Annotated in this window: 73 protein-coding genes, 2 tRNA genes and 1 pseudogene; 48 read left to right on the top strand and 28 right to left on the bottom strand. The window is 45.2% G+C overall.

Going from position 1 to position 99,399, the window contains the following annotated elements; all coding sequences use genetic code 11:
• From IQQ51_RS27230 to sfsA, 5 genes and pseudogenes are all read right to left on the bottom strand, one after another.
• Window positions 1-121 (bottom strand): annotated as a pseudogene (locus IQQ51_RS27230) (2-amino-4-hydroxy-6-hydroxymethyldihydropteridine diphosphokinase); the annotation flags it as partial.
• Entirely contained in the window at window positions 118-1,473 is a 1,356-nt protein-coding gene (gene pcnB / locus IQQ51_RS16360; RefSeq protein WP_122082154.1) for a polynucleotide adenylyltransferase PcnB, read from the bottom strand. The gene pcnB and the pseudogene IQQ51_RS27230, both read right to left, overlap by 4 nt.
• Window positions 1,474-1,656: 183 nt before the next feature.
• The gene (gene gluQRS / locus IQQ51_RS16355) at window positions 1,657-2,532 is read right to left on the bottom strand and encodes a tRNA glutamyl-Q(34) synthetase GluQRS (RefSeq protein WP_193841603.1); all 876 of its coding nucleotides are present in this window, start codon (window positions 2,530-2,532) and stop codon (window positions 1,657-1,659) included.
• Window positions 2,533-2,750: 218 nt separating this feature from the next.
• Complete coding sequence (gene dksA / locus IQQ51_RS16350) at window positions 2,751-3,197, bottom strand: RNA polymerase-binding protein DksA (protein ID WP_004738189.1); 447 nt, start codon at window positions 3,195-3,197, stop codon at window positions 2,751-2,753.
• Window positions 3,198-3,332: 135 nt separating this feature from the next.
• A complete protein-coding gene (gene sfsA, locus IQQ51_RS16345) occupies window positions 3,333-4,058 on the bottom strand; it encodes a DNA/RNA nuclease SfsA (protein ID WP_193841602.1) in 726 nt (241 codons plus the stop codon).
• A 34-nt stretch (window positions 4,059-4,092) separates the two neighbouring features.
• On the opposite strand from sfsA, the gene hrpB reads away from it, so the two are divergent.
• The 10 genes from hrpB (at window position 4,093) to IQQ51_RS16295 (ending at window position 20,913) form a co-directional block, all read left to right on the top strand.
• The gene (gene hrpB / locus IQQ51_RS16340; protein WP_193841601.1) at window positions 4,093-6,591 is read left to right on the top strand and encodes an ATP-dependent helicase HrpB; all 2,499 of its coding nucleotides are present in this window, start codon (window positions 4,093-4,095) and stop codon (window positions 6,589-6,591) included.
• Window positions 6,588-8,987, top strand: coding sequence for a penicillin-binding protein 1B (gene mrcB, locus IQQ51_RS16335; protein ID WP_193841600.1), 2,400 nt, complete (start codon window positions 6,588-6,590; stop codon window positions 8,985-8,987). The genes hrpB and mrcB overlap by 4 nt, the downstream gene beginning before the upstream one ends.
• A 38-nt stretch (window positions 8,988-9,025) precedes the next feature.
• Window positions 9,026-11,359: a patatin-like phospholipase family protein gene (locus IQQ51_RS16330; protein ID WP_193841599.1), complete on the top strand. Its 2,334-nt coding sequence runs from the start codon at window positions 9,026-9,028 to the stop codon at window positions 11,357-11,359.
• 272 nt (window positions 11,360-11,631) lie between these two features.
• On the top strand, window positions 11,632-14,220 hold the full coding sequence (acnB, locus tag IQQ51_RS16325) for a bifunctional aconitate hydratase 2/2-methylisocitrate dehydratase (protein ID WP_048605714.1): 2,589 nt from the start codon (window positions 11,632-11,634) through the stop codon (window positions 14,218-14,220).
• Window positions 14,221-14,503: 283 nt separating this feature from the next.
• Window positions 14,504-14,872, top strand: a complete 369-nt coding sequence (locus tag IQQ51_RS16320) for a YacL family protein (RefSeq protein ID WP_019824378.1) — start codon at window positions 14,504-14,506, stop codon at window positions 14,870-14,872.
• A 238-nt stretch (window positions 14,873-15,110) separates the two neighbouring features.
• On the top strand, window positions 15,111-15,449 hold the full coding sequence (glnK, locus tag IQQ51_RS16315; protein WP_004738200.1) for a P-II family nitrogen regulator: 339 nt from the start codon (window positions 15,111-15,113) through the stop codon (window positions 15,447-15,449).
• Between the two features lie 27 nt (window positions 15,450-15,476).
• Window positions 15,477-16,706, top strand: a complete 1,230-nt coding sequence (locus IQQ51_RS16310) for an ammonium transporter (protein ID WP_048605711.1) — start codon at window positions 15,477-15,479, stop codon at window positions 16,704-16,706.
• A gap of 295 nt (window positions 16,707-17,001) precedes the next feature.
• Window positions 17,002-18,015 (top strand): Fe(3+) ABC transporter substrate-binding protein, encoded by a 1,014-nt coding sequence (locus IQQ51_RS16305; protein WP_016790767.1) that lies wholly within the window; start codon window positions 17,002-17,004, stop codon window positions 18,013-18,015.
• A gap of 244 nt (window positions 18,016-18,259) precedes the next feature.
• Window positions 18,260-19,885, top strand: coding sequence for an ABC transporter permease (locus tag IQQ51_RS16300; RefSeq protein WP_050620019.1), 1,626 nt, complete (start codon window positions 18,260-18,262; stop codon window positions 19,883-19,885).
• Complete coding sequence (locus IQQ51_RS16295) at window positions 19,885-20,913, top strand: ABC transporter ATP-binding protein (protein WP_017059417.1); 1,029 nt, start codon at window positions 19,885-19,887, stop codon at window positions 20,911-20,913. Before IQQ51_RS16300 ends, IQQ51_RS16295 begins: the two co-directional genes overlap by 1 nt.
• 150 nt (window positions 20,914-21,063) lie before the next feature.
• Here the strand turns inward: IQQ51_RS16295 and IQQ51_RS16290 are convergent, their stop codons facing one another.
• The 14 genes from IQQ51_RS16290 to hemL form a co-directional block, all read right to left on the bottom strand.
• On the bottom strand, window positions 21,064-22,476 hold the full coding sequence (locus tag IQQ51_RS16290) for a phosphoglucomutase/phosphomannomutase family protein (RefSeq protein WP_193841598.1): 1,413 nt from the start codon (window positions 22,474-22,476) through the stop codon (window positions 21,064-21,066).
• A gap of 74 nt (window positions 22,477-22,550) precedes the next feature.
• Window positions 22,551-24,956, bottom strand: coding sequence for a GH36-type glycosyl hydrolase domain-containing protein (locus IQQ51_RS16285; protein WP_193841597.1), 2,406 nt, complete (start codon window positions 24,954-24,956; stop codon window positions 22,551-22,553).
• 127 nt (window positions 24,957-25,083) lie between these two features.
• Complete coding sequence (locus tag IQQ51_RS16280; protein WP_193841596.1) at window positions 25,084-27,030, bottom strand: beta-N-acetylhexosaminidase; 1,947 nt, start codon at window positions 27,028-27,030, stop codon at window positions 25,084-25,086.
• Between the two features lie 12 nt (window positions 27,031-27,042).
• Entirely contained in the window at window positions 27,043-27,927 is an 885-nt protein-coding gene (locus IQQ51_RS16275) for an N-acetylglucosamine kinase (protein ID WP_193841595.1), read from the bottom strand.
• A gap of 2 nt (window positions 27,928-27,929) precedes the next feature.
• Entirely contained in the window at window positions 27,930-29,651 is a 1,722-nt protein-coding gene (locus tag IQQ51_RS16270) for a glycoside hydrolase family 9 protein (protein WP_193841594.1), read from the bottom strand.
• 98 nt (window positions 29,652-29,749) lie between these two features.
• Window positions 29,750-30,745 carry an ABC transporter ATP-binding protein gene (locus IQQ51_RS16265; RefSeq protein ID WP_017059411.1) on the bottom strand — a complete coding sequence of 332 codons (996 nt, stop codon included), beginning with the start codon at window positions 30,743-30,745 and terminating at the stop codon, window positions 29,750-29,752.
• A gap of 87 nt (window positions 30,746-30,832) precedes the next feature.
• Entirely contained in the window at window positions 30,833-31,816 is a 984-nt protein-coding gene (locus IQQ51_RS16260; protein ID WP_048605693.1) for an ABC transporter ATP-binding protein, read from the bottom strand.
• A gap of 2 nt (window positions 31,817-31,818) precedes the next feature.
• Window positions 31,819-32,844, bottom strand: coding sequence for an ABC transporter permease (locus tag IQQ51_RS16255; RefSeq protein WP_017056648.1), 1,026 nt, complete (start codon window positions 32,842-32,844; stop codon window positions 31,819-31,821).
• 2 nt (window positions 32,845-32,846) lie between these two features.
• On the bottom strand, window positions 32,847-33,833 hold the full coding sequence (locus IQQ51_RS16250; protein ID WP_017633262.1) for an ABC transporter permease: 987 nt from the start codon (window positions 33,831-33,833) through the stop codon (window positions 32,847-32,849).
• A gap of 169 nt (window positions 33,834-34,002) precedes the next feature.
• The gene (locus IQQ51_RS16245; RefSeq protein ID WP_017056650.1) at window positions 34,003-35,685 is read right to left on the bottom strand and encodes an ABC transporter substrate-binding protein; all 1,683 of its coding nucleotides are present in this window, start codon (window positions 35,683-35,685) and stop codon (window positions 34,003-34,005) included.
• Window positions 35,686-36,396: 711 nt separating this feature from the next.
• Window positions 36,397-39,786 carry a response regulator gene (locus IQQ51_RS16240; protein WP_017063266.1) on the bottom strand — a complete coding sequence of 1,130 codons (3,390 nt, stop codon included), beginning with the start codon at window positions 39,784-39,786 and terminating at the stop codon, window positions 36,397-36,399.
• Window positions 39,787-40,002: 216 nt separating this feature from the next.
• On the bottom strand, window positions 40,003-41,025 hold the full coding sequence (rsmC, locus tag IQQ51_RS16235; RefSeq protein WP_061018743.1) for a 16S rRNA (guanine(1207)-N(2))-methyltransferase RsmC: 1,023 nt from the start codon (window positions 41,023-41,025) through the stop codon (window positions 40,003-40,005).
• 110 nt (window positions 41,026-41,135) lie between these two features.
• Complete coding sequence (locus IQQ51_RS16230; protein WP_048612315.1) at window positions 41,136-42,221, bottom strand: AI-2E family transporter; 1,086 nt, start codon at window positions 42,219-42,221, stop codon at window positions 41,136-41,138.
• Window positions 42,222-42,564: 343 nt separating this feature from the next.
• Window positions 42,565-43,860, bottom strand: a complete 1,296-nt coding sequence (gene hemL / locus IQQ51_RS16225) for a glutamate-1-semialdehyde 2,1-aminomutase (RefSeq protein ID WP_010436060.1) — start codon at window positions 43,858-43,860, stop codon at window positions 42,565-42,567.
• 296 nt (window positions 43,861-44,156) lie between these two features.
• On the opposite strand from hemL, the gene erpA reads away from it, so the two are divergent.
• From erpA to IQQ51_RS16210, 3 genes are all read left to right on the top strand, one after another.
• The gene (erpA, locus tag IQQ51_RS16220) at window positions 44,157-44,498 is read left to right on the top strand and encodes an iron-sulfur cluster insertion protein ErpA (RefSeq protein ID WP_004734539.1); all 342 of its coding nucleotides are present in this window, start codon (window positions 44,157-44,159) and stop codon (window positions 44,496-44,498) included.
• Window positions 44,499-44,874: 376 nt separating this feature from the next.
• Entirely contained in the window at window positions 44,875-45,999 is a 1,125-nt protein-coding gene (locus IQQ51_RS16215) for an efflux RND transporter periplasmic adaptor subunit (protein ID WP_193841593.1), read from the top strand.
• 10 nt (window positions 46,000-46,009) lie between these two features.
• Window positions 46,010-49,099 (top strand): efflux RND transporter permease subunit, encoded by a 3,090-nt coding sequence (locus IQQ51_RS16210; protein ID WP_193841592.1) that lies wholly within the window; start codon window positions 46,010-46,012, stop codon window positions 49,097-49,099.
• A 103-nt stretch (window positions 49,100-49,202) separates the two neighbouring features.
• On the opposite strand, the gene IQQ51_RS16205 is transcribed toward IQQ51_RS16210, so the two are convergent.
• Entirely contained in the window at window positions 49,203-50,492 is a 1,290-nt protein-coding gene (locus IQQ51_RS16205) for a peptidoglycan DD-metalloendopeptidase family protein (protein WP_193841591.1), read from the bottom strand.
• A 129-nt stretch (window positions 50,493-50,621) separates the two neighbouring features.
• Between IQQ51_RS16205 and tyrS the strand changes: the two genes are divergently transcribed.
• Together tyrS and IQQ51_RS16195 are read left to right on the top strand one after the other, a co-directional pair.
• Window positions 50,622-51,809 (top strand): tyrosine--tRNA ligase, encoded by a 1,188-nt coding sequence (tyrS, locus tag IQQ51_RS16200; protein ID WP_017059402.1) that lies wholly within the window; start codon window positions 50,622-50,624, stop codon window positions 51,807-51,809.
• 392 nt (window positions 51,810-52,201) lie between these two features.
• Window positions 52,202-53,047: a magnesium transporter gene (locus IQQ51_RS16195; RefSeq protein ID WP_017068902.1), complete on the top strand. Its 846-nt coding sequence runs from the start codon at window positions 52,202-52,204 to the stop codon at window positions 53,045-53,047.
• Window positions 53,048-53,157: 110 nt separating this feature from the next.
• Here the strand turns inward: IQQ51_RS16195 and dacB are convergent, their stop codons facing one another.
• Window positions 53,158-54,591: a serine-type D-Ala-D-Ala carboxypeptidase gene (gene dacB / locus IQQ51_RS16190; protein WP_193841590.1), complete on the bottom strand. Its 1,434-nt coding sequence runs from the start codon at window positions 54,589-54,591 to the stop codon at window positions 53,158-53,160.
• A gap of 111 nt (window positions 54,592-54,702) precedes the next feature.
• Window positions 54,703-55,743 (bottom strand): porin, encoded by a 1,041-nt coding sequence (locus IQQ51_RS16185; RefSeq protein ID WP_193841589.1) that lies wholly within the window; start codon window positions 55,741-55,743, stop codon window positions 54,703-54,705.
• Window positions 55,744-56,256: 513 nt separating this feature from the next.
• Here IQQ51_RS16185 and greA point away from each other — a divergent pair.
• On the top strand, window positions 56,257-56,730 hold the full coding sequence (gene greA / locus IQQ51_RS16180; RefSeq protein WP_017059397.1) for a transcription elongation factor GreA: 474 nt from the start codon (window positions 56,257-56,259) through the stop codon (window positions 56,728-56,730).
• Between the two features lie 125 nt (window positions 56,731-56,855).
• Here greA and yhbY read toward each other — a convergent pair whose 3' ends face one another.
• The gene (gene yhbY, locus IQQ51_RS16175) at window positions 56,856-57,152 is read right to left on the bottom strand and encodes a ribosome assembly RNA-binding protein YhbY (protein WP_004738252.1); all 297 of its coding nucleotides are present in this window, start codon (window positions 57,150-57,152) and stop codon (window positions 56,856-56,858) included.
• 114 nt (window positions 57,153-57,266) lie between these two features.
• On the opposite strand from yhbY, the gene rlmE reads away from it, so the two are divergent.
• The 17 genes from rlmE (at window position 57,267) to IQQ51_RS16090 (ending at window position 75,544) form a co-directional block, all read left to right on the top strand.
• Complete coding sequence (gene rlmE / locus IQQ51_RS16170) at window positions 57,267-57,896, top strand: 23S rRNA (uridine(2552)-2'-O)-methyltransferase RlmE (protein ID WP_017059396.1); 630 nt, start codon at window positions 57,267-57,269, stop codon at window positions 57,894-57,896.
• Between the two features lie 107 nt (window positions 57,897-58,003).
• Window positions 58,004-59,971 (top strand): ATP-dependent zinc metalloprotease FtsH, encoded by a 1,968-nt coding sequence (gene ftsH, locus IQQ51_RS16165; RefSeq protein WP_123310456.1) that lies wholly within the window; start codon window positions 58,004-58,006, stop codon window positions 59,969-59,971.
• Window positions 59,972-60,059: 88 nt separating this feature from the next.
• On the top strand, window positions 60,060-60,890 hold the full coding sequence (gene folP / locus IQQ51_RS16160; protein ID WP_193841588.1) for a dihydropteroate synthase: 831 nt from the start codon (window positions 60,060-60,062) through the stop codon (window positions 60,888-60,890).
• Window positions 60,891-60,911: 21 nt separating this feature from the next.
• Window positions 60,912-62,252 (top strand): phosphoglucosamine mutase, encoded by a 1,341-nt coding sequence (glmM, locus tag IQQ51_RS16155; RefSeq protein ID WP_193841587.1) that lies wholly within the window; start codon window positions 60,912-60,914, stop codon window positions 62,250-62,252.
• A 278-nt stretch (window positions 62,253-62,530) separates the two neighbouring features.
• Complete coding sequence (secG, locus tag IQQ51_RS16150; protein WP_017059392.1) at window positions 62,531-62,863, top strand: preprotein translocase subunit SecG; 333 nt, start codon at window positions 62,531-62,533, stop codon at window positions 62,861-62,863.
• A gap of 16 nt (window positions 62,864-62,879) precedes the next feature.
• Window positions 62,880-62,964, top strand: a tRNA-Leu gene (locus IQQ51_RS16145).
• A gap of 53 nt (window positions 62,965-63,017) precedes the next feature.
• Window positions 63,018-63,094: transfer RNA gene (locus tag IQQ51_RS16140), tRNA-Met, on the top strand.
• A gap of 234 nt (window positions 63,095-63,328) precedes the next feature.
• Window positions 63,329-63,784 carry a ribosome maturation factor RimP gene (rimP, locus tag IQQ51_RS16135; RefSeq protein ID WP_004738265.1) on the top strand — a complete coding sequence of 152 codons (456 nt, stop codon included), beginning with the start codon at window positions 63,329-63,331 and terminating at the stop codon, window positions 63,782-63,784.
• A gap of 35 nt (window positions 63,785-63,819) precedes the next feature.
• Complete coding sequence (gene nusA / locus IQQ51_RS16130) at window positions 63,820-65,307, top strand: transcription termination factor NusA (RefSeq protein WP_017059230.1); 1,488 nt, start codon at window positions 63,820-63,822, stop codon at window positions 65,305-65,307.
• Between the two features lie 22 nt (window positions 65,308-65,329).
• Window positions 65,330-68,020 (top strand): translation initiation factor IF-2, encoded by a 2,691-nt coding sequence (gene infB / locus IQQ51_RS16125; RefSeq protein WP_048605664.1) that lies wholly within the window; start codon window positions 65,330-65,332, stop codon window positions 68,018-68,020.
• 134 nt (window positions 68,021-68,154) lie between these two features.
• A complete protein-coding gene (gene rbfA, locus IQQ51_RS16120; protein ID WP_017065964.1) occupies window positions 68,155-68,568 on the top strand; it encodes a 30S ribosome-binding factor RbfA in 414 nt (137 codons plus the stop codon).
• Window positions 68,568-69,521, top strand: a complete 954-nt coding sequence (gene truB, locus IQQ51_RS16115) for a tRNA pseudouridine(55) synthase TruB (protein ID WP_193841586.1) — start codon at window positions 68,568-68,570, stop codon at window positions 69,519-69,521. Before rbfA ends, truB begins: the two co-directional genes overlap by 1 nt.
• A 218-nt stretch (window positions 69,522-69,739) precedes the next feature.
• A complete protein-coding gene (gene rpsO, locus IQQ51_RS16110; RefSeq protein ID WP_010436144.1) occupies window positions 69,740-70,009 on the top strand; it encodes a 30S ribosomal protein S15 in 270 nt (89 codons plus the stop codon).
• 378 nt (window positions 70,010-70,387) lie between these two features.
• The gene (gene pnp / locus IQQ51_RS16105; protein ID WP_193841585.1) at window positions 70,388-72,508 is read left to right on the top strand and encodes a polyribonucleotide nucleotidyltransferase; all 2,121 of its coding nucleotides are present in this window, start codon (window positions 70,388-70,390) and stop codon (window positions 72,506-72,508) included.
• A 124-nt stretch (window positions 72,509-72,632) separates the two neighbouring features.
• Window positions 72,633-73,556: a lipoprotein NlpI gene (gene nlpI / locus IQQ51_RS16100; protein WP_048605659.1), complete on the top strand. Its 924-nt coding sequence runs from the start codon at window positions 72,633-72,635 to the stop codon at window positions 73,554-73,556.
• A gap of 153 nt (window positions 73,557-73,709) precedes the next feature.
• The gene (locus IQQ51_RS16095; protein WP_017056675.1) at window positions 73,710-74,117 is read left to right on the top strand and encodes a MarR family winged helix-turn-helix transcriptional regulator; all 408 of its coding nucleotides are present in this window, start codon (window positions 73,710-73,712) and stop codon (window positions 74,115-74,117) included.
• Window positions 74,118-74,206: 89 nt separating this feature from the next.
• Complete coding sequence (locus IQQ51_RS16090; protein WP_193841584.1) at window positions 74,207-75,544, top strand: MATE family efflux transporter; 1,338 nt, start codon at window positions 74,207-74,209, stop codon at window positions 75,542-75,544.
• An 85-nt stretch (window positions 75,545-75,629) separates the two neighbouring features.
• On the opposite strand, the gene IQQ51_RS16085 is transcribed toward IQQ51_RS16090, so the two are convergent.
• From IQQ51_RS16085 to IQQ51_RS16075, 3 genes are all read right to left on the bottom strand, one after another.
• Window positions 75,630-76,508, bottom strand: a complete 879-nt coding sequence (locus tag IQQ51_RS16085; RefSeq protein ID WP_193841583.1) for a U32 family peptidase — start codon at window positions 76,506-76,508, stop codon at window positions 75,630-75,632.
• Between the two features lie 18 nt (window positions 76,509-76,526).
• Window positions 76,527-77,540, bottom strand: coding sequence for a ubiquinone anaerobic biosynthesis protein UbiU (gene ubiU, locus IQQ51_RS16080; RefSeq protein ID WP_017068227.1), 1,014 nt, complete (start codon window positions 77,538-77,540; stop codon window positions 76,527-76,529).
• A gap of 168 nt (window positions 77,541-77,708) precedes the next feature.
• The gene (locus IQQ51_RS16075; RefSeq protein WP_061038666.1) at window positions 77,709-79,748 is read right to left on the bottom strand and encodes a bifunctional diguanylate cyclase/phosphodiesterase; all 2,040 of its coding nucleotides are present in this window, start codon (window positions 79,746-79,748) and stop codon (window positions 77,709-77,711) included.
• Window positions 79,749-80,006: 258 nt separating this feature from the next.
• Between IQQ51_RS16075 and ubiT the strand changes: the two genes are divergently transcribed.
• The 12 genes from ubiT to deoD all read left to right on the top strand — a co-directional run bounded on the left by ubiT (window position 80,007) and on the right by deoD (window position 91,209).
• Complete coding sequence (gene ubiT, locus IQQ51_RS16070) at window positions 80,007-80,534, top strand: ubiquinone anaerobic biosynthesis accessory factor UbiT (protein ID WP_416222614.1); 528 nt, start codon at window positions 80,007-80,009, stop codon at window positions 80,532-80,534.
• Window positions 80,518-81,021 carry a GNAT family N-acetyltransferase gene (locus tag IQQ51_RS16065; RefSeq protein WP_193841581.1) on the top strand — a complete coding sequence of 168 codons (504 nt, stop codon included), beginning with the start codon at window positions 80,518-80,520 and terminating at the stop codon, window positions 81,019-81,021. The genes ubiT and IQQ51_RS16065 overlap by 17 nt, the downstream gene beginning before the upstream one ends.
• A 136-nt stretch (window positions 81,022-81,157) precedes the next feature.
• Window positions 81,158-81,556: a DNA polymerase III subunit psi gene (locus tag IQQ51_RS16060; protein ID WP_081229541.1), complete on the top strand. Its 399-nt coding sequence runs from the start codon at window positions 81,158-81,160 to the stop codon at window positions 81,554-81,556.
• On the top strand, window positions 81,549-82,004 hold the full coding sequence (gene rimI / locus IQQ51_RS16055; protein WP_193841580.1) for a ribosomal protein S18-alanine N-acetyltransferase: 456 nt from the start codon (window positions 81,549-81,551) through the stop codon (window positions 82,002-82,004). The genes IQQ51_RS16060 and rimI overlap by 8 nt, the downstream gene beginning before the upstream one ends.
• Before the next feature lie 159 nt (window positions 82,005-82,163).
• A complete protein-coding gene (prfC, locus tag IQQ51_RS16050; protein ID WP_050652475.1) occupies window positions 82,164-83,744 on the top strand; it encodes a peptide chain release factor 3 in 1,581 nt (526 codons plus the stop codon).
• A gap of 105 nt (window positions 83,745-83,849) precedes the next feature.
• Window positions 83,850-84,005: a DUF5363 family protein gene (locus IQQ51_RS16045; protein WP_193841579.1), complete on the top strand. Its 156-nt coding sequence runs from the start codon at window positions 83,850-83,852 to the stop codon at window positions 84,003-84,005.
• Window positions 83,986-84,816, top strand: a complete 831-nt coding sequence (locus IQQ51_RS16040) for a TatD family hydrolase (RefSeq protein WP_193841578.1) — start codon at window positions 83,986-83,988, stop codon at window positions 84,814-84,816. Before IQQ51_RS16045 ends, IQQ51_RS16040 begins: the two co-directional genes overlap by 20 nt.
• Before the next feature lie 204 nt (window positions 84,817-85,020).
• Window positions 85,021-86,283 carry a NupC/NupG family nucleoside CNT transporter gene (locus IQQ51_RS16035; RefSeq protein WP_017058833.1) on the top strand — a complete coding sequence of 421 codons (1,263 nt, stop codon included), beginning with the start codon at window positions 85,021-85,023 and terminating at the stop codon, window positions 86,281-86,283.
• 517 nt (window positions 86,284-86,800) lie between these two features.
• Window positions 86,801-87,577: a deoxyribose-phosphate aldolase gene (gene deoC / locus IQQ51_RS16030; protein WP_048605645.1), complete on the top strand. Its 777-nt coding sequence runs from the start codon at window positions 86,801-86,803 to the stop codon at window positions 87,575-87,577.
• A 221-nt stretch (window positions 87,578-87,798) separates the two neighbouring features.
• Entirely contained in the window at window positions 87,799-89,127 is a 1,329-nt protein-coding gene (gene deoA / locus IQQ51_RS16025) for a thymidine phosphorylase (RefSeq protein ID WP_193841577.1), read from the top strand.
• 76 nt (window positions 89,128-89,203) lie between these two features.
• Complete coding sequence (locus tag IQQ51_RS16020; protein WP_052878856.1) at window positions 89,204-90,424, top strand: phosphopentomutase; 1,221 nt, start codon at window positions 89,204-89,206, stop codon at window positions 90,422-90,424.
• Window positions 90,425-90,489: 65 nt separating this feature from the next.
• Window positions 90,490-91,209, top strand: coding sequence for a purine-nucleoside phosphorylase (gene deoD, locus IQQ51_RS16015; protein ID WP_017063285.1), 720 nt, complete (start codon window positions 90,490-90,492; stop codon window positions 91,207-91,209).
• Window positions 91,210-91,338: 129 nt separating this feature from the next.
• Here deoD and IQQ51_RS16010 read toward each other — a convergent pair whose 3' ends face one another.
• Window positions 91,339-91,950 carry a YtjB family periplasmic protein gene (locus tag IQQ51_RS16010; protein ID WP_076655999.1) on the bottom strand — a complete coding sequence of 204 codons (612 nt, stop codon included), beginning with the start codon at window positions 91,948-91,950 and terminating at the stop codon, window positions 91,339-91,341.
• A gap of 109 nt (window positions 91,951-92,059) precedes the next feature.
• On the opposite strand from IQQ51_RS16010, the gene serB reads away from it, so the two are divergent.
• Entirely contained in the window at window positions 92,060-93,040 is a 981-nt protein-coding gene (serB, locus tag IQQ51_RS16005) for a phosphoserine phosphatase (RefSeq protein WP_193841576.1), read from the top strand.
• Window positions 93,041-93,162: 122 nt separating this feature from the next.
• On the opposite strand, the gene IQQ51_RS16000 is transcribed toward serB, so the two are convergent.
• On the bottom strand, window positions 93,163-95,508 hold the full coding sequence (locus IQQ51_RS16000; RefSeq protein ID WP_193841575.1) for a PilZ domain-containing protein: 2,346 nt from the start codon (window positions 95,506-95,508) through the stop codon (window positions 93,163-93,165).
• 161 nt (window positions 95,509-95,669) lie between these two features.
• On the opposite strand from IQQ51_RS16000, the gene radA reads away from it, so the two are divergent.
• Both radA and fusA read left to right on the top strand, forming a co-directional pair.
• Window positions 95,670-97,049, top strand: a complete 1,380-nt coding sequence (gene radA / locus IQQ51_RS15995) for a DNA repair protein RadA (protein ID WP_017058826.1) — start codon at window positions 95,670-95,672, stop codon at window positions 97,047-97,049.
• Between the two features lie 234 nt (window positions 97,050-97,283).
• Entirely contained in the window at window positions 97,284-99,371 is a 2,088-nt protein-coding gene (gene fusA, locus IQQ51_RS15990) for an elongation factor G (protein WP_048605637.1), read from the top strand.
• Window positions 99,372-99,399 lie beyond the last annotated feature (28 nt).

Below are 99,399 nucleotides of genomic sequence, written 5' to 3'. Positions count from 1 at the left end.
ATAGCTGAGAGGTCGCAATAAACGTTGATCGCGGTAGGCTTTTTAGCGTTTCGATAGCCAAATTTGCTTGGCTAACTGGGTCGGCAAGGTTGCTGCCGACCGCAATGTAAGCAGTTATCATTCGGATTGCTTACTCTTTTTGTTTCGGTAAGTCTTGCGGCGACGATGGCCTGACTTTGATGGTGCTGCAACGTCATTAGCCATGGCTTGACGCATATTGCGGCCGGCTGTTTGGTAGCGCTCCCACCATTTCGCTAGATCTTTGGTTTCGCCACCTTCAATCTCACCACGCATTTCTAGGAAATCGTAGCCTGCACGGAACTTGTTGAGCTCCATTAGACGAACAGCGCGTTTACCGTTGCGACGAGGCAGTCGAAGTTGCAGTTGCCAAACTTCGCGAATGGTTGCTGTGTGACGACGAGGAATTGCAATAGACTTTACTTGCTGATCTAGAATGATGTTACTCGCTTCCATGATCGCATCGTAGTGTGCCATACCCTGTTCAGCGACAAGTTTGTCTGCCAGCTTGTTCATTGGGTACCAAAGCATCGCTGCGAACATGAATGCTGGGTTTACTCGCTTACCGTCTTCGATGCGAAGGTCGGTTGAATCGAGAACCAAATCAAGCATCTGCTCTGTGTGAGAGTCATAATCTTCGGTGAAGTGCTCAGCTACTGCTGGGAACATCTGTTGGAACAGGTTGTACTCGCGCATCAGGTGGTAGGTTTCTAAACCGTGACCTGATTGCAGTAATTTTAGAGACTCTTCGTAAAGGCGCGCTGCAGGGATATCTCTTAGAAGGTGAGCTAACTCTTCAATCGGGTCAGCCGTGTCTTCTTCGATGTCGAAATCCAGTTTAGCGGCGAAGCGCATTGCACGTAGCATACGCACTGGGTCTTCGCGGTAACGCGTTTCTGGATCGCCAATCAGGCGGATCAGTTTATCTTCTAAATCTTCTACACCACCCGCGTAATCGTGGATGCTGTAGTCTGCAATGTTGTAGTACATCGCGTTGATTGTGAAATCACGACGCTCTGCATCTTCATCAACACTGCCGTACACGTTATCGCGCAGTAGCATGCCTTCTTTCGATTGTGCAGAAACGTTTTTCGATGGCTCTTGGTGGTGACCACGGAAAGTTGCTACTTCAATGATGTCACGACCAAACATGATATGTGCCAAGCGGAAACGGCGACCGATAAGGCGACAGTTTCTGAAGAGATGTTTGATCTGCTCTGGCGTTGCATTGGTCGCAATATCAAAATCTTTTGGCTGAGAGCCTAATAAGATATCGCGCACACCACCACCGACTAGAAATGCGTCAAAACCCGCACCATTCAGGCGATATAGCACTTTTAGTGCGTTGTCGCTGATCTGCTTGCGTGAAATATTGTGCTCTTGACGAGTATAAATATTCAGAGCTAATTCGTGGAATCCGCGTTGTTCGCTTGGGGTATTGTCGTTTGTATTCATTAGTTTAGAACAAAGTAGGTATCGCCAACTTTGTTTTTCTCTTAGTCCAAAGTGGTAGTGCAGAGTTTAATTGCGGCTAATAATAGCTTAGCGCGAGCCATTTGAGAACATCGTCTGCTTAACCACAGTGGTTGGTTATGGCATTTTTATGTGTCGTTTTTGCTATTTGCCGTGAGTTTCGAGCTAATTACAGTGCTCTTTTTGTAAACTATCAGGTAACTGACTGACGTTCCATTGCTGGCAGCCCCACAATAAAATCTCATCCATTGAAGCCTCACAAAGAGCCGTCGGGATATCAAAACCTAAGAATCGCATCGCGTTGAACAGCGTTGGTTTTGGGTTATCGAGATCTATCGCGGTGGCATGGTTCTGTTTTGACAGTTTATTCCCCAAGCCATCGGTTGCCAATGGTAAGTGCAAGTAGCTCACTGTTTTTTGCTTGAGCGTCTTATACAAACTGATTTGTCGACCAGTTGGTTCTATCAGATCTGCGCCTCTTACGACTTCTGTCACTCCTTGGTCGATGTCATCAAGAACAACGGCCAAGTTATAGGCAAACAATCCATCTCTGCGTTTAATAATAAAATCTTCTTCAGCTAGTGCTTTAGGGATTTGAATGGTGCCGTGGCGAACATCATCAAAGGACTCTACTGGAAAGTCCATGCACAAGCGCACCGCCTGTTCGCCTGAATCGATTAAGCCTGCATCTCGACAGTGACCATTGTAAAAGCCGCCCAAAGCTTTTATCTGCTTGCGGGTGCATTGGCAGTAGTAGGCTTGATTGTCAGCAACCCATTGATCGATTTGAGCTTGATACAAGCCATGACGCTGGCTTTGATAGACGACTTCACCATCCCAAAATAGATGGTAAGCCTCAAGCGTCTTAAGAATGAGGTCTGCAGCGCCAGCCATTTCTCTTGGCGGGTCGAGGTCTTCCATACGAACTAACCATTTTCCTTGGTTAGATTTCGCTTGAAAGTAGCTACCAAGAGCAGCAACAAGTGAGCCAAAATGAAGAGGACCTGACGGTGATGGTGCAAAGCGCCCGATATAATTCATGAGTGAACAACCTAATCTAAATGGTACCGCGGTAGCCGATTCTTAAGACGTTTAACAAGAGCTTTAATGCGTAGAACTAAGCTTCAATCTATAGAACAAGGTTTGATGTATAGAACTAAGGCTTAAAGCTGCTATTTACTATCAAGCGTGTGAAATACTTCGCTTGGATAACAAACAAAAAAGGGAGCCAAGGCTCCCTTTCTTTACATCTGCAAGAATTAACCTTGCATCTGTTTCTCTTTGATCTCTGCAAGTGTTTTACAGTCAATACAAAGATCAGCAGTTGGACGAGCTTCAAGGCGACGAATGCCAATCTCGATACCGCAAGAATCACAGAAGCCGAAATCGTCTTCTTCGATCTTGTCTAATGTCTTCTCAATTTTTTTGATAAGACGACGCTCACGGTCACGGTTACGTAACTCTAGGCTGAATTCTTCTTCTTGAGAAGCACGGTCAACTGGGTCTGGGAAATTCGCTGCTTCGTCCTGCATGTGGTGCACAGTACGATCAACTTCTTCCCTGAGCTGGTTGCGCCAAGCTGCTAAAATTTTTGTAAAATGTTCCGTTTGCTCAGGTGACATGTACTCTTCACCTGGCTTCTCTTGGTACGGTTCAACACCTGCGATGGCTAGGATGCCTAGCGCTTTTTTCTTAGATTCTGGCATACAGCATCTCCTATTTACACCTAGTCAACTGCAAAGCAGCTAATTTTAAGGCGGGTATCTATAGCAGAAAGAACGAATGGTGGCAAATACTCTTATTCAAACTTGCAATCAATGTGATTAGTTCAGCATCTTTGCTTAGCTATTGATAAATTCAACAGCTTGTTTTAGTTGTATTTGAGTACTGCTGAGCTCTGCTTTATAGCAAAGCACTTCAACTCCAGCGTCTTGTGCTTGTTTTAGTAATAACGAATATTTGGCGTCTATATGGTGTGCCGCAGACACTTTTTCAATACCTGAATGTAAAACAGTGAATAAAAGTACGGCTCTATTTCCAGATTCGACCATTTCTGTGAGTTCACGCAGGTGTTTTTGGCCTCTGGTTGTGACCGCATCAGGGAAAAAACCTTGCCCTTCAGTTGACGTTTCTAGCTCGTCGAGCAAAGTGACGCTTTTCACTTCGATATAGCAAGGCGGCTTTTCGTTATCTTCAAGCAGAATATCAATGCGACTATTCTCACTGCCATATTTCACTTCGGTTCGTAACGCGTTATAACCTAAGAGTTCAACTATAGTCCCATTTTCAATTGCTTCCACTGCTAGCTGGTTTGCCCGCGCAGTATTTACACAAATACGATGACCTTTGTCTGTTTCTGAGATCTCCCAGCTGTTTGGGTACTTTCTTTTTGCATTATCAGATGTTGAGTACCACACCGTATTGCCAGGAGTCGCACACCCTGTCATCGCTCCAGTGTTAGCGCAGTGAATAGTACGCTCGCTACCGTCAGGAAGTTGGATGTCAGTGAGGAAACGTTTATAGCGTTTAATAAGAGTCGCTGGCTCTAATGGCGGATTGAAGTGCATATTACTTATTTAGACAGGTAGGTTTTTATGTACAATGTTGCCAACATTACACCACAAGGTTCTCCCATTGCCACAACTGCCCATAGAAGCTGTGATGCCAGATCTGCTCGCTGGCGTAGAAACACACACTCAACTTATTCTAAAGGCCGCTCCCGGTGCGGGTAAGTCAACATTCTTCCCTTTACAGTTAGTTAAGACCAACGCCGTTCAAGGCAAAATCATCATGCTTGAACCGAGGCGTTTGGCTGCAAGGAATATTGCCACTTACTTAGCGAGTCAATTGGGAGAAAAGGTGGGAGAGAGCATTGGCTTTAGAGTTCGTGGTGAATCTAAAACCAGCAGTGCAACTCGCTTGGAAATCGTCACCGAAGGGATCATGACGAGAATGATCCAAACCGACCCTGAACTAACTGGGGTTGATATGGTGATCTTTGATGAATTTCACGAGCGCAGCATTCACGCCGATACCGCATTGGCGTTTAGCTTGGAGATCCAAGAGGCGTTGCGTGATGATCTAAAAGTGGTTGTGATGTCGGCAACCTTAGATCAACAAGCGCTGCAAACTTTGCTGCCGAATGCCAAATACGTTGAATCACAAGGTCGCACCTTTCCGGTCGATTTCCGTTATCAGCCTCTTAACGCAAATGAATATCTAGCCCCTAAAATGGCCAACGTGATTCGCTCTCTGCTGGAGAAAGAGTCAGGCTCACTTCTGGCCTTTTTGCCGGGCGTTTCTGCGATTAAGCAGGTGGAATCTCAACTGGAACAACTCGCCAGCGATATCGATGTTTGCCCTCTGTATGGGCAACTCAGCTTTCCTCAACAGCAGAAAGCGATCGCGCCATCAGAGAAAGGGCGTCGAAGGGTGGTGTTAGCGACCAATATTGCTGAGACTTCTTTGACGATTGAAGGCATTCGATTGGTGGTCGATTCCGGGCTTGAACGTGTGGCGAAGTTCGATCTGAAAACCGGCATTACTAAGCTTGAGCAAGTGAAAATCTCGCAATCTTCAGCTGAACAACGGGCGGGGCGTGCGGGACGAATTGAAGAGGGCTTGTGCGTCCGTTTGTACAGCGAAACGCAACTTATTCAGCAACCGGCTGTACCGGAACCTGAAATTCTTCATTCTGATTTGTCTTCGTTGGTGTCTGAATTGACGCAATGGGGCGCTGCGAGTGCCGACGAGCTGCAATGGTTAGACGTTCCACCAAAAGCTTCTATTGGGCAAGCCAAGCAACTCTTACAAACTCTTGAATTATTGGACGGAAATGGCCAATTTACGGCATTAGGAAAACAGGCCCAACGTTTAGGTTTAGAGCCTCGTATTGCCAGCATGTTGGTTAAAGCGCAGCAAGGTAATCCTACTCTGTTGAATGTCGCGATTGTTGCCGCTGCTTTGCTGGAAGAGCCGGAACGCAATGTGACGGATATTCAACACTCTTTGCACCGATTTAAGCAAAGAAAACATTCCAAAAATAGCGTTGTGATGCAGCGAGCGAAAAGTCTCGCGAGCAAACTCAATCATCACTTAGATTTGTCACAAGCTGACGAATCATTGCTACCATTAGTGCTTTGTTTTGCATTCCCGGACCGAATTGCACAAGTGAGAAGCGCGACCAGCAGTGCTTTCCTTTTGGCGAATGGCCACGGTGCTGAGGTTCGTGATGATGATCCACTGGCGAACAATGACTATATCGTAGTGATTGATTTGATGCGCAGCACAGGGCGAGCCAGTCAAATTTTCTTAGCCACCGCGGTTGATATCGCACAGTTAGACGCTGAATTTCCAAAACTGTTTGTGCGTTCCGATTACGCCGATTGGGATGAGAAACGTGGCCGTTTAGTTGCCGAGCAGCGAATGTCTCTGGGCAAGTTGATTATCAGCACCAAAGCTTTACCTGATCCCGATGCGAATCAGGCGAGTCAAGCGCTGCTCAATTATGTCGCTCGATGTGGGTTGGATCGTTTAAATTGGACAGCTTCGGCTAAGCAGTTGGTTGAGCGTGTACGCTGTGCAGAGCTTTGGATGCCTGAGCATGATTGGCCAGCGATGGACGATGCGAGTTTGATTGAACAACTTGATGAGTGGCTATCTCCGTATCTTAATGGCATTAAGTCGGCAAAAGGGCTGGCTAGTGTTTCGATTGAGCAAGCATTGTCGGCTTATCTTGGCTGGCCTTTGAATCAAGAAATCGACCAATGGCTGCCAACGCACTATCTGATGCCAACCGGCAGCAAGAAGGTCATTCGTTATCAATATCAATCTGAACCAGTGATCTCAGTGCGAATGCAGGAAGTCTTTGGTGAACAAGACTCGCCATTGATCGCACAAGGGCGTAAAAAAGTAGTGCTTGAGCTCCTTTCTCCAGCACAGCGACCACTACAAATTACTCAAGATTTAGCCGGCTTTTGGGCTGGCGCGTACAAAGAAGTACAAAAAGAGATGAAAGGCCGTTACCCAAAGCATCCTTGGCCGGATGACCCTGCTAACCATGTTGCAACCACTAAAACCAAACGACAGTTGAATCGATGATGACCAAAATGTTAACGCCAAAAAAGGCACCACCTAAAAAAGCGCCAGCAAAGAAGTCACCAGCGACCAAAGCCAAGCCAAGAAAACCAAGAGCGGCTGTGAAAAAGACCAAACCTAAGGCTAAGAAATCTGGCAAAAGAGGTTGGTTGAAGATCCTATGGGGCATTTCTTGGAAAGCGGGCTTAGCGCTTGCGGCATTGCTGTTGTTCGTCGGTATTTATCTCGATTCTGTGGTCAAACAGCGCTTTGAAGGTCAGCTGTTTGATTTGCCAACCGTGGTTTATGCGCGAGTGCTAGACCTGTCTCCCGGAACTCCGGTGAGTTTGGTTCAGGTTAAGAATGAGCTCGATGTACTTAATTACCGTAAGGTGAACGCGCCTCGTCACCCAGGCGAATACTCTTCTTCTTCGACCAAGATTGAAATGATTCGTCGTCCGTTCGAGTTTGTTGATGGACCTGAAGCAGATCGTCATGTGATGCTGCACTTCAATGGTAACGAGTTGACTCGTATTCAGTCGCTAGAGAAGAAAGGCGACATGGGCTACCTACGTGTTGAACCGAAAATGCTTGGCATGCTTGAGAAAAGTAACGATGAGCAGCGCCTGTTCTTAAAACGTAATCAGTTCCCAGAGGTGATGGTTGATGCCTTATTGGCAACCGAAGACCGAAATTTCTATCAACACGATGGTGTGTCGCCACTGGCCATCGCTCGTGCAATGGTCGTTAACGTCAAAGCTGGGCGAACGGTACAAGGTGGTAGTACGCTGACACAACAGCTGGCAAAAAACCTGTTCCTGTCCAGTGAACGTACATTGTGGCGTAAGGTTCGTGAAGCCTACATTGCACTTATCTTGGACCATCGTTACAGCAAAGACCGAATCCTAGAGGCTTACTTAAATGAGGTTTACCTTGGTCAAAATGGTGGGCAAGCGATCCATGGCTTCGGCTTAGCGTCTCGCTTGTACTTCGGTCAGCCCATTCAAGAGCTCCGTATCGATCAACTAGCACTGCTGGTGGGTATGGTGAAAGGCCCTTCGTATTACAATCCGGTTCGTTATCCTGAGCGTGCCAAGGCTCGACGCGATCTGGTTCTTCGCTTATTGATGCAGCAAGACATATTAACTCCGAGACAATACGAAGAAGCGGCGAGTCGTGATTTGGATATTCAAGACAACCCACGCATTGCTAGCCGTCAGCCCGCTTACTTCCAACAAGTAAACATTGAGCTTAAGAAGTATGTCGGCGACCGATTTGAGGCGAAAAAAGGGATTCGAGTCTTTACCTCTCTGGATCCAGTCTCCCAAGACAAGTTAGAGAAGTCGATTGCACGTAAGGTGCCTGATTTATCGAAAACCGCAGGCAACAAACTGGAAGCTGCGGCTATTGCCGTGGATAGAAATACCGGTGAAATCCGAGCGATGGTCGGTGGTAAGCGTACTGGCTACGATGGCTTTAACCGTGCCTTGAACGCGAGTCGTCCTATTGGTTCTTTGGTCAAGCCTGCAATTTACTTAACTGCATTAGAGCAGCCTCAGAAGTACACGTTAGCGACAACATTGAAGGATACGCCACTGAGCTTGAAAGGCAGTAAAGGCAGTGTATGGAGCCCGAGAAACTTCGATCGTAAGTTCCGTGGCGATGTGCCTTTGTATGTGGCGCTTTCTAAGTCTTACAACGTACCTACTGTTCGTTTAGGTATGCAGTTAGGCATTGATAGTGTCTCGGATACGATTGGAAAACTGGGGGTCGATAAAAATGAAATTCGCCCAGTACCGTCGATGTTTTTGGGTTCGTTCTCACTGACTCCATTCCAAGTCGCGCAGATGTACCAGACCATTACTAACTCTGGCCGTATCGCACCTTTGTCTGCGCTTCGCTCTGTGGTTGATAACGATGGTGAGGTTTTGTATCAGTCGATTCCTCGTGTATCACAAAGCGTCGACCAGCAAGCCGCTTGGTTAACAACCTATGCCATGAAGCGTGGTGTATCGGAAGGTACAGGCCGTTTCCTACAAGGTCAGTTTGCATGGGCAGGGTTAGCTGGCAAAACGGGCACTAGTAATGACAGCCGAGACAGTTGGTTCGTGGGCGTTGATGGTCGTGAAGTGACGACCATCTGGCTAGGGCGTGATGATAATAAGCCGACTAAACTTACTGGTTCGAGTGGGGCGTTACGTGTTTACGCCGATTATCTCAAACAGAGAACGCCCGAGCAGTTATTGCTGCCTTGGCCGACAGGCATTGTCACCGCTAACTTTACTCGAACTTCTGAAGGGGCTTTAGAGTTTGATTGTGATGGCGCAGTGAAACTGCCAGTTTGGGATGAGGATGGAAACATTAAAAAGGGCTGTGAAAGTCAACCAAAACAGTGGCTAAAGAAGCTTTTTCAGTGGTAAAGTCGTAACAAGAAAGAATGACAAGGACAGTTAAAATAATGATTTCTCGTTGGTTAGTGAGTGGCTTAGGCATTGTCGGTACCGTGATCAGTTTTCAGCTGTTTGCATCCACCGCGACACAGGTTGATCAATCTCAGCAGGCTGAACAAGCTCATAAAAGGCCAACTGTTGCTGTCGTTCTTGCTGGTGGTGGGGCAAAAGGTGCAGCTCACATTGGTGTGCTTAAAGCCCTAGAAGAGATGCAAATCCCGGTTGATTACATTACCGGTACCAGTATGGGCTCATACGTTGGCGGTCTTTATGCGACAGGGATGAGCGCAGACGAGATCGAGAGCTTTATTTATACGGTCGATTGGAATCGCGGTTATCGTGATCGCGTTAACCGTAGTGATCGCCGTGTACGTGACAAAGAATATGAAGACCGCTACCAACTGAACACCGATCTCGGCTTAGGTTGGGGCGAAATCAAAGCAAGGAAAGGGGTGGTGCAAGGCCAGAATATGTTGCGTATTCTGCGTGAGACCACGGGTAATCTATCCTCATTCGATTCTTTCGACCATCTTGCTATCCCATACCGTTCTGTTGCAACCGACATTATCGAACTTGAAGAGGTGGTCATCGACCATGGTCACCTTGTTGATGCCATGATGGCCAGTATGTCAGTTCCCGGCGCGCTTCCCCCTTATGAACTCGATGGTCGAATGCTGGTTGATGGTGGTGTCACCAATAACATGCCCGTCGACGTTGCCAGAGCGATGGGTGCAGACATCGTCATTGCGGTGGATATCAGTACCAACTACAAAGGCAAAGATGATTTCACGAATTTTCTAGCGGCAGCTGATCAACTCTCTAATTATCTTGTTCAACGCAGCACCCAAGAGCAAGCTGAAACACTCACAGACGATGATGTCTTCCTGCGCCCAGATGTTGGGGAAATGGAGACGACAGAGTTTGATAAAATGCCATCGGCTTTCCTCGCGGGCTATGAAGCCGCTAAGCAGCATACTGATGAACTTTCTAAGCTATCGCTCTCAAATGCCGATTATCAGCATTATATCGAGGACAAACAAAAAGCACGTAGACAGCTTAAACACGGCGATCAGACCGTCGTTGACCGAGTTGTGATCAATAACAACACCCACTATTCCGATAAGCTGATCGAAAACCGTTTAAACCTTGATTCAGGTAAGGTTCTGAAGACCAGTGAGATTGAATCTAAAGTACAAGACCTCTATGCGCTAGATAGATTCGAGTTGGTGACGTATGAATTTGACACCGTGGATGGCGAGGAGCAATTGCAGGTCGATGTGAACGAAAAATCTTGGGGACCAAACTACCTCAACTTTCGATTCTTTCTTGAAGATGATTTCTCCACTACCAGTCAGTACTCGATTGGTGTTTCAGCCAACTTTACCGATATTAACTCGCACGGTGCAGAGCTAAGAACCAATATCGAGATGGGAACGGATAAACGAATTGAGGCGGAACTCTATTCGCCATTCTTTTCGAGTCAAAAATTGTTCACTTCTGCATCGATTGCTTATAGCAAGGAAAACAGAAACCTACCGGTAGATATTGATGATATTGAAGAACCGACACTGGACGTAACGAAAGACTACTTTCCAATGACCTATAGCGAGTATGTCGGTGAATTAGCATTAGGCTATCAACCGACTTTGTGGCAAGAGCTGAAATTTGGTGCTCGCTATACTGATGGGGATGTTGAGGTGGCTTCTTTACCTTCGTTAGGTAATGGTGGTTACACTCGTATTGGTGGGTTTATCAATTATCGATTGGATACTTTGGATAACTTCAGCTTGCCAACTGAAGGTTATTTTGTTGATTTAGAATACCTTGTTTCTCATGATGACTTTCAGAATGATACCTCTATTAACGAAACAGAGTTGACGTCTGAGAGCGATACGGTTTATGAGTTTTCGGCTAATTTAATGGCTGCAAAGAGTATCGAGAAGCATACTTTAGTCGCAAAGCTCGATTACGGTATTGTAGAGAGCAAAAATTCGATTTTCCCTATTGATCCTAAAGAGCTTGGTGGCTTCTTAAACCTGTCAGGTATTCCAAGGAACAGTATGATTGGGCAGAACTTGGCTTACACCAGCCTTATCTATCGTTACAAGTGGTTTGAAAATGACTTCGGCCTCTTTGAATCACCATTCTACGTGGGGGCATCCATTGAGCATGGTGGTGTTTGGTCGAACAATGATTTGAGTATTGATGAAGCGCCAATGTACACCGCGGGTTCTGTTTTCGCGGGTGTCGATTCACCAATCGGGCCGATCATTTTAGCTTATGGCCGAACCGAAGATAATTTCGATTCGGTGTATCTGATTGTAGGTACGTCCTACAAATAATCATGCGCAGAGTCGCCATTTAAGTGCGTAATTAGGCAAAAATAGTGGGACTTTCGTCTTAACTTGCTATGTTGGTCAAAATGATAAGATTTTAATTTAACGTTAAATTTGCTATTCTACCGCCCACAGTTTGGCCTCTATGACGCCGCTCATCAATACAAATTGAATGACAAAAATGGCAATGGAGAGCCAAGTTTCCAAGGATGTTCACTTCTTTATTTTACTAACAATTATGAAGGGAAGAAGTGAACCGCAATGAGAGGAAAAAAGTCGTGCTTGAAGCCTACCGTAAACACGTCGAAGAACGTGCTGCCGAAGGAGTTGTTCCAAAACCACTAGATGCTGAGCAGGTAGCTGGCCTAGTTGAACTTCTGAAGAATCCACCTCAAGGTGAAGAAGAAATCATTCTTGACCTACTAGAAAATCGCATTCCACCGGGTGTAGATGAAGCTGCTTACGTAAAAGCTGGCTTTCTTACGGCTATCACTAAAGGTGAAGTAGCTTCTCCACTAGTAAGCAAAGCAAAAGCTGCAGAACTGCTTGGTACTATGCAAGGCGGTTACAACATCGAATCTCTAGTATCTCTACTAGACGATGCTGAGCTTGCTCCAATCGCTGTTAAAGCGCTATCTCATACTCTACTGATGTTCGATGCGTTCTATGACGTAGAAGAGAAAGCGAAAGCTGGCAATGCATCTGCACAACAAGTACTTCAATCTTGGGCTGATGCTGAATGGTTTACAGCGAAAAACAAAGTAGCGGAAAAGATCACCGTTAAAGTATTTAAAGTTACCGGTGAAACGAACACTGATGACTTATCTCCAGCGCCTGATGCATGGTCACGTCCTGATATCCCAGTACACGCGAAAGCGATGCTGAAGATGGAACGTGATGGCATTACTCCTGATGAACAGGGTAGCGTTGGTCCAATCAATCAAATTGAAGAAATGCAAAAAGATGGCATTCCACTGGCTTACGTTGGTGATGTTGTTGGTACAGGTTCTTCACGTAAATCGGCAACAAACTCAGTACTTTGGTTCATGGGTGAAGATATCCCATTCGTACCAAACAAGCGTACTGGCGGTGTTTGTCTTGGTGGTAAAATTGCACCAATCTTCTACAACACAATGGAAGATTCAGGCGCATTGCCCATTGAACTGAACGTACAAGACATGAACATGGGCGATATTATTGATATCTACCCGTACGAAGGTGTTGTTCACAAGAACGGTTCTGTGATTTCAAACTTTGAGCTAAGCAAAGTACTTCTTGATGAAGTGCGTGCTGGTGGCCGTATTCCACTGATCATCGGTCGTGGTCTAACGGGTCGTGCTCGTGACGCTCTAGGTCTAGCTGAAACGGATCTGTTTGCTAAACCAATCGATCCATCTGCATCTGATAAAGGCTACACGCTAGCTCAGAAGATGGTTGGTAAAGCATGTGGCGTTGAAGGTGTTCGTGCTGGTCAGTACTGTGAACCTAAAATGACGACCGTCGGTTCTCAAGATACGACCGGTCCTATGACTCGTGATGAGCTTAAAGATCTCGCGTGTCTTGGTTTCTCAGCAGACCTTGTAATGCAGTCTTTCTGTCACACATCTGCATACCCTAAACCAGTCGATGTAAACACTCACCATACGCTACCTGATTTCATCATGAACCGTGCGGGTGTTTCACTTCGTCCGGGTGATGGTGTTATCCACTCATGGCTAAACCGTATGCTTCTTCCTGATACTGTAGGTACAGGTGGTGACTCGCATACTCGTTTCCCTCTAGGTATTTCATTCCCTGCGGGTTCTGGCTTGGTAGCATTTGCTGCGGCAACAGGCGTTATGCCTCTTGATATGCCTGAATCTATCTTGGTTCGCTTTAAAGGTGAAATGCAACCGGGTATCACGCTACGTGACCTAGTACATGCCATTCCTCTTTACGGCATCAAGCAAGGTCTACTAACGGTAGAAAAAGCCGGTAAGATCAACGAATTCTCTGGTCGTGTACTAGAAATTGAAGGTGTTGAGCACTTATCTGTTGAGCAAGCATTTGAGCTTTCTGATGCATCTGCTGAGCGTTCTGCTGCAGGTTGTACGGTTAAGCTATCTCAAGAGTCTATCGATGAGTACCTGAACTCGAATATCGTTATGCTTAAGTGGATGATTGCTGAAGGTTACGGTGATGTTCGTACGATTGAGCGCCGTATCACAGCAATGGAAGAGTGGTTAGCGAACCCTGAGTTGCTATCTGCTGATTCAGATGCGGAATACGCGCACGTTATCGAGATTGATCTTGCTGACATCGATCAACCAATCCTATGTGCACCAAACGATCCAGATGATGCTCGTCTTCTTTCTGACGTTCAAGGAACTGAGATTCAAGAAGTGTTCATCGGTTCTTGTATGACCAACATCGGTCACTTCCGTGCTGCAGGTAAGATGCTAGAAGAGTTTAACGGCTCACTAAATACTCGCCTATGGGTGGCTCCGCCAACGAAGATGGATAAAGACCAACTGACAGAAGAGGGCTACTACGGCATCTTCGGTCGTGCTGGGGTACGTATCGAAACTCCTGGCTGTTCACTATGTATGGGTAACCAAGCTCGTGTTGCTGATGCTTCGACGGTTATGTCGACGTCAACGCGTAACTTCCCGAACCGCTTAGGTAATGGCGCGAACGTTTATTTGGCTTCTGCTGAGCTTTCTGCTGTTGGTGCGATTCTAGGTCGCATCCCAACGAAAGAAGAGTACTTAGAGTACGCTGAGAAGATTAATGCAACGGCTGCTGATACATACCGTTACCTGAACTTCCATAAAATGGGTCAGTACACGGAAAAAGCAGACACTGTTATCTTCCAAGAACCAGCTTAGTTCCTCGTTATATTTGTAGCTGCAGCGTTGTTGACTGCGTACGTTCACCCTAATCACATAGAGCTTCTATGCTCATAGGGATGAACGTACTTGTCGCCTAACTGCAATTCCAACTATTTAGAGGAACCCAAATGATAGAACGTCTACTTCGGTAGGCGTTTTTTTATGTCTGAATTCTGGACGACGAGCGACTCGATCTCTTGATGACTTCGCTATATACTCTCGCCTCATTTTTGCCACAACCCTTTTATTGAGTCTCTTTTTATTAGAGCTTTGGAGCCTTATGGAATTCGAATTTACTAGAAACACTCTAATGGGTGAATACTATGTGAAATGCAGCATGGGCCATGAGATTGTTGGCCGTTGGCTTCAAGAAGAGATCGGTAAAGATAAGCAGAAATTAGATCATGTGATGGCGTTGATTGAGCAATCTCGACAGGATTTGAGCAATGAAGTGACGTTGCTTGGCAAAGAGATTAGCCTTGCGATCAATGAAGATGAAGTAACGATTCAAGAAAACGTGTTAGCGCATGAGCAAGAGATGGAAGAGGGCAGTGAGTTCGACTTCTATAACTGTGAAAGCCAAGCAAGCTGCGGAATCGACGATTTCGAACTGCTCATCGAACGCTGGATGGATTTTTTAGGTTACTAGTCCTAAGACCTATTTGTTAGTCATTCAGAGCTTTGAAGGCTTCGTTGCCCAAAACTGGAGCAATAAGAGCATCACGCATTAAGATAGTGAAAAGGCCGCACCATATTGGTGCGGCCTTTTTCGTTATTACGACCTTATTACCTTCATCTCATTTAAAATCAATCACTTAACTTTTTGGCACGCTACTTGGATTGTAATAAGAGAATTAACGGATTAAGTAAGAATTTAAGGAACGAATATGAAATTAATAAATGCCATTGTTAAGCCATTCAAATTAGACGATGTACGCGAAGCGCTCTCTGATGTGGGTATTGAAGGTATGACTGTTTCTGAAGTAAAAGGCTTTGGTCGTCAGAAGGGACACACTGAATTGTATCGTGGTGCAGAGTACCAAGTGGATTTCCTACCAAAGGTGAAGCTAGAGATTGCTACCCAAGCTGAGAATGTTGACCGAGTTGTTGAAGCGATTAGCCAAGCGGCACACACCGGAAAAATCGGCGACGGCAAAATTTTTGTGTATGACCTAAGCCAAGCCGTACGAATTCGTACTGGTGAAATGGATGCTGAAGCACTTTAAAGAATTACAAGGACTGGAGACTTTAATATGGAACTTACAACAACAGTAACGGAACTACGTTACGCACTAGACACTTTTTTCTTCCTCATTTCAGGTGCGTTGGTAATGTGGATGGCAGCAGGCTTCGCGATGTTAGAAGCTGGCCTAGTTCGTTCAAAGAACACCACAGAAATTTTAACTAAGAACATCTGTTTGTACGCAATTGCTTGTACAGCTTTCTTAGTGGTTGGCTACAACATCATGTATGTCGACAACGGTGAAGGCGGTTGGTTGCCATCATTTGGTACTCTGATTGGTACACAAGGTGAAGGCGCAGACCACTCTCTAGAATCAGACTTCTTCTTCCAGGTAGTATTCGTTGCAACAGCAATGTCTGTAGTATCTGGTGCGGTTGCTGAGCGTATGAAGCTTTGGTCATTCCTAATCTTCTCTGTAGTACTAACAGCGTTCATTTACCCAGTTGAAGGTTACTGGACTTGGGGCGGCGGTTTCCTATCAGAAGCAGGTTTCAGCGACTTCGCAGGTTCAGGTATCGTACACATGGCTGGTGCAGCAGCAGCGTTAGCTGGTGTTCTACTACTCGGTGCTCGTAAAGGTAAATACGGTAAGAACGGTGAAATCTACCCGATTCCTGGTTCAAACATGCCACTTGCAACGCTAGGTACATTTATCCTTTGGTTTGGTTGGTTCGGTTTCAACGGCGGTTCTCAACTGATGGTTTCGGATTTTGAGAACGCAACAGCAGTAGGTCAAATCTTCCTTAACACCAACGCAGCAGCAGCAGCGGGCGCAATTGCAGCACTACTAGTATGTAAAACAACTTGGGGTAAAGCAGACCTAACAATGATTCTTAACGGCGCGTTAGCGGGCCTAGTAGCAATCACTGCAGACCCTCTATCACCATCACCTCTATTTGCTGTAGCAATTGGTTCGGTATCTGGTGCATTGGTTGTATTCAGCATCATCGCTCTAGACAAAGCTAAGATTGATGATCCAGTAGGTGCTATCTCTGTACACGGTGTATGTGGTTTCTTCGGTCTAATGGCTGTGCCACTAAGCAACGCTGATGCAACGTTTGGTGCTCAACTATTAGGTGCAGCAGTAATCTTTGCATGGGTATTCGGTGCTAGCTTAGCGGTATGGGCAGTGCTTAAAGCAACAATCGGTATCCGAGTAACGGAAGATGAAGAACTTGAAGGTATGGACATGCACGATTGTGGTGTCGGCGCTTACCCTGAGTTTGTATCAGTAAAATAATCAACAGTCGTCGCCTAATCTGAATGGGTTAGGTTGGACAAAGAAAGCCCCGTAACTCTTGTTGCGGGGCTTTGTTGTATTTACGGTTGCACAATATATAAACACGAACGTTGAAGTTAGGCTTATTGTTTAAGGGGGATGACAAGACACAAAGTTGAAATGGTTTGTTACAAAAGTGAGAGTTTAAATGGTCTGAGTAGACGGATTTTTTGTTGGTCGTCATTGTAATTATGTTAATGATGAATATAATAACGCAACTGATAGACATTATCATTTCGATATAAAGGATTTTACAATGAAGAAACTGCTAACACTTTCAGCTCTAGCGTGTGGTGTAATTGCCCCGACAGCAATGGCTGCGGAAGAAGTAAACGTATACTCTTACCGTCAACCTTTCCTTGTTGAGCCAATGTTCAAAGAGTTCACAAAAGAGACTGGCATTAAAGTAAACGTTAAGTTTGCTAAAAAAGGTTTAGCAGAGAAGTTAGCTCAAGAGGGTGAATACAGCCCAGCTGACGTTGTCTTAACTGTAGATATCAGCCGTCTATCTGAACTAACTAAACAAGGTCTAGTTCAATCTGTAGAGAGCGATGTACTTGAAAAGAACATCCCTGCTCAATACCAAGATACAGATAACGAGTGGTTCGCTCTAACAACTCGTACACGTAGCGTTTATTCTTCACGTGACCGTGTTGGTCGTCTAGGTGAAGAGTTCACTTACGAAGATCTAACTAAGCCTGAATTTAAAGGCAAAATCTGTACTCGTAGCGGTAAGCACCCATACAATGTTTCTCTAGTATCTTCGATGATTGCTCACAAAGGTGAAGCTGAAACGAAAGAATGGCTAGAAGGCGTAAAAGCAAACCTAGCACGTAAGCCTCAAGGTAACGACCGCGCGCAAGTTAAAGCGATTAAAGAAGGTCTTTGTGATGTTGCTCTTGGTAACAGCTACTACCTAGGTAAGATGGTTAATGATAAAGAGCAAAAAGCTTGGGCTGACTCTGTTTACATTAACTTCCCGAACCAAGAGACTACAGGTACTCACGTAAACATCTCTGGTATGGCAATGGCTAAATACTCTCCAAATGAAGAGAATGCCGTTAAGCTGATGGAATTCCTATCTGGTAACACAGCACAAAGCATGTACGCAGAAGTGAACTACGAATACCCAGTGAAAGCAGACGTTAAACCTTCTGAGCTTGTTGCTTCATGGGGCGAGTTCAAAGCGGATACTATTTCTCTAGATGAAATTGCAAACCACCACGCGGCTGCAATCAAGCTATTAGACGAAGTTAAGTTCGATCTATAATTTATTACGGTAGGTTTCGGCCTAAGTAAAATGACAACCTCAAGTCGCCATTTTGGCTACTTGGGGTTGTTTGTTATTGGAAAATCACTTTTTGATACAAAGCACCCCGTTGATCCCTTGAGTTATTAGCATCTCACCTTGAAGTCATTAGAGTATATGGGTATAAATAACCCCACCATTAAAAGGATATGAGATGTATTTGCAAATGCATTTGTGTTTCATTAAGCCTCGTTGTAGTTAGGCGATGAAAGAAAAGAATTATTTATGGAACACCAGTAGCAGCATTATTGCTGTATTACTGGTTTTACCGATCTTAGCGATTTTTACGACGGCTGTTGGAGAAACGGATGAGCTATTTTCTCATCTGATGTCCACAGTGATGCCTACCTATGCCTACAATACGGTGGTTTTAGTCATAGGAACCATGTTCCTGTCTTTAGTTTTTGGTATTCCGTCGGCTTGGGTTATGGCAATGTGCCGTGTTCCGGGAGAGCGTGTTTTGCAGTGGGCACTCGTCCTGCCATTAGCAATGCCAGGCTATATTGTTGGGTATATCTTTACCGATTGGTTCGACTTTGCCGGCCCTGTTCAGGTTCTACTGCGAGATCTTACTGGGTGGGGACCCGGTGAGTATTGGTTCCCGGATATTAGAACCTTATCCGGCGCTATTATTGTTCTGTCTCTCGTTCTCTATCCTTATGTTTATTTGCTGTGCCGCGCGGCATTTATGGAGCAAAACGTCTCCTTATTGCAATCCGCTCGTTTGCTAAAGTGCTCACCTTGGGAAAGCTTCCGTCGTATATCCTTACCACTTGTTCGTCCATCAATGGCGGTCGGTTTATCGCTTGTTGCTATGGAAACCATCGGTGACTTTGGTACCGTGAGTTACTTTGCGGTAAATACTTTAACGACTGCGGTTTATGATACTTGGCTGGGCTACTCAAGCTTAACGGCAGCAGCGAAAATATCGGCAATCATGCTGGTTATCGTGATCCTACTATTGAGCTCAGAGCGATACAGCCGCCGTAAGCAGAAGCTATTCCAGAATCAGTTCAGTAGCCGCGAAGATTTTCGTTATGACCTTTCTGGTTGGAAAAAATGGCTGGCACTATTCTGGTGCTGGGGATTAGTTTGCGTTGCATTCCTGTTCCCTCTTGGCCAGCTCATAATTTACGCCTACAAATATTTTGCTCAAAGCTGGACCCCTGAATTCAGAGAATATGCCATCAACAGTCTTTACGTTTCGGTAGCTGCTGCGATTATTGGCGTGATTATCGCGATGATTGTTAACTTTAATCAACGAGTTAGTCCGAGTAAGAAAAATCAGGCTTATATGCGTCTCGCTTCGATGGGCTATGCCGTTCCAGGCACTGTGTTAGCGATTGGTGTGATGGTACCTGTTTTGTTCATGGATCACTTGGTCAATGACATTGCGAAAGTGATGGAGTGGGGGCGACCTGGTTTGATCTTCTCCGGTTCGATGTTCGCGCTAATCTTTGCAATGGTCGTGCGCTTTTCGGCAGTAGCAATTGGCAGCATTGAAAGCAGCTTGAGTAAAGTATCCCCTTCATTGGATATGGCCTCGAAAACCATGGGTTGCAATACCAATCAGATGTTACGCCGTGTTCATTTACCTTTGATTAAACGTGGCGCATTGATCGCTGGTTTACTGGTGTTTATCGAATCAATGAAAGAGTTGAATGCGGCATTGCTACTGCGTCCTTTCAACTTCGAAACATTGGCGACTTATGTTTATAACTATGCCTCAGATGAGCACCTAGAGTTGGCGGCGATGCCTGCTGTATTATTGGTGTTGGTGGGTTTAATTCCTCTGATCATCGTAAACCGTTCCTTGGAGCAGAAAAACTAATGAGTTGTGCATTATCAATTAAAGATCTGACCTGTAAGTATGAGTCGCAAACCATTTTGGAAGCGCTCTCGTTAGAAGTTGAGCATGGTGAAATTGTTTGTCTTCTTGGTGCGAGTGGCTGCGGTAAAACGACCTTACTGAAGGCGATTGCGGGCTTACTTCCATTGAGTAGCGGTGTGATGAGTTTGAACTGTCAAACCATTGATGATGGCGAGAATTGGTTGCCACCAGAGCAGCGTAACATTGGTATGATTTTCCAAGATTACGCCCTGTTTCCGCACCTGACGGTAAACCAGAATGTCGGCTTTGGCTTGAAAGACCTTTCTGAGCAGCAAAAGAAAGACAAGGTTCAAGAGATGCTGGAGCTGGTTCACTTAGATGAGTACGGTGACCGCTACCCACACCAACTTTCAGGTGGTCAACAACAGCGTGTCGCTATTGCTCGTTCTTTGGCGTACAAGCCAGACTTACTACTGTTAGATGAACCATTCTCAAACATCGATACTCAGGTTCGTCATGAGCTGATTTCTCAGATTCGTAAGATCTTTAAGAAGCAGGGTGTTACAGCTATCTTCGTAACTCACAGCCGTGAAGAAGCGTTCGCATTTGCAGATAAAATGGCAGTAATGAACCATGGTGTGATTGAGCAGTATGGCTCGGCATCTGAGTTGTATTTCCATCCTTCGAGTAAGTTCGTTGCAGACTTTTTGGGCGGCGGTAGCTATCTCAATGCACAGCGTATTTCAGAGCATGAATTTGAAACCAGTTTGGGTATGGTTGAAGCCAAACCGCAAACGGAGATTGAGTTCGGCAATACGTGTGAGCTTCTGCTAAGGCCCCAGCATATCCAAGCAAGTTACGAGCAAGATAGTGCTATTTCAGTGCTCGAGCAGCAATTTATGGGCGATCACTGTCGTTATGTAATCGAAGCACATGGTCAGAAGTTATTAGCAACCTCGTCAGAAGCACTTGAAGTGGGTATGCCGGTCAACGTAAAAGTCGATACCAAAGGCGTACTGGCTTTTTAAAGAGATATAACGCGATACTAATCGTTACAAGAATCGCGATAAAAAAGCCCAGCACTTTAAACAAAGTACTGGGCAAGAGTTCTTCACTTATAGGCTTTAACAAGGCAGTGATTTGTTAAGTCCCATACAAAACTGCTGCACTCTATAAGCCTATAGAGAGAGGAAGTCTTTCACTTTTTGAAGAACACGTTCTGCAGTGTCTTTATCTTCCATTTCTGCGAAGATTCGTAGTAACGGCTCTGTTCCTGAGAAGCGAGCAATTACCCAGCCGCCATTCTTGAAGTACACCTTGGCACCATCTTCATAGCTGACTTTTTCAATTTCGTATTCAAATTCAGGCAGTTGCTTCTCGACGTAGATCTTAGTGTAGAGCGCTTCTTTCTCTGAAGGTTTAAACTTACAATCGCCTTCTTCGGTGTAGGCATAGCCATATTTAGAGTAAATCTCATCAAGTAATTCAGACAGCTTCTTGCCTGTCACACTGATCATCTCAACCAGTAAGCTTGAAGCAAATACGCCATCCTTACCTTTGATATGACCACGAATGGTTAAACCTCCTGAACTTTCGCCGCCAATCAGAGAGTCATCAGCCTCCATTTGCGAGCTGATATGCTTAAAGCCTACAGGAACCTCAAAGCTCTTCTCACCATGATCTGCCGCCACTTTATCCAGTAGATGTGTGGTTGCGATGTTACGAACGACAGAGCCCTTCCAGCCTTTGTATTCCAGCAAGTAGTAGTAAAGCAGGAGTAGTACTTCGTTAGGGTGAATGAAGTGACCTTTCTCATCGATGATTCCCAAACGGTCGGCATCGCCATCAGTACCAATACCAATGTCATAGCCTTCTGCTGCAACTAAGTGCTTCAAGCGATAGAGCGTTGCAGCATTTGGTGATGGCATCAAGCCACCAAAATCTGGGTTTTTGCCATCGTTGATGACATCGACATCACAGCGACCGTTAATCAGCACGGTTTGCAGAGCATTTTTTGCCACGCCAAACATTGGATCAATCAGTACACGTAGGTTAGCTTTCTTGATCGAATCGATATCGATGAAGTTGATGATTGAATCAACAAAGTCGTTCATCGGGTTGATGATCTCGATTTCTTTGTCGTTTAATGCTTGTTCGAAATCGACTCGGATAACATCTTCGTTGGTCAGTGTTGCGATTTGCTGTTCGATCTTCTCTGTGATGATCTCATCGGCATCGCGGCCGCCTTCAATGAACACCTTAATACCATTGTAATCAGCGGGGTTGTGAGAAGCGGTAATACACGCCGAGTAGGTGCATCCCATCTCTTTTGCTTGGAACATCACGATAGGTGTTGGAACGAACTTATCGATGAAGCTTACTTTGATGTTGTTCGCCGCAAGTACTTCTGCAAACCAACATGCGGCTTTATCTGAAAGGAAGCGGCGGTCATAGCCGATCACAAACCCATTCTTGGCTGCATCTTCGTTGTTAATGATGTTAGCGAGCGCTTGTGCTACTAAACGGACGTTTTCTCTAGTGAACTCTTCACCAATGAAAGCGCGCCAGCCACCTGTACCAAATTTAATCATTAGAAAATCCTTTTAGTCTCATTGTCTCAAGCCCGTAAAGACTTGAGACAAGAGCTGTTCGTTAAATTGCGTGACTAGCCTAGAACAACGACAACATCGTTCACGCTGCCTTCTGCTTGTACTGGGATTGCGCCTTCAACTGACTCACTATTGATAGTGATAGAGGCAACGCCTTTGCTTACTGCATTCGGGTTTTGCACTTTGATGTTGTAAGTCGCGCCACGCCATTGACGAGTAACCTCGAACTCTGGCCAATCAGTCGGGATACAAGGATCAACCGTTAAGCCTTCAAAGCCTGTACGAACACCAAGAATGAAGTTGGTTACCGCGAAGTAAGCCCAACCCGACGTACCCGTTAACCAAGGGTGGTTTGCACGGCCGTGGTCTTGGTGATCTTTACCCATGATGAACTGCACATACGAGTATGGTTCTGCGTAACGTGTTTCAATCATGTCGTTTTGGTTGTACGGGTTCAGTGCGTCGTAGAACTTCATAGCACGGTCACCACGACCTAGTTTAGCTTCTGCTACCCAAGCCCATGGGTTAGGGTGAGAGAAGATTGCGCCGTTCTCTTTTACGCCTTGGTAAACGCGAGTTACGAAGCCGATGTCATCGTTTGGTGTTGCGAATGATGGAGAGTTTAGGTGTAGGCCGTATTCAGAGAAAAGGTTCTCATCAACAGCGTCCATCGCTTTCTCACCGCGTTCTTGAGATACCGCGCCAGATAGAACCGCGAGCGTGTTTGACTCAAGGTGTACACGACCTTCAGTTTGTTGAGCTGTACCGATCTTGTCGCCATTTTTAGTCAGACCACGGATGTACCAACCACCCTCGTCATCCCAAAGATGCGTTTCACATGCTTCGCGAACGTTAGCAGCCATTTCAGTGTATTTCGCAACGTCAGCATCGTTATTACGGAACTTAGCAAGATCCAGGAATTCTTGTAGCGCCCAGAAGTGTAGGAATGAAACCATTGATGATTCACCGCCACCTAGGTTCAAACAGTCATTCCAGTCAGCACGAAGGCCTTTACAGATACCCGTTTGCCCCACGTATTCAGCAGAGAAGTTCAGTGCCGCTTTCATGTGTTCGTAAACTGTCGCGTCACCACCGTCTGCGTATGGAATCACTTCATCGAAGAAGTCGTGCTCACCGGTTTCCATCACGTACTTGATGATGGTCGGAACGATCCATAGGTGGTCATCAGAACATGTGTCTTCAATGCCGTGGATCTTGTCGTCATCTGACGGTGTTGGAACAACCGTTGGTGATTTTGATGGCTCAACGTCGGCTTTCTCTGGATCGAACCAGTCTGGATCGAACAAGTGTAGACCGTAGCCCGCTTTCACTTGGCCGCGAAGCAGGTCGATAATGCGCTTCTTGGTCATTTGTGGGTTGGCATGAGGTACTGAAATAGCATCTTGCGCAGTATCACGGTAACCAAGACCAGTACGACCGCCAACTTCGATGAATGATGCAAAGCGAGACCAAACCACACAGGTTTCGGCTTGGTATAGCGTCCACGTGTTGATCATTGTGTCTAAGCCTTCGTTTGGCGACTTAACTTGGAATTTGTTGCAACGCTCGTCCCAGTGATCTTTGATGCCTTGGAAAGCGGCGTCTACGTTTGCTGTGTCTTGGTACTTCTCACGTAGGCGTTCACCGTTGCCTTTACCGATACCGAGTACATACGCAAAGCGAACTTCTTCACCTGGTTGAATCGTAAATTGCTTGTGCAGAGAACCACAGTGGTTGTAACAAGTTTGAGCGCTGTTAGAACACTTACCGTTTTCAACCGCAATTGGATTTGCTTCATCACGGTACATGCCAAGGAAGTTGTCACGTTGGCCATCGTAACTGTCTGGTGAGAAAGTTGAAGCTAGGTAATAGAAGCCTTCAAAGTCGTTAGTGTTGTAGTACAGGTCGTATTCCAGAACACCTTCTTGGTAAGACGTGCCCGCAGAGTACAAAGACATCTGATGGTTTTGATTGTCTGATTGAATATGGCTGAAAGAGAACTCAACAAACGAGAAGGTGCTGATGGTTCTTGGCTTGTCAGTGTTGTTCTTTAATACAACGTCCCAAACTTCTGCATCTTCACCCTTAGGTACGAATAGCGTCTTGGTTGCGGTAATGCCGCTGTATTCACATTTGAATTTTGAGTATGACAGGCCGTGACGAACTTCGTAGTTCGCTTCATCTAGGCTCTTTGCCACTGGTTGCCAAGAGATAGACCAGTAATCACCCGTCTCATCATCACGCAGGTAAACATAGTGTCCTGGGCGGTCGAATGTGCCGTTTGGACGGAACTTAGTAACACGGTTGTATTCCGGAGAATTGTAGAACGAGTAACCGCCCGCATTGTGCGAAATCACGGTACAAAACTTTTCAGTACCTAGGTAGTTTGTCCAAGGTGCTGGTACATCAGGGCGAGTGATGACGTATTCGCGATTGTCGTTATCGAAATAGCCGTATTTCATTGTCATTTCCTTTTTAACAAACTGCATTTATGCAGCTAATTTTTAAATAGTGATGCTGAGTCGTATCTAACCGAGCACCTTAATTTGAGTCAGCAACCACTCGATGTGAGTGTCGCTTTGGTTTGTTTCATTGAGCTTTCCAAGGGTTGCGATAATCAACATTGAGTCTGTCGAGTAATGGCAGATGCCCCTTTAGGCGAGATAGGTAATCTAGCCAGTTTCGGTTGTTTTTATGTGTCCAACATCCTTCAGCTAAAGCGCTAATTCTTGGGAATACCATGTAATCCATACGCTTTTGGTTGGTGACGATCTCACACCATAGAGCACACTGAATTCCGCGGATTCGCTTACGAATTGGGTCGGTGTCGGATATCTCAGCAAGTGCTTCGTAGGTATAAGCTTGTTCTAATGGGATAACGGCAGCCCAATCTACGCCCGGTTCTTCCGGTGCATAATCTTGGGTCATGTCGAGATAAGTAAACTGTGCAGGTTGCAACACCACATCAAAGCCTTGGCGAGCGCAATTGACAGCCGCTTCTTCACTGAGCCATGAGTAGATGATGGTCTCTTTGCTCACTTTGTCGCCGTGCTGTGCTTCTTCCCAGCCGACCATGCGTTTGCCGAGTTGCTTAAGCTTGTTCTCGGCATAGCGGAATAGGTGGCCTTGTAGGTCTTTGCTGTCTTGGTACTGGTGTTCTTTCATCAATGCTTGAGCAGCAGGGCTGTTGGTCCACACGCCCGGTGGCACTTCGTCTGCACCCATGTGAATCAATTCGCTCGGGAACAGCTCTGCGACTTCTTCAATAACCGCGTCTAAGAATTGGTAAGTGCCGGGCAAGCCTGGGTTTAGGACGTTGTCGTTGTAGTGCTGAATGCTCTTGTATTGAGTTGTATCAGCTTGTTCTACCAGCATCTCAGGCAGTGATTTGATTGCGGCACGACAGTGTCCCGGAATATCGATCTCTGGGATCACCTTGATGCTGCGTTGCTCAGCGTATTCAATGACTTCACGAATCTGTTGTTGTGTGTAGAAGCCGCCATAGTTGTCCGCAATGTGGGTGTATTGCGGTTCTAGTGCATGATCAGGACCACGCCAAGCGCCAATTTCTGTTAGCTGTGGCAGGCTCTTTATCTCAATTCTCCAACCTTCATCATCGGTGAGGTGCCAGTGAAAAACGTTGAATTTGTAGTGCGCCAATTGGTTGATTAAACGCTTCACTTGATCCACTGAGTGGAAGTGACGAGCGCAATCCAACATCATGCCGCGGTACTTAAAGCGCGGTTGGTCGGCTATCTTGCAACATGGTAGAGAGAAGTTCTCTGCGTCCAGTTGTTGAACTAGTTGAATCAAGCTTGCCACAGCGTGTGTAAAGCCCGACTGGCTGCCTGATTCAGCAATAATCTGTTGTGCAGTGATGGTCAGCTTGTATTCAGCTTCATCTAACGTCGGGTTGCTGCGAAATAGAATGTCGCCGCTTTCGTTTTTTGAAAGTTCAGCTGAAAGCGCGTTCGAAAGAGACAACTCAAAGGTCGAGAGCAATTCTTTCTGGAACCAAGAGATTGCCTTATCAGCAAGATGAGATTGAACTTCAATTCTGCAGTCGCTACTTAGTGCGAAGCTACCTTGCTGAAGTTCGATATGATTCGGTTGAGGAATCAATGCAATCTCAGCAGCGTTAACTTCAGGTATTTGATTGCGTTCACGGTATGGCGAAGCCAGTACAATGGGTGATATCGCGACAGGCAGTACCGATGTTTCTCCATCATTATGTGACTGGATAAAGGCATCGTTAAGGCCATCAGAATAGAAGCGGAATGGTGCGCTTTGAATACTGAATTCAAGGTAGTAATGGTTGTTGGCCTTTAACACTGACGAACTTGGTGTGAACGAGCAAAAGCTGCCAACTTGAGTCAATTTACCTTGCGACAAACTCTCTGGAAGGATGAATCGATCAAACGCAAAGTGCAGAGACCAATCTTTTACGTCGAGGTCACTTAAGTTATGTACCGTAAGGCCAAATCGGCAGTTATTTTTTTGTTCAGAAAGAACAGCTAAGTCGATGCGATAATTCATATAACTTCCCTGCTAAGCCTGTTGATACAAGTTGTGTTGTGGTTTTCCGGCAAACATCAAGGCGCCTTCAATAGCGTCGAATTGAGGTTTTACGATCCATTGTTGTACTGGTGGTGATAGCCAGTTGAGAATACGCTCAGCGATACTTCCCATTAAGCACACCTTGTCAGCGCCTTTTCGATGCAGTGCTAAGACAAACATTTCGATATCAGCCGCGGTTTGCTTGAGCATATCGATAGCCAGTTCGTCGCCTTCGTTAGCGAGTTGAAAAATAACTGGTGAGAATTGACCGTAATCCTTTGGAATAGCACCTTTTGACCATTCGACAATGGCATCCACATCATTATTAAAGTGATTCATCACATGTAGAGTCAGCGGGGTTTTGCTGCGAATACCGTCTTCTGCAAGCAAGACTTGTTGAATTAAACGTAAGCCCATAACCGCGCCGCCGCCTTGATCTGAAATCGGAAATTCACGACCGCCAACCACATGTTGCTCACAGTCTTTTAGGTAGATACCGCAAGAACCCGTACCACCAATCATGATTGCGCCGTTTTGGCCATTGTGAGCACCAATGCAAGCGCCATAAGCGTCGGTATTTAGTGTCATGCTTGCGAAAGGGTGTGGTTGAACCATGAAGTCGAACCATGCTGATTTTTGCTCAGCACCAGCCAGTGCTAGGCCAACATGAATATTTGAAAAATCGTTAGAGTTAAGTTGCCCTTGTTGTGCCGCTTTTGTGATGGCATCAATAATTGAGCTCATCGCAACATCAACACCCAAAAGGATGTTGGCACTGCCACTTTTCGCTTCACCAATCAATTTGCCTTGGTCGTCACGAATACGAGCACGACAAGAAGTACCACCACCATCAATACCGACGTAGTAAAGAGTCATGATTATTGCTCCTTACTCTGTGCTAAGAAGTTGAACTGTGCAGCGGTTGCTAATAGGAACCACGCACCATGAGGGATCCATTGTTCACCCCAGCGCCAGTTTTGAAGCATGTCATCTTTTTGTGCTGGTGGATTGAACGCAATGTCTTGTTCATCTTCAAAACCAGCTGTGATGCCATTACAGATACCGCCTTTGGCATTGGAGAAACCAAGCTGAGGTAGGTAGTCTGGGTTGTTATGGCCATGACCATCGAGCATGCACATGTGGTATGGGTTGAGGCCCAAGATCCAATCAAGGCTATTTTGTGAAAGCTGGATTAAGCGCTCTTGAAGTTCGCTATCTTTAATGTGCGGTTGAACTAGGTAAGCCATGGTTGCGAGTGAACCAAGGCGAGCATTTTCACCTTGCCACCAGTAACCTGTCTCGTTCTGTTGAGCGACGAAGAAGGCATCACGTTTATCACCATAGACAGATTTAACGTACTGTCTTGGGTAGCCGAATGGGTTGGTGACTTTGTCGGTAATGTTGATTTCGAATTGGCAAGCTTGCTCAACAGCTGTGCGAGCCTGTTCTTTTAGTTCAGCATTGGTTTCGTTGTCGATGTATTCGCATAGCGCAATCACCGGAAGGCCAGCTTCTGCTGCATGAAAGTATGGGCGAGAGCCATCAGAATTTGCAGACCAGAAGTGCTCAAATGAATTATCTGACTGTTGGCGAGAGATTAAACGAGTCGCCCAAGTTCTTGCTTCTGTTAGGTATTGCTGGTCTTGAGTTACGCGATACAGCTCATTGGCTGCGAGCAGGGCACAATACTCATCGATGATGTTCTCTTCACCATCGTTTAGGTACTGGAGGTTGTACTCTTTTAGATGCCAGTAACCCTTAACAGCCGTTTCAAGGTAGGTGTGGCTCGAGTAACTGCCAGAGGTTTCAAGCTCAGATGCAGCAGCCAGTGCTGCAATAGCGACGCCTGCACCTTGTCGGTAGCCAGCTTGTAAGTCTGTTGATTTATGGCCTTCTTGAGTCGCATAAGCGCAGATGTCGCGCTGATTGATATCTTTGCTCCATTTGTCGAATACCGTCATATAGAAGTATCCGTCGGCGTCTTGCATACGCACTAAGAAGTCGGCACCGAACAGAGCCTCTTCCGTTAGACGAGTCATGGAGAATTTCGGGAAGTCTGGATTATGGCTAGTCAAGCGCACGCTTTTTAGCATGTTCCAAACGACCATTGGAATTTGTTGTGGGTTTAGGTAGTTACCATAAGAGAGGTGGCTAAAATACTTACTGACATCACCTGATGCGTCATACCATCCACCGTGGACATCGACGTATCTGTCGGTACCTAGAATTTGTGCTTGTCGATCTTTTTTGTCAAAAATACCGCCACAGCGTTGTGACTTAAAGTAATGAAGCACATCAGAGAATGTGTGGTTCATTAATAGGTTGCTACCAATCTCAAATACTTCTGAACGCAGGTTGTCAAAACGTAGGTAGTAGCGACCAGATTCAGTAACTGAACTGAAATCGATAGTGAAGAATTGCCCTTGATGCCAATTTGCTACGCGGCCTTGTTTAACCACATCAAAACTTCCGACGGTCATATGGTTGTCAGCACAGACGAGCAGAGCTGTTGTGCTAGATAGGCGAGCTTTCTTAGTTTGTAGGATAGCTTGCTTGGGGCCTGTGGACTCATAGCCAATATGGTTGGTCAATAACAGCATCAATATTCTCCGACAGTCCTAGTTTCTATTGGCTAGGTACTTGAATGTTTTGGATATAAATAGTTAGGGTCCGAAGACCCTAACTTGGGTTTTATTGCTTAGCTTTCATGTAGGTAACAGCGCACAAAGTGGTTATCAGCGAGCTGCGTAACCCCTGGTAGCTGCTCTTTACACTTATCCATTGCATGAGTACAACGACCTGCAAATGGGCAGCCTGCTGATACTGGTGTCCATAGAGGAATCTCCCCTTTATTGCCAGCAAGTTGTTCGTGGATCGATTTCTTAGGATCTGGAACAGCAGAAACAAGCAATTGCGTGTATGGGTGCTGAGGGTTAGCAATTACGTCATCGGTATCGCCCCATTCCACCATGTGTCCCACGTACATCACCGAAAGGTCTTCAGCGATGTAACGAGCGGTTGCGATATCGTGAGTGATGTAAAGCAGAGACATTTGCTTCTCGAACTTCATCTCTTCCATCAGGTTCAAAACGCCCGCACGAATCGATACATCAAGCATTGATGTTGGTTCATCGGCTAATACAACTTCTGCACCTACCGCGATGTTGCGGGCTAGGTTGACACGTTGACGCTGACCACCAGACAGCTGGTGAGGGTACTTTTTCGCCGTCTCTTTTGGTGGAATGAGACCGACTTGCTCTAAAAGATCGTAAACGCGTTCTTCTAGCTCTTTCTTGTTGCCCGGAGATACTTTCTTGTGGATCAATAGTGGTCGAGCAATGTGGTGGAAAATATTGTGTGTTGGGTTCAGTGAACCAAACGGGTCTTGCCATACCATCTGCACACCTTCACGGTAATGCATAAGATCTTTTCTGCTTGAGATCTCTTGGATATCACGACCTTTGTATTCGATCGTACCGCCCGAAGGCGCGTACATTTTTGCGATCATTTTTGCGGTTGTTGATTTGCCTGAACCTGATTCACCAACCACCGCTAGGCCGCGGCTTTTGTACATCTTGAATGACACGTCGTTAATCGCACGCATCATTGGGGTTTGAATGGTGGTACTGCTTATTGGGAAGTCTTTTACAACATTCTTGCCTTCTACCAATAATTGACCGAAATCTTTGCTCATAATTGTCTCCAGAATCCTTATTCGCTTTGCTTGTTTTTAGGCGGTCGAGCCGCCTTGTTCGTTATTCACGCTGAGTCAGCGTGCAAGCTATAGCTTCCTTTGTACTATTGGGTCACCGTACAGGTGACAGTTAGACAAATGTCCCGGGTCGATAGAACGCAGCTTGGTTGGCACCTTGGTACACGTTTCATGTACACGGTCACAACGAGCTTGGAAACGACATCCTTCAGGGATCTCTAACAGGTTCAGAGGGTTACCTGGAATACCTGCTAGTTTTGTCTTTGGCCCTGTCAGTGGAGGGAAAGAACTTCCCAGCCCTTTGGTGTAAGGGTGGTAAGGGTTTTCTAGAATATCTTGAGAGTTAGCTACTTCGATTAGCTCACCTGAGTACATGATGCCGATGCGGTCAGAGAACTCGACCATCAATGACAAGTCATGGGTGATGAACAGAATCGAGAAGCCAAACTCTTCTTTCAGTGCATAGATCTTTTGTAGGATTTCACGTTGCACAACCACATCAAGTGCGGTTGTCGGCTCATCCATGATGATCAGCTTTGGATTCAGTGCTAACGCGATAGCGATAACTAAGCGCTGACGCATGCCACCAGAGAATTGGTGAGGGTAGTCACTCAATCGGCTCGGGTGAATATCTACGATTTCAAGTAGACCTTCAGCGCGTTGTTTAGCTTGCTCACGAGTCATGTTGGTGTGACGCATAATTACGTCACAGAACTGCTCTTCCATCGGTAGTACTGGGTTGAGTGCGTTCATCGCACTCTGGAATACCATCGACATCTCGCTCCAACGAAACGACTGCATACGGTCATCGCTGTATTCAAGGATGTTCTCACCGTTGAAGATAACCTCACCACCACTGATGTAAGCGGGCGGCTTATGAAGACGCATAAGGGAGAAAGCGACCGTTGATTTACCACAGCCAGATTCACCAGCTAGGCCGAATACTTCACCTGGAGCGATGTCGAAACTTACGTTGTTACACGCACGAACATCGCCTGACTCTGTGATGTAATCCACGCATAAGTTGCGGATAGAAATTAGTGGTTCAGACATGATTATTTATCTCCGCTCCAAAGTGCATTTTGTGGTGGTAGTTCTGGTTCACGTTCTTCTTTGTCTTGAGCTGCTAGTTTCTTCCAACGCTTCATGCCTTTGTGAGAACGCAGTTGCGGGTTAGCAATTTCATCGACAGCGAAGTTAAGTAGAGCAAGGCCAGTTACAAGTAGTGTCAGTGCGATACAAGGAGCCAACAGTTCCCACCAAGCGCCAATCAGCATTGATGAAGAGGTTTGAACGTTGTAAAGCATGATGCCCCAGCTGATTGTGTTCGGGTCACCAAGACCTAGGAACGAGATGGTTGCTTCCATCATGATTGCGTACATCACCGAACCGATGAAGCTTGCGCCAACGATAGAGATAAGGTTTGGCAGAATCTCTACGAAGATGATGCGGAATGAAGATTCACCCAAAACTTCAGCGGCTTTTACAAACTCTTTTTCACGCAGTGCTAAGGTCTGGGAGCGAACAACACGGGCGCCCCAAGCCCAGGACATAAAGCCGATAACCAAGGTTATGGTGAGTGGCCCTGCCTCACCGATAAAGGCTGCTACTACGAACAGTAATGGGTATTGAGGGATTACCAGCATGATGTTCATTGCGGCTGTTAGTACGTCATCGACACGGCCACCGAAGTAACCTGCAGAAACACCAATAACAGTTGCGAGTAAACATACGGTTAGACCCGCACCAAAACCGACAGCAAGAGATACGCGTGCGCCGTATACCACTTGAGACCAAACGTCACGACCCATACGAGTTGTACCTAGTACGTGGTCTGCCTTTTTAGACATGATCAATGTACGGCGGTCGTCTGCTAGGTTTTGAGCAACCCAGCCATCAGGGTTAGTTTGTGCAGACTTCACCACGAAACCAGGGTATTCGTGTGGGTTACCTGTACGTTTGTCTGGTACATGTTTAGTGATCAATGGAGCTGCAATCGCGCCAAGAATAAAGATACTTAGGATGATGACGCCTGTTAGGGCCATCGGGTTACGCCAAATGAGTTTTAGAAAGTCTTTCATGATTATTTACCACCCTTACGAAGACGAGGGTCAAGAACAACGTAAAGCATGTCTGCAACTAGGTTAAAGAACAGCATGAATAGCGTCATGATAAGCAGCTGACCTTGCAGTACTTGGTAGTCACGAGCGTTAATTGCGTTGAAAAGTACGCTGCCAAGACCTGGGTAGTTAAAGATGATTTCGATAATTAACTGACCACCGATTGCCATACCTAGCGACATTGAAAGGGCTGTCACACTAGGTAGCATCGCGTTACGAGCTGCGTAGTTGAATACCACTCGGTTTTCGCTCAGGCCTTTGCCTTTCGCCATGGTGATGTAGTCTTCGGCTAGTAGGTTGATCATGTTGTTACGCATGTTTACTAGGAAGCCACCAATTTGAACAACAGAAGCACAGAACAGTGGTAAGAAGGCGTGGTAAGCGACATCTTTAATGAATGCCCAGCTTGTCCAGTCAGGCATAGTACCTGCGGTGTAGGCATAACCGGTTGGGAACCACTTCAAGCCAATTGCAAAGGTAAATAGTGCAATCATTGCGATAACAACTTGAGGAACGGCTTGTAGAATCAGCATCCCTGGAGTTACGAAGGCATCGTACTTACTGCCGCGTTTCCACGCTGCGAAAATACCTAGGATTGAACCAATCGAGAAAGAAAGAATAACTGCGGTGCCGGCTAAGAAAAGCGACCAACCGAATGCTCCACCCAACAGTGTGTTTACAGAAAGTGGGTAGAATTGAATTGATGTACCAAGTTCCCAGCTAAGAATGTTCTTCATGTACGCTACGTATTGAACCAGTAGACCGCCATCAACGAAGCCTAATAGTTCTTTCATTGCAGCAATACGCTCTGGAGTAACTTGTACAGAAGCGTTCGCAAACATCATGGTAACTGGGTCACCAGGCATTGCTCTTGGAATAATAAAGTTTAACGTCGCAGCAACTAATAGCGCGACAAAATAAAATGACAAACGTCTTAAAAAATAACCCATAACTCACACCTTACTCACCCAGATTGTTTCCCTGTTTCTGGATTCAGGTCGCTCCTAGCGAAATTTGGAACGAAAAATCCCCTGACGACTAGCGCCATACTTTCAATTGATAGTGTGGGGATTTTTATAAGCGGCGTAAGAGGTTACGCCGCAAGGATTGAACGATTACTTATTTAACTGGTTTTAGGTCCAGTACATGAAGTAGACGCTCTGGAATACCAGCCCAAATGTTTGGACGGCCTTTTGGATTTTCTTCGTTCCACCAACCAGTGAAGCGAGTTGTGTTGTATTGGTACATGTAAGCACCAGACATCACAGGGATTGTCACTTGGTCTGCAGCGATGATTTGCTGGATACCGTGTGCAATGTCTAGCTGCTCGTTCTTATCAGCTGTTTTGTAGAAGCTGTTTAGAAGACCATCTAGCTTGTCGTTTTTGTAGAAGTGCATTGCGAAACGAGGCATACCATCACCAGATTGTAGTGATGAGTTGTAAGCACTGTTCCAGTATGTGTATGGATCCGCACCGTGGAAGTAGTTTGTGTATGCTACGTCGTATGTACCTTCAAGCATTGCTTGGTTGTAAACAGAGAAGTCAGGTGTACGAGCTTTCGCTTTAATACCGATTTCGTTCAGCTGTTCTACTGCTAGTTGAACTGTGTTGTTGAAGTCAGTCCAGCCGTTTGGCGATTGAATCATTAGCTCGAAAGACTTGCCTGATGGAGTGTCAACAAAACCATCTTTGTTTACATCTTTGAAGCCAGCGTCAGCAAGAAGCTTCTTCGCGCCTTCAGCGTTGTAAGTGTTGAAGCCTTTGTACTTGTCGTGAGTTTTTTCATCAGACCAAGCTTCAAACGCGTAGCCAAGACCCGATGCGAAATCGTTCACAGTACCGCCACCGTAGAATGCGATGTCGATGATAGTTTGACGGTCAAGAGCCATAGAGAAAGCACGACGGAAGTCAACGTTGCTCAATGCTTCATGCTTCGCAGCATCAGGGTGCTTGAAGTTAACGATGAATGCCTGTGTACCTGCTGGCGGGTACCAGTAGTGGTGTTTAGGGCTAGCTGCTGCGTATGTACGATCGATATCTGGAACAAAAGAAGACGTCCAGTCCATTTCACTATTTACAACTTTACCTAGGAATTGGTCGTTGTTCGCAATTTGTGGAACACGTAGACAGTCAACATCTAGATTGTCTGCATCCCAGTAATTCGGGTTTGCACACTGGATGTATAGTTGCGCTGTAAACGTATCGATTTCTGTAAATGGACCAGAACCTACCGGATTCTCATTGGTAAACGTTGATGGATCTTTAACGTCTTTCCAGATGTGCTTAGGTACTACAGGTACTTTAGCAATCTCGTAAGGTACGTTTGAGTTTGCTTCTGTTAGTGTGAACTTAACTTGGTTGTCGTTCAGTTTTTCTACAGAAGTTACCCAAGAGTTGATACCAGATTGGTCAAGCTCTGGCTTCTCTTTTACAAGGTTGAAAGAAAAAACAACATCATCAGCAGAGAAAGTTTCTCCGTCAGACCATTTAACACCCTTACGAATGTCGAAAACAACGCTCATCAGATCATCTGACATCTTGAAGTTTTCAGCTAGACGGAACACTGGGGTGTTACCGTGCATTTCGTTAAATACTACTAGCGGCTCGTACATGAAGTCAGTGGTAGTATGTAGGTTAGTAGCACCAAGGTACGGGTTAAAGTTACGTACGAATGTAGTGTACTCTTTCGGGTGTACGGTCAGTTCACTGCGTTCTGCAGCGGTTGCTACTGATGCAAAACCTGTTGTAGCAGTTGCAATAATTGCTGTTGCTATTGCTGTTTTTTTTATATTGGCAAGCATAGCTGTTCCTTACTATTTGCTTTCATTTCACTAATGGATTGAATGTTATCTGTCGCTAAATTGTTTAGTAGATACACACTCTGGTTAAAGGCCTACCTCTTCTTCGTTGCTCCAGATTCATCGTTGATTCTGAGAAGTGGTAAGAGTGGCCTGTAGGCCTTTGGCAGGAGTAAGAAAACACCTTATCGATGAATTAATCAAACTCGTTTCCCGTCAAAAACGTTAAAAACACACAACCTCACGTCATTAACGTCAAAATAGGTTGCTTTGGTGGTTTTTTGTGCGCAATTGTTAAGGTGATGTGACTCGCATTTGGTTTTGTGGTTACTGCTAGTTGTAAGTGTTCACTAACTTTAAAGGCTTTTTATTATAATGCTTTACCCTACGTTGGTATAATTGTAGATCTCGGTCACTTGCCAGTTTTACGTTAAATTTCCCTAGAAAATTAAATCTGCCGTTCTGTTGTGACTCGCTTCTCAAACTGCAACAAAGAGTCAGATAACGGTCAGATAACGGTCAGATATGATTGAGAATAGAACGAAAAGTACTGACGGTTACGAGCACGCACTGTGCGTAATTGGCGTGAATTCTTCCTTGTTTAAAGGCGTGAAAAAAGTGCGTTGCAAGCGTTGGGATTATACTTTTTGTGATTGTTAGGTGTACAAAAAAGCCCACGCTAGGTGGGCTAATAAGGTGATGTTGGTTCAGGAATTAACTGGTCAGTAGTTTCTGAAGTTTATCTCTTAGCATCTCAATATGGGTTCTTTCTGGCGTCTGTTCTTTACAGTGTTCCAGTATGAATTCGATTGAGCTCAGTACCGTTCGCCAGCGAGGGGTTTTCGGTAGGGTTTCTACGCGTAGGTATTTGTCTAGCGTTCGAGTTTGCAGCGTACTGCGGTCTAAGTAGACGCGCCACAAGCCACTCTTCTCGGCGAAAGCGAACTTGGTTTCACCAGTCACCGATTCCCAGTAGATGATGGCATTAGTCATCGCATCGACCAGTACCTCGCGCATTAACTCTTGCTTGTTTTTACCTTCACCGGTTGCCTTGTCAGCAAGACGAGTAAATTCTCCGCCCAGCTCTTTCAGCTGTTGTAACTTATCTTTGTCGCCTTCAAAGGCATAACTAGAAAGAGCCTCAACCGCCGTTTCAAGGTTATTGATTCGGTTTGAGTTAACACCACCACCTACATTAAAGATATACATGGTGTCGAGCCCTGAGCCTTCAGGTAGCTTAAGGATGTCACTCGGTATGCGCTGACGTGTGTCATCTATATAGATATCAATGTCACCGCAGTAGTGGGCTTGCTCCACTTTAAGGTATTTAGGCGCAATGATCTCGTCGGCCATTGAGCGTTTAAGTTGTTCTTGTCCGCGTCTGAATAGCTTTGCCGCCGCTTCGTTAGCAAAGCGAATACGTTGGTCATCACGAATACAGATGATGGCTTCAGGTGCTGATTCTAGCTGCTCCAATAAGCGGCCTTGAGTTTCTAGCAAGTTAGCTTCAACCATCGCTCTATGTTTGAGCTCGAGTTGCAGTTGGTCGTTTTCAAGGCGTCTTTGTTCAGCTTTACTTGCTGATAGATGCGCTGTTATTCGAGCCGCTAATTCTTGTTTGTTGAACGGTTTAGACAAGTAGTCATTGGCACCCGCTTCGAAACCTCGAACACGGTCTTCTGCTTGGTTGAGGGCTGTTAGCATGATGATTGGCAACTGAGCATGATCGTATTGCTTACGCAGTGCTTCACAAACCTGATAGCCACTCATTCCTGGCATCATGATGTCGAGTAGAAGCAGTTCTGGCTTCTCTTTTTCAATCAGTTCAATGGTTTCAGGGCCATCACATGCAGTACGTACTCGATAACCTTCTAATTTCAAGAAGCTGTCTAATACTCGTAGGTTCACCGGCTCATCATCGGCGATAACCAATAATGGGCCATCTGGATTCTCACTGATAACACTATTTTCTTGTTGGCTGTTATCAATTAAATCCGGCGCTTGGAAGTGCGAGTAGTGACCAGATTCGTTGTAACTGTCCAGCTCATCTTGAGTAGCTAGGGGCAGGGTAAAGCTAAAGGTAGTGCCAAGCATTGGCTGACTACTTACGTACAGTGAACCGCCCATTAGCTCGATCAACTGACGACTGATCGATAATCCAAGCCCTGCACCTTGGCGGTAGTTACTCGCATCTTGGCCTGCTTGAATCAATGGTTCAAAGATGTGCTCAAGGTACTCGGCCGGTATACCTTGGCCAGTATCGACAACTTGTACGCGAATGTTGTCGTCGATAACGCTGGCAGAGATTACAATCTTGCCTTCTGAGGTATACTTGATGGCATTGCCGACCAAGTTATACATTACTTGTTCAAGTCGTTGAGGATCCGATGAAACCAGCCCTAAATCACTTGGGACTTGGTTAATAATACGGATTGGCTTATTGCCCAATAGGTGATGAGACAATTCTAGGACCAAGCTGGTGGCTGCCGACAAATCAACGGCTGATTTCTTAATATCTAAGCTGCCATAGCGCATCTTGTGATAATCAAGCAGATCATCAACCAAGGTCGCCAATCTCTGACCACTATTGATGATGATATCCAACTGATACTTTTGGTTAGCCGGAATAGGACCGTTTGCTCCAGATATCAAGGCTTCAGCAATACCCACCATGCCATGCAGTGGTGTTCTCAATTCGTGTGAAGTAGTCGCTAAGAACTCATCTTTAAGTTTGTTGGCCAGTTGCAACTCTTCGTTTTGCTTTTGAATGGTCTTAAGGTTGTCCTCAAGTTCATCGTTTTGGCTTTTGATGAGCTGCATTTTTTCACGAATAGAGCGCTGCATTCTCTCGAAGCTCACCGCGAGCCGGCCTATCTCATCTTTTCGCTCGGTATTGATCATGGTTTCATCGAGATCACCCGCCGATACTTTTTCAGCTGCCCATGTCAGTTTAAGTAGTGGGGAGGTGATGAAGTTAGACAGATAGTGCGATGCAACGACTACGAGAATGATCGCCGTTAGCATCACGATCACGAAGATCTTCTCTAACTGATGAATACGAGCAAACGCCTCTTTTTCTGGCAGCTCTACGACAAGAGCCCATGTTGCGTATTTCAGCTCAATTGGTGTATATGCTGCGATGATCGCTTGATCTAGGGTGTTGTCGAAGGTGCCAACCGCCGTTTCACCAGCCAATGCTTTATCGACAACGTCTAGGCTCAAATTGATTGATTCTTGTGAATGAGCAAGGCTACGCGGCAGGTGATCATCACCCACAAGCAGCGTTTGAATGTTCGAACTCTTGTTGAGATCCGCAATCAACTTAGTAATGCCGTTGATTGGTAGCCTAAACATCGCGTAACTGTGCAGGTAGCCTTGTTGAACGATAGGTGCGCCTAGCCATGCGGTCTGCTTGCCGTTTTCGTCTTTAAAATCAGACACGATAACCGGCGTGTAATCTTCGTTAGATTTACGTCGGTCGGTTACGTCTTTGGCTAGTCGTTGAAAGGTAATACCTAGGTTGGAATCCTTGTATTTCCCTGTCAGCAAGTTGGTGCCGTAATCGTCATTTTTAAAGACGGAATAAGCGACGTTACCGTTGATATCAACTAAGAGAATATCGTCAAAATCAGAGCGTTTAAGCAGTTCTAGGTAAGCATTATGGTAGCGCTTGTGCAGTAAGCGATAACGTTCGCTGCCAATAAAGCTGCTGGACTCTGGAAGAATCGACGTTTTGATTTGATCGCCAGACCCCTGAATGTAGCGTTGTTGCGCATTACTGCGAGCCTCGTCAATATCTAACCCCAATCGTTGGAATGCATTGATCAAACCATAAAATCGTCCTCCACTGGCATTGGCTAATTCTGAGCGAACAAAGCCCATCACTTGGGATTCTTGAGCTTGTAGGTAATCGACAATTTGCTGCTGCTTAGTATCACGAACCGAAACAAGGTGTGAGGTGCTTTGTTCCTGGAGATCCTGACTGTGCGATTGGAGGAAAAATATCGCGATAAGTGTCACTGGGGTAATACTGAGGACAAGAAATGCCAGCATTAGGGTATTTTGAAGGCGCTTAAACTTCTGCTTACGATAGAATCTAAACATAAATTGGGTACTACTTTCCTTTGATGTACTGCTAAAAGGGGCGAAAACAAGTACAGAGAATAGAATTAACGGGTTCCAATTTAACGAAATTAACGAGTTTTTTTACTTTGACAAGTAAGTGGTATTTAAAGCGTGTGCAAAAGCTCATTTTTATAGAGTTTTGACAAAAATATGAACAGACAGCGCAGATAATGACCCTGCGCTGTGCTAGAGAGGTTATTTGTTTGCGTGATAGATCGCGAATTTAGTGGTCTTATTTAGAGTCGCGCATTTTCCAAACGCTTGTTCAATAATTGGAATATATTTTAAGAAACTGTTCGCAACAATAATCATCTCACCAGAACGCTTCAAATGCTTAGGAGCCTGAGCAAGTAAGGTCTCAGTCGCGCTGTAGCTAGTGTCTAAACCTGAATGGAATGGTGGGTTACTGATGATGAACTGGTAGTCTTCTGCAGTATCAGAATAAACATCTGACGCGAAGACTTTACCCGTTAAACCATTCGCTTCTAGCGTTGCTTGGCTTGATGCCACAGCAAATGCACTGATGTCGCACATTTCTAGCTCGATATCTGGGTTACGAGATGCCATTACCGCGCCCAATACGCCTGCACCACAGCCAAAATCCAGTACCTTGCCTTTTAGTTTTGGCAGGGTGTCCAACAGAAGTTGGCTACCAACATCGAATTGACCGTGACTGAAGACGCCAGGAAGGCTTTTTACCGTCAGAGGTTGTTCATCAATGTTAACCGTGTAGGTCTTAAACCAGTCTTGCAGGTTGAACGCTTGTGGTTGCTCGAAGCATTGACCCCAGTAGAAAGAGCAACGACGGGCTGAATCGTATTTAACAACTTTGCCGTAAGGAGCAAACATCTTCTCGATGCTTTTCACGCCTGAGCGGTTCTCACCAACCACGACGATTTCGGTATCTTTGCCTAGCTTGGCAAATAGCATCGCCAATAGAAATTCCGCTTCTGCTTTGGCTTTTGGCCAGTACAGCATAACTAAGTCGGCTTTGGTCTCTTCGGTAAACTCCGCACCATAAAAACGTTGGATGGTGTTGCAGCCTTCTAATTGACGGTAGTAGCTGTAATTAGAAGTAAACACAGAGACAGATTCACAGTGCTTCGCTAACTCAACAGGGAACAAGTCTTCTGCCTCACCGGCAACTAAAACATGTTTGCCTTCAAAGTAGGCGAGTTGGCGTTGAGCAATCTGGCTTGGGGCAATATAAGCTGACATAGTACACTCTGTTGAATCGTTAGCAAAAAATGAGGGCGGATTTTCGCATAATCCGCCCAAAGCTTGAAGTGTTTAATACTCGTTCGGCAACCAAGTTGCGGAACCGTTGATTAACTCTTGTCTTGCTGGTTTAAAAAGTCCTTAAACTCTTCATCGTAGATGTTGAATAGGACAATGGTAATCGCAAAAATCAGTGGGCCGTAGATAAGACCAATTAGGCCAAACAGTTGAATACCGCCCAATAGTGAGAAGAAGATCATTAGGGTATTCATGCCAGCACTGCCTTGCATTAGCAGCGGACGTAGCAAGTTATCAATTGAACCCACAATCGCTACACAGTAAACCGTTAGGAAAATCGCCCACGTGGTATCACCAGTTAGGAACAAGTAAGTTGCTGCTGGAATCCAGATTAATGCGGTCCCCACAACTGGGATGAAAGAGGCAAAGCCCATCATGGTACCCCAGAATAGACCTGGGAACCCGGCAATCCACATACCTAAACCGCCAGCAAAACCTTGCGCGATTGCGGTTAAGAATGAGCCCATTACAGCGGATTTAGATACTTGCTCTATCTCTGTTAGAAGTTTGTCTTCTTGGCTACGAGACAATGGAAGAATATGACGAACCACACTGATGATTTTGTCGTGATCTCTTAATAAGAAGAACAAAACGAACAGCATCAAGAAGAAATCCATCAAGAAATTGGTCGCGTCACCTAAGATTTTCGCACTGATACCAACTAGCTTAGAACCAAAGCTGGTCGCAAACTCACCGACTTTTTGTGCGATGGCTTGAGGCTCAATGTTGTCGAAAGGCAGGTAGTTATTCACAAATGACAGTGCTTTGACCACTAACGGGTGAGCAAACAGAGTCTGAATGCCACCGTGGGTCACCCATTGGTAAGTATTCTGAGAGAACAGAGAACCTTGCTGAACAATTGCTGCGAATACTGCCAATAAAGGGATAACAATAATGAAGGTCAGTATGATACAAGACAGCAGAGAGACGATGTTTTCTTTATTCGGGATCTTTTTTTCAAGCCACTCATGGATTGGGAACATCAATAGTGAAATGATAAAGGCCATCACGATAGAGTTAACGTATGGCTCGATAAGCAGGTAACAAGCATAAGCCGCCGCGAGTAGGGCAATGATGATCACCCAGTGGCTGGAATTGATTTTGAGTTTTTCTGACACGGTAATGGTCTCTATATTTGCGTTCTGAGTTTATAATGGCTGCAAAACAGAGAGTTAGCAATGAGGAGTTTTGATAATGGGATGCTGTAATAAAGATAAGAAATGCCAAGACGAAGAACAGCAAACAAAAAAAGAGATCCCTTGGTTCAGAATGTTCCTTGGTACCTTGATGCTGTTGGTTTTTCTTTTCTGGGAACGTTAATCGCTTTTGGTTCAGCTTTAGCCTTAATCGACGGCTAAATAAGCTGTCATATTTGTGGCTAATGGACGCGATATATAAAAAAGGGCTGCATTTAATGCAGCCCTAAATTCAATCGGTTAGCGACTTATAAAGTGCTTTCGACTATTTGCTTTCAGCAGCAATGATCGCAAGAGAGCGGTCGGCAGCTTCTAGTGTTGCATCAAGTTCCTTTGAACCATGAGCAAGAGAAGTAAAGCTTGCTTCGAATGCTGAAGGTGCAAGGTAAACACCGTGATCTAACATTAGGTGGAAGAAGCGCTTGAAGCGTTCTACATCACACTTAGTTACATCTTCGTAGCACGTCACAGTTTCTTGGTCAGTGAAGAAGAAACCAAACATACCGCCAACTTGATGAACTAGCATCGGGATGCCGTGCTTGTCAGCAAGTTGCTTGAAGCCTTTTGCCAACTGCTTAGTTTTTGAAGCTAGACGCTTTTCGTTGCCTTCTTCACGTAGAAGATTCAAGCATGCGTAGCCAGCAGCCATTGCAACAGGGTTACCTGAAAGCGTACCCGCTTGGTAAACAGGGCCAGTTGGTGCGATGTATTGCATCACGTCTTTACGACCACCAAAAGCACCCACAGGCATGCCGCCGCCGATCACTTTACCAAGGCACGTTAGGTCTGGCTTGATGTTGTAATATGCCTGAGCACAACCTTCAGCAACGCGGAAACCTGTCATTACTTCATCAAAGATTAGCAATGCACCTTCTTGATCACAGATTTCACGTAGACCTTCGTGGAAGCCTTCTACAGGAGGGATACAGTTCATGTTACCCGCGACTGGCTCAACGATGATACAAGCGATCTCGCCTTTGTTTGCCGCGAAGATTTCACGTACAGAATCTAGGTTGTTGAATGTTGCTGTTAGCGTTAGTTTCGCAAAGTCAGCCGGTACGCCAGGAGAGCTTGGTTGACCTAAAGTCAGTGCGCCAGAACCAGCTTTTACCAGTAGGCTGTCGGCGTGGCCGTGGTAGCAGCCTTCAAACTTAAGAATTTTGTCACGACCAGTGAAGCCACGAGCAAGACGAATCGCACTCATGGTTGCTTCTGTACCTGAGCTCACCATACGTAGCTGTTCCATTGATGGAACCATCTCAGATACAAGTTCAGCCATTTTGATTTCAGTTTCGGTTGGAGCACCGAAGCTAAGGCCGCGTTGAGCTGCTGCAATCACAGCATCACGAATAACAGCGTGGTTGTGACCAAGGATCATTGGACCCCAAGAGCCAACGTAATCGATATACGCTTTACCATCAGCATCAAAAATAAGTGGGCCATCAGCGCGTTCAACGAAGATTGGAGAACCACCTACGCCATTGAATGCACGAACGGGAGAGTTTACGCCACCAGGAATAGTTTGCTGTGCTTTTTCGTACAGCTCTGCTGATTTGGTCATTGATATATCCTCTTTTGACTGTCGGACCAATTGGCACGCATTGTACCTATCCCTAATCCAACTAGGAATGCTTTCGCCCAGATAATCACCCGAATCTGGTTGTTTTGTGTGGTTACACGTTTTAATTGTTAGATATTGGCGAGTTTACAGCAGTAAAAGGACCGATCCTGTGGTGAATACTTGAACGTTTCAGTCAGGTATTAGATAATCACCCGAATATAAGAAAATACTCAACAACTATGGTCTCGAATTAGATTTGTATCATGTTGTTTTTGACACAGGTAAGAGAGGTTGTCGTGAGCGAAGTAAATATCCCATTGTCTTTTTCTGATGCAGCAGCTACCCGCGTACAAACGCTAATTGCTGAAGAAGAAAACCCAGAACTAAAACTGCGTGTATACATTACAGGTGGTGGTTGTAGTGGTTTCCAATACGGCTTCACATTTGATGAAAAAGTAAATGATGGCGACACTACGATTGTAAACAGCGGTGTAACGCTGGTTGTTGACCCAATGAGCCTACAGTACTTAATGGGCGGCATGGTTGATTACACAGAAGGCCTAGAAGGCGCACGTTTCTTTGTGAACAACCCGAACGCGACAACAACATGTGGTTGTGGTGCATCATTTAGCGTATAGCTTAAAAGATAGCTATACGCTAAAAGACAGCTTTAGCTGAAAGGTACACTAGAAGGTTGTAAACGCCGAACTTATGTTCGGCGTTTTTGTTTTTATATCCCCAAATTTCTCTTCATAACAACGCTCCTTTCTTAGCAAGGCTCTTGTTTTTCACGTAGCCTCAAAATTGCTAAGACATATTAAGTTATTGCTTTTAAAACCATTCCAACCTTCTATTTTGTCATTTTTAGTACACGGCATATTTTTTAAACTGTCGATAGCGTCCAACTTCGTTGAGGATTGGTCTGTTAAGGTTACCTTTGTGCATAAGGAAGTTGCACATCACGCTATTAAGCCAACTAGCGCGCATGAATTACATCGGACAAAAGGATTTGTTATGCCCACTCTATTTTCTAACTCACCACTTTTTCAGAAATTGAAGCAGCCGTGGCTGGTTTCTCTGACTCTAGTCGTGTTGTTGTCGATCTGGCTTGGTTTAGGCGTAGGGCAAGCAGAAGAATCACCTGAAAAAAAGGCGACAGAAATTCCGCTGGCTAAGGTTTCCTTTCAAACATTCACTTCATCACCGACCTTTAAAACAATTGATCTCTATGGAAGAACGGCGCCCGATCGGCATGCTCGTCTAGGTGCTGAAGTCGCGGGCAAGATTGTCAGATTGAACGTTGTTAAGGGGGATATGGTTAAAGCTGGACAAGCCATTGCCCAGATAGATAAGGGTGATTTAGAGATTCAACTAGAGCGAGCCTCGGCTTTATATCGCTTGAGGCAGAAAGAGTTTAAAGCGGCGCAGTCACTGAAGAAAAGAGGGCTGCAAGGCGAAATCGCCTACACCACCGCAGAGGCTTCGTTAACAGAAGCGAAAGCCATGATGCGCAATGCGGAGTTGGCTTTAAAGAATACTGTCATTACTTCGCCTTTTTCGGGTGTGGTTCAAGATTTGATGGTAGAGCTTGGTGACTTTGTTGGGGTTGGCGATCCGGTCGCGGGCGTGATTGACCTCGATCCTCTGGTCATCGAAGCCGATGTCAGTGAACGTCATATCCAGCATTTGTTAGTTAATCAGTCCGCCTTGGTTCGCTTATTGGGAAGAGAAGAAGTGGAAGGCCGCTTACGTTATGTTTCTCGAATCTCTTCTGCCTCTACCAATACCTTCCCGATCGAGATAGAAATCGATAACTCCAAAGGCCTATTACCTGCAGGTGTCAGTGCCGAGGTAAAACTCAACCTAGAAACAAGAGACGCAATCAAGATAACACCGGCGATGCTGGCATTGGATGAGGCGGGTAACCTCGGGGTCAAAACCTTGGTCTCTGCTAGTGACTCACCAACGGTGAAGTTTGTAGGCATTCAGCTAGTAAAGGCCGAACAAGATGGAGTGTGGCTCACTGGGTTAGGTCAACGCGTCGACATCATCACCGTAGGTCAAGGCTTTGTGCGTGATGGTGATTCCGTGATTGCTGTTGAGCAAGGTGCTGAACCCTCAAATGTAACCGCAGAGTAGGAGATTGCCGATGTATTCAATTATTGATGCAGCCTTGTCTCGTGCTAGAACAATGCTCTCCCTTTTGGCGTTAATCCTTGTAGCCGGTGTCGTCACCTATATCACGATCCCCAAAGAATCGAGCCCAGACATTACTATCCCAATTATCTATGTCTCTGTTGGGCATCAAGGTATTTCGCCAACCGATGCCGAACGCTTATTGGTTAGGCCGATAGAGCAAGAGCTTAGGTCAATTGAAGGCGTAAAAGAGATGACAGCAACTGCAGCTGAAGGCCACGCCTCTGTTGTGTTGGAGTTTAACGTAGGAGTCGATCTCACCAAAGCGATGGCCGATGTGCGTGACGCGGTTGATCTGGCTAAACCAAAACTGCCAGAAGACAGTGATGAGCCGACCGTAAATGAGGTGACGCTTGCTTCTGAACAGCCTGTTCTGTCTGTTGTGCTATTCGGTACCGTTCCTGAGCGCACCATAGTGCAAATTGCCCGGGAGCTTGGAGACAAATTAGAAAGCTATCGCCAAATCCTTGAAGTCGATATTGCGGGCGATCGAGATGATATTGTCGAGATCATTGTCGATCCGTTATTAATGGAGAGCTACAGCTTAGATCAAGCGGATATCTATAACCTGATCGCTCTGAACAACAGAGTAGTTGCCGCTGGCTTTGTTGATACGGGCTACGGACGTTTCTCTGTCAAAGTCCCTTCGGTGTTTAACTCTTTAAAAGACGTGCTCGAGTTGCCTATTAAAGTGGATGGCAAGCAGGTGGTCACTTTTGGTGATGTCGCTACGGTTCGTCGAGCGTTTCGAGATCCTGAAAGCTTTGCTCGTTTAGATGGCAAATCTGCGGTGGTGTTGGATATCAAGAAGCGTGCAGGTGAGAACATCATCGAAACGGTTGAGCTAGTCAAAGCGGTAATGGCCGGTGCTCAGCAGCAAGCTGAATGGCCAAATAACCTATTGGTCAAATACACCTGGGATGAATCTAAAGATGTGAAGATCATGCTTAATGATCTGCAAAACAATATCTTATCTGCCATTATTCTGGTGGTGATCGTTATCATCGCGATTCTTGGTGTGCGTACCGCTTTGTTAGTGGGTATTTCCATTCCAGGCTCATTCCTAACCGGGTTATTGGTTCTTTCTGTGTTTGGCTTAACCGTCAATATCGTAGTGTTGTTTTCTCTGATCATGGCGGTGGGTATGTTGGTTGACGGTGCGATTGTGGTGACCGAATTTGCAGACAGGCGAATGCAAGAGGGTGAAGGGCGCAAAGCCGCTTACCGAGATGCTGCGAAACGGATGGCGTGGCCGATAACCGCATCCACAGCCACAACCTTAGCCGCATTTGCTCCGTTACTGTTTTGGCCTGATGTGACGGGCGAATTCATGAAGTTCTTACCACTAACTCTGATCGCTACGTTAACTGCTTCGTTAATTATGGCGCTGTTGTTTGTGCCTGTGCTGGGAGGTTTGATTGGCAAACCTCAATACGTATCGTCTAAAAGCCAAGCTCGAATGGTCGCACTGCATAATGGTGATTTTTCACAAGCCACAGGCTTAACTAAGGCGTATTACCACACACTGTCGATTGCGATTAAGCACCCATTTAAGATCCTCTTCAGTGCGATATTACTCGCGGTTGCAGTTGGTTTTACTTATTCAAAAGCGGGTCTAGGTGCAGAGTTCTTCCCAGAAGTTGATCCGCCATTCTTTAATGTCAAAGTTCGTTCTCATGGTGACCTGTCTATCCAAGAAAAGGATGACATCATGCGTGATATTGAACTGATGATGCTCAATCATGATGAGTTTGATACTGTTTACACGCGTACTGGTGGTGACGACCAGATTGGTTTGATCTCAATTACGCCTGTTGACTGGCAATATCGCCGCAGCGTTAAAGCGATTATTGATGAGTTAAAAGTGCAAACTGATCAATACGCAGGTGTTGAGATTGAATATAAGTTTCCTGATGCTGGGCCTCCGGTTGAAAATGACTTAGTGATTGAGCTGTCGGCAAGAACGCCAGAGCAACTTAATCAGGCTGCAAAAATTGTGAGAGGGTGGGCGGATGGTAATCAAGCACTGACCAATATTAGTGATACCGCGAGTAAAGACGGCATCGATTGGAAGGTGGATATTCGCCGCGATGATGCCGCACGTTTTGCTGCTGACGCGACCTTGGTGGGTAATACCGTTCAATTCGTGACTAATGGTCTCAAGATTGGTGATTACCTGCCGGATGACTCTTCAGAAGAGGTCGATATATTGGTGCGTTACCCGAATGATAAAAGGGATATTGGACGCTTCGACCAACTGAGAGTCAAAACACCTGCTGGCTTGGTGCCGATCACCAACTTTGCTCAGATTGTTCCCGACCATAAGCAAGATACAATTAAACGCCTTGATGGTAAGCGTGTGGTGAACATCATGGCGGATATGGAAGAGGGCTATAACCTTGCACTCGAGCTGCCAAAGATTGAGCAAGCGTTGAGTGAACTGGGGCTACCGAGTAGTGTCGAATTTCGTATCCGTGGTCAAAATGAAGAACAAGAAAACTCTTCCGCCTTCCTACAAAGTGCTTTCTTGGTTGCTTTGGCGGTAATGGCTTTGATTCTGATTACTCAGTTTAATAGCTTCTATCAAGCATTCCTGATTTTGAGTGCGGTGCTGTTCTCAACGGTTGGTGTCTTTGTTGGTCTGCTTATCTTCCAGCGCCCGTTTGGCATCGTGATGTCTGGTATTGGGGTGATCGCACTGGCAGGAATAGTGGTGAATAACAATATCGTGCTGATCGATACCTATAACCAGTTGATTAAAAGAGGCTTGGATAAGCGAGATGCGATTCTGAGAACCGGTGTGCAACGTTTAAGACCTGTAATGCTGACTACGGTCACCACCATTTTAGGTTTGATGCCGATGGTGCTAGAGATGAACATCGACTTGATTAATCAAAAGATAGAATTCGGCGCGCCGAGCACGCAATGGTGGTCGCAACTCGCTACGGCAATTGCAGGAGGTTTGGCATTCGCGACAGTATTGACCTTGGTACTGACCCCTTGTCTATTAATGCTAGGGCGAGACAAGAAGCCTGAAAAATAGTAGATACAGTGGTTCGATGAACATAAAAAAGAGCGCCTTGATGGGCGCTCTTTTTTTGGTCTTTATAGTGATTAGGCTTTCAATCTAATTGGTCGCTAGTAACCTAATTAGTCGCGAGTAACTGACCGTATCGCTCTAGGTTATTCAGTCGAATCTCTGAGTTGGCAATAAAGGTTGCTTTTGCTTTACCTGTTAACGACTTAGATTGAGGCAATTTCACGGTACGCGCATTTTTATGTACGCCATTAACCAAGAATTCATAATGTAAGTGCGGGCCTGTCACACGGCCTGTACCGCCCAAAGTACCAATAGTTTGGCCTTGTTTTACGCGCTGACCTGTTTTCACCATACGTCGCTTCATGTGCAGGTACTTGGTGATGTAGGTGTTGCTGTGGCGGATAAACACGTAGTTACCATTGAATTGGTTGTAACCCGACTTCTGAACAATACCGTCTCCGGCTGCCCAGATAGGCGTGCCAACAGGAGCTGCGTAGTCAGTACCGCGGTGAGCGCGAACCTTACCGGTTACTGGGTGTCTCCTGGTAGGATTAAAGTTCGATGTTACACGACGAAAATCAATTGGTGAGCGCAAGAACGCTTTCTTCATTGCTCGACCATTTTCATCGAAGTAGTTGCCGCTCTTATCATCCAATACCGCGGTAAATGAGTCGCCTTGGTTTTTGAATACGGCTGCCATGATCTTACCGCGACCAACCACTTCACCTTCAACCACTTTCTCTTGGTATAAGATTTGGAAGCTGTCGTTCTTGCGAATATCTAACGCAAAGTCGATATCCCAACCGAAGATGCCCGCCAGTTCCATAATTTGGTTTGCGGTTAAACCTGCGCTGACGCCTGCATTCCAGAAATTAGAGGTGATATTAGCTTCGGCATAATTGTACTGGTAGGCGACTTCTTTTTTGTCGAAACTTGATGAGAAAGAATCGCCAGACTTAGTGATCTTGAAGCTTTCAAACGCACTAAGTTGTCGTTTTAACTGAATAAGGTCGTTGTTTTCATCAAAGCCGAACTGCAAGACATCACCAGGTCTTAGATTAGACAACTGCTTCTTAATATCATTATTGGTATTGAGTAGCGTGATCAGCAGACGGTATGAGAGGCCAATACGTTCAAATAAAACAGAGGTGCTTTCGCCAGAGCGAACGGTGTATTTCTCCCAATTGAGCACTGCCGTCGGTGGAGCGTCACTTGAGCTAATAAGCGCAGAGGCATTGATAGTCAGTGGGTAATGTTTTCCCACAACTAAAGCGCCCGAATCGTCACGCAAACTGTTGACGTCGGGGAGTAAGAAAATCGCGACGAAAATTATGGCACTAAAAAATGCGATAAAAGCCCGGTGCAAAATAGGAAGGCGTGCAAAAATAGACAACATGTTCCGGTTCGTTCTGTAAATATTATGAAAATCGACGACGGAATAGTGTAACTGGTTTCAAAATACATCGCTATTCAAGTAAGATGTCTAATTAATGTATTTTTGCCAAATCTGTGGGAGTGAACAAGAATGGCGAGTATTGAAGCTGCACTAGCCGAGATCAAACGTGGCGTAGAAGAACTGATTCCAGAAGACGAACTGATTGCAAAACTAAAAGAAGGTCGTCCTTTACGCATTAAGCTGGGTGCCGATCCAACAGCTCCAGATATCCACCTAGGCCATACGGTTATCTTTAACAAGCTTCGTGCTTTCCAAGAGCTTGGTCATGAAGTGACATTCCTTATCGGTGATTTCACTGCAATGGTTGGTGACCCATCAGGTAAAAACTCAACACGTCCACCGCTCAGCCGCGAAGACGTATTGAAGAATGCTGAAACTTACAAAGAGCAAGTATTCAAGATTCTAGATCCTGCGAAAACGCAAATTCGTTTCAACTCTGAATGGCTATCTGAGCTTGGTGCTGAAGGCATGATTCGTCTTGCTTCTAACCAAACTGTTGCTCGTATGCTTGAGCGTGATGACTTCAAAAAGCGTTACGCTGGTGGTCAACCGATCGCAATCCACGAATTCATGTACCCACTTCTACAAGGTCACGACTCTGTTGCACTAGAGAGCGACGTTGAGCTTGGCGGTACTGACCAGAAGTTTAACCTGCTAATGGGTCGTGAACTGCAAAAAGCAGCAGGTCAAAAACCACAAGCGGTACTGATGATGCCACTACTTGTTGGTCTAGACGGCGTTAAGAAGATGTCTAAGTCTGCGCACAACTACATCGGTATCAGCGAAGCACCAAGCGAGATGTTTGGTAAGATCATGTCTATCTCTGACGATCTAATGTGGAGCTACTACGAGCTACTGTCTTTCCGTCCCCTTGAAGAAGTTGCGGAACTGAAAGCTGGCGTTGATGCAGGTAAGAACCCGCGTGACGTTAAAGTACTTCTTGCTAAAGAGATCATCGCTCGTTTCCACAGTGAAGCAGATGCTGAAGCTGCTGAGCAAGAGTTCGTTAACCGTTTTGCTAAGAACCAAGTTCCTGATGAAATGCCGGAATTTGAATTCGAAGCAGGCCTGCCAATTGCGAACGTTCTAAAAGAAGCGGGTCTTGTAAACTCGACTTCTGATGCGATGCGTATGATCAAGCAAGGCGCGGCTAAGCTTGAAGGCGAGAAGATTGAAGACAGCAAATTCGTACCTGAAGCAGGTACTGCCGTTTACCAAGTAGGTAAGCGTAAATTTGCTCGTATTACTATTAAGTAATAATGCACATCAATGATTGAACCAAAGGCATCCACGGATGCCTTTTTTATTGACTTAAAATTGACGAAACTTTGAAACGCCTATTGCTACACTATGCGCGCTGTCAAATTGACAGTAATTCTGGAGATTTTTATGAACAATACCGACCATCCTCCTAGTTTGAATGGAGAAGAATAACCTGTCTCGGTATTGATCTATTGTCCTGCCGTTCAGGTAGGGTATCTTTGTTTTTCCCCCGCATTCTTTTCCACACACTAGATTCTAACAAGTAGACACACCAGTAGCTTTCAGCTCTTGGTGCGCATAAATCTATAAATCTATAAATCTATAAATCTATAAATCTATGCTATTTGTTTTGATGGTCGTTACCTTTGCCAATCGGGAGATTCGCCATGACGGTAATGAACAACACTTTTTTATCTATTGAAGCTCTGTACTCAGAGCAAGACATCCAAGCTGTATCGAATGCATTTCAACAGTACGGACGTGAACAACAAATTAACCTTTTGAACCGAATGCCGCTCGAAGATGCGGTGCTAGTGCTGGGACAATGCTCTTTGAGTACGATTCAGACTTTACTTAGTGAGCTAGAAGAGCAGGGCTTTGAGAAGCGCTCTCGACATCTAGCTCACCAACTAGGGCTGATTTACTCAGAGGTAGAACCTCAGCAGGGTTATCTTTCTACTGGCGTCATGAGCCATGTTAGGCAGCGTATCGGTTGGATTATTGCGCTAGCACTATTGGGAATCGTCTCAGGGCTTATCATTGCTCAGTATGAAGATATTCTCAGTCAGTTGGTACTTTTGGCAATCTACATGCCGGTAATTGCTGCTGCTGGTGGTAACACCGGAACACAAGCCGCGACTTTGGTGATTAGAGCCTTAGCCACCGGTGAGTTGAAAAAACGCCAATGGGCTAACGTTCTGTGGAAAGAGTTTAGAGTTGCTATTTGTCTAGCTCTAGCGATTGCCGTAGTGATGATTGGGCGTATTTTACTATTTAGCGAAAACCAATCGACAGGTGGCTATGACATCAACATGATTGCGTTAGCGATTGCGGTCGCGTTGTTCATTCAGGTGACCATATCAACCGTGCTCGGCGGCGGGTTACCGATAGTCGCTCGGCTATTTAAGCTTGATCCAGCGGTGTTAGTGAGCCCAGTGCTTGCTTCGATAGTGGATATCTCAGGAATGTGGATCTACTTCACTGTCGTGAACTCATTCCTAGGAATCGCTTAAAAGCTGATAAAAATAGCTAAATACATCTGAGGAACAAAAATGGCGCTGAAGATTTAAGGTCTTCAGCGCCATTTTTATTGTTTAAGTAGAAGTTTACACAGAGCTAAGCATTACTTAGATTTGCTTTGTGTTTGACTGAACTCGACCACATCTTTGTAGAAAGCACGCTCAAACTGGGTGATAGGTGCTTCCACTGGTTTGTCTGGGTCTTGTTCTTCAGGGAAGTAATCACGAACAAACTGCACAAACAGAGAGTTTGGTTTCCCCGCCTTATCTAATCCATACCCCGCCATGTTGTAACTGCCGTATAGAGAACCACTCTTGGCGATAATGTTGCCTTGAATCGGTGCTTTTCTCATGCTCTGACGGTATTTGAGCGTTCCATCAGTGCCAGATGTAGGCATAGCCTCAATCAGGTTGAGCTGTTGATCGTTTTCCCAGATATAACGAAGCACTTGAGCCATGGTCTGTGACCTCATTCGGTTATTTCTGGATAACCCTGAACCATCGACGAGCTGCGCCTTGCTGAGGTCGATGTTTGCCTTAGTCAACAATATCTGCTTTATCGCTTCAGTACCGTTATTGAAGCTACCCGGTTGAACATAAAATGTTGCACCCAGAGTTTTGGTTAGGTTGTCTGCGATAAGGTTATCCGACTTCTTGAGCATGATATCGAGCAGTTCAGGAAGTTTCTCTGAGTTGTGACTAGCGACTAAGGTGGTTTTGTCTACTTTAGCTTTTTGACCAATAATCACATCACCTTTTACTTCGATTTTCAGTTCTTTGAGAAGTGATGTCACGACTTGATAAGTGTAAAGTTCTGGATTTTGAATGGCGAACTTGAGTGGCAGTGGTTTCTTACGCTCAACCAAGCAGCCAGAGAGCTTGTAAGCGTTGTCTGGGGTCGTAATTAGCTCCAAGTCGCATTGCGTTGCCTTCTGCCCAGAACGAGTTACCGTGGCAGCGGTGGTTGTCACGTCTATCGGATAGTGAGCGGGAATATAAACGCGTGTCGCACCATTATCTTTTGTATAAATAGAGGCTTGTGCGCAGTTGCTGTCTAAAGTCATTGCGCTAGAAGGCGCGCTGTAACAAACCCCTAGAATGTCCCAAGGCCAACCCACCGCTCGCTGATAGCCCGTAAAAGTCGAGTTATCGAGGTATAAGTTGCCTTTGATGGTTCTGGATTGAGATTTTACGTATTGACCCAAAAGGCTTTTAAGCTGTTCTCGTTGCAGGGTCGGGTCGCCACTGAATGAAATGATTGAGTCATTCCCAGAACGAGCGATGTTGGTCGTGTAGTGAAAGTCATCCCCTAACTCCAACTTAGCCGCCAACGCTGTCACCAACTTTAAAGTACTGGCGGGTGGATAGAAGCCATCACTGTTGGAATTCATTTTGTTTGAATCGCCTTTTAGGGATTCCAAAATAACACTGCTGCTACTGCCATCAGGCAGTTTATCTAGTGGTGAATAAGCGAAAGCCTTAACTGAGAAAGCGCTAATGGAAAAACTACATACAAGTAGTGCGGATAGAAGGCGCATAGAAGATTTCTTGGATGGCTGATGTTTTCAGTATACAGATATAAAAAACGCCCGCTAGATAGCGGGCGTTTTGATTCTCAATTAACTAATTAATCAATTAGATAATCAGAATTAGAAGTCGTAACGTAGACCAATAGCTAGCTCGTCGTCAGCTTGTGCTTTAGTTGCACCTACATTTACTGCGGTATCAGCTTTACCGAACTTGTCGCCTTCAGAGATAAGGTTGAAGTTGTACGAGATGTACGTACGGAAGTTAGGCTTGAAGTAGTAAGTTGCATCTACAGCAACGTTGTCAGCTGATGTATCACCATCTGTTTCTGCGTTGTTGTACGTTAGAGTGAATGCAGCTTTATCTAGCGTGTATGCTGTTGCGAATTCGTAACCAGTGTAATCACCGTTGTCTTTCGATAGTTCACCATCTGTGAACGTACCAGCAAAGTATAGAGCGTCTGTGCGGTAAGATGCCGCTAGCATGTATTCGTTTTGATCGTCTTGATCAGCGTAACCAGCACCTAGCTTAAAGCCAGAATCGCCGATTGCGTAGATACCAGATAGAGAGTAGCCATCTTCGCCATTATCAACGTACTCACCAGCAGCGTTTTCTGAACGGTCAGCAAAACGGTAGCTTGCTTTTACGCTTAGGTCTTGGAATTGACCTTTGTAAGACAGCATGTTGTCTGTGCGGTCTGCTACAGCGATTTTCATTGCTGCAGAGTTGCCGTGGTAAGACATGATATCGGTAAAGTCTGTGATTACGCCTAGCGCACCGTCGTTTTTACCGTATGTTACTTCACCGAATGTACCGCCGATACCAGCGTATGTGTAACGGTGGTCGATATCAGAACCATTGTCGGTAGCTGTCGCGTCAGAGTCTGCAGTAGTGTATTCACCTTCGTAGAAACCAACACCGTATAGGCCGTCTTGGATTTCAACTTTACCTAGGAAGTTTAGACGTACACGAGAGTTGTCTTGTGCTTTACCATCTTTCATCGATAGACGAGCTTCCGCACGACCACCGATCTCTAGAGAAGTGCCGTTTGAGCTGTATACAGAAGTACCGTCAATACCACCAGCTTGTTTACCGTCCGCTGCCACTGCGTTAGTAGCAAGAGCTGCAGCAGATACAGCAAGCGCGATCATAGTCTTGTTCATGTTATTATTTCCTAATTACTGTCCATAGAAGTTTTATCAAGGATTTGAACCCTTTTGTGTATTGCCTGTATTAATCAGGCTTCATAATCATGATTAGAACAGAAGTCTGAAAAATGCCAGTGCAATCCATGGGTTACTTTTTACCTCTAAAGTTCCATGGTCAGTTAGTAAAATGATATAAAACTAAAAAATGAACACTGTTTTATTATATCTCTTGTTATTTAAGTACCTGTTTTGAAGTGGTTTTTATAAAAGTGTGATCTGTGTTTATTTTGTTTGTTTTTTGTTTTTTTAGGTATTTAACTCTCTACTTATTGATGGGGGAGTTATTATTCATTTTTGTGATGTCTGTAATTTAGACATAGATAAAGCTTTTATAACGCAAAGTGGAATAAAGGTGATTTAGCCATAAAGTTTGTTTACACTAAGCCAAATCGTTTTGTTTCTATCACCCAATAAATGCGTTGGGTGTATTTATGTTGGCCAAAGAAAGCTTTGGCATAGAGGTAAAAAATGGAAAAGGTTCCAATGACAGTACGTGGCGCTCAGCAGCTACGTGACGAATTAGATCGCCTACTTAAGCTACGCCCTGTTATCTCAGCAGCTATTGGTGAAGCACGTGAACTAGGTGACTTGAAAGAGAATGCTGAATACCACGCCGCTCGTGAGGAGCAGGGTATTTGTGAAGCTCAGATCCGTGATATTGAATATAAGCTATCACTGGCTCAGATCATCGATGTAACGCAAATGGATAATACGGGCAAGATTATCTTCGGTACGACAGTGACACTGATTGATGTGGATACCGATGATGAGTTCCGCTACCAAATCGTTTCAGAAGACGAAGCAGACATCAAAACGGGTCGCATTTCTGTGAAATCGCCAATTGCTCGCGGCCTTATCGGTAAAATGGAAGGCGACGAAGTCATGATCTCTACCCCTGGTGGTGACAAAGACTTCGAAATCGACAAAGTAGAATATATCTAATTGAATTTTCTTTGTTTCTGATAAGTAAAAAGGTCGCTAAATGCGACCTTTTTCGTTTCTCACGCTACACTAAAAGATAAGCGCTGTGGCTTCCTATTAGTGAAGTTAGCTTATATTAAGCTCACTTATTTACGTGGAATCTCGATTTTACGTGCTTCTGACTGACGGAACAGTACTAAAACTTTACCGATAGTCTGTACTTTCTCAGCTTTAGTTTCACGTACAATTGCATCGATAATCAGTTGCTTAGTCTCACGGTCTTCTGATGCAACTTTAATCTTGATCAGTTCGTGGTGGTCTAGAGCTAATTCGATTTCCGCTAGAACAGCTTCAGTAAGTCCATTTGCGCCCATTAGCACAACAGGTTTTAAACTGTGAGCTAGGCCCTTTAGATGCTGCTTTTGTTTGGTACTTAGGTTCATTACGCGGCCAATTTTCTTTACTATTAGGGTTGAAAAAACCTATTTTAACGCCATCTAAAGCTGAAGACTATAATTTATTCAGCAATTAGTACTTTCCTCCAATTTAGGTATCCAATGAGCAAACAGAAACACTCGGCCAGTTCAGGCCGTTGGTTGAAGGAACACTTCGACGACAAGTACGCAAATGAAGCAAGAAAGAAAGGCTATCGTTCACGTGCTTATTTCAAAATGGAAGAGATTCAAACGAAAGATAAATTGCTGTCTCCTGGGATGACCATTGTGGATTTAGGTGCAGCACCTGGCGGTTGGTCTCAATATGCTGCTAAGATTGTTGGAGACAACGGACAAATCATTGCGTGTGACTTGTTACCAATGGATCCGATTGCTGGTGTTAGCTTTTTACAAGGCGATTTCCGTGAAGAAGCTGTGCTAGATGCCTTGTTGGAACGTATACAACCAAACATGGTTGATGTCGTGATGTCAGATATGGCACCTAATATAGCAGGCAACAATTCTGTGGATCAGCCAAGAGCTATGTATTTAGTTGAATTAGCTTTGGATATGTGTCGACAAGTTCTAGCTACCAATGGTAGTTTTGTTGTAAAAGTATTCCAAGGCGAAGGGTTTGACCAATACGTTAAGGACGTCCGCGAGATGTTTAAAACAGTAAAAGTTAGAAAACCCGACTCTTCTCGAGCTCGATCTCGTGAAGTGTTTATCGTAGCCACTGGTTACAAAGGTTAACGATTCTCTTCCAAGAGTGAGAGTTAACAACATGGCTACAGGTTACAAACTGTAGTACCCTACCTTTAATTACAATTAGTTATCGAGAGGCTTACACCTTGAGTGACATGGCAAAAAATTTAATTCTGTGGCTTGTTATCGCGGTAGTGTTGATGTCGGTATTCCAGAGCTTCGGCCCTGGGGAAAGTAACGGCAGAGCAGTAGATTACACCACGTTTGTACAGGAAGTTGGCCAAGGCCAGATTCAAGACGCACAGTTCAATAACAGCGAAATCACTTTCACACGTCGTGGTGGTGGTTCTAAGTATGTAACTTACATGCCTGTTTATGATCAAAAGCTACTTGATGACTTAATTAATCAAAACGTAAAAGTTCAGGGTACACCACCTGAAGAGCAGAGCCTGCTTGGCACTATCTTCATCTCATGGTTCCCAATGATCTTACTGATTGGTGTATGGATTTTCTTCATGCGTCAAATGCAAGGCGGCGGCGGCGGTAAAGGCGCGATGTCTTTCGGTAAGAGTAAAGCTCGAATGATGAGCGAAGAACAAATCAAAACGATGTTTGCTGATGTTGCTGGTTGTGACGAAGCAAAAGAAGACGTGAAAGAGCTTGTGGATTACCTTCGTGACCCAAGCCGCTTCCAAAAGCTAGGTGGTAAGATCCCGACAGGTATCCTGTTGGTTGGTCCTCCTGGTACGGGTAAAACATTGCTTGCAAAAGCGATTGCCGGTGAAGCGAAAGTACCGTTCTTTACTATCTCTGGTTCTGACTTCGTTGAAATGTTTGTTGGTGTTGGTGCATCTCGTGTGCGTGACATGTTCGAACAAGCGAAAAAAGCAGCACCTTGTATCATCTTTATAGATGAAATCGATGCTGTAGGTCGTCAACGTGGTGCTGGTGTTGGTGGTGGTCACGATGAACGTGAACAAACACTGAACCAGATGCTGGTTGAGATGGATGGTTTCGAAGGTAACGAAGGTATTATCGTTATCGCTGCGACTAACCGTCCAGACGTACTAGACCCTGCATTACTTCGTCCTGGTCGTTTTGACCGTCAAGTTGTGGTTGGTCTACCGGATGTACGTGGTCGTGAACAGATTCTTAAAGTACACATGCGTAAAGTGCCACTATCTGGTGATGTTGAACCATCTCTGATTGCTCGTGGTACTCCAGGCTTCTCTGGTGCAGATCTTGCGAACCTTGTGAACGAAGCGGCGCTATTTGCTGCTCGTGGTAACAAGCGCAATGTATCTATGGTTGAGTTTGAACTTGCAAAAGACAAAATCATGATGGGTGCAGAGCGCCGTTCAATGGTTATGTCTGAAGAAGTGAAAGAGTCAACGGCTTACCACGAAGCGGGTCACGCAATTGTTGGTCGTTTGGTGCCTGAACACGATCCTGTGTACAAGGTTTCAATCATTCCACGTGGTCGTGCGCTTGGTGTAACTATGTACCTTCCAGAGCAAGATCGCGTAAGCATGTCTCGCCAACATCTAGAATCAATGATCTCTAGCTTGTACGGTGGTCGTCTTGCTGAAGAACTTATCTACGGTAAAGACAAAGTTTCGACTGGTGCGTCTAACGATATCGAACGTGCAACTGATATTGCTCGTAAGATGGTAACGCAGTGGGGCTTCTCTGAGAAACTGGGTCCTCTTCTATATGCTGAAGAAGAAGGCGAAGTTTTCCTAGGCCGCGGTATGAGCCAAGCGAAACATGTTTCTGACGATACGACTAAGCTGATCGATGAAGAAATTCGTATTCTAATCGACCGCAACTATGCTCGTGCGAAGCAAATTCTTGAAGAGAACATGGATATCATGCACTCGATGAAAGACGCGCTAATGAAGTTTGAAACGATTGATGCAGGTCAGATTGATGACTTGATGGAACGTAAAGACGACATTCGTGAGCCTGCTGGTTGGGGTGATCAGGCGAAAGCAGAACCTGCAAAGGAAGAAGCGAAACCTGAAGCTAAATCAGAAGAAGCAGCAGCCGAACCAAAAGCTGAAGAGTCGAAAGTTGAAGAAGTTAAATCTGAAACAGATGATGCTCAAAACAAAGATTCTTAATTGCTAAGCTTTAAATTAAAACCCTGAGTACGCTCAGGGTTTTTCTGTTTCTAGCCTAAGATGTTTTTACCTTTAAGACCCGCCTTCCATGATATTAAAAGCACATAATAAAACGCTCGTTTTAGATCGCCCACATGTGATGGGTATCCTCAACGTTACGCCTGACTCTTTCTCTGATGGCGGAAAATTCAATTCATTAGATAATGCTCTACTGCAAGCAGAGCGAATGATTCAAGCTGGTGTTAGCATTATTGACATTGGTGGTGAGTCAACTCGTCCGGGAGCACCTGACGTACTTTTAGAAGAAGAGCTCGCTCGCGTTATTCCTGCCATTAAAGCAATTCGCGCTAATTTTGATGTGTGGATCTCTATTGATACCAGTAAAGCTGAAGTGATGCGCCAAGCCGTTGAAGCGGGGGCTGATTTGATCAATGATGTGCGCGCACTGCAAGAGCCCGGAGCTTTAGAGGCGGCGGCCGATGCTAATGTGCCAGTTTGCTTGATGCACATGAAAGGTCAGCCAAGAACCATGCAAGCCAACCCAAACTACGATGATGTTCTAACGGATGTTGAAGCGTTCTTAAAGGAAAGAGTAGAGGCTTGTGAGGCTGTTGGTATATCAAATGATCAGCTGATTCTGGACCCAGGTTTTGGTTTTGGTAAAACCATTGAGCATAATTACCACCTATTAGCGCACCTTGAAAAATTTCACACGCTTGGGTTGCCAGTCTTAGCGGGGATGTCGAGAAAGTCGATGATCTTTAAGCTACTAGACAAAGCTCCAGCAGATTGCATGGTTGCTAGCGTCACTTGCGCTGCCATCGCTGCAATCAAAGGTGCACAAATTATTCGCGTTCACGATGTTGAAGATACATTGGAAGCGATGAAGATAATCGAAGTGATGAATAACAATCACTAATCATAATTAAGGAAAATCAATATGTCTGATAAGAGACGTTACTTCGGCACAGATGGCGTACGTGGCAAAGTAGGCCAGTACCCAATTACACCTGATTTTGTTCTGAAGCTTGGCTGGGCTGCGGGTCGTGTTCTTGCGAAACAGGGCACAAAGAAAGTCATCATTGGTAAAGATACTCGTATCTCTGGCTACATGCTTGAGTCTGCGCTAGAAGCTGGCCTTGCTGCTGCTGGCCTTCAGGCTACGTTTACTGGCCCAATGCCAACACCTGCTGTTGCTTACCTAACTCAAACTTTCCGCGCTGAAGCGGGGATCGTGATTTCTGCATCGCACAACCCTTACTACGATAACGGTATCAAGTTTTTCTCTTCTGAGGGAACAAAACTGCCGGACGATATCGAGTTGGCGATTGAAGCAGAATTGGATAAAGACATCGAATGTGTTGATTCATTTGAACTTGGTAAAGCGGTACGTTTGAACGATGCCGCTGGCCGTTACATTGAATTCTGTAAGAGCACATTCCCAAATCAGATGACGCTTGCAGGAATGAAAATTGTTGTCGATTGTGCACATGGTGCGACTTACCACATTGCGCCTGCTGTATTTAAAGAGTTGGGTGCTGAAGTTATTGCGATTGGTGTTGAGCCAAACGGTACTAACATCAACCACGAAGTCGGTGCGACGGATGTACGAGCTCTGCAAGCAAAAGTGCTTGAAGAAAAAGCGGCATTAGGCCTTGGCTTTGATGGCGATGGTGACCGTATCATCATGGTTGACGAGCTAGGTAACAAAGTTGATGGTGACCAAATCGCTTACATCATTGCTCGTGATGCACTGCGTCGCGGTGAGTTGAAAGGTGGCGTTGTTGGTACACTAATGACCAACCTTGGTATGGAAAACGGCCTTAAGCAGTTAGGTATTCCGTTTGTTCGTGCTGCTGTTGGTGACCGTTACGTAATGGAACAGCTTCTTGCTAAAGGCTGGAAGATCGGTGCTGAAAACTCGGGTCACGTTATCCTACTGGATAAAGTGACGACGGGCGATGCTATCGTTGCTGCTCTGCAAGTCTTGGCTTCAGTTGTTGATAGCGAAATGACACTGAATGAGTTGTCTCAGGGCATGACGTTGTACCCTCAAGTTCTAGAAAACGTTCGTTTCAGTGGAGATTCAAATCCACTAGAAGCTGAAGCGGTAAAAGCAGCGGTTGTTGAAGTAGAAGCAGAGCTCGGTGAGAAAGGTCGCGTGCTACTACGCAAGTCTGGTACAGAACCACTACTGCGTGTCATGGTTGAAGGCGAAGATGCAGAGCTTGTTCAAGCGTCTGCGCTTAAGATTGCAGATGCAGTAAAAGCAAACTGCTAATTTAACCTTTTACTTAGCTGGCGCAACGAATAGCGCTTGTGATTAGAAGTGGTTGACTTATATCACGGTCAAAAGAGACGTAAATGAGTTTTGTGTCGCTTTTGACCTTTTTTTGACCATTCACTTGGTAAAGGCTTATTTTTTAGCAAATTCTCCTTGTCAGTCATCGTTGCATTCGCTAGTATTGCTCGGCCTTCAGTTAGGAGGTCGCTAGCCTTGTTCTTGAAAATAGTTTTTTGAACGGCGCTGGCTCAACAATTAGGAACATAGGTGGAAAAATGTTTACAGTTCTACTTGTGATTTACCTGTTGGCAGCGCTTGGTGTAATTGGCCTAGTGTTGATTCAACAAGGTAAAGGCGCAGATATGGGAGCCTCTTTCGGTGCTGGCGCTTCAAACACTGTGTTTGGTGCTGGTGGCTCAGGAAATTTCCTTACCCGAATGACTGCAATTTTTGCAACTACATTTTTTATCCTTAGCTTAGTGCTTGGTAATATGTCTACACATAAAACTGAGTCACAATGGATTGACCCGACCCAAGGTCAGGTAATTCAACAAGCTGATGATGCAGTGAGTGAAGTTCCGGCGCAAGGCGACGAAATTCCACAATAATCTGTAAAGATTTGATGCCGAGATGGTGAAATTGGTAGACACGCTAGCATGAGGTGCTAGTGCCTTAGGGTGTGAGGGTTCGAGTCCCTCTCTCGGCACCATGTTTACAAACTTGTAAAACATCTTGTTGGGCGTATAATGCTCGCAAGTCGGACGCGGGATGGAGCAGTTTGGTAGCTCGTCGGGCTCATAACCCGAAGGTCGTCGGTTCAAATCCGGCTCCCGCAACCAATTTCAATGCTATTATATAGCTTGTATTGGTAGCAAGTTTGCACAGTGTGAACCTCACTGTGAGTTAAGTGCGATATCGAATGTGATGGCACTTAACATATAAGGGTCCAGCAACAAAAACCCCGGCTTATACGGGGTTTTTTGTTATCTAAGCATTTGTAAATGTATTTAGATAATGTTTGCTTGGAATTTAAATTGGGCTTTGAGCCCTTTTTTTGTTTCTGGAGTGGTTAAATGACTGGTTTAGAAAGACAACTTACTGAAATGCTTGACGCTCCAGTAGCAGCATCAGGTTATGAGTTAGTTGGATTAGAATTTATTCGTGCTGGTGAGCACTCAACGCTACGTATTTACATCGATTCACCAAACGGTATCAATGTAGATGATTGCGCTGAAGTTAGTCACCAAGTAAGTGCCGTAATGGACGTTGAAGATCCAATTTCAGTGGCTTATAACCTTGAAGTGTCTTCACCAGGTTTAGAGAGACCACTGTTCAAAGCAGAGCATTACCAACAATTTATTGGTCACGAGGTAAGCATCGTTTTGAAAATGGCTGTCGGCAACCGTCGTAAATGGAAAGGTGATATCCAATCTATCGAAGGCGAGACAGTGAAAGTATTGGTTGAAGGACAAGAAGAAGAATTCGTCCTGAGCAATATTGCGAAAGCTAACCTGATCCCTAAATTTTAGTTCTCCTAGAGAGAAGAGCTTAAGAGGCTAGATTAATGAACAAAGAAATTTTGGCGGTAGTAGAAGCTGTTTCAAATGAGAAAGCAGTTCCTCGTGAGCGTATTTTTGAAGCGCTTGAAATCGCGCTTGCAACGGCAACAAAAAAGAAAAGCGAACTAGAAATTGAAGTTCGCGTTGAAATTGACCGTAAAACGGGTGATTTCGAAACTTTCCGTCGTTGGGAAGCTGTTGAGGAAGTTGAATTCCCAACAAAAGAAATCTCTATTGAAGCTGCAAAGTACGATGACCCAGAGATCGAACTTGGCGGTTTCATTGAAGATGATATCGAATCAGTAACGTTTGACCGTATTACGACTCAAACGGCTAAGCAAGTTATCGTACAGAAAGTACGTGAAGCTGAACGCGCTCAAATCGTTGAGCAGTTCATCGATAACGAAGGCGAGCTAGTAACTGGCGCAGTTAAGAAAGTTAACCGTGACACTATTATCCTAGACCTAGGTAACAACGCTGAAGCGGTAATCCTTCGAGATGACCAACTTCCTCGTGAAAACTTCCGTCCAGGTGACCGTGTTCGTGGTCTTCTTTACGCAGTTAAACCAGAAGCTCGTGGTTTCCAGCTTTTCGTTACTCGTTCGAAGCCAGAAATGCTAGCTGAACTATTCCGTGTTGAAGTGCCTGAGATTGGTGAAGAGCTAATTGAACTTAAAGGTGCTGCACGTGACGCTGGTTCTCGTGCTAAAATCGCTGTGAAAACAAACGACAAACGTATTGACCCAGTTGGTGCGTGTGTTGGTATGCGTGGCGCACGTGTACAAGCTGTTTCTAACGATCTTGGTGGTGAGCGTATTGATATCGTTCTTTGGGATGATAACCCGGCTCAATTCGTAATCAACGCAATGGCTCCTGCTGATGTTGCTTCAATCATCGTTGATGAAGACGCACACTCTATGGATATCGCTGTTGAAGCGGATAACCTAGCACAAGCGATTGGCCGTAGCGGTCAAAACGTACGTCTAGCTTCTCAACTTACTGGTTGGGAACTGAACGTAATGACGGTTGCTGATCTTGAGAAGAAGCACCAAGAAGAAGCAGTTGCTTCTATTGAAAACTTCATGAAGCACCTAGACATTGAAGAAGACTTTGCTCAAATGCTTGTTGAAGAAGGCTTCTCTACGCTTGAAGAAGTAGCATACGTTCCTGTGAACGAGCTTCTTGAAGTAGACGGTCTAGACGAAGGTATCGTTGAAGAACTACGTAACCGCGCAAAAGACGCACTGACTACTCTAGCGCTAGCGAAAGAAGAAACTTTCGACGGTGTTGAGCCTGCTGAAGACTTACTTGCACTTGAAGGTCTTGAGCGTGAAATGGCTTACAAGCTAGCAGCAAAAGGCGTTGCGACATTGGAAGACCTAGCTGACCAAGGCGTTGATGAACTAGAAGGCATCGAAGACCTAACTGCAGAGCGTGCAGGCGAGCTAATTATGGCTGCGCGTAACATCTGTTGGTTCGGCGACGAAGAATAATTCAGCAAGGAGAGAAAGCGGTATGACACAATTAACAGTTAAAGCACTGAGTGAAGAGATTGGTACGCCAGTTGACCGCTTAATTGAACAACTTGCTGATGCAGGCATGAAGAAAGCAGGGTCGGATCAAGTGACTGATTCAGAGAAGCAAACATTGCTAACGCACCTTAAAAAGGAGCACGGCGATACTTCAGGCGAAACAGAACCGACTCGTTTAACTCTTCAACGCAAGACCCGCAGCACGCTAAGTGTTGCCGCTGGAGGCGGTAAGAGTAAGGATGTTCAAGTAGAGGTACGTAAAAAGCGTACTTACGTGAAGCGCAGCACTATTGAAGATGAAGCGAAACGTGAAGCTGAGGAAGTAGCTAATCGTGAAGCGGAAGAGAAAGCACAACGCGATGCTGAAGAGCAAGCGAAACGTGATGCTGCAGAGAAAGCACAGCGCGAAGCCGAAGAAAAAGTAACACGTGAAGCGGATGCAAAACGTGAAGCTGAAGAGAAGGCTCAACGCGCACAAGCTGAAAAGGCTAAAAAAGACATGAATTCAAAAAATGCAGACGCTAACGCACAAGCGAAAAAAGAAGCGGATGAACTTAAAGCTCGTCAAGAGCTAGAAGCAACTCGTAAAGCAGAAGCTGAAGCAGCTAAGCTTGTTGAAGAAGCTCGTAAGTTAGCAGAAGAGAACCAAGAACGTTGGTCTGAAGAAGAGAAGAAGAAGAAAGAGCAAGAGAAATCTGCGGATTACCATGTGACTACTTCTACTTACGCTCGTGAAGCTGAAGATGCGGCAGATAAAAAAGATGAGAAAGCACCTCGTCGTCGCAAGAAGAAAGCAGCTCCTGCTAACCAACCTGCAAACAACCGTGGTGGTCGTAACCAACGTGGTCGTGGCGGTAAAGGTAAGCTTGCTAAACCAACTTCAATGCAGCAAGGCTTCGATAAGTCAGCAACTGTTGCTAAATCTGACGTTGCTATCGGCGAAACTATCGTTGTTTCTGAACTGGCTAGCAAAATGTCAGTTAAAGCAACTGAAGTTATCAAAGTAATGATGAAGATGGGCGCTATGGCGACTATCAACCAAGTGATCGACCAAGAAACAGCACAACTTGTTGCTGAAGAAATGGGTCACAAGGTAATCCTACGTAAAGAAAACGAACTTGAAGAAGCAGTACTAGCTGACCGTGATAGCGATGCTATCGCTGAAGGTCGTGCTCCTGTTGTTACTATCATGGGTCACGTTGACCACGGTAAAACTTCAACACTTGATTACATTCGTAAAGCACACGTTGCTTCTGGCGAAGCTGGCGGTATCACGCAGCACATTGGTGCTTACCACGTAGATACTGACAACGGCATGATCACTTTCCTTGATACTCCTGGACACGCGGCGTTTACAGCTATGCGTGCTCGTGGTGCTCAAGCGACAGATATCGTTGTACTTGTAGTTGCAGCAGACGATGGCGTAATGCCACAAACAATCGAAGCAATCCAGCACGCGAAAGCGGCAGGCGTTCCTCTGATTGTTGCTGTGAACAAGATCGATAAAGAGGGTGCTAACCCAGACAACGTTAAGAATGAGCTAGCTCAATACGACGTTATCCCTGAAGAATGGGGCGGTGAGAACATCTTCGTTCACATCTCTGCTAAACAGGGTACAAACATCGATGGTCTTCTAGAAGCAATCCTTCTTCAGTCTGAAGTTCTTGAACTTACAGCGGTTAAAGAAGGCATGGCGTCTGGTGTTGTTGTTGAATCTCGTCTTGATAAAGGTCGCGGTCCAGTTGCAACAGTACTAGTACAGTCTGGTACTCTAAACAAAGGCGACATCGTTCTTTGTGGTCAAGAGTACGGCCGTGTTCGTGCAATGCGCGATGAGAACGGCAGAGACATCGAAACTGCAGGTCCATCTATCCCTGTAGAAATTCTAGGTCTTTCTGGTGTACCTGCATCAGGTGACGAAGCGACTGTTGTACGTGATGAGCGTAAAGCACGTGAAGTTGCGAACTACCGTCAAGGTAAATTCCGTGATGTTAAACTAGCTCGCCAACAAAAAGCGAAACTAGAGAACATGTTCGCGAACATGACGGCTGGCGAAGTTGCTGAGCTTAACGTTGTACTTAAAGCTGACGTTCAAGGTTCTGTAGAAGCGATTGCTGACTCTCTACTGAAACTGTCTACTGACGAAGTTAAAGTGAACATCGTAGGTTCTGGTGTTGGTGGTATTACTGAAACTGATGCAACTCTTGCAGCAGCTTCTAACGCTATCATCCTTGGTTTCAACGTTCGTGCTGACGCAACTGCGCGTAACACGGTTCAGAACGAAAACCTAGATCTACGTTACTACTCAATCATTTACCAACTGATTGACGAAGTTAAACAGGCGATGGGCGGTATGCTTGCTCCTGAATTCCGTCAAGAGATCATTGGTCTTGCACAAGTTCGTGACGTATTTAAGTCGCCTAAACTTGGCGCAATCGCTGGTTGTATCGTTACTGAAGGTACGATTAAGCGTAGCAACCCAATCCGTGTACTTCGTGAAAACGTTGTTATCTACGAAGGTGAACTAGAGTCACTTCGTCGCTTTAAAGATGACGTTCAAGAAGTTAAGAACGGTTACGAGTGTGGTGTCGGCGTTAAGAACTACAACGACGTTCGCGTTGGTGACCAGATCGAAGTATTCGAAATCGTTGAGGTTAAACGTACTCTAGACTAATCAGTCTGTACGACTCGACATATTGACTAAGGTTACTAACATTACTAGTAAAGGTAATAAGTAATCGGTTGTTGAATACACCATGGGGGGCTGGTAATTACCAAGCCCCCCATCTTTCTAAGTGAGAAAAGAAAATGTCAAAAGAATTTAGCCGCACACAACGTGTGTCTCAGCAGCTTCAAAAAGAGCTTGCGCTTATCCTACAACGTGAAGTTCGTGACTCACGTATTGGTATGGTAACTATCTCAGACGTAGAAGTGTCTCGTGACCTTGCTTACGCAAAAGTGTTCGTGACTTTCCTATGTGTTGGTGAGCAAACTCCTGAATCATGTCTTAAAGCTCTTAAAGAGCATGAAGTGCCAGTTCGTATGGCTCTTGGTAAGCGTATTCGCCACCGTTTAACGCCTGAAGTTCGTTTTACTTACGACAACACACTAGTAGAAGGCATGCGTATGTCTAACCTAGTAAGTGAAGTTCTGAACGATGATAAGCGTAAGCAAGAAGAAGCTGGCCGCACTGACGAAACTCAGTCTAAGGGCGAAGAGTAATGGCTCGCCGTCGTAAAGGTCGCCCTATCAACGGGGTAATTCTATTAGATAAGCCGACTGGCATTTCGTCTAATGATGCACTGCAAAAAGTAAAGCGTATTTACTTTGCAGAGAAGGCAGGGCACACCGGTGCTCTGGATCCTCTTGCGACTGGCATGCTGCCAATTTGTCTTGGTGAAGCGACGAAGTTCTCTCAGTTTCTTCTAGATTCTGATAAGCGCTACGTTGTTATCGCTAAGCTTGGTGAGCGTACCAATACCTCTGACTCTGATGGTGAAGTGGTAGAGACACGTGATGTTAACGTGACTCAAGAACAGCTTGAGCGCTGTATTGCGAGCTTCAAGGGTGAAACCGATCAGATACCATCAATGTTTTCGGCATTGAAGTATCAAGGTAAGCCTTTGTACGAATACGCACGTGCAGGTATCGAGGTTCCTCGTGAGTCTCGTAAGATCACTGTGTACTCTATTGAACTGCTTCGCTTTGAAGGTGATGAAGTTGAAATGGAAGTGCATTGTTCGAAAGGCACATACATCCGCACGATTACCGACGATCTTGGTGAGATGCTAGGTTGTGGTGCTCACGTGACCATGCTTCGTCGTACAGGTGTCGCGAAGTACCCATACGAGCGTATGGTGACTTTGGAGCAGTTAAACGAGATCTTAGAGCAAGCACAGGCGCAAGAAATTGCACCGAAAGAGCTGCTTGATCCACTGCTGATGCCAATGGACACTGCCGTTGAAGACTTACCAGAAGTAAACCTGAACGCGGAACTGACTGACCTAGTTCAGCACGGTATGCCAGTTCAGGTTGCTGGTGCGCCAATGGAAGGCACGGTTCGTATGACAAGTGGCGAAGAGAAGCTGTTTGTCGGCGTAGCTCAGATTGCTGAAGATGGCCGAGTTGCACCGAAGCGTTTGGTTGTTTTCAGACATGAAGAGCCACAAGCTTAGCGCTTACATAGTGTCTGATCTTGGCGCTGAGTCGTGAAAAGCGAGCAAATAAGACAGAAAGCGAACGCCTAATTTAGGTGGTTCGCTTTTTTCGTTTTTAATGGGTTCGATTGTTATTGCACCAACTGACAAACTTCCCTATAATCCTCGGCTCGCGTAGCGGCTGAATCAGAGATTGGCTGCTACAAATATAAACTTACTCTTATCAGGAGAGAATTATGTCTCTGAATGCAGAAACTAAAGCAGCAATCGTTGCAGAATACGCACAATCTGAAGGCGACACAGGTTCACCAGAAGTACAAGTAGCACTACTTACTGCTTCTATCAACCACCTACAAGGTCACTTCAAAGCGCACAAACACGATCACCACAGCCGTCGTGGTCTACTACGTATGGTTTCTAGCCGTCGTAAGCTTCTTGATTACTTGAAAGGCAAAAACCTTGCTCGTTACCAAGACCTAATCAAGCGTCTAGGCCTACGTCGCTAATAGCGATGTCTGCAAAGACAGTTTGAAGAAAAGGAGCATTTATGCTCCTTTTTTTGTGCCTGTAAGAAAATGCTAGGCTGGATGCTCAGAATATCATCTGGCTTTTTCTGATAGGAAATATATCTCCTAATAAAAATAGTTTATACTACGCCCGCCTATAGCGTTTTCAGCGTTTGGCAATCAACCTCTCAAGAGATTACAGTCACAGATGTCGGCCAATAGGTCGCGACTATTCAAAGGCGGATTTGGTCCTAATTCGGCGTATGAACACATACAAAGAGTCACCATTCTAAGTCCCTTTTCACTAGTCGCGATTGGTAATGTCTTGAGTCATTATTCACTTAATCTAAAGTCTGACTTTAGAGCTAAGGATATACAATGTTTGAAAAACCAGTTGTAAAATCGTTCCAGTACGGTAACCACACCGTTACTCTAGAAACGGGCGTAATTGCACGTCAAGCTACTGCTGCTGTAATGGCGACTATGGACGATACATCAGTATTCGTTTCTGTTGTTGCTAAGAAAGAAGCAGTTGCAGGTCAAGACTTCTTCCCACTAACAGTAAACTACCAAGAGCGTACATACGCTGCGGGTAAAATCCCTGGTGGTTTCTTCAAGCGTGAAGGTCGTCCATCTGAAGGCGAAACACTAACAGCTCGTCTGATTGACCGTCCAATTCGTCCACTTTTCCCAAGTGCGTTTAAAAACGAAGTTCAAGTTATCGCTACGGTTGTTTCTATCAACCCTGACGTAAACCCAGACATGATCACTATGATCGCAACGTCTGCTGCGCTTGCTATCTCTGGTGCTCCATTCAATGGTCCTATCGGTGCTGCACGTGTTGGTCACATCGACGGCGAACTTGTTCTTAACCCATCAAATACTGAGCTTGAAAACTCTAAACTAGACCTAGTTGTGTCTGGTACAGAAGGCGCAGTACTTATGGTTGAATCTGAAGCAGATAACCTATCTGAAGAAGAAATGCTTTCAGCTGTTGTTTACGGTCACGACCAACAACAAGTTGTAATCAAAGCAATCAACGAGTTTGCTGCTGAAGTTGCAACTCCATCTTGGAACTGGGAAGCACCAGCAGTTAACACTGAGCTTAAAGCTCAAGTTGCTGAACTTGCTGAAACTCGTCTATCTGACGCGTACCAGATCACTGAGAAAATGGCTCGTTACGAGCAAGTTGGCGCAATCAAGAACGACGTTGTTGAAGCTCTAATTGCACAAGACGAAAACCTAGATGAGCGCGAAATCCGTGGCATGCTTGGTTCTCTAGAGAAAAACGTAGTACGTAGCCGCATCATCGCTGGCAACCCACGTATCGATGGCCGTGAAAAAGACATGGTTCGTGCGCTAGACGTACGTACTGGTGTTCTTCCACGTACACACGGTTCTTCTCTATTCACTCGTGGTGAAACTCAAGCACTTGTTACTGCAACGCTTGGTACACAACGTGATGCTCAAATCATCGATAGCCTAATGGGTGAGAAGAAAGACAACTTCCTTCTACACTACAACTTCCCTCCATACTGTGTAGGTGAAACTGGTTTTGTTGGTTCTCCTAAGCGTCGTGAAATTGGTCACGGTAAGCTTGCTAAACGTGGTATCCAAGCAGTAATGCCTTCTGTTGAAGAATTCCCATACACAGTTCGTGTAGTTTCGGAAATCACAGAATCTAACGGTTCTTCTTCAATGGCTTCTGTATGTGGTACATCTCTAGCTCTTATGGATGCTGGTGTTCCAATCAAAGCTTCTGTTGCGGGTATCGCAATGGGTCTTGTTAAAGAAGGCGACGATTTCGTTGTTCTTTCTGACATCCTTGGCGACGAAGATCACCTAGGTGACATGGACTTTAAAGTAGCAGGTACTAACGCTGGTATCACTGCACTTCAAATGGACATCAAGATCGAAGGCATCACTAAAGAGATCATGCAAATTGCACTTAACCAAGCGCAAGGTGCACGTAAGCACATCCTTTCTGTAATGGATGAAGCTATCTCTGGTGCTCGTGAAGATATCTCTGAATTCGCTCCACGTATCCACACAATGAAAATCAGCTCTGATAAGATCAAAGATGTTATCGGTAAAGGCGGCGCAGTTATCCGTGCTCTTTGTGAAGAAACTGGTACTACAATCGAAATCGAAGACGATGGCACAATCAAGATTGCTGCTACTGAAGGCGCAGCTGCTAAAGAAGCTATCCGTCGTATCGAAGAGATCACAGCTGAAGTTGAAGTTGGCCGCATTTACCAAGGTAAAGTTGCTCGTCTAGCTGACTTCGGTGCATTCGTTACTATCCTTCCAGGTAAAGATGGTCTAGTACACATCTCTCAAATCGCTGACAAGCGCGTTGAGAAAGTGTCTGACTACCTAACTGAAGGTCAAGAAGTTCCTGTTAAGGTTCTTGAAATTGACCGTCAAGGCCGTGTACGTCTAAGCATGAAAGAAGCAGTTGAAACGCCAGCTGAAGGCGAAGTACCTGCTGCTGAGTAATTCTCAGTGTGTCGATGGTGATATCGCTTTTTAGTGATTTCTAACCTATCGTCAACAAAGCATGTTATAAAGGGGAGCATATCGCTCCCCTTTTTTATTGCGGTCATAACAGGAGTAATTATTTGTGAAATGGTTTCAAACCGCGAGTATGTGTTTACTGCTTGTACTAACAGGTTGTGCGACAACATCAGATAACACCTCACGTTGGGTTTATCCACCGATGGCTGTGCCACTGCAACCAAGCGTTCAGCAAGAAGTTCAAATTGCACGTCTTAGTCAGTTATTACAGCGCCCAGATTTGAACGATGAAGTTCGAGCGAAGATGCTGTTTGAACGTGGTAACTACTACGACAGTGTTGGCCTGCGTGATCTCGCGCGTCTTGACTTCAACCAGTCTCTTTCATTGAACCCTGCTCAACCTGATATTTTCAATCTTTTGGGTGTTTACTTTACGCAGGTAGGGGAGTTTGATGCGGCTTATGAATCTTTTGATTCTACGTTAGAGCTTGATCCTGCAAACTCTTACGCAGAAAGAAACCGCTCTATCGCGCTTTACTATGGCGAGCGTTACGACTTAGCCAATGAAGAGATGATGAAGCACTATGCCGATGATCCTAGCGATCCATTTCGCGCTCTGTGGTTGTACATCATTCAGCATGAGCTGACGCCAGAGCAAGCTAAGCTTGATTTACAAAAACGATACGAGAGCCGTGATGAGCAGTGGGGTTGGGTATTAGTCGCGATTATGCTTGATGACATTACTGAAGAGCAGGCTTTCAAGGCGATCTTAACCGGTACTCGTGACAACACGTTACTTGCGCAGCGCCTAACAGAGACGTACTTCTATCTTGCTAAGCGTTACCACATGAATGGTGACTACGCGAATGCTATCTCTTTGTACAAGTTAGCGGTTTCTTTTAACGTGTATGAATACGTAGAACACCGTTACTCTTTCTTAGAGTTAAGCCGCATCTTCACCACGCTTAAAGCTGAGCACTTAGCGCAAGTTAAGCTGGCTGAGGCCGAAGAAGAAGCTAACGCTAAGTAAGCAACACATTTTGATTCCGAAAAGCCGCTGCCTGTCAGCGGTTTTTTTATGCTTCTTTTTTATGATCTTCATCTCGTTTTTATTGCTTTTTATTTAAACAACACTAAAATAGTTAGTCTTGCTAACTAAATGCTATTCTTTGATTAGGTGAGTATGCTGAACCAGAATTTAGAAAAGATTGAGCGCTTCGCCTCTAAGATATGGCGCACTCAGGTAAATGAAGATCCTATTTGCCAATTGAGCTTCAATGAGTATGACTATTTGAAGGTCATCCAAGCCTCTCCTGAACCGATCCGATTAACTGATCTGGCGATTGAAATGCAAGTAACCAAACCTTCAGCAACCACTATGGTTCAAAGGCTAGAGAGAAAGGGGCTTGTGGAGCGTAAAGCTTCGCTCGAAGATGCGAGATCTAAGTTGGTCGTACTGACTAGCAAAGCGGAAGTCGGCTTAGAAGAAGAAAGTAAGATCTATCAGGTCATGGCACAGATACTGGAAAGTCGTTTGTCTGAGCAAGAATCTCAGCAGCTAAACCTATTATTAAATAAAGCTTTGAAGTAACTAATTTAGATATTTAGTTAGCCTTGTTAACTAATTTTTCGAGTCATATCTTGTTGATATACGAATCACAAATGAAAGTAGAGTAAGAAATGAGTAACTCAATTAGTCGCCAGTTTTGGCGATACACAATCCCTACCGTGGCGGCCATGTTGGTTAATGGCCTGTACCAAGTGGTGGATGGCATTTTCATTGGCCGCTATGTGGGGGCTGATGGACTTGCAGGTATCAATGTTGCGTGGCCTGTGATTGGTTCGATTCTCGGTATTGGTATGTTGGTGGGTGTGGGTACAGGTGCGCTTGTCTCGATTCGCCAAGGTGAAAAAGATACTCAAGGCGCTAAACAGATCTTAGCAACGGGCTTAACCTTGTTGTTAGCGATAACGCCTATTGTTTCTGCATTGCTGTTCTTGTTTGCTGATAACTTCTTGCTTTGGCAGGGCGCTGAAGGGCGAGTGTATGAGCTTGGTCTGCAGTACTTACACATTCTGATTGGTGCTAGTCTCTTCACGCTAGGTTCGATCGCGATGCCGTTTCTACTGCGTAACGATGACAGCCCGAACTTAGCTACGATACTGATGATCGTTGGTGCGGTGATTAACATCGTACTCGATTACTTGTTTATCGCTCTTTATGGCTGGGAGTTGATGGGTGCGGCACTAGCAACTGCGATTGCCCAGTTTGTAGTAACGGCTCTCGGTTTGGCTTACTTCTTCTCACGTCGAGCAAACCTACGTTTACGTTGGAATGAGTTGAGATTGAAACTGGATGTGATTCCACAAATCTTCGCCATTGGTACATCAAGCTTCTTTATGTACGCTTATGGTTCGATGATGGTGGCGCTACACAATGCGTTGTTCTCTCAATATGGCGACCAGTTGATGATTGGTGCTTACGCGATTTTAGGCTACATCGTGACGGTTTATTACCTCACGGCTGAAGGTATCGCTAACGGCATGCAACCATTGGTGAGCTACAATCATGGTGCGCGTAACCAAGCGAACATCCGTAAGCTACTTAAGATTGCGATGATGAGTTCAGTATTGATTGGTGTGGCGTTCGTACTGCTTCTGAACGCGTTCCCACGTGAGTTTGTGTCAGTATTTAACTCAGACGAACCTCAGCTAGTTGAGTACACAGTGTTGGGTATTCGACTTCACATGTTTGCACTGGCGCTGGATGGCTTCTTAGTAGTAGCAGGTGCTTACTATCAGGCTGTGAACAAGGGCAGCAAGGCGATGTTTGTGACGATAGGTAACATGCTTATCCAGTTACCTTTCTTGTACATTATGCCCAAGTTGTACGGTGTACCGGGGATCTGGATTGCGTACCCACTGTCTAACATCGCGCTAAGTGTTGTGGTGATGGTAATGCTCTACAAAGATCTAAAGAAGCTCGATGCCTCACCGATGGAAACAGCGACGGCATAGGTCGCGTTTCTTAAGTCGAATAAAAAAGGTCTAGCGAATGCTAGACCTTTTTTGTATCTGTTGCTGGTTAGTCCAATGTAAGGAACTAGATGTTCCTAACGTCTAAACCTGCAAGCTGATGCCAGTAACCATTGCATTGGCGGCTTTCAATCTTCATCGGTTTTTGACCTTGCTCGTTTGCTCTGAAGTTGTTGATTTCAGAGAAGGTATCAATACCGAGTGGGCTCAAACGAACCACATCAACCAAGTCGTGCATGTTTGGCAAATCATTGACTAGGTTGTAGCAGTAGCCTGATTGCGTCTGGATACCATTAAGGTTGAAAACTGATTGGCCTTCTTGGCTTTCTACTTGTAGCCCTGTTGGGTACTTGATACAGCAGGTTTCGCAATCGTCTTTAGCTTTGTTTTCCGCGCGAGCGGTAAAGCAGCGTGCCGAGTAAGCAAGCGGTAAGTAGCCATGGCTAAATACTTCGACTTCGAACTTGTTACGAATATTTAGCTCTTCGCATTGTGTCATGACGTTGCTTAGCCATTCGCGAGATAGCTCAACCGGCATACACCAACGCGTCATACCTTGTTTCAAGAACAGGTTCAGCGTGCGTGCGTTGTAGGTGTTTACTGCAGGGCCAACCACGAAAGGTACTTTGCTTTCACTAGCCAGTTGAATTGCAGATACATCATTGGCTTCGATCGCAAAGTCACCGTTATCAATGTACTTTTTCATGATGTTGACTTCGCTTGGTGCTTCGAGCAAAGCCATAGTCGAGAGGACTACTTGCTTACCTGAAGCAGACAGCTCTTTAGCAATGTCCATCCAGTGTTTTGCTTTCATCTCACGACGCTTTGAACACACAGCCTCACCTAGGTAGATGATATCGGCAGAGCTTGATTTCGCTTGCTCATAGAAGCTTTCAACGTCTTGTTTTGGCCAAAAATAAAGTAGAGGGCCTAATGCGTATTTCATTGAGTTCTCCATTTGGCTCTATTGCCATTTTCGGTGATAAGCGCCAAGCGTGGTTTGTGTACCTTCCGATACATTCGCCAGTGTCGCGTTCCAAGCTTGTTCCACTTGGTATTGTTCTGGGTTCGCTAAGTAGCGATCGATAGCTGCGCGCCAAGTGCGAGTGACTTGTTCAACATAAGCCGGGCTGCGTTGGCGACCTTCAATCTTCACTGAGGCAACATTCGCCGCGAAAAGCTCAGGCAACATAGATAGCGTGTTGAGGCTGGTTGGCTCTTCAAGTGCGTGATAACGCTTACGTTCACCATCGATCTCTGCTTCAAAGCGGCCTTTACACAGCGTTGGGTAACCTGCGTTTTCACCTGCTTCATATTTATCGATAAGGATTTCGTTCAAGCGAGATTCGAGGCCAGTTTCTGTTTCTTGCCAGCGAACGTATTTCGCCGGAGAACAAGCACCAACGGTATTTGGTGATTCGCCAGTCATGTATGAAGAGAGGTAGCAACGGCCTTCTGCCATGATGCACAAGCTACCAAAAGCGAATACTTCAAGGTCAACGTCAGAAGTGATATTACGAGAAAGCTGTTTGACCTGATGAATCGACAACACACGCGGTAGTACGACACGCTTTACGTTGAAGTTTTTATGATAGAAGTCGATAGCCGCCGCATTGGTTGCAGATGCTTGCACTGATAGGTGCAGTTCGAGATCTGGATACTTATTTGCAGCGTACTCAAGCACCGCGATGTCTGCGATGATCAGCGCATCAACACCCAGAGCAGCAGCGTTGTCTACGGCATTAGTCCAACGGTCGAAGCCATTTGGGTGAGCAAACGTATTTAGGGCAACATGAATTTTCTTGTTGTGGTCATGCACATACTGCACAGCACGATCGAGCTTTTTACCCGCAAAGTTTAGGCCTGCAAAGTGTCGGGCATTGGTATCGTCTTTGAATCCGATATAGACAGCATCCGCACCACAATCAATAGCGGTTTTCAAAGCAGGTAAGTTACCCGCTGGGCATAAGAGTTCCATTTACTCACTACCAGTAGAATTAAGTTGAAGCGAGCATTTTATGAAGAATTGTGAATGACGGAATTGATGTAAGGCAGGTTTAGATGGATAAATCTACTTTTACTCCGTTTGAGGTACTGACGAGTGACCGTTTTACATGTTGGCTTGGTTTAAATTTGAGGTACTTGATTAGTTCTTATGACGGCGGTTTTGGGCAAACAACTCTTCGACATCTTGTTTTGGTTGCGGACGATAGAAGTGGAAGCCTTGAATCGAACTACAGTTGAGGTTAGACAGCAGAGTCGCTTGCTCACTGGTTTCGACACCTTCAGCAACCACAGTTAAATCGAGAGATTTACCTAGGTTGATGATGTTTTCAATTACGGTGATTTGCTTTGGTAGGGTATCGATATCAGAGATGAAAGCACGGTCTATTTTAAGCTCATCAATTGGGAAGCGAGCAAGGTAAGACAGTGAAGAGTAACCGGTACCGAAATCATCAATGGAGAGAGCAAAGCCAAGTTTCTTGATGGCGTTAAGCATTTGAAGTGTGTGTTCACTATCACTCATTACCGCGCTTTCCGTCAGCTCAAAGGTAATCGCACTTGGATCAAGCTCGGTCGAACGCAGTAATTTTTCCATGTAATCAATCAGCTTTGGATTACCAAACTGTTCTGGAGATAAGTTGATCGCGACACGACCTGGAAGGATACCTTGCATCTTCCAGCGCTTAACCGTAGCAAATACTTCGCGCATCACCACTCGGCCAAGTTGTTCAATAAGGCCAGCTCGTTCTGCCACAGGGATAAATGCGGCAGGACTAATATACCCTTCGACAGGATGTTTCCAACGTACCAGAGCCTCAGCGCCGTTGATGGTGAAATCACGGGCATTCACTTTCGGTTGATACCAAACCTCAAGTCCATTTTGTTGCAGTGCTTTTTGGAGCTCTATCTCAAGCCACAGTCGCATGCGCGCTTCTTTGTTCATCTGTTCGTTGAACTTGATCAGACGGTTGCGCCCACGATCTTTCGCTTCATACATTGCTGTGTCTGCATTTTGCAGCAAGATACGAGCATCAGTACCATCTTGAGGAAAGCTCACGCTACCAATCGAGCAGGCTAAGCGCTTGCTAAAGTGGTGAAGATCGAAGGGTTGATTGATCAGAGATATGATCTTTTCAGCGAGCATTTCAGGTGTTCGTTGATGTTCAGGTTCTGGCAGGATAATACCAAACTCATCCCCGCCTAAATGCCCAATCACGGCCTTACGAGGCAGTAGGCGTTTAAGGCGCGAAGCGACCTCTTTTATCACCTTATCACCGATGTGATGACCAAGTGAGTCATTGATATTCTTAAAATTATCAATATCTAAGTAGAGCATCACCACCGGCGTATCGTTGTGAATGAACTGCTCAAGACGCTTAGTAAACCCAACTCGGTTGTAGAGCTTGGTCAGTGCATCGATGTAGGCATCTTCACTGTGTGCCGGTGTGTATTGTTTTGCGGTTTCTTGTGCGTCTTGGATAAGCACCAACTGAGTGTTGCTTCCAAGAACGGTGGTGGAGTCGATGTTGAGTTGAACCTTACGTTCAAAGCCGCATCGGGCACCCGTTAAGCAAACCAAACCAGACTCAGAAATAATAGAGCTGAGGTTATTATTGAAGACAGTTTTGGTTTGTTCATCGATAAATAGGCGTCCCAACTCTTCACCAATTAACTCTGTGGTTGAGTTAAAGCCAAGCAAGCGCGCAGCTGCTGGGTTAGATGACAAGATGTAGTCACTTTCAACGAGCAGTAATCCATCTGGGAGTAGTTGAGATAGCTTGTGGAATTTGGCTTCGGATTCTTCTAAAGAACGGACAAGTACTTGGTTTTCTGATGTGTCGAAGGCGTGAAAGACGATGTAGTCGGTTTTGTTGCCATTGGTAAGCGGAGATAGGCTGAAATGTAGGCTGGTATCGAGGTCAGTTTCGTTGAGGGTGACTTCGGCCTCAATCGTTTCGCCACTAAATGCACGCTCATAGTAAGGCTTGAGATGTTGGTAGAACTGTTCGCCCAATGTTTGGCGGTCATTCATGCCTGCAAGCTCGGTTTGACTCAAACCAGCAATATCGCAGTAACGCTCATTCACCATAAAATAGTTATGTTGAGCATCAAGTACTGCAAAAAAGAACGGACTATTTGCAGTTAGCTGGGTAAACCAATGTTGTAGTTGCTGGGGAGGCATCAAAGTACTACCAATTCTCCAAGAGCTTGAATATTCACTATCGATAAATATTTATTACTTTTCGCGTGGCTATCGATATTTACCTGTGAGTGCAGCGATCCGCTGTAATTCTCATTACCTGAGTTACTATAACTGTGATTTTCAGGATATTAAAGGTCGAGTATCAAACAGAAGTTAATTTGATACATAACAGTAACTGAGATCTCAACATCATCTATGATGCATTCCATATTATTGACAAAGTTACGGATAAGTCACGTGATAAACAAGATTCGCACTCAACTAGTTCAAAATGCCGCATCAATTTTGCGATCTCCAGTCCAGTTATTGCCTAAAACAGTACAAAAAAGAGCCTTATTGGAGGCGCTTAAGAATGTCTTCAAGGAAGCTTTAGAGGACGGTGACTTTGAGTTTTTAGAAGACAAATGGCTGAAAGTCTCAATAAAAGACATGGGGTTAAGTTGGTGTATTAGCTACAAAAATGAGCAACTGGTTGTAGCTGATAAAGAGATGGCTGAAGATGTAAGCTTTAGCGGCAATCTTAACGATCTTGTGTTGATTGCGGGGCGTAAAGAAGACCCAGATACGCTTTTCTTCCAACGTAGACTGTCTATTGAAGGCGATACCGAGCTCGGTTTAGAAGTTAAAAACTTGATGGATAGCGTAGATTTGGACTTATTGCCGACTCCTATGAAAACTTTGTTAAATCAATTAGCTGATTTTGTGCAGAAGGGAGTACAATCCCCAGATACACAAAGTGAGGTAATGAATGCTTATTCGAACTGAAGCACCGGCAGATATACTTGTCATTGATCGTTTATTGAAATCTGTTTTTGAAACAGATGCAGAAGCTAACTTGGTTATGAGCTTGCGTGAGAATAGCCATTTAACGCTATCGCTGGTGGCTTGTTCTGATGAAGGCGAGGTGGTTGGTCACCTGATGTTTAGCCCTATCACTCTTGATGGCGACGATCATAACTGGCAAGGGCTTGCGCCTCTCGCTGTGAAAGAAGAGTTCCGCAACCAAGGCATTGCCAAATCTCTAGTTGAAGATGCGTTTTCCACTTTGGTTGATTTTGGTTACCCAGCTTGCGTTGTGTTGGGTGATCCTGCTTATTACAGCCGCTTTGGTTTCAAGGCTGCGAGCGAGTTTGGCCTGAGTTGTGTTTGGGATGTGCCTGAAGGTGCTTTCCAAGCGATTGAGTTGGTAGACGGTGCGTTTGCTGGACATGCTGGTGAGATTACTTACAGCCCAGAGTTCAACGACTTATAAGCTGATTTATCACGCAATAAGATACAAACTGATTTAGTCTAAATAAAGGAGCTTGATGCTCCTTTATTTTTTGTTAGTATCAGCCCAGTTCTAATAAGCTTCGGCTCTAATCAACTTAAGGTTACTACCGCTAGATATGTCACAAACACACGCGCAATACCTACAAGAGATGGGCATTAGCCAATGGGAACTAAGTCACCCAGAGCGTTTAGCAGGTTATGAATCTGAATTGACTCCGCTCTCGAACGATTGCAAGTTACTGTTGGTTTCGCCTGAAAAACCTCAGGAAGATCTCGCTGTGATGTTTGAGCGAGTACTCAAAAGTATCAAGCTCGACTTATCTCAGGCTTTACACCTTCAACCGCAACACTTGTCTACTGTAGATTTAGCTTCGGTTGAGTGGGTATGGTTTGCTGGTTGCGAGTCGCCTCAAGAGCTGAAGGCTAAAACACTTCAATCGCCATTACTGTCTGACATTAACGGTAACAACCAACACCGCCGCGACTTATGGCAACAAATTTGTGCTTATGACTAATCAATTTTTACCGACTTCACAACAACACCTAGATGCCATTTGGAAGATAGAGCAGGCCGCGCATTCTCACCCTTGGTCTGAAAACATGATCCGAGGTCTTGATAGCCGAGGCGCTTGTCATCATGTTCTTGAAGTCGATGGGCAAGTGGTCGGATACTTTTTCGCGCAAAACATCGTTGGTGAAGTCACGCTGCTTAATATTGCGGTAGACCCAAGCCAGCAAGGCAAAGGGTATGGAAAAGCGTTAACGGAACATTTCCTTGATATGTGCGAACAAGCTGACGCAGAAAGCGCTTGGCTAGAAGTTCGCGAAAGTAATGTGAATGCGTTTAATCTTTACGAAAAGGCCGGTTTCAATGAAGTTGATCGTCGTCGTAACTATTATCCAACCAAGCAAGGCAATGAAGACGCCATCATTATGAGCTATCTTTTTATGTCTTTTAGCTAGTCATACTGTAGCTTTTAGCTAAGCAGAGAATACGCGAAAAATAGGGTGTAAACTGACCCTTTAGAAAGTGACACGCTTTCTGTATAATCCGCACACAGAATTCAAGGGCAAGTATTATCTACTTGCCCTTTTTACGCTTTAGATCAGCAAAGGGCGACTATGTCTTTCCAACAAGAAGTGAGCAAACGTAGAACGTTTGCGATTATCTCTCACCCGGATGCGGGTAAAACCACGATTACTGAAAAAGTTCTTTTATTCGGAAACGCGATTCAAAAAGCGGGTACCGTAAAAGGCCGTGGCTCTAACCAGCACGCTAAATCTGACTGGATGGAGATGGAAAAAGAACGTGGTATCTCGGTAACTACGTCGGTAATGCAATTCCCATACAATGATTGCCTAGTAAACCTACTAGATACTCCAGGACACGAAGATTTCTCGGAAGATACGTACCGTACGCTAACAGCGGTTGACTCTTGTTTGATGGTTATCGATGCTGCGAAAGGTGTCGAGGATCGTACTCGTAAACTAATGGAAGTAACACGTCTACGTGATACGCCAATCGTAACGTTTATGAACAAACTTGACCGTGACGTTCGTGACCCAATGGAAGTGCTTGATGAAGTAGAGAGCGAGCTAGGTATGGCTTGCGCTCCAATCTCATGGCCAATTGGTTGTGGTAAAGAGTTTAAAGGTGTTTACCACATTCACCGTGATGAAACGATCTTGTATGAATCTGGCCACGGCCACGAGATCCAAGAAGTGCGTATCATCAAAGGTCTAGATAACCCAGATCTAGATGAAGCTGTAGGTGCTGATCTTGCGGAAAGCGTACGTGAAGAGCTAGAGCTTGTTATCGGTGCTTGCCCTGAGTTTGATCACGAACTGTTCCTTGCGGGTGAACTAACGCCGGTTTACTTCGGTACTGCATTAGGTAACTTTGGTGTTGACCATATGCTAGACGGCCTAACGAAGTGGGCTCCAGCACCTCAAACGCGTCAAGCGAACGAGCGTGATGTTGAAGCGACAGAAGAGAAGTTCTCTGGTTTTGTATTTAAGATCCAAGCAAACATGGACCCTAAACACCGTGACCGTATCGCATTCATGCGTATCGTTTCGGGTACTTACAACCAAGGTATGAAGATGAACCATGTTCGTACTGGTAAGAGTGTAAGTATCTCTGATGCGGTAACCTTCATGGCGGGTGACCGTGCTCGTGCTGAGAAAGCATACGCGGGTGATATTATCGGTCTACATAACCACGGTACTATCCAGATTGGTGATACCTTTACTCAAGGTGAGAGCCTTAAGTTTGCTGGTATTCCTAACTTCGCACCTGAGCTATTCCGTCGTATTCGTCTACGCGATCCACTGAAGCAGAAGCAACTTCTAAAAGGCTTAGTTCAGCTTTCAGAAGAGGGTGCAGTACAAGTATTCCGGCCTATGCAAAACAACGACCTGATCGTTGGTGCGGTTGGTGTACTTCAGTTCGACGTGGTTGTAGCGCGCTTGAAAGCTGAATACAACGTAGAAGCTATCTACGAAGGTGTTAACGTTGCAACAGCTCGTTGGGTTGAATGTGATGACGCTAAGAAACTAGAAGAATTCAAACGTAAGAACCAATCTAACCTTGCGCTAGATGGCGGTGACAACCTGTCTTACATCGCACCAACTATGGTGAACTTGAACCTAGCTTCTGAACGTTTCCCTGAAGTTCAATTCCGAGCGACGCGCGAGCACTAATTTCTCCGCGATCTATTCGAGTTAAACAAAAACGTCTATTGTTCTGCAATAGGCGTTTTTTAATGCGTTTTATTTGAGGTTTAAAGGCTGAGGTTAGAGACAGTTATGTTGGGTTGGATAAAAGCTTGGGTTAGGAAGTACGATAAGTGGTGTGAAGAGCTTGGCTTAACGCCTGAGAACAAGCGCAGTTGTGTTGCTTTTCGTCGTGATCCTCAAGGGAAAAAAACAGAGAGTAGGGAAGATGACGCAGCAAATAAGTGACTTTCCGCTTTTTGATACTCATTGCCATGCGGATTTTGAGGCGTTTGAGCAACATATTGTAATTGATCAGGGAACTACACTTGATCAAAGTATTGATCGCTACCTTGAAGAAGCGAAACAAGCCCAAGTTGAGAAAATACTCATCCCTTCTATAGGCCAAAATAACTGGCGTAAGCTTGAAAAAATTGCGCAATCCTACCCGAATGTTTATTACGCGCTAGGCTTCCATCCTTACTTTTTAGAGCAAGCGGATGAGGTGCAATTTGAAGAACTTCGCCAATTACTCTCTTCAAAAAACAGCCAATGTGTCGCGATAGGTGAGTGCGGGCTCGACTTTTTTGTGGGCGTTGAACGAGAGAAGCAAGAGCGCTTTTTCATCCAACAAATGGAACTTGCCAAGGCGTTTGAGTTGCCTTTAATCATCCATGAGAGGAAGTCTTACAACCGACTTATCGAGCTAATAAAGCAGCATAAGTTCACCTTAGGTGGTGTGATTCACGGTTTTTCTGGGAGTGAACAGCAAGCTTTGGCGTGGATCAAGCTCGGTTTCTATATTGGCGTCGGTGGAACGATAACTTACCCAAGAGCGCAAAAAACACGCACAACCATCGCAAAATTGCCCCTTGAATGTCTGGTATTGGAAACGGATGCTCCGGACATGCCCATGTATGGAAACCAAGGAAATGTTAATCATTCCAAACATTTAGTTACGATCTTAAATGAACTTTTTTTGCTTAGAAAAGAGCCAAAGCAATCGATTGCAGCGCAAATTTGGCAAAATAGCCATCGCGCATTCGGTATATGTGAATAAAATCGAAGGTTTTTGTTTATCGTTTGCGTAAATTGCACTGAGCTTGTGATTTGGCTCACATTTGCGTGTGAATGGTACATGAATCTTCTACGAAAGTGTGAGGACGGCATTACTTTATTAGTGGTCGCATGAGTATAATTGCCTCCGCTTTATAGCCCCATTTTGTAACACGCCAATAAATAACTAATAAGGAAGTCATAAACTATGAGCCTGTTTATGAGCCTAGTCGGAATGGTTGCACTGATCGCAATCGCAGTACTACTATCTGACAACCGCAAAGCTATTAATCTAAGAACAGTGGGTGGCGCTTTCGCTATCCAATTCGCACTTGGTGCATTCGTACTTTACATCCCTTGGGGTCGTGATCTACTTGCAGGTTTCTCTGCTGGTGTAGCAAACGTGATCGACTACGGTAAAGACGGTACTGGTTTCCTATTCGGCAGCCTAGTTAACTTTTCAGTTGACGGTATCGGTTTCATCTTTGCTTTCCAAGTACTACCAACTCTGATTTTCTTCTCTGCACTTATCTCTGTACTTTACTACATTGGTGTTATGCAAATTGTAATCAAAGTTCTTGGTGGTGGTCTTCAGAAAGCTCTAGGTACTTCTCGCGCCGAGTCTATGTCTGCAGCAGCAAACATCTTCGTTGGTCAAACTGAAGCACCTCTAGTTGTTCGTCCATTTGTTCCTAAAATGACTAACTCTGAACTATTCGCAGTAATGTGTGGTGGTTTGGCTTCTGTAGCTGGTGGTGTACTAGCAGGTTACGCATCTATGGGTGTACCTCTAGAGTACCTAGTTGCAGCGTCATTCATGGCAGCACCTGGTGGTCTACTATTCGCTAAAATCATCAAGCCTGAAACTGATACGCCAGACGACAACATCGCTGACGAAATGGACGGTGGCGATGACAAACCAGCTAACGTTATCGACGCAGCAGCAGGTGGCGCATCAGTTGGTCTACAACTAGCACTTAACGTTGGTGCAATGCTACTAGCATTCATCGGTCTAATTGCTCTAATCAACGGTATCCTAGGTGGCATCGGTGGTTGGTTCGGTATGGAAAACCTAACTCTAGAACTTCTTCTAGGTTGGATCTTCGCACCGCTAGCATTCATCATTGGTGTTCCATGGGAAGAAGCAACTATCGCTGGTTCTTTCATTGGTCAGAAGACAGTTGTTAACGAATTCGTTGCATACCTAAACTTCGTACCATACGTTGGTGAAAACGCTCAAGTTGTTGCAGCAACTGGTCAAGTGATGTCTGAGAAGACTCAAGCTATCATCGCATTCGCACTATGTGGTTTCGCAAACCTTTCTTCAATTGCGATTCTTCTAGGTGGTCTAGGTGGTATTGCACCAAGCCGTCGTCACGACATCGCACGTATGGGTGTTAAAGCGGTAATTGCTGGTACTCTATCTAACCTGATGGCAGCAACAATTGCTGGCTTCTTCCTGTCTTTCTAATTAGTTAGAAATCGATATATAGACGCCATAATAATATCGCCCCGTAGCAAGAAATTGCTGCGGGGCTTTTTTGTTTTTAGGCCTAGTGATTCTTTGGCATAAGCATCAGCTTGAAGTCGATTAATGGGTCTAGAATGTTTTTTTGAGATACAAACCGTTTGCGTTCTAAGGAGCACTACAATTTATTGATGGATACCTATAATGTATAAGCTAAAGGGATAGGATGTCTCTGTTGGCAAGAAAGTAACCTCGAAATCAACTCGAACGTTATTCTTCTGGGATTAAGCCAAAATTAGCGATACGCTATAGATGTTAGACACAACATGACTGATTTGTTGTGCCATAGACCAAACTGGTACTGTGCGGTGACAAGGATTGCAATTGGTAGCGAAAGTTATCAAGTCTTCAGGGAACCAAGTCCGTTCATTTGTGGCTACTGAGCATTACTAAAATATCCATCTATACTGGATGGAGGGCGAAGTAGTTAACTATTTGAATATATTGATCGGAGATAGAAATGAGCGATTTAAAAGCAGCAGCTCTACGTGCACTTAAACTTATGGACCTAACTACGCTAAATGACGACGACACGACTGAAAAAGTAGTGGCGCTTTGTCATGATGCGAAGACTGCAGTAGGCAACACCGCTGCAATCTGTATTTACCCTCGCTTTATCCCAGCAGCTAAGAAAGCGTTGCGTGAGCAAGGTACTCCAGAAGTACGCATTGCGACTGTAACTAACTTCCCTCATGGTAATGACGACATCGAAATTGCTGTTGCAGAAACAAAAGCAGCGGTAGCGTACGGCGCAGACGAAGTTGACGTAGTATTCCCATACCGTGCTCTTATTGCTGGCAACGAAGAAGTTGGCTTTGAGCTAGTTAAACAGTGTAAAGCAGCTTGTGGTGACATCACGCTTAAAGTGATCATCGAAACAGGTGAACTGAAAGAAGAAGCACTGATCAAGAAAGCTTCTCAAATCTGTATCGAAGCAGGTGCAGACTTCATCAAAACTTCAACAGGTAAAGTGCCAGTAAACGCGACTCCAGAGTTCGCGCGCATGATGCTTGAAGTTATTCGTGACATGGGCGTTGCTAAAACAGTTGGTTTCAAACCAGCTGGTGGCGTACGTACTGCTGAAGATGCAGCACTATACCTAGCAATGGCTGATGAGCTACTAGGCGCTGAGTGGGCAGACAACATGCACTACCGTTTTGGTGCTTCAAGCCTACTAACTAACCTTCTTAATACATTAGAAGTGACAGACCAAACTGCTGATCCAGCAGCATACTAATTTACCCGTCATATTTGACGTAGCAGCGTTGTTGCCTGCGCAAGTTCCTCCTAATCACATAGAGCTTCTATGCTCATAGGAATGAACTTGCTGGCCGCCTAGCTGCAACGCCAACTATATAGGGTGTAACAATATTTAGTCTGTTTGATGGAGTGGCGTTAAGTCACTCCACATTACCTCTTTCCCTACAAACCATACTCACTAGAGTTTGGGAGGCACTAATGTATCTACCTCAAGAAATTATTCGCAGAAAACGTGACGGTGAAGTCCTAACAGCTGAAGAAATTAACTTCTTCATTCAAGGTGTTGCTAAAAACACGGTTTCTGAAGGCCAAATTGCCGCATTCGCAATGGCTATCTTTTTTAATGAAATGACGATGCCAGAACGTATCGCACTAACGTGTGCAATGCGTGATTCAGGCATGGTGATTGACTGGAGCCACATGAACTTTGATGGCCCAATCGTTGATAAACACTCTACTGGTGGTGTTGGCGACGTTACTTCTCTGATGCTTGGCCCTATGGTGGCAGCATGTGGCGGTTTCGTTCCAATGATCTCTGGTCGTGGTTTAGGCCACACTGGCGGTACGCTTGACAAGCTGGAATCTATTCCTGGTTACAACATTACACCAACCAACGATGTGTTCGGTGAAGTAACGAAAGATGCTGGCGTGGCGATCATCGGTCAAACAGGTGATCTAGCTCCTGCTGACAAGCGTGTTTACGCAACTCGTGATATCACAGCAACAGTCGACAACATCTCGCTGATCACGGCTTCAATCCTATCTAAGAAACTGGCCGCTGGCCTTGATTCTCTAGTGATGGACGTAAAAGTAGGTTCAGGCGCATTCATGCCGACTTATGAAGCCTCTGAAGAGTTAGCAAAATCTATCGTTGCAGTAGCAAACGGTGCGGGCACGAAAACAACGGCAATCCTAACGGACATGAACCAAGTACTGGCTTCTTCAGCGGGTAACGCAGTAGAAGTTCGTGAAGCGGTTCAGTTCCTAACGGGTGAATACCGTAACCCACGCTTGTTAGAGATCACTCTAGCATCGTGTGCTGAAATGCTGGTGCTGGGTAACCTAGCTAAAGATTCAGACGAAGCGCGCGAAAAACTGATGGCAGTACTAGACAACGGTAAAGCAGCAGAGTGCTTCGGTAAGATGGTAGCGGGCCTTGATGGTCCAGCTGATTTCGTAACGAACTACGATAACTACCTAGAAAAAGCAGACATTATTAAGCCAGTGTACGCGCTAGAAAGCGGTGTGGTATCAGCAATGGATACTCGTGCAATTGGTATGGCTGTGGTTGGTATGGGCGGCGGTCGTCGCGTAGCAACTGACAGCATTGATTACGCAGTCGGTTTTGATCACTTCATTCGCCTAGGTGAAGTAGCAAGTGAAGATAAGCCATTAGCAATGATTCATGCTCGCAACGAACAACAGTGGCAAGAAGCTGCAACAGCATTACAAAATGCAATCACTGTGGGCGGAGAATATACAGCAACGCCAGACGTTTACCGTCAGATTCGTTCTGAAGACGTGTAAATAACAGATATCGGTATGCCTCGCGTATACCGATGAACAGAGTTCTGGTGCAAAGAGCAATAAGTTGGTGAAGAAAATGAAAAGAGCATTTATTTTAGTTTTAGATTCATTCGGTATCGGTGAAACAGCGGATGCGGACAAATTTGGTGATGTAGGTTCTGACACTATGGGCCACATCGCAGATCATTGTGACCAAGGTCTTGCAGACAATGCAGATCGTAAAGGTTCACTGACGTTGCCAAACCTGTCTAAGCTAGGTCTAGCGATGGCTCATAAAGAGTCTACAGGTCGTTTTGCTCCTGGTATGGATGCAGACGCTGAGATCATTGGCGCTTACGGTCACGCTGCTGAGCTGTCTTCTGGTAAAGACACGCCATCAGGTCACTGGGAAATAGCAGGTGTTCCTGTACTGTTTGACTGGGGCTACTTCACCGACAAAGAGAACAGCTTTCCAAAAGAACTGACTGACCGCATCCTTGAGCGTGCAGGCCTGTCTGGTTTCTTAGGTAACTGCCACTCATCTGGCACGGAAATCCTAGATAACCTAGGTGAAGAGCACATGAAGACTGGCCTGCCTATCTTCTATACTTCTGCAGACTCTGTTTTCCAGATCGCTTGTCACGAAGAGACATTCGGCCTACAAAACCTGTTAGACCTTTGTCAGATTGCTCGTGAAGAGCTAGAAGACTACAACATTGGTCGTGTTATCGCTCGTCCGTTCATTGGCCCAGGTAAAGGTCAATTCGAACGTACTGGTAACCGTCGTGACCTTTCTGTTGAGCCACCTGCAGCCACCATTCTTCAGAAGTTGGTTGATGAGAAGGGCGGTAACGTTCACTCAATCGGTAAGATCTCTGATATCTACGCGGGTTGTGGCATCACTCAGAAAACCAAAGCAACAGGTATCCCTGCGCTATTTGAAGCAACCAAAGAAGCGATCAATGAAGCGGGCGACAACACTATCGTGTTCACTAACTTCGTTGATTTCGACTCAGCTTATGGCCACCGCCGTGATGTTGCTGGTTACGCAGCGGCACTTGAGTACTTCGATGGTCGCATCAATGAAATCGTCGATATGATGAAAGAAGATGATGTGCTTATTCTAACGGCTGACCACGGTTGTGATCCGACATGGCCAGGTACAGACCATACTCGTGAGCACATCCCTGTGATTGTTTACGGTCAGAAGGTTCCAGCCGGTTCTTTAGGCCGTCGCGATACGTTCGCTGATATCGGTCAGAGCTTAGCGTCATACTTTGGTACATCGCCAATGGGACACGGTACAAGCTTTCTATAATAGTTAACGAAGAGAGAGGGAAACCTCTCTCTTCTTTTTTTGTTTTGAGATTAAGGATATTTTCAATGGCTACTCCACATATTAATGCTGAAATGGGTGATTTCGCTGACGTAGTTTTAATGCCAGGCGATCCGCTACGTGCTAAATACATCGCTGAAACCTTCTTAGAAGAAGTGGTTCAAGTGTGCGACGTTCGCAACATGTTTGGTTACACCGGTACTTACAAAGGTCGTAAGGTTTCGGTAATGGGACACGGTATGGGCATTCCATCTTGTTCTATTTACGCGACTGAGCTGATCAAAGACTTTGGTGTGAAGAAGATCATTCGTGTGGGCAGTTGTGGTGCAGTGAGCGAAGATATCAAAGTGCGTGATGTGGTGATCGGCATGGGCGCATGTACTGACTCTAAAGTGAACCGTATTCGCTTTAAAGATCATGACTTTGCGGCTATTGCGGATTACAAAATGGTGCGCGCGGCAGAAGATGCAGCCAAAGCTCTCGGTGTCGGCGTAAAAGTCGGTAACCTGTTCTCGGCTGAGTTGTTCTACACGCCAGATCCAGAGATGTTCGAAGTAATGGACAAATACGGCATTGTTGGCGTAGAGATGGAAGCAGCTGGCATCTATGGTGTATGTGCTGAATACGGCGCAAAAGCTCTAACGATTTGTACTGTTTCTGACCACATCAAGACTGGTGAGCAAACGACATCAGATGAACGTCAAACGACTTTCAACGACATGATGGTTATCGCACTGGACTCTGTTTTGCTTGGTGACCAAGAATAATATTGATTTGTCTTAGCTTGATAAGTTAACAGATAACAAAAAGCCCCGTTGCTGCCTGAGCGTCGGGGCTTTTTATTGGATTGCGATATTTATTCTCAATCTAGTGTCTTTATTGTAAGTCTAGTGTGTTTATGAGCTTACATTCTTCAACAGTAAGTTCTCACCAGACTTAGTCGGTCTTCTGCGAATCAGCATGATGAACAACACGCCACTCACAAACCCCATCAACACCATACCGATCATGTAGCGATCACTTTTACGGTAGTGGTGATCAGAAATCGCCGTCATCTTACCGGTTTCAAAAGTCACTCGAATAAAGCCGATGATCGTCTTCTCTGGTGAATAAATAGGTTCAACTAATTGTTGTCTGCCGATACTTGCTGTTGAAAGTGGCGTATCTAAGCCAAGAACCTCACGTACCGAGAGGGCTTTTTCGCTCGAAGCCAGTCGAATACCTTCTGCATCATAGATGGTGGTATCGAACACCAATCGGTCTTGAGATAGCTGGTTAGTCAGATCAAGCAATCGCTCTTGGTCTTGTTGCGTGATCATCTTGCTGGCTGAAAGTGATGCCTGAGAGATAAGCAGCTTGGTAAGAGTTTCCAACTGTTTTGCTTGGATCTTCTCGTTACCTTTACTGATCACGACCGTATTTTTAATCGTTACAACGAACATGGTAGCCAACAAAATGAGGGCTAGCATTCGTAAAGCGTTACGTATTGAGAACAATGATTCATTCATGTTTCACGAAGCCTGAAATAAACAAATGTTATGATTAAGACATATTGAGACTTGCGTTTTCAAATTGCAATAGGTTAACGTTTAGCATAGTTAATTAGGAATCATACACATGGACGCTCAGAAATATCTGCCGATAAAAAGGCATACGACATTATTAACTCGACTCCCCGAGACTCGTTTCGCTTCTCAACTCGCTAAATCCAAGGCCAATTGGATTGTGTTTGGTGAGTACTTATCTCCACAATCTTTCGATGACATCGACTTTTTCACTGGCACTTACAACACCATCCTCGATACGTGGAAGGTTGGGCATTATGAAGTGGCTTTGATGTCAGGCAATCTAACACCAGCACACGAAGAAATCCTCCAAGCGCTAAAGCTTGATTATGCTTGCCTTAGCGAGGTCCCAGACTTATCTAAGCCAGGTTTGATCGTGATGGATATGGATTCTACAGCGATTCAAATTGAATGCATTGATGAGATTGCTAAGCTAGCTGGAGTGGGTGAGTTAGTCTCTGAAATCACAGAAAGAGCAATGCAAGGCGAGCTCGACTTTGAACAGAGTCTGCGCCAACGAGTAGGAGCACTGAAAGGTGCGGATGAGTCGATATTAGAGCAAGTGCGTCAGTCTTTGCCATTCATGCCAGACTTGGTCGGGCTGGTGAATACTCTGAATAAGCTTGGCTGGAAAACAGCGATTGCATCAGGCGGGTTTACTTACTTCTCTGACTACCTGAAAGATACCCTTGCTCTTGACCACGCTCAGTCAAACACGCTTGAGATCGTCAATGGTAAGTTGACGGGGGAAGTCTTAGGCGATGTTGTTTCGGCGCAGACCAAAGCGGATATCTTGGTAGAGTTGGCTGAAGAGTACGAATTGGAACTGCATAATACCGTTGCCGTTGGTGATGGTGCCAATGACTTGGTGATGATGGGCTCTGCAGGTTTAGGCATTGCCTACCACGCAAAACCAAAAGTAGAGCAGCAAGCTCAAACTGCTGTGCGTTACGCAGGTTTAGGCGGGGTGCTGTGCATCTTGTCGGGTGTATTGGCTAAGCAGCAGAAGATCAGCTGGCAAGCGAAACCTTAGGGGGGCTCCCTAAGTGCTATTGGCTATGTATCTTATTTAGCAATAGTGGCTCAGATACAAAAAAAGCAGGCTATCAGCCTGCTTTTTCTATTTTCATGCTTAAGTTAAGACGCCACTCGAAGCTAGCGTGTTAGCTCCAATCGAATCAGCACTTCATCGGTAATGTCTTCTATCTCGCCATAACCGATAAACGCCGTCACCTCATTCTCTAGCTTCTTAGCTTGATGCATACTGATGCGTGAAAGCTCTTCTAAATCCGACTGGAATAAACTTGTTAGCGGATTAAAGATAGGTGCCGTGGTGACTCGCAATACATACACATCACCTAAGTGCTGCGCTTTCTTAATGAATAAGATGCGTTCCTTTGCTGAGGCGAAGTCTTTGACCAACTTGGTGTGTACCGACTGGATCTTATCGCCAAACTTAACCGCAGCAATATACACGTCATGATGCTTCGGTTCTGCACCTTCAATTCTTTTCAGTGGCTCAGCCAACAGTGAGTTGGTGTGACCCTTAAAGATGGGTTCCAGTGAGAACTTTTGGTTATGACCAAGTTTAGCAAGTAACGTTAGATGCTTATTCAGTGGGAAATTCACACCAATGATCTTACAGCGCAGTGTTGAACTTGGCTTATCAATGAATATTGGGTTGCTGACCATCTTGCTCAACAAAATGTTGTGCAGAGATTCGAGTAGTGAATGCGTTGGCAGTATCTCTTGCTTCTTTATCAGCTTACTTTGGTTTTGGTCGATAAGCCCATTAAGGAAAGCGATGGTACGCATTGTCTTGGCGTTCTCGGCAATAACCAACTGCACATTGCGGCCATTCGGACTTACTCGAATCACGTGGTAAGGCACGGTGCTCAGTGGCAGGTTCTTGTCATAGAGCTGCAGTTCATTGAAGTTCACTAATACCGGATCATTAATCTTGAGTACCATTGGGTGCTCAAGGCTAATGCTCAGTCCACGCTTCGAGATATCTAAGGTGTGTCCGTTCGCCGCTGCGCCATCTTCTGATGTAAGTTGCAACGGTGACTTAAATTGGTATCTCGGCTCTTTACGACGAGTCTGAGAGTCAAAGTAGATGCTTTGAATATTACCGACGACAGTGCGCGGGTGACGGAAGCGGTTCAATTCACTGCTTGGGATACGTGGTTTTTCACTCAGAAGATAATCAGCCGCACTTTCGTGATCGCCGATCTCTTGCAAGATTCCGCAATGCGTCAGTTGAGCTGAGCTTTGAGCCAGCGTCTCCGAGTGCTTAGCTAATGCTTGTCGTTCTGTGTCTGACAGTTCGAAAACCGAGAACTTGAACGCCTTCCAACTTTTACGTTTACCACCGATGTGCCAGAACAGCTGTCTTTGTTCACGAGAGGCTTCAGGCAGCATCATTGAATAGAACAAGGTCTTGTTTTGGTGTTCATGGGTAAAAGAGTAGATAACGTTACTGGTTCCCTTCACTCCTGGTTTTGCCAGCAGGTTCATACGTTGCTCGTTGAACAGGGTGCCCAGCGCTTGTTGATTACGCTCGTCGTGCCAGTATTGCCATAACGGATGGTTGTTATCCGTCAGTAGGGCAAGCTTGAGTTCGCTGCCGCTGAAAAACAGGGGAAGGTTACAAGTATGCTTTAGATAGGTGTGTTCGATTCCTCGAGTACGAGTTCGAATGATCCTATCTTGATTTTCATGGCTGGTTTTCTTGCTGGTGCTATTTAAAGACTCATCGAGTAAGCGAGCCACAATATTGTTGTCGCTTATCTTGATGGTTCTTAGAAATTTGACCGCGTTGTTCTCATAAGATTCGTCGATACCTAAAACACGAAATTCAACCGCTTGGTTAACATCGTTTTCTTGGGACTTTTCGATAAGCTCTGAGAACTTAACACTGATGATCTCGCCGAGGTTGTATCGAAAGGCACTCGGTACCTTGAACTTTGCACCCGACGGGGAGATATCAACCGTAACACCGTGTAGGCTTTGCCCTTTCGATGTGGTGATCTCGACCTGCGAGCTAATCTTGAGTCTGTTCTCTTGGCGTTTTAAGTCGTAACCTAGGTTAATAGCTTCCGCTTCGTACGGGCTATTGGCGCTAGTAATGTCGTGGTTACCTTGAGAAGATGTTTTAACAACGCTCAGAGGCTGAGTTCGCGGAGTCATTACTAACTCCCATGCGCCTTCTGTGTAACCTTTAAACTTTTTCGTACCACGTTGATATGCGTTTAACGCGATGTCATCGAGCCAGTGCTTACGGCCGTCTAACGTGAACTGACGACATTCATTATCAATGCGCCCACGTAAATCAATGCTCTTTGTACACGGAGCCATGATACGATTCAGTTCCATTTTAACCAGCAGTTTTAGAGACGGAGATTCGCCTTCTGTCATTTGAGAAAGAAGGAATTCGAAATCTTCGGCGTGGTAGGCCGGGATAAGACGTTCTGCTACAGATAGAATTTCAGATTGCTGCATACTTTTCTTGTTAGAATGGACGGTGCATTTATGTTATCGACTAGTTTAAATCGATCTTTAAGTATAAGTGGTATGACTGCAACGTTTATTTTCACCCGTACGGTCAAATAAGTCACAAATTGACAACATCATTGTGTAACTGAGTAAATTATTGAGGTTTTATGGCTAAGGCAAAACGAGCTTATGTGTGTAATGACTGTGGTGCTGACTTTCCACGTTGGCAGGGGCAGTGCAACGCATGTGGTGCTTGGAACACGATTACAGAAGTTAGGTTAGCCGCTTCACCTCAAGTAGCGCGCAATGAAAGATTATCTGGTTATGCAGGTGCAGTAACAGAATCGAGCGTTCAGACATTATCTGAAATTAATCTACAAGAAGTGCCACGCTTTAGTAGTGGCTTCAAAGAGCTCGACCGCGTACTCGGTGGTGGTGTTGTCCCTGGTGCTGCGATCCTGATTGGTGGTAACCCAGGCGCTGGTAAATCAACGCTGTTATTACAGACCATGTGTCAGCTCTCTTCTCAACTGCCGACTCTTTATGTAACCGGTGAAGAATCCTTACAACAGGTTGCAATGCGCGCCTCTCGACTCGGATTACCAAAAGAGCACCTAAAGATGCTCTCTGAAACTAACGTAGATAAGATCTGTCAGGTTGCTGAAAAAGAACAGCCAAAGATCATGGTTATCGACTCAATCCAAGTTATGCACGTTGCCGATGTTCAATCTTCACCGGGCAGTGTTGCTCAGGTTCGCGAATCGGCTACCGCATTAACGCGCTACGCAAAACAAAATAATGTTGCGGTGTTCTTAGTGGGGCACGTAACTAAAGACGGCACCTTAGCCGGACCAAAAGTGCTTGAACACATTATTGACTGTTCTGTTCTATTGGATGGCGGAACCGATAGCCGCTTTAGAACACTGCGCAGCCACAAAAACCGTTTTGGTGCGGTCAATGAGCTTGGCGTGTTTGCCATGACAGGCCAAGGACTAAAAGAAGTTAGCAATCCATCTGCTATCTTCTTGTCTCGTGGTGAAGAAGAAACCTCGGGCAGTTCGGTGATGGTTGTGTGGGAAGGTACTCGTCCATTGCTTGTTGAAATTCAAGCGCTGGTGGATTATTCCCAGCTGGCTAACCCGCGTCGTGTCGCTGTCGGCCTAGAGCAAAACAGGCTTTCGTTGTTATTAGCGGTGCTGCATAAACACGGCGGCTTACAAATGGCTGACCAAGATGTGTTTGTGAATGTCGTCGGTGGTGTTAAAGTAACCGAAACCAGTGCTGATCTTGCGTTGGTGATGGCTCTACTTTCAAGTTTCAGAGATCGCGCATTGCCAAAAGATGTGGTGGTATTTGGAGAAGTGGGCCTAGCGGGTGAGATTCGACCGGTACCAAGTGGGCAAGAGCGTCTTAATGAGGCATTTAAACACGGCTTCAAGAAAGCGATTGTACCGGCGGCTAACATGCCTAAAGGTGGTATTCCTGGAATGCAGATCCATGGCGTGAAAAAATTATCAGAAGCAATTAATGCTTTTGATGAGTTGTAATTGAGCTCACTTCAGCTACTCTATACAGCAGAAATTCAGTCTAACTTAAACGCCAATTGCGCTTTAGATTAGCACTAAACTAAACAATCATTTAGATTGTTTCTACAGATTGCCTTTTTCTATATGTTAGAAAAAGGCAAAGTTTTTTAGTCCCAAATGCATGCAAAGCTATCAGTCTTCACAGATTGTGATATACTCTGCGCGCATTTTATATCCTATTAACAGAGTAAGACAATGGCAGATTTATCGAAATACAGAAACATTGGTATTTTCGCGCACGTTGATGCGGGTAAAACAACTACCACTGAGCGTATCCTTAAGCTAACTGGTCAAATCCACAAGACTGGTGAAGTACATGATGGCGAATCAACTACTGACTTCATGGAACAGGAAGCTGAGCGCGGTATTACTATCCAATCAGCAGCTGTAAGCTGTTTCTGGAACGGTCACCGTCTAAACGTTATCGATACTCCTGGACACGTTGACTTCACAGTTGAAGTATACCGTTCTCTTAAAGTACTTGATGGCGGTATCGGTGTATTCTGTGGTTCTGGTGGTGTTGAACCTCAATCAGAAACTAACTGGCGCTACGCTAACGAATCAGAAGTATCTCGTCTGATCTTCGTTAACAAACTAGACCGTATGGGTGCAGATTTCTACAACGTTGTTGACCAAGTTAAAAACGTTCTAGGTGCTACTCCTCTAGTTATGGTTCTACCAATCGGCCGCGAAGATGAATTCGTGGGTGTTGTAGACCTTCTAAGCCGTAAAGCATACGTTTGGGATGACACTGGTCTTCCTGAAAACTACGAAATTCTAGATGTTCCTGCGGACATGGTAGATGACGTAGAGCAATACCGTGAAGAGCTAATCGAAACTGCTGTAGAGCAAGACGATGACCTAATGGAAGCTTACATGGAAGGTGAAGAGCCTTCTATCGAAGACGTTAAGCGTTGTATCCGTAAAGGTACTCGTGACCTAGCATTCTTCCCAACTTTCTGTGGTTCTGCATTCAAGAACAAGGGCGTACAAATCGTTCTTGACGCTGTTGTAGATTACCTACCTTCTCCAACTGAAGTTGATCCTCAACCTCTAATGGACGAAGCTGGCGAAGAAACTGGCGAACACGCTATCGTTTCTACAGATGAAACTTTCAAAGCGCTTGCATTCAAAATCATGGATGACCGTTTTGGTGCTCTAACTTTCGTTCGTATTTACTCTGGTAAACTGAACAAAGGTGACACGATTCTTAACTCATTCACTGGCAAAACAGAACGTGTTGGCCGTATGGTTGAGATGCAAGCTGATGACCGTAACGAACTAACTAGCGCACAAGCTGGTGACATCATTGCGATCGTTGGTATGAAGAACGTGCAAACTGGTCACACTCTATGTGATCCTAAGCACCAAGTAACGCTTGAGCCAATGGTATTCCCAACTCCAGTAATCTCAATCGCTGTATCTCCAAAAGATAAAGGCGGTTCTGAGAAAATGGGTATCGCGATCGGTAAAATGGTTGCAGAAGATCCATCTTTCCAAGTTGAGACTGACGAAGAGACTGGCGAAACTATCCTGAAAGGTATGGGTGAACTTCACCTAGACATCAAGGTAGATATCCTTAAGCGTACATACGGCGTTGACCTAACTGTAGGTGCTCCTCAAGTTGCTTACCGTGAAACTATCACTCAAGCAATTGAAGATAGCTACACGCACAAGAAGCAATCTGGCGGTTCTGGTCAATTCGGTAAGATCGATTACCGTATCAAACCAGGCGAAGCAGGTTCTGGCTTCAAGTTCAACTCTGTAGTTGTGGGCGGTAACGTTCCTAAAGAATTCTGGCCTGCAGTTGAGAAAGGCTTCGCATCTATGATGGAAAACGGCGTACTAGCTGGCTTCCCAACTCTAGACGTTGAAGTTGAACTTTTCGATGGTGGTTTCCACGCAGTCGATTCATCTGCAATCGCATTTGAAATCGCAGCGAAAGGCGCATTCCGTCAATCTATGCCTAAAGCTGGCGCGCAACTTCTTGAGCCTATCATGAACGTTGACGTGTTCACTCCAGACGATCACGTTGGTGATGTTATCGGTGACCTTAACCGTCGTCGTGGCATGATCAAAGATCAACAAGCTGGCGTTACTGGTGTTCGTATTAAAGCTGACGTACCTCTTTCTGAGATGTTCGGCTACATCGGTCACCTACGTACTATCACTTCTGGTCGTGGCCAATTCTCTATGGAATTCGCACAATACGCACCATGTCCAACTAACGTTGCTGACGAAGTGATTGCAAAAGTTAAAGCAGAAAAAGAAGCTGGTAAGTAATTAGCCCTTTTCTCAATTAGCTAAAAAA

Origin of the sequence: Vibrio sp. OPT18, from assembly GCF_015163615.1 — a bacterium.
Classification (GTDB): domain Bacteria; phylum Pseudomonadota; class Gammaproteobacteria; order Enterobacterales; family Vibrionaceae; genus Vibrio; species Vibrio coralliirubri.
Note: the sequence above shows the minus strand (reverse complement) of the source record. Positions and strands in the feature narration are given on the sequence as shown.

Bases quoted from the DNA above. Each gene is read 5' to 3' on its own strand.
- pcnB (WP_122082154.1), bottom strand. From the start codon at position 1,473: ATGAATACAAACGACAATACCCCAAGCGAACAACGCGGATTCCACGAA.
- gluQRS (WP_193841603.1), bottom strand. From the start codon at position 2,532: ATGAATTATATCGGGCGCTTTGCACCATCACCGTCAGGTCCTCTTCAT.
- dksA (WP_004738189.1), bottom strand. From the start codon at position 3,197: ATGCCAGAATCTAAGAAAAAAGCGCTAGGCATCCTAGCCATCGCAGGT.
- sfsA (WP_193841602.1), bottom strand. From the start codon at position 4,058: ATGCACTTCAATCCGCCATTAGAGCCAGCGACTCTTATTAAACGCTAT.
- hrpB (WP_193841601.1), top strand. From the start codon at position 4,093: ATGTTGCCAACATTACACCACAAGGTTCTCCCATTGCCACAACTGCCC.
- mrcB (WP_193841600.1), top strand. From the start codon at position 6,588: ATGATGACCAAAATGTTAACGCCAAAAAAGGCACCACCTAAAAAAGCG.
- IQQ51_RS16330 (WP_193841599.1), top strand. From the start codon at position 9,026: ATGATTTCTCGTTGGTTAGTGAGTGGCTTAGGCATTGTCGGTACCGTG.
- IQQ51_RS16320 (WP_019824378.1), top strand. From the start codon at position 14,504: ATGGAATTCGAATTTACTAGAAACACTCTAATGGGTGAATACTATGTG.
- glnK (WP_004738200.1), top strand. From the start codon at position 15,111: ATGAAATTAATAAATGCCATTGTTAAGCCATTCAAATTAGACGATGTA.
- IQQ51_RS16310 (WP_048605711.1), top strand. From the start codon at position 15,477: ATGGAACTTACAACAACAGTAACGGAACTACGTTACGCACTAGACACT.
- IQQ51_RS16305 (WP_016790767.1), top strand. From the start codon at position 17,002: ATGAAGAAACTGCTAACACTTTCAGCTCTAGCGTGTGGTGTAATTGCC.
- IQQ51_RS16300 (WP_050620019.1), top strand. From the start codon at position 18,260: ATGAAAGAAAAGAATTATTTATGGAACACCAGTAGCAGCATTATTGCT.
- IQQ51_RS16295 (WP_017059417.1), top strand. From the start codon at position 19,885: ATGAGTTGTGCATTATCAATTAAAGATCTGACCTGTAAGTATGAGTCG.
- IQQ51_RS16290 (WP_193841598.1), bottom strand. From the start codon at position 22,476: ATGATTAAATTTGGTACAGGTGGCTGGCGCGCTTTCATTGGTGAAGAG.
- IQQ51_RS16285 (WP_193841597.1), bottom strand. From the start codon at position 24,956: ATGAAATACGGCTATTTCGATAACGACAATCGCGAATACGTCATCACT.
- IQQ51_RS16280 (WP_193841596.1), bottom strand. From the start codon at position 27,030: ATGAATTATCGCATCGACTTAGCTGTTCTTTCTGAACAAAAAAATAAC.
- IQQ51_RS16275 (WP_193841595.1), bottom strand. From the start codon at position 27,927: ATGACTCTTTACTACGTCGGTATTGATGGTGGTGGTACTTCTTGTCGT.
- IQQ51_RS16270 (WP_193841594.1), bottom strand. From the start codon at position 29,651: ATGCTGTTATTGACCAACCATATTGGCTATGAGTCCACAGGCCCCAAG.
- IQQ51_RS16265 (WP_017059411.1), bottom strand. From the start codon at position 30,745: ATGAGCAAAGATTTCGGTCAATTATTGGTAGAAGGCAAGAATGTTGTA.
- IQQ51_RS16260 (WP_048605693.1), bottom strand. From the start codon at position 31,816: ATGTCTGAACCACTAATTTCTATCCGCAACTTATGCGTGGATTACATC.
- IQQ51_RS16255 (WP_017056648.1), bottom strand. From the start codon at position 32,844: ATGAAAGACTTTCTAAAACTCATTTGGCGTAACCCGATGGCCCTAACA.
- IQQ51_RS16250 (WP_017633262.1), bottom strand. From the start codon at position 33,833: ATGGGTTATTTTTTAAGACGTTTGTCATTTTATTTTGTCGCGCTATTA.
- IQQ51_RS16245 (WP_017056650.1), bottom strand. From the start codon at position 35,685: ATGCTTGCCAATATAAAAAAAACAGCAATAGCAACAGCAATTATTGCA.
- IQQ51_RS16240 (WP_017063266.1), bottom strand. From the start codon at position 39,786: ATGTTTAGATTCTATCGTAAGCAGAAGTTTAAGCGCCTTCAAAATACC.
- rsmC (WP_061018743.1), bottom strand. From the start codon at position 41,025: ATGTCAGCTTATATTGCCCCAAGCCAGATTGCTCAACGCCAACTCGCC.
- hemL (WP_010436060.1), bottom strand. From the start codon at position 43,860: ATGACCAAATCAGCAGAGCTGTACGAAAAAGCACAGCAAACTATTCCT.
- IQQ51_RS16215 (WP_193841593.1), top strand. From the start codon at position 44,875: ATGCCCACTCTATTTTCTAACTCACCACTTTTTCAGAAATTGAAGCAG.
- IQQ51_RS16210 (WP_193841592.1), top strand. From the start codon at position 46,010: ATGTATTCAATTATTGATGCAGCCTTGTCTCGTGCTAGAACAATGCTC.
- IQQ51_RS16205 (WP_193841591.1), bottom strand. From the start codon at position 50,492: ATGTTGTCTATTTTTGCACGCCTTCCTATTTTGCACCGGGCTTTTATC.
- tyrS (WP_017059402.1), top strand. From the start codon at position 50,622: ATGGCGAGTATTGAAGCTGCACTAGCCGAGATCAAACGTGGCGTAGAA.
- IQQ51_RS16195 (WP_017068902.1), top strand. From the start codon at position 52,202: ATGACGGTAATGAACAACACTTTTTTATCTATTGAAGCTCTGTACTCA.
- dacB (WP_193841590.1), bottom strand. From the start codon at position 54,591: ATGCGCCTTCTATCCGCACTACTTGTATGTAGTTTTTCCATTAGCGCT.
- IQQ51_RS16185 (WP_193841589.1), bottom strand. From the start codon at position 55,743: ATGAACAAGACTATGATCGCGCTTGCTGTATCTGCTGCAGCTCTTGCT.
- greA (WP_017059397.1), top strand. From the start codon at position 56,257: ATGGAAAAGGTTCCAATGACAGTACGTGGCGCTCAGCAGCTACGTGAC.
- yhbY (WP_004738252.1), bottom strand. From the start codon at position 57,152: ATGAACCTAAGTACCAAACAAAAGCAGCATCTAAAGGGCCTAGCTCAC.
- rlmE (WP_017059396.1), top strand. From the start codon at position 57,267: ATGAGCAAACAGAAACACTCGGCCAGTTCAGGCCGTTGGTTGAAGGAA.
- ftsH (WP_123310456.1), top strand. From the start codon at position 58,004: ATGGCAAAAAATTTAATTCTGTGGCTTGTTATCGCGGTAGTGTTGATG.
- folP (WP_193841588.1), top strand. From the start codon at position 60,060: ATGATATTAAAAGCACATAATAAAACGCTCGTTTTAGATCGCCCACAT.
- glmM (WP_193841587.1), top strand. From the start codon at position 60,912: ATGTCTGATAAGAGACGTTACTTCGGCACAGATGGCGTACGTGGCAAA.
- secG (WP_017059392.1), top strand. From the start codon at position 62,531: ATGTTTACAGTTCTACTTGTGATTTACCTGTTGGCAGCGCTTGGTGTA.
- rimP (WP_004738265.1), top strand. From the start codon at position 63,329: ATGACTGGTTTAGAAAGACAACTTACTGAAATGCTTGACGCTCCAGTA.
- nusA (WP_017059230.1), top strand. From the start codon at position 63,820: ATGAACAAAGAAATTTTGGCGGTAGTAGAAGCTGTTTCAAATGAGAAA.
- infB (WP_048605664.1), top strand. From the start codon at position 65,330: ATGACACAATTAACAGTTAAAGCACTGAGTGAAGAGATTGGTACGCCA.
- rbfA (WP_017065964.1), top strand. From the start codon at position 68,155: ATGTCAAAAGAATTTAGCCGCACACAACGTGTGTCTCAGCAGCTTCAA.
- truB (WP_193841586.1), top strand. From the start codon at position 68,568: ATGGCTCGCCGTCGTAAAGGTCGCCCTATCAACGGGGTAATTCTATTA.
- rpsO (WP_010436144.1), top strand. From the start codon at position 69,740: ATGTCTCTGAATGCAGAAACTAAAGCAGCAATCGTTGCAGAATACGCA.
- pnp (WP_193841585.1), top strand. From the start codon at position 70,388: ATGTTTGAAAAACCAGTTGTAAAATCGTTCCAGTACGGTAACCACACC.
- IQQ51_RS16095 (WP_017056675.1), top strand. From the start codon at position 73,710: ATGCTGAACCAGAATTTAGAAAAGATTGAGCGCTTCGCCTCTAAGATA.
- IQQ51_RS16090 (WP_193841584.1), top strand. From the start codon at position 74,207: ATGAGTAACTCAATTAGTCGCCAGTTTTGGCGATACACAATCCCTACC.
- IQQ51_RS16085 (WP_193841583.1), bottom strand. From the start codon at position 76,508: ATGAAATACGCATTAGGCCCTCTACTTTATTTTTGGCCAAAACAAGAC.
- ubiU (WP_017068227.1), bottom strand. From the start codon at position 77,540: ATGGAACTCTTATGCCCAGCGGGTAACTTACCTGCTTTGAAAACCGCT.
- IQQ51_RS16075 (WP_061038666.1), bottom strand. From the start codon at position 79,748: ATGCCTCCCCAGCAACTACAACATTGGTTTACCCAGCTAACTGCAAAT.
- IQQ51_RS16065 (WP_193841581.1), top strand. From the start codon at position 80,518: ATGCTTATTCGAACTGAAGCACCGGCAGATATACTTGTCATTGATCGT.
- IQQ51_RS16060 (WP_081229541.1), top strand. From the start codon at position 81,158: ATGTCACAAACACACGCGCAATACCTACAAGAGATGGGCATTAGCCAA.
- rimI (WP_193841580.1), top strand. From the start codon at position 81,549: ATGACTAATCAATTTTTACCGACTTCACAACAACACCTAGATGCCATT.
- prfC (WP_050652475.1), top strand. From the start codon at position 82,164: ATGTCTTTCCAACAAGAAGTGAGCAAACGTAGAACGTTTGCGATTATC.
- IQQ51_RS16045 (WP_193841579.1), top strand. From the start codon at position 83,850: ATGTTGGGTTGGATAAAAGCTTGGGTTAGGAAGTACGATAAGTGGTGT.
- IQQ51_RS16040 (WP_193841578.1), top strand. From the start codon at position 83,986: ATGACGCAGCAAATAAGTGACTTTCCGCTTTTTGATACTCATTGCCAT.
- IQQ51_RS16035 (WP_017058833.1), top strand. From the start codon at position 85,021: ATGAGCCTGTTTATGAGCCTAGTCGGAATGGTTGCACTGATCGCAATC.
- deoC (WP_048605645.1), top strand. From the start codon at position 86,801: ATGAGCGATTTAAAAGCAGCAGCTCTACGTGCACTTAAACTTATGGAC.
- deoA (WP_193841577.1), top strand. From the start codon at position 87,799: ATGTATCTACCTCAAGAAATTATTCGCAGAAAACGTGACGGTGAAGTC.
- IQQ51_RS16020 (WP_052878856.1), top strand. From the start codon at position 89,204: ATGAAAAGAGCATTTATTTTAGTTTTAGATTCATTCGGTATCGGTGAA.
- deoD (WP_017063285.1), top strand. From the start codon at position 90,490: ATGGCTACTCCACATATTAATGCTGAAATGGGTGATTTCGCTGACGTA.
- IQQ51_RS16010 (WP_076655999.1), bottom strand. From the start codon at position 91,950: ATGAATGAATCATTGTTCTCAATACGTAACGCTTTACGAATGCTAGCC.
- serB (WP_193841576.1), top strand. From the start codon at position 92,060: ATGGACGCTCAGAAATATCTGCCGATAAAAAGGCATACGACATTATTA.
- IQQ51_RS16000 (WP_193841575.1), bottom strand. From the start codon at position 95,508: ATGCAGCAATCTGAAATTCTATCTGTAGCAGAACGTCTTATCCCGGCC.
- radA (WP_017058826.1), top strand. From the start codon at position 95,670: ATGGCTAAGGCAAAACGAGCTTATGTGTGTAATGACTGTGGTGCTGAC.
- fusA (WP_048605637.1), top strand. From the start codon at position 97,284: ATGGCAGATTTATCGAAATACAGAAACATTGGTATTTTCGCGCACGTT.